This is a genomic window from Paraburkholderia sp. BCC1886, assembly GCF_900996245.1.
Taxonomy (GTDB): Bacteria; Pseudomonadota; Gammaproteobacteria; order Burkholderiales; family Burkholderiaceae; genus Paraburkholderia.
In genome coordinates this window covers 1-115,343 of record NZ_CAAJGK010000118.1, presented here as the reverse complement: position 1 = coordinate 115,343, position 115,343 = coordinate 1, and the positions used below count along the sequence as shown (strand labels likewise).

100 protein-coding genes and 12 pseudogenes are annotated in these 115,343 nt (G+C 60.4%); 64 read left to right on the top strand and 48 right to left on the bottom strand.

The annotated features are described in order from the left end of the window. Nucleotides 1–324 precede the first annotated feature (324 nt). Both FQ746_RS32510 and FQ746_RS32505 read right to left on the bottom strand, forming a co-directional pair. Entirely contained in the window at nt 325–1,023 is a 699-nt protein-coding gene (locus FQ746_RS32510) for a VOC family protein (RefSeq protein ID WP_144113895.1), read from the bottom strand. 73 nt (nt 1,024–1,096) lie between these two features. Further along, entirely contained in the window at nt 1,097–2,359 is a 1,263-nt protein-coding gene (locus FQ746_RS32505; protein ID WP_144113894.1) for an MFS transporter, read from the bottom strand. 515 nt (nt 2,360–2,874) lie between these two features. On the opposite strand from FQ746_RS32505, the gene FQ746_RS32500 reads away from it, so the two are divergent. Then, on the top strand, nt 2,875–4,035 hold the full coding sequence (locus FQ746_RS32500; RefSeq protein WP_144113893.1) for an NAD-dependent formate dehydrogenase: 1,161 nt from the start codon (nt 2,875–2,877) through the stop codon (nt 4,033–4,035). A 587-nt stretch (nt 4,036–4,622) separates the two neighbouring features. On the opposite strand, the pseudogene FQ746_RS32495 reads toward FQ746_RS32500, so the two are convergent. Continuing rightward, a pseudogene (locus tag FQ746_RS32495) lies at nt 4,623–4,826 on the bottom strand (IS5/IS1182 family transposase); the annotation flags it as partial. A gap of 297 nt (nt 4,827–5,123) precedes the next feature. On the opposite strand from FQ746_RS32495, the gene FQ746_RS32490 reads away from it, so the two are divergent. Next, a complete protein-coding gene (locus FQ746_RS32490) occupies nt 5,124–5,921 on the top strand; it encodes an IclR family transcriptional regulator (protein WP_144113892.1) in 798 nt (265 codons plus the stop codon). Nucleotides 5,922–5,975: 54 nt separating this feature from the next. On the opposite strand, the gene FQ746_RS32485 is transcribed toward FQ746_RS32490, so the two are convergent. Genes FQ746_RS32485 through FQ746_RS32470 form a run of 4 tightly spaced genes read right to left on the bottom strand, consistent with a single transcriptional unit; the run spans nt 5,976 to nt 9,882 of the window. After that, nucleotides 5,976–6,395 (bottom strand): Zn-ribbon domain-containing OB-fold protein, encoded by a 420-nt coding sequence (locus FQ746_RS32485; protein WP_144113891.1) that lies wholly within the window; start codon nt 6,393–6,395, stop codon nt 5,976–5,978. Then, nucleotides 6,392–7,552 carry a thiolase family protein gene (locus FQ746_RS32480; protein ID WP_144113890.1) on the bottom strand — a complete coding sequence of 387 codons (1,161 nt, stop codon included), beginning with the start codon at nt 7,550–7,552 and terminating at the stop codon, nt 6,392–6,394. Before FQ746_RS32480 ends, FQ746_RS32485 begins: the two co-directional genes overlap by 4 nt. Nucleotides 7,553–7,583: 31 nt before the next feature. Then, nucleotides 7,584–8,480 carry an SMP-30/gluconolactonase/LRE family protein gene (locus tag FQ746_RS32475; RefSeq protein WP_144113889.1) on the bottom strand — a complete coding sequence of 299 codons (897 nt, stop codon included), beginning with the start codon at nt 8,478–8,480 and terminating at the stop codon, nt 7,584–7,586. Nucleotides 8,481–8,505: 25 nt separating this feature from the next. Further along, nucleotides 8,506–9,882: an MFS transporter gene (locus tag FQ746_RS32470; protein ID WP_144113888.1), complete on the bottom strand. Its 1,377-nt coding sequence runs from the start codon at nt 9,880–9,882 to the stop codon at nt 8,506–8,508. Between the two features lie 219 nt (nt 9,883–10,101). Here FQ746_RS32470 and FQ746_RS32465 point away from each other — a divergent pair, with 219 nt between their 5' ends. Together FQ746_RS32465 and FQ746_RS32460 are read left to right on the top strand one after the other, a co-directional pair. Next, nucleotides 10,102–11,694 carry a class I adenylate-forming enzyme family protein gene (locus FQ746_RS32465; RefSeq protein ID WP_144113887.1) on the top strand — a complete coding sequence of 531 codons (1,593 nt, stop codon included), beginning with the start codon at nt 10,102–10,104 and terminating at the stop codon, nt 11,692–11,694. A 441-nt stretch (nt 11,695–12,135) separates the two neighbouring features. Continuing rightward, nucleotides 12,136–13,254, top strand: coding sequence for a porin (locus tag FQ746_RS32460; RefSeq protein ID WP_144113886.1), 1,119 nt, complete (start codon nt 12,136–12,138; stop codon nt 13,252–13,254). 403 nt (nt 13,255–13,657) lie between these two features. On the opposite strand, the pseudogene FQ746_RS35430 reads toward FQ746_RS32460, so the two are convergent. The 3 genes and pseudogenes from FQ746_RS35430 to FQ746_RS32445 all read right to left on the bottom strand — a co-directional run. Then, nucleotides 13,658–13,998, bottom strand: a pseudogene (locus FQ746_RS35430) (IS256 family transposase); the annotation flags it as partial. A 423-nt stretch (nt 13,999–14,421) separates the two neighbouring features. Next, nucleotides 14,422–14,640, bottom strand: a pseudogene (locus FQ746_RS35425) (IS6 family transposase); the annotation flags it as partial. Nucleotides 14,641–14,807: 167 nt separating this feature from the next. After that, nucleotides 14,808–15,818 carry a quinone oxidoreductase family protein gene (locus tag FQ746_RS32445; RefSeq protein WP_144113884.1) on the bottom strand — a complete coding sequence of 337 codons (1,011 nt, stop codon included), beginning with the start codon at nt 15,816–15,818 and terminating at the stop codon, nt 14,808–14,810. 78 nt (nt 15,819–15,896) lie between these two features. Here FQ746_RS32445 and FQ746_RS32440 point away from each other — a divergent pair, with 78 nt between their 5' ends. Beyond that, nucleotides 15,897–16,817: a LysR family transcriptional regulator gene (locus FQ746_RS32440; RefSeq protein ID WP_144113883.1), complete on the top strand. Its 921-nt coding sequence runs from the start codon at nt 15,897–15,899 to the stop codon at nt 16,815–16,817. A 406-nt stretch (nt 16,818–17,223) separates the two neighbouring features. After that, nucleotides 17,224–17,557, top strand: a pseudogene (locus FQ746_RS32435) (IS6 family transposase); the annotation flags it as partial. Between the two features lie 78 nt (nt 17,558–17,635). Here the strand turns inward: FQ746_RS32435 and FQ746_RS32430 are convergent. Then, nucleotides 17,636–18,967 carry a carotenoid oxygenase family protein gene (locus FQ746_RS32430; protein WP_144113882.1) on the bottom strand — a complete coding sequence of 444 codons (1,332 nt, stop codon included), beginning with the start codon at nt 18,965–18,967 and terminating at the stop codon, nt 17,636–17,638. Further along, on the bottom strand, nt 18,964–19,659 hold the full coding sequence (locus FQ746_RS32425; RefSeq protein WP_144113881.1) for a DUF2239 family protein: 696 nt from the start codon (nt 19,657–19,659) through the stop codon (nt 18,964–18,966). The genes FQ746_RS32430 and FQ746_RS32425 overlap by 4 nt, the downstream gene beginning before the upstream one ends. A 350-nt stretch (nt 19,660–20,009) precedes the next feature. On the opposite strand from FQ746_RS32425, the gene FQ746_RS32420 reads away from it, so the two are divergent. From FQ746_RS32420 to FQ746_RS32405, 4 genes are read left to right on the top strand one after another with little or no spacing between them, the layout of a single operon-like run. Then, entirely contained in the window at nt 20,010–20,393 is a 384-nt protein-coding gene (locus tag FQ746_RS32420) for a BlaI/MecI/CopY family transcriptional regulator (RefSeq protein WP_144113880.1), read from the top strand. Further along, nucleotides 20,390–22,147, top strand: a complete 1,758-nt coding sequence (locus tag FQ746_RS32415) for a M56 family metallopeptidase (protein WP_144113879.1) — start codon at nt 20,390–20,392, stop codon at nt 22,145–22,147. Before FQ746_RS32420 ends, FQ746_RS32415 begins: the two co-directional genes overlap by 4 nt. 50 nt (nt 22,148–22,197) lie before the next feature. Continuing rightward, nucleotides 22,198–23,070: a class A beta-lactamase gene (bla, locus tag FQ746_RS32410; RefSeq protein ID WP_260854245.1), complete on the top strand. Its 873-nt coding sequence runs from the start codon at nt 22,198–22,200 to the stop codon at nt 23,068–23,070. After that, nucleotides 23,067–24,260, top strand: a complete 1,194-nt coding sequence (locus FQ746_RS32405; RefSeq protein ID WP_144113878.1) for an acyltransferase family protein — start codon at nt 23,067–23,069, stop codon at nt 24,258–24,260. Before bla ends, FQ746_RS32405 begins: the two co-directional genes overlap by 4 nt. 138 nt (nt 24,261–24,398) lie before the next feature. Here FQ746_RS32405 and FQ746_RS32400 read toward each other — a convergent pair whose 3' ends face one another. The 3 genes from FQ746_RS32400 to FQ746_RS32390 are packed head-to-tail and all read right to left on the bottom strand — an operon-like array spanning nt 24,399 to nt 25,924. Further along, complete coding sequence (locus FQ746_RS32400) at nt 24,399–24,722, bottom strand: IS30 family transposase (RefSeq protein WP_144113877.1); 324 nt, start codon at nt 24,720–24,722, stop codon at nt 24,399–24,401. After that, the gene (locus FQ746_RS32395) at nt 24,685–25,248 is read right to left on the bottom strand and encodes a hypothetical protein (protein WP_144113876.1); all 564 of its coding nucleotides are present in this window, start codon (nt 25,246–25,248) and stop codon (nt 24,685–24,687) included. The genes FQ746_RS32400 and FQ746_RS32395 overlap by 38 nt, the downstream gene beginning before the upstream one ends. Further along, nucleotides 25,220–25,924: a hypothetical protein gene (locus tag FQ746_RS32390; protein WP_144113875.1), complete on the bottom strand. Its 705-nt coding sequence runs from the start codon at nt 25,922–25,924 to the stop codon at nt 25,220–25,222. Before FQ746_RS32390 ends, FQ746_RS32395 begins: the two co-directional genes overlap by 29 nt. 400 nt (nt 25,925–26,324) lie before the next feature. Here FQ746_RS32390 and FQ746_RS32385 point away from each other — a divergent pair, with 400 nt between their 5' ends. The 11 genes and pseudogenes from FQ746_RS32385 (at nt 26,325) to FQ746_RS32330 (ending at nt 44,854) form a co-directional block, all read left to right on the top strand. Beyond that, on the top strand, nt 26,325–26,834 hold the full coding sequence (locus FQ746_RS32385; protein WP_186310889.1) for a GNAT family N-acetyltransferase: 510 nt from the start codon (nt 26,325–26,327) through the stop codon (nt 26,832–26,834). A gap of 225 nt (nt 26,835–27,059) precedes the next feature. Next, the gene (locus FQ746_RS32380; RefSeq protein WP_144113873.1) at nt 27,060–27,416 is read left to right on the top strand and encodes a DUF6916 family protein; all 357 of its coding nucleotides are present in this window, start codon (nt 27,060–27,062) and stop codon (nt 27,414–27,416) included. Nucleotides 27,417–27,477: 61 nt separating this feature from the next. Then, nucleotides 27,478–28,086: a phage tail protein gene (locus tag FQ746_RS32375; RefSeq protein WP_144113872.1), complete on the top strand. Its 609-nt coding sequence runs from the start codon at nt 27,478–27,480 to the stop codon at nt 28,084–28,086. A gap of 83 nt (nt 28,087–28,169) precedes the next feature. After that, nucleotides 28,170–35,918 (top strand): DUF4347 domain-containing protein, encoded by a 7,749-nt coding sequence (locus FQ746_RS32370; protein ID WP_144113871.1) that lies wholly within the window; start codon nt 28,170–28,172, stop codon nt 35,916–35,918. A 206-nt stretch (nt 35,919–36,124) separates the two neighbouring features. Beyond that, nucleotides 36,125–37,552 carry a TolC family protein gene (locus FQ746_RS32365; protein WP_409932460.1) on the top strand — a complete coding sequence of 476 codons (1,428 nt, stop codon included), beginning with the start codon at nt 36,125–36,127 and terminating at the stop codon, nt 37,550–37,552. Nucleotides 37,553–37,638: 86 nt separating this feature from the next. Further along, the gene (locus tag FQ746_RS32360) at nt 37,639–38,439 is read left to right on the top strand and encodes an efflux RND transporter periplasmic adaptor subunit (RefSeq protein WP_144114033.1); all 801 of its coding nucleotides are present in this window, start codon (nt 37,639–37,641) and stop codon (nt 38,437–38,439) included. A 5-nt stretch (nt 38,440–38,444) separates the two neighbouring features. Continuing rightward, nucleotides 38,445–39,887 (top strand): efflux RND transporter periplasmic adaptor subunit, encoded by a 1,443-nt coding sequence (locus FQ746_RS32355; protein ID WP_409932456.1) that lies wholly within the window; start codon nt 38,445–38,447, stop codon nt 39,885–39,887. A 15-nt stretch (nt 39,888–39,902) separates the two neighbouring features. Beyond that, the gene (locus FQ746_RS32350) at nt 39,903–42,017 is read left to right on the top strand and encodes an HlyD family efflux transporter periplasmic adaptor subunit (RefSeq protein ID WP_144114031.1); all 2,115 of its coding nucleotides are present in this window, start codon (nt 39,903–39,905) and stop codon (nt 42,015–42,017) included. A 957-nt stretch (nt 42,018–42,974) separates the two neighbouring features. Continuing rightward, nucleotides 42,975–43,208, top strand: a pseudogene (locus FQ746_RS32340) (transposase); the annotation flags it as partial. A 473-nt stretch (nt 43,209–43,681) separates the two neighbouring features. Continuing rightward, a complete protein-coding gene (locus tag FQ746_RS32335; RefSeq protein WP_144113869.1) occupies nt 43,682–44,323 on the top strand; it encodes a glutathione S-transferase family protein in 642 nt (213 codons plus the stop codon). A gap of 69 nt (nt 44,324–44,392) precedes the next feature. Then, nucleotides 44,393–44,854 (top strand): GNAT family N-acetyltransferase, encoded by a 462-nt coding sequence (locus FQ746_RS32330; RefSeq protein ID WP_144113868.1) that lies wholly within the window; start codon nt 44,393–44,395, stop codon nt 44,852–44,854. 208 nt (nt 44,855–45,062) lie between these two features. Here the strand turns inward: FQ746_RS32330 and FQ746_RS32325 are convergent, their stop codons facing one another. Further along, nucleotides 45,063–45,509 (bottom strand): cupin domain-containing protein, encoded by a 447-nt coding sequence (locus FQ746_RS32325; RefSeq protein WP_144113867.1) that lies wholly within the window; start codon nt 45,507–45,509, stop codon nt 45,063–45,065. Nucleotides 45,510–45,606: 97 nt separating this feature from the next. Between FQ746_RS32325 and FQ746_RS32320 the strand changes: the two genes are divergently transcribed. The 7 genes from FQ746_RS32320 (at nt 45,607) to FQ746_RS35405 (ending at nt 50,651) form a co-directional block, all read left to right on the top strand. Then, nucleotides 45,607–46,506: a LysR family transcriptional regulator gene (locus FQ746_RS32320; RefSeq protein WP_144113866.1), complete on the top strand. Its 900-nt coding sequence runs from the start codon at nt 45,607–45,609 to the stop codon at nt 46,504–46,506. A gap of 272 nt (nt 46,507–46,778) precedes the next feature. Further along, nucleotides 46,779–47,717, top strand: a complete 939-nt coding sequence (locus tag FQ746_RS32315) for a hypothetical protein (protein WP_144113865.1) — start codon at nt 46,779–46,781, stop codon at nt 47,715–47,717. A 30-nt stretch (nt 47,718–47,747) separates the two neighbouring features. After that, nucleotides 47,748–48,293, top strand: coding sequence for a hypothetical protein (locus FQ746_RS32310; RefSeq protein ID WP_144113864.1), 546 nt, complete (start codon nt 47,748–47,750; stop codon nt 48,291–48,293). Between the two features lie 121 nt (nt 48,294–48,414). Further along, a complete protein-coding gene (locus FQ746_RS32305) occupies nt 48,415–49,041 on the top strand; it encodes a tyrosine-type recombinase/integrase (RefSeq protein WP_144113863.1) in 627 nt (208 codons plus the stop codon). A 129-nt stretch (nt 49,042–49,170) separates the two neighbouring features. Continuing rightward, on the top strand, nt 49,171–49,578 hold the full coding sequence (locus FQ746_RS32300) for a hypothetical protein (RefSeq protein ID WP_144113862.1): 408 nt from the start codon (nt 49,171–49,173) through the stop codon (nt 49,576–49,578). Nucleotides 49,579–49,966: 388 nt separating this feature from the next. Next, nucleotides 49,967–50,380 carry a GNAT family N-acetyltransferase gene (locus tag FQ746_RS35410; protein WP_260854243.1) on the top strand — a complete coding sequence of 138 codons (414 nt, stop codon included), beginning with the start codon at nt 49,967–49,969 and terminating at the stop codon, nt 50,378–50,380. Then, nucleotides 50,295–50,651, top strand: a complete 357-nt coding sequence (locus FQ746_RS35405) for an NUDIX domain-containing protein (RefSeq protein ID WP_260854242.1) — start codon at nt 50,295–50,297, stop codon at nt 50,649–50,651. The genes FQ746_RS35410 and FQ746_RS35405 overlap by 86 nt, the downstream gene beginning before the upstream one ends. Before the next feature lie 338 nt (nt 50,652–50,989). Here FQ746_RS35405 and FQ746_RS32285 read toward each other — a convergent pair. Further along, nucleotides 50,990–51,554: pseudogene (locus tag FQ746_RS32285) on the bottom strand (IS6 family transposase). Nucleotides 51,555–51,756: 202 nt separating this feature from the next. Here FQ746_RS32285 and FQ746_RS35655 point away from each other — a divergent pair. Beyond that, nucleotides 51,757–52,026, top strand: coding sequence for a MarR family transcriptional regulator (locus FQ746_RS35655; RefSeq protein WP_409932455.1), 270 nt, complete (start codon nt 51,757–51,759; stop codon nt 52,024–52,026). A 150-nt stretch (nt 52,027–52,176) separates the two neighbouring features. Here the strand turns inward: FQ746_RS35655 and FQ746_RS32275 are convergent, their stop codons facing one another. Beyond that, the gene (locus tag FQ746_RS32275; protein ID WP_186310887.1) at nt 52,177–53,136 is read right to left on the bottom strand and encodes a helix-turn-helix domain-containing protein; all 960 of its coding nucleotides are present in this window, start codon (nt 53,134–53,136) and stop codon (nt 52,177–52,179) included. 250 nt (nt 53,137–53,386) lie between these two features. On the opposite strand from FQ746_RS32275, the gene FQ746_RS32270 reads away from it, so the two are divergent. From FQ746_RS32270 to FQ746_RS32250, 5 genes are all read left to right on the top strand, one after another. Beyond that, a complete protein-coding gene (locus FQ746_RS32270) occupies nt 53,387–54,178 on the top strand; it encodes an alpha/beta fold hydrolase (protein ID WP_144113860.1) in 792 nt (263 codons plus the stop codon). Between the two features lie 22 nt (nt 54,179–54,200). After that, nucleotides 54,201–55,427 (top strand): acyl-CoA dehydrogenase family protein, encoded by a 1,227-nt coding sequence (locus tag FQ746_RS32265; RefSeq protein ID WP_144113859.1) that lies wholly within the window; start codon nt 54,201–54,203, stop codon nt 55,425–55,427. Nucleotides 55,428–55,478: 51 nt separating this feature from the next. After that, nucleotides 55,479–56,030, top strand: coding sequence for a flavin reductase family protein (locus FQ746_RS32260; RefSeq protein WP_144113858.1), 552 nt, complete (start codon nt 55,479–55,481; stop codon nt 56,028–56,030). Between the two features lie 66 nt (nt 56,031–56,096). After that, nucleotides 56,097–56,939 (top strand): dioxygenase, encoded by an 843-nt coding sequence (locus tag FQ746_RS32255; protein ID WP_260854241.1) that lies wholly within the window; start codon nt 56,097–56,099, stop codon nt 56,937–56,939. 1 nt (nt 56,940) lies between these two features. Next, complete coding sequence (locus FQ746_RS32250) at nt 56,941–57,273, top strand: hypothetical protein (RefSeq protein ID WP_144113857.1); 333 nt, start codon at nt 56,941–56,943, stop codon at nt 57,271–57,273. A 3-nt stretch (nt 57,274–57,276) separates the two neighbouring features. Here FQ746_RS32250 and FQ746_RS32245 read toward each other — a convergent pair whose 3' ends face one another. Next, nucleotides 57,277–57,978, bottom strand: coding sequence for a substrate-binding domain-containing protein (locus FQ746_RS32245; RefSeq protein ID WP_409932459.1), 702 nt, complete (start codon nt 57,976–57,978; stop codon nt 57,277–57,279). 72 nt (nt 57,979–58,050) lie between these two features. After that, nucleotides 58,051–58,173: pseudogene (locus FQ746_RS35650) on the bottom strand (LysR family transcriptional regulator); the annotation flags it as partial. Between the two features lie 119 nt (nt 58,174–58,292). Between FQ746_RS35650 and FQ746_RS32240 the strand changes: the two are divergent. Both FQ746_RS32240 and FQ746_RS32235 read left to right on the top strand, forming a co-directional pair. Further along, nucleotides 58,293–59,366: a maleylacetate reductase gene (locus FQ746_RS32240; protein WP_144113856.1), complete on the top strand. Its 1,074-nt coding sequence runs from the start codon at nt 58,293–58,295 to the stop codon at nt 59,364–59,366. Nucleotides 59,367–59,418: 52 nt separating this feature from the next. Then, nucleotides 59,419–60,151, top strand: a pseudogene (locus FQ746_RS32235) (IS6 family transposase). A 357-nt stretch (nt 60,152–60,508) separates the two neighbouring features. On the opposite strand, the gene FQ746_RS32230 reads toward FQ746_RS32235, so the two are convergent. The 6 genes from FQ746_RS32230 to FQ746_RS32205 all read right to left on the bottom strand — a co-directional run bounded on the left by FQ746_RS32230 (nt 60,509) and on the right by FQ746_RS32205 (nt 64,472). After that, nucleotides 60,509–60,772, bottom strand: coding sequence for a PAAR domain-containing protein (locus FQ746_RS32230; RefSeq protein WP_144113855.1), 264 nt, complete (start codon nt 60,770–60,772; stop codon nt 60,509–60,511). A 4-nt stretch (nt 60,773–60,776) separates the two neighbouring features. Continuing rightward, on the bottom strand, nt 60,777–62,054 hold the full coding sequence (locus FQ746_RS32225) for a DUF6396 domain-containing protein (RefSeq protein ID WP_144113854.1): 1,278 nt from the start codon (nt 62,052–62,054) through the stop codon (nt 60,777–60,779). A gap of 381 nt (nt 62,055–62,435) precedes the next feature. Next, complete coding sequence (locus FQ746_RS35540) at nt 62,436–62,753, bottom strand: VF_A0006 family four-cysteine protein (protein WP_144113853.1); 318 nt, start codon at nt 62,751–62,753, stop codon at nt 62,436–62,438. A gap of 11 nt (nt 62,754–62,764) precedes the next feature. Beyond that, the gene (locus FQ746_RS32215; RefSeq protein ID WP_144113852.1) at nt 62,765–62,995 is read right to left on the bottom strand and encodes a hypothetical protein; all 231 of its coding nucleotides are present in this window, start codon (nt 62,993–62,995) and stop codon (nt 62,765–62,767) included. A gap of 95 nt (nt 62,996–63,090) precedes the next feature. Beyond that, complete coding sequence (locus FQ746_RS32210; RefSeq protein ID WP_144113851.1) at nt 63,091–63,375, bottom strand: hypothetical protein; 285 nt, start codon at nt 63,373–63,375, stop codon at nt 63,091–63,093. A gap of 134 nt (nt 63,376–63,509) precedes the next feature. Then, nucleotides 63,510–64,472 (bottom strand): GlxA family transcriptional regulator, encoded by a 963-nt coding sequence (locus FQ746_RS32205; protein ID WP_144113850.1) that lies wholly within the window; start codon nt 64,470–64,472, stop codon nt 63,510–63,512. 980 nt (nt 64,473–65,452) lie between these two features. Here FQ746_RS32205 and vapB point away from each other — a divergent pair. Next, nucleotides 65,453–65,689, top strand: coding sequence for a type II toxin-antitoxin system VapB family antitoxin (vapB, locus tag FQ746_RS32195; RefSeq protein ID WP_144113849.1), 237 nt, complete (start codon nt 65,453–65,455; stop codon nt 65,687–65,689). Continuing rightward, on the top strand, nt 65,689–66,090 hold the full coding sequence (locus FQ746_RS32190) for a type II toxin-antitoxin system VapC family toxin (protein ID WP_144113848.1): 402 nt from the start codon (nt 65,689–65,691) through the stop codon (nt 66,088–66,090). Before vapB ends, FQ746_RS32190 begins: the two co-directional genes overlap by 1 nt. A 524-nt stretch (nt 66,091–66,614) precedes the next feature. Here FQ746_RS32190 and FQ746_RS32185 read toward each other — a convergent pair. Further along, nucleotides 66,615–67,214, bottom strand: a pseudogene (locus FQ746_RS32185) (IS6 family transposase); the annotation flags it as partial. 286 nt (nt 67,215–67,500) lie between these two features. Here FQ746_RS32185 and FQ746_RS32180 point away from each other — a divergent pair. Next, on the top strand, nt 67,501–69,291 hold the full coding sequence (locus FQ746_RS32180) for a methyl-accepting chemotaxis protein (RefSeq protein ID WP_144113847.1): 1,791 nt from the start codon (nt 67,501–67,503) through the stop codon (nt 69,289–69,291). A 36-nt stretch (nt 69,292–69,327) separates the two neighbouring features. On the opposite strand, the pseudogene FQ746_RS35400 reads toward FQ746_RS32180, so the two are convergent. From FQ746_RS35400 to FQ746_RS32165, 3 genes and pseudogenes are all read right to left on the bottom strand, one after another. Then, a pseudogene (locus tag FQ746_RS35400) lies at nt 69,328–69,560 on the bottom strand (hypothetical protein); the annotation flags it as partial. Nucleotides 69,561–69,720: 160 nt separating this feature from the next. Then, nucleotides 69,721–70,197, bottom strand: a pseudogene (locus FQ746_RS32170) (ISKra4 family transposase); the annotation flags it as partial. Nucleotides 70,198–70,262: 65 nt separating this feature from the next. Further along, complete coding sequence (locus FQ746_RS32165; RefSeq protein WP_144113846.1) at nt 70,263–71,183, bottom strand: LysR family transcriptional regulator; 921 nt, start codon at nt 71,181–71,183, stop codon at nt 70,263–70,265. Between the two features lie 114 nt (nt 71,184–71,297). On the opposite strand from FQ746_RS32165, the gene FQ746_RS32160 reads away from it, so the two are divergent. From FQ746_RS32160 to FQ746_RS32145, 4 genes are all read left to right on the top strand, one after another. Next, on the top strand, nt 71,298–72,485 hold the full coding sequence (locus FQ746_RS32160) for a M20 aminoacylase family protein (RefSeq protein WP_144113845.1): 1,188 nt from the start codon (nt 71,298–71,300) through the stop codon (nt 72,483–72,485). A 99-nt stretch (nt 72,486–72,584) separates the two neighbouring features. Further along, nucleotides 72,585–73,841 (top strand): porin, encoded by a 1,257-nt coding sequence (locus FQ746_RS32155; protein ID WP_186310886.1) that lies wholly within the window; start codon nt 72,585–72,587, stop codon nt 73,839–73,841. Between the two features lie 46 nt (nt 73,842–73,887). Continuing rightward, nucleotides 73,888–74,268 carry a BON domain-containing protein gene (locus FQ746_RS32150; RefSeq protein ID WP_144113843.1) on the top strand — a complete coding sequence of 127 codons (381 nt, stop codon included), beginning with the start codon at nt 73,888–73,890 and terminating at the stop codon, nt 74,266–74,268. A 136-nt stretch (nt 74,269–74,404) separates the two neighbouring features. Continuing rightward, a complete protein-coding gene (locus FQ746_RS32145) occupies nt 74,405–75,688 on the top strand; it encodes an MFS transporter (protein WP_144113842.1) in 1,284 nt (427 codons plus the stop codon). A gap of 35 nt (nt 75,689–75,723) precedes the next feature. Here FQ746_RS32145 and FQ746_RS35535 read toward each other — a convergent pair whose 3' ends face one another. The 4 genes and pseudogenes from FQ746_RS35535 to FQ746_RS32120 form a co-directional block, all read right to left on the bottom strand. Next, nucleotides 75,724–76,011 carry a DDE-type integrase/transposase/recombinase gene (locus FQ746_RS35535; RefSeq protein ID WP_313955591.1) on the bottom strand — a complete coding sequence of 96 codons (288 nt, stop codon included), beginning with the start codon at nt 76,009–76,011 and terminating at the stop codon, nt 75,724–75,726. 473 nt (nt 76,012–76,484) lie between these two features. Next, a pseudogene (locus tag FQ746_RS32135) lies at nt 76,485–77,219 on the bottom strand (IS6 family transposase). A gap of 423 nt (nt 77,220–77,642) precedes the next feature. Continuing rightward, the gene (locus FQ746_RS32125; protein WP_260854240.1) at nt 77,643–78,935 is read right to left on the bottom strand and encodes an MFS transporter; all 1,293 of its coding nucleotides are present in this window, start codon (nt 78,933–78,935) and stop codon (nt 77,643–77,645) included. A gap of 51 nt (nt 78,936–78,986) precedes the next feature. Beyond that, entirely contained in the window at nt 78,987–79,766 is a 780-nt protein-coding gene (locus tag FQ746_RS32120) for a carboxymuconolactone decarboxylase family protein (RefSeq protein WP_144113840.1), read from the bottom strand. A 297-nt stretch (nt 79,767–80,063) separates the two neighbouring features. Between FQ746_RS32120 and FQ746_RS32115 the strand changes: the two genes are divergently transcribed. The 8 genes from FQ746_RS32115 to FQ746_RS32080 all read left to right on the top strand — a co-directional run bounded on the left by FQ746_RS32115 (nt 80,064) and on the right by FQ746_RS32080 (nt 88,162). Further along, the gene (locus FQ746_RS32115) at nt 80,064–81,254 is read left to right on the top strand and encodes a CaiB/BaiF CoA transferase family protein (RefSeq protein ID WP_144113839.1); all 1,191 of its coding nucleotides are present in this window, start codon (nt 80,064–80,066) and stop codon (nt 81,252–81,254) included. 13 nt (nt 81,255–81,267) lie between these two features. Further along, the gene (locus FQ746_RS32110; RefSeq protein ID WP_144113838.1) at nt 81,268–82,095 is read left to right on the top strand and encodes an HpcH/HpaI aldolase/citrate lyase family protein; all 828 of its coding nucleotides are present in this window, start codon (nt 81,268–81,270) and stop codon (nt 82,093–82,095) included. Further along, nucleotides 82,088–83,104 carry a LysR family transcriptional regulator gene (locus FQ746_RS32105; protein WP_313955588.1) on the top strand — a complete coding sequence of 339 codons (1,017 nt, stop codon included), beginning with the start codon at nt 82,088–82,090 and terminating at the stop codon, nt 83,102–83,104. Before FQ746_RS32110 ends, FQ746_RS32105 begins: the two co-directional genes overlap by 8 nt. Before the next feature lie 123 nt (nt 83,105–83,227). Further along, nucleotides 83,228–84,034 carry an N-acyl homoserine lactonase family protein gene (locus FQ746_RS32100; protein ID WP_144113837.1) on the top strand — a complete coding sequence of 269 codons (807 nt, stop codon included), beginning with the start codon at nt 83,228–83,230 and terminating at the stop codon, nt 84,032–84,034. 16 nt (nt 84,035–84,050) lie between these two features. After that, nucleotides 84,051–85,409 carry an acyclic terpene utilization AtuA family protein gene (locus FQ746_RS32095; protein WP_144113836.1) on the top strand — a complete coding sequence of 453 codons (1,359 nt, stop codon included), beginning with the start codon at nt 84,051–84,053 and terminating at the stop codon, nt 85,407–85,409. A 4-nt stretch (nt 85,410–85,413) separates the two neighbouring features. After that, nucleotides 85,414–85,767, top strand: coding sequence for a DUF4387 domain-containing protein (locus tag FQ746_RS32090; protein WP_144113835.1), 354 nt, complete (start codon nt 85,414–85,416; stop codon nt 85,765–85,767). Nucleotides 85,768–85,787: 20 nt separating this feature from the next. Then, a complete protein-coding gene (locus tag FQ746_RS32085; RefSeq protein ID WP_144113834.1) occupies nt 85,788–86,765 on the top strand; it encodes a D-2-hydroxyacid dehydrogenase in 978 nt (325 codons plus the stop codon). Between the two features lie 98 nt (nt 86,766–86,863). Continuing rightward, nucleotides 86,864–88,162: an MFS transporter gene (locus FQ746_RS32080; RefSeq protein ID WP_260854239.1), complete on the top strand. Its 1,299-nt coding sequence runs from the start codon at nt 86,864–86,866 to the stop codon at nt 88,160–88,162. 116 nt (nt 88,163–88,278) lie between these two features. Here FQ746_RS32080 and FQ746_RS32075 read toward each other — a convergent pair whose 3' ends face one another. After that, on the bottom strand, nt 88,279–88,512 hold the full coding sequence (locus FQ746_RS32075) for a hypothetical protein (protein WP_144113833.1): 234 nt from the start codon (nt 88,510–88,512) through the stop codon (nt 88,279–88,281). Between FQ746_RS32075 and FQ746_RS32070 the strand changes: the two genes are divergently transcribed. Beyond that, entirely contained in the window at nt 88,511–88,804 is a 294-nt protein-coding gene (locus FQ746_RS32070) for a hypothetical protein (RefSeq protein ID WP_144113832.1), read from the top strand. The genes FQ746_RS32075 and FQ746_RS32070 overlap by 2 nt on opposite strands. A gap of 62 nt (nt 88,805–88,866) precedes the next feature. On the opposite strand, the gene FQ746_RS32065 is transcribed toward FQ746_RS32070, so the two are convergent. Next, a complete protein-coding gene (locus tag FQ746_RS32065) occupies nt 88,867–89,379 on the bottom strand; it encodes a TIGR00366 family protein (protein WP_260854238.1) in 513 nt (170 codons plus the stop codon). Next, a complete protein-coding gene (locus FQ746_RS32060; protein ID WP_144113831.1) occupies nt 89,379–90,032 on the bottom strand; it encodes a TetR/AcrR family transcriptional regulator in 654 nt (217 codons plus the stop codon). The genes FQ746_RS32065 and FQ746_RS32060 overlap by 1 nt, the downstream gene beginning before the upstream one ends. A 366-nt stretch (nt 90,033–90,398) precedes the next feature. On the opposite strand from FQ746_RS32060, the gene FQ746_RS32055 reads away from it, so the two are divergent. From FQ746_RS32055 to FQ746_RS32045, 3 genes are all read left to right on the top strand, one after another. Further along, nucleotides 90,399–91,535 (top strand): acyl-CoA dehydrogenase family protein, encoded by a 1,137-nt coding sequence (locus tag FQ746_RS32055; protein WP_144114025.1) that lies wholly within the window; start codon nt 90,399–90,401, stop codon nt 91,533–91,535. Between the two features lie 77 nt (nt 91,536–91,612). After that, nucleotides 91,613–93,541, top strand: a complete 1,929-nt coding sequence (locus FQ746_RS32050) for an AMP-binding protein (RefSeq protein WP_144113830.1) — start codon at nt 91,613–91,615, stop codon at nt 93,539–93,541. 35 nt (nt 93,542–93,576) lie between these two features. Further along, nucleotides 93,577–94,026: a PaaI family thioesterase gene (locus FQ746_RS32045; protein ID WP_222105905.1), complete on the top strand. Its 450-nt coding sequence runs from the start codon at nt 93,577–93,579 to the stop codon at nt 94,024–94,026. 29 nt (nt 94,027–94,055) lie between these two features. Here the strand turns inward: FQ746_RS32045 and FQ746_RS32040 are convergent, their stop codons facing one another. Together FQ746_RS32040 and FQ746_RS32035 are read right to left on the bottom strand one after the other, a co-directional pair. Continuing rightward, a complete protein-coding gene (locus tag FQ746_RS32040; protein ID WP_313955587.1) occupies nt 94,056–94,886 on the bottom strand; it encodes an alpha/beta hydrolase in 831 nt (276 codons plus the stop codon). Between the two features lie 105 nt (nt 94,887–94,991). Next, complete coding sequence (locus FQ746_RS32035) at nt 94,992–95,816, bottom strand: enoyl-CoA hydratase/isomerase family protein (protein ID WP_144113828.1); 825 nt, start codon at nt 95,814–95,816, stop codon at nt 94,992–94,994. Between the two features lie 290 nt (nt 95,817–96,106). On the opposite strand from FQ746_RS32035, the gene FQ746_RS32030 reads away from it, so the two are divergent. The 7 genes from FQ746_RS32030 to FQ746_RS32000 are packed head-to-tail and all read left to right on the top strand — an operon-like array spanning nt 96,107 to nt 103,917. Further along, nucleotides 96,107–97,216: a thiolase family protein gene (locus FQ746_RS32030; RefSeq protein ID WP_144113827.1), complete on the top strand. Its 1,110-nt coding sequence runs from the start codon at nt 96,107–96,109 to the stop codon at nt 97,214–97,216. Beyond that, a complete protein-coding gene (locus FQ746_RS32025) occupies nt 97,213–98,427 on the top strand; it encodes a thiolase family protein (protein ID WP_144113826.1) in 1,215 nt (404 codons plus the stop codon). The genes FQ746_RS32030 and FQ746_RS32025 overlap by 4 nt, the downstream gene beginning before the upstream one ends. A gap of 39 nt (nt 98,428–98,466) precedes the next feature. Then, the gene (locus FQ746_RS32020) at nt 98,467–98,943 is read left to right on the top strand and encodes a Zn-ribbon domain-containing OB-fold protein (RefSeq protein WP_144113825.1); all 477 of its coding nucleotides are present in this window, start codon (nt 98,467–98,469) and stop codon (nt 98,941–98,943) included. Continuing rightward, nucleotides 98,940–100,538: an acyl-CoA carboxylase subunit beta gene (locus tag FQ746_RS32015; protein ID WP_144113824.1), complete on the top strand. Its 1,599-nt coding sequence runs from the start codon at nt 98,940–98,942 to the stop codon at nt 100,536–100,538. Before FQ746_RS32020 ends, FQ746_RS32015 begins: the two co-directional genes overlap by 4 nt. Nucleotides 100,539–100,547: 9 nt before the next feature. Beyond that, complete coding sequence (locus FQ746_RS32010; protein WP_144113823.1) at nt 100,548–102,614, top strand: acetyl/propionyl/methylcrotonyl-CoA carboxylase subunit alpha; 2,067 nt, start codon at nt 100,548–100,550, stop codon at nt 102,612–102,614. Nucleotides 102,615–102,625: 11 nt separating this feature from the next. Beyond that, a complete protein-coding gene (locus tag FQ746_RS32005) occupies nt 102,626–103,078 on the top strand; it encodes a MaoC family dehydratase (protein ID WP_144113822.1) in 453 nt (150 codons plus the stop codon). Beyond that, nucleotides 103,075–103,917: an HpcH/HpaI aldolase/citrate lyase family protein gene (locus FQ746_RS32000; RefSeq protein ID WP_144113821.1), complete on the top strand. Its 843-nt coding sequence runs from the start codon at nt 103,075–103,077 to the stop codon at nt 103,915–103,917. Before FQ746_RS32005 ends, FQ746_RS32000 begins: the two co-directional genes overlap by 4 nt. A gap of 100 nt (nt 103,918–104,017) precedes the next feature. On the opposite strand, the gene FQ746_RS31995 is transcribed toward FQ746_RS32000, so the two are convergent. From FQ746_RS31995 to FQ746_RS31960, 8 genes are read right to left on the bottom strand one after another with little or no spacing between them, the layout of a single operon-like run. Continuing rightward, complete coding sequence (locus FQ746_RS31995) at nt 104,018–105,634, bottom strand: AMP-binding protein (RefSeq protein WP_144113820.1); 1,617 nt, start codon at nt 105,632–105,634, stop codon at nt 104,018–104,020. 17 nt (nt 105,635–105,651) lie between these two features. After that, nucleotides 105,652–106,356, bottom strand: a complete 705-nt coding sequence (locus FQ746_RS31990) for an ABC transporter ATP-binding protein (RefSeq protein ID WP_144113819.1) — start codon at nt 106,354–106,356, stop codon at nt 105,652–105,654. After that, nucleotides 106,349–107,131: an ABC transporter ATP-binding protein gene (locus FQ746_RS31985; protein ID WP_144113818.1), complete on the bottom strand. Its 783-nt coding sequence runs from the start codon at nt 107,129–107,131 to the stop codon at nt 106,349–106,351. The genes FQ746_RS31990 and FQ746_RS31985 overlap by 8 nt, the downstream gene beginning before the upstream one ends. Then, entirely contained in the window at nt 107,128–108,111 is a 984-nt protein-coding gene (locus FQ746_RS31980) for a branched-chain amino acid ABC transporter permease (RefSeq protein WP_144113817.1), read from the bottom strand. The genes FQ746_RS31985 and FQ746_RS31980 overlap by 4 nt, the downstream gene beginning before the upstream one ends. A 10-nt stretch (nt 108,112–108,121) precedes the next feature. Next, on the bottom strand, nt 108,122–108,994 hold the full coding sequence (locus FQ746_RS31975) for a branched-chain amino acid ABC transporter permease (RefSeq protein WP_144113816.1): 873 nt from the start codon (nt 108,992–108,994) through the stop codon (nt 108,122–108,124). After that, nucleotides 108,991–109,869: a ketoacid-CoA transferase gene (locus FQ746_RS31970; protein ID WP_144113815.1), complete on the bottom strand. Its 879-nt coding sequence runs from the start codon at nt 109,867–109,869 to the stop codon at nt 108,991–108,993. The genes FQ746_RS31975 and FQ746_RS31970 overlap by 4 nt, the downstream gene beginning before the upstream one ends. Beyond that, entirely contained in the window at nt 109,866–110,681 is an 816-nt protein-coding gene (locus FQ746_RS31965) for a CoA transferase subunit A (RefSeq protein ID WP_144113814.1), read from the bottom strand. Before FQ746_RS31965 ends, FQ746_RS31970 begins: the two co-directional genes overlap by 4 nt. Then, the gene (locus tag FQ746_RS31960; RefSeq protein ID WP_144113813.1) at nt 110,678–111,847 is read right to left on the bottom strand and encodes an ABC transporter substrate-binding protein; all 1,170 of its coding nucleotides are present in this window, start codon (nt 111,845–111,847) and stop codon (nt 110,678–110,680) included. Before FQ746_RS31960 ends, FQ746_RS31965 begins: the two co-directional genes overlap by 4 nt. 478 nt (nt 111,848–112,325) lie before the next feature. Here FQ746_RS31960 and FQ746_RS31955 point away from each other — a divergent pair, with 478 nt between their 5' ends. Then, nucleotides 112,326–113,111 carry an enoyl-CoA hydratase/isomerase family protein gene (locus FQ746_RS31955; protein ID WP_144113812.1) on the top strand — a complete coding sequence of 262 codons (786 nt, stop codon included), beginning with the start codon at nt 112,326–112,328 and terminating at the stop codon, nt 113,109–113,111. Nucleotides 113,112–113,161: 50 nt separating this feature from the next. Here the strand turns inward: FQ746_RS31955 and FQ746_RS31950 are convergent, their stop codons facing one another. Further along, nucleotides 113,162–113,953 (bottom strand): SDR family NAD(P)-dependent oxidoreductase, encoded by a 792-nt coding sequence (locus FQ746_RS31950; protein ID WP_260854237.1) that lies wholly within the window; start codon nt 113,951–113,953, stop codon nt 113,162–113,164. Between the two features lie 254 nt (nt 113,954–114,207). Between FQ746_RS31950 and FQ746_RS31945 the strand changes: the two genes are divergently transcribed. Continuing rightward, a complete protein-coding gene (locus FQ746_RS31945; protein WP_144113811.1) occupies nt 114,208–114,909 on the top strand; it encodes a TetR/AcrR family transcriptional regulator in 702 nt (233 codons plus the stop codon). The last annotated feature ends 434 nt before the right edge of the window (nt 114,910–115,343 follow it).

Sequence of the window (115,343 nt, the reverse complement as noted above, 5' to 3'; positions counted from 1 at the left end):
TGAATGTCACCATCGCAGTCCACCCGGGGGCGTCCGGCAAGCGGCATTGGCGGAGACGACGGTCAGACACGACCAACTCGGGATTGTGGTGCACATCCAGACCAGGGGACATATAGATGGACAGAGAGATAAGCACAGGGCTTTGGTGCCTGACAAGCCGACCCGCGGCGCCTTATCGACCCGAAATCGTCGTCGATCCAGAACTCGTTGGGAGCCGTTAGCCTGTTCGATCTACGACGGCAAGCAGCATTAAAAAAACGGCCTTGTCGTCGATACCTACTCCACCATCGCGCCGTCCGGACTTACTCCAGTTGCGTGTTCTATTCAGATCTTGACCGGCGCGCGGCGGATCTCCTGTTCGCCGATGCTCGTCTCTACGCCGAGCGCGTACAGTCCGGCACTGTTCCTGTTGTATCGGATCTCGAACGGAAAGTCCGAGGGGTGAGCAATCTCGCCGAGCCATGCAGCGAACGCGGCCTCGTCCTCACCGATTTCGATCCAGTTCAGTCCTTTCCCCTGCACCGATCCAGTTCCTGGGACAATCGGCAGGCTAGCGGCGTGAGTGCCATTGCCGGGCTTGAAGTACAGATTGGGTTTTCCGATTGGCCATGCCGTCAATGCACTGGGTGTCTGCAGCGCAAAACCGCGCTCACCGTTCATCATCTGGCGGCCGGCGTCCTTGCCAGTGGTATTTTCGTCGACAACCGTGTTGTGATGCCTGGCGAAAGTCTTCAGCTCGTCCAGCGAGTCCGCGCGCAGACACCAGCCGACAAAACAATCCCCCACTCGTGTTTGCTGCTCGAAAAAAGTGGCCAGCGGTTGGCCGCGCGCAAGAACCCGGTGATCCACAATGCCTTCCACCTCGATATAAATGTCTGGTGCGAGCGGGACCACCTTGTGGCCGATCCCATAGAGCGGAAAGAACCCGCCGTCGTAGTTGCCTAAACCTGTTTCGCGGCTCAGCCTGAAGGTGGCTTCATAAACATTCTGTGCCGCCAGACAAATGTGGTCAAAATGGATCATCGATACTTTCCTGAAGAGTAGCGCTGCTTGGCAAGCGCGTTGTTGACGTGTTGACTGCTTAGTCCGGGTTTGATTACTCGGTGCTATTGAGGCGTATAGGCCCTTGTGTACTGGCTTTTTCGGTAGCGCCTGCGTCGTAACGCGGCAGGAGGAGAAACACGAATGCCGCAGCGGCGGCAAGCGCTGCGCTCAGCAGCAGGCCGGGCTGATAGCTGCCCAATCGGTCCGCCAACCAACCGAGACCGAGTGGGCCCACACCCGCAGCAATACACAGAGCGCCGTACTGGAAAGCGTAGGCTCGGGCAAACACCCGTAGACCGAAATAGCGTGTACACATGAGCGCTACCAGATCGATTTCGCCACCGAACGTCCAGCCCACCGTGAACGCGTATAGCGGTGCATAGCCGACTCCGCCAAGTTTCAGAGTAATTACTCCCCCCATTCCGACGAGGCAGGAAAAGGCCATCAGCCTTGGGGAGTGCACGTAGTCGGACAGCCAGCCCACGATCAGGCGCACACAGACCGTGCCGATACCTAGAAGGCTCATGTACTTCGCAGCCGAGGTAGCAGTCGCACCGAGTTCGCGCAGCATCGGCGCCATATGCTGTGCGTTACCCGCGACGAACAACGTCGATAACGTGAAGGCGAGGCACATCAGCCAGAACGTTCCAGTTCGCTTGACCGCCGCAAACTCTCTTGCGAGTTCCTCCTGGTTGACGGGCTCGGACGCGACGGGCGCCGTCCTCGGGATGTCCTGGCTGTCGCGCAGGATCAGTAATGAAATGGGTGCACCGACTGCAGCAATAGCCGCCAACAGAAGGTAGCCGGAGTGCCAGCCGTTTTTGCCGATGGTTGCCGCAACGATGGGTGGCAGAATCGCTCCGCACAGACCGAGGCCCACTTGGGTAAGACCGAGTGCGAATCCACGGCCGCGATCGAACCAGCCGCTCACAATCCGGGTGAATGTGAGGCCGCTCGTGCCGCCGCCGAAAAACCCAGCCATGCCAACGAGAGCAATGTACGCCGTGGGCGTTGAGATCAATCCGGCCATTCCAACGAAGCAAACGGCGAGGGCGAGCGCGCTACCCGCAGCGGTGCGCGCCGCGCCGAAGCGCGACAGCAGTCGCCCCCACATCTGCAGGCCGAGCGCGAGTCCCAGTGTGAAGGCGAGATAGCCCGCACCATATTGCGTCTTCGTCAATCCAACCGCACCTTGCAGATCTTTTGCGAAAAGGCCAAGGTTGTAAGAGCCTAAGCCGATCACGCCGATGCCGAGACCCAACGTCGAGCCGGTCAATTGCAGCCATCCGCGGCGAAACTCAGCGAGTTTGTTCATCGATACGTTCCATGGTTTTGTGCATTAAATTATCCATTGATCAATATTTCGTGGTTGCCGCAGCGCGATTCCCCGAAACGGGGGGCGGTCATCGGCTGACGATCGGTTCGCGACAGAACGGTACGGCGATGCCTCGGGTCGGCGGAGGTTGGAGCCGCGAGGCAACAAACCTGCAGCGATTCGTTCAAGCTTATTACTGAAAAAAAAACTGATAAACGGATCCCAGAGCAACGCAGCATTGCGTTGTCTGCCACGCCAACCTTGCGCCGTACTTCTTTCCACTCTGGTGGCACAGGAATCAACCAAGGCGATCTGTCCGGAAGCCGATGCTGGCTAACTGCCGCCATGCGGCGCGTCGAATTTCGTCCATGACAAGCCCGACCACGTGCACACGCTCTCGATATATTCACTCAGATATAACGCTGTCGTGCGAATCTGGAAAAGCGCCGGTGGTACCGGACCTAGACTCTCTACGCCGATCAGGCAACTGTTATAACCGTCCTTCAGGAGTTGGCATGGCAAAGATCTTATGCGTTCTTTATCCCGATCCGGTAACCGGATTTCCGCCGAAATACGCTCGCGACGAGGTCCCGATCATTACTCATTATCCGAATGGCCAGACCGTACCGTCGCCCAAAGGGCCGCTCGGATTCAAACCGGGTGAGCTGGTCGGTTGCGTCTCGGGCGAGCTAGGACTGCGCAGTTATCTCGAGAAGAACGGTCATGAACTGGTTGTCACGAGCGATAAGGATGGTGTTGACTCGAGTTTCGACCGGCATCTGGTCGACGCTGATGTCGTCATCTCGCAGCCTTTCTGGCCCGCCTATCTGACGGCCGAGCGGATCGGAAAGGCGAAGAAGCTGAAACTCGCGTTGACCGCAGGCATCGGCTCCGATCATGTCGACCTGAAAGCCGCTGCGGCGCACGGCATTACCGTTGCAGAGGAGACCTTTTCGAACAGCATCAGCGTAGCCGAACACGTTGTAATGATGGTGTTGTCGCTGGTGCGAAACTATTTGCCCGCACATCAGTACGCAGCGAATGGCGGCTGGAATATCGCTGACTGCGTGAGCCGCAGCTACGACCTCGAAGGGATGCATTTCGGTACTTTGGCGGCGGGACGCATTGGTCTTGCAGTGTTGCGCAGGCTTAAACCGTTCGACGTGAAGCTGCATTACTACGATCCGCATCGTCTGTCGCCGGATGTCGAGGCCGAGCTTGGTCTGATGTACCACGACACGCCCGAGTCATTAGTGAAGTTATGCGATGTGATCAATCTGCAAATGCCGCTTTACCCGTCGACCGAAGGTCTTTTCGACGATAAGCTGCTTAGCCTCACCAAGCGCGGCGCGTATCTGATCAACACCGCACGGGGTGCGCTGTGCGACCGCGACGCAATCGTTCGCGCATTGCAGTCGGGACAACTGGCGGGCTACGCCGGCGACGTGTGGTTCCCGCAGCCCGCGCCAGTCGATCATCCATGGCGGAGCATGCCGAACCAGGGCATGACGCCTCACATGTCGGGCAGTTCATTGTCGGGACAGGCCCGCTACGCTGCGGGCACGCTTGAAATCCTCGAATGTTTCTTCGAGGGCAGGCCGATCCGACCCGAGTATCTGATCGTCGATGGCGGCAACCTCGCAGGCGCGGGGGCTGGCTCGTACAAGCTGACTTAAGCCGCAAAACTTTCCAGGCGCGCGACAAAAAGCCGGGCTGTCGTGCGCCCGTGATTTCGATTTTTGGACAAACGCGGATGCAGGCGAAGCGTTTGTGCGTTGTTTTATCATCGGCGGCGGCGCTGATGGCCTTGCAGGTGCGACGCGGATGGGTAAAAGGTGCGTCCGCGGGGAAAGGAGGGCTGTCTTACGGTCCTGTTGCGTTGATCGACAAGAGAACCATCGCATTTGTGAAGCCGCTATTACAGGACATCGCAGCTGGAAGTATGGACCCGTGCGCCCGCGCGTTTCTGAGGGTTTTCTCAGCATCCTCGGGGCGATTGACCGAAACCGGGCGACTTTGAGCCGTATCTCTCGGTCGGGTGAGTTTCTCCTCATGGCCGATCACTGCCGCCTAATCGCGTTCCTCTGAAAATTAGATCGACAACTGCGCCCCATCTGCCGCCCGGTCTGTTGGCCGGGCGGCCGACGCGAAAAAAATCAAGCGATTCGGCGGCCAAGGCCGAAGTGCGCGCCGCATCCACCGCCGCTTTGGGCGGTGTCGCAGAATCGAGCCACTCACGAGCGGCATCGCTTATGCATCTAGGAGCTCGCGCCAGTTTCTTCGGCGCGATGCTCGGCCGACCACCTTTCGCGTCAGCCTCGTACGTCCGGGCGAACACATCGTCCATGCGTTTAAGCGCGTCATTGACCCACGCTCGAATCGGGCGCAACGGATGTTCCTTCGGCACAAAATCGTCCAGCTTCAGCAGCGTGAACATCGACTCGGTAAAACTATTTGGACCACGCATCCGTTCCATCTCGCTCGCAGCGATGACATCAGTTCAACATTTACGCCTTCGTTACGAATGACCGCCACATCAGGTATTTCAACGGCCTGTTAGACGCTGCGACCGTCCGTTGTACCGCTTGGAAAGCTGACGTGGAGCGGGATGAGAGGTGTCTTTGCCCACCACGAGAGCACAATGTGATTGCGTGTTTCATCCAGTTGCCGATCCGCGGCGGCATCGTTGCGTTGCCTATGAAAAAGGCCACCGTTCGCCCACGCATCGTACAATTGTAAACTTCAGATAATTTTCTGGGTACACATGGCAAAGTCTGCACTGCGAGTGCTGGAAATTATGGAGTTCGTCGCAACCCATAAAGCGGGATATGCAACTCATACCGAGATCTCTCAGGCTTTGGGTATTCCCAAGAGCAGTCTCACCGCGCTTATGCTGGATCTCCAACGGCCAGGTTATCTGGATCTGGATCGCGAAACGGGACGATATTCAATCGGTTCGCAGGTGATGTTCCTTGCGCATGCCTATCTCCGCAATCTGAATATCGTGCGGCTCGGCAGTCCGATTGTGCACAACGTCTTTCTGCAACTGAACGTTTACACGACGATGGTCATTCCTAAAGGCGACAACTGTATTGTCGTCTGCTCGGAATCGCTTCCTTCGCCACTCGCTCATTCGCTGAGCGTAGGGCAACATATACCGATGTTTCACAGCGCACTCGGGAGGGCGATTCTCGGCTTTCTGGCACCAGAGGAAATCGGACGGCTGCTGTCTACTTACAAGCCCCAGGCCTACACCTCTAAAACGAGAATGGATGCCGCAGAACTTCGTTCCGCACTGGTGGAAGTTCGCAAGTCGGGCTTCGCGCGTATGGAAGGCGAGTATCTCCCGGGGATCATCGGCATAGCCGCGCCCGTATTCAACATAGAGAACCGCCCGATCGCGGCCATTGGTATTGGCATACCGTCCTCGGAGGACGACCCGGAACTCGAGAAACGAATCGCGGAACAGATTCTGCAAAGTACCGACGCGCTTTCCCGCCGACTCGGTGCCAAACTGAAACCGACTCCGGAAAAATACTTTCGGGAAAGTGATAGCGACTAGGCATGGGTGATGCCGTCGCTATCCGCGCCAGGCCGCGACGTCTATCAACGCGGCTTATGACGGTTCCGGAACCAGAGGGGCAAAGCGGACCAGTGTTAGTTCGGCGGAGACCGGGTCGAACCAGGCTTTCACCCGCTGACCGATCTCAGGTTTCGCGTAAGCATGGCCACTCAGGCTGCTCATATAACGAATACCTTCGTCAAGCATGACCTGCACGACGGTGTAGGGCAGTTGACCTTTAATCGACGGCCAGTAGGCTTTGTGGAACGTGCAGAACGATTCCACCCGGCCCTGACCGCTGAGCGTCGCCCACTCAGCATCTCGCCCATGACAATGCGCGCATTGCCATGTCGCGGGGAAGCGGTACTTTCCGCAATCGAGGCAGCGCTGGGCGAGGAGAATCCCTTTAATGGCTGCGTCCCAATGCGGTTTGCTCTTAGGGTCGTTAGGTACCGTTGTTTGAGTGGAGATCATTTCGAGTCCTTTCCGTAAATGATTGACGTCGTGATCGGTGTAGCTGCCATGTACTGAATGAAAGCCGGGGAGTCGATCTGGCGGGCGTCGCACTCGCCGCGAAGTTGCCGGACTGCTTCCACGTTAAGTCCCCATCCCTGGAGATAGGATTCGGAGAGATGTCCGCCGTTCGTGTTCGTCGGGAAGCGCTGCCCCAGCCGAAGATGACCTTCGTTCACCCAGCGTCCGCTTTCTCCCACGGGGCAAAAGCCGAACCCCTCGAGAGAAACGAGGACGGTCGGCGTGAAGTTATCGTAAATCATCAGTCCGCTCATGTCGTCGTTCGTCGTGCCGGCCATGCCATGGACTTTCGTTGCGACCCTGTTCATTGCGCCCGACCAGAAGTCCTCTGGCGGAAAGCTGCTATCTGTGAAGTCGGATGCCTGAGCGACGCCTCGTACGTAAACCGGTGGCTTGCGCAGGTCTCGTGAACGCGATCCGCTTGTCATGATCATGGCGACGGCGCCGTCATTGATCAGGCAATAATCGAGTAGACGAAGCGGATCGCAGATAAACCGGCTCTGCATGTATTGCTCGATCGTAAACTCTTCACGCATGACGGCCGCGGGATTGAGGCTCGCGTGGTGACGGAACGTTTTGGCGATTTCGCCGAGATCTTCGGATTTCGTCCCATACAGATGCATGTGCCGTTGCATCATGAGCGCGTGGAATGCGCCCGGCGATGTCATACCGTAGGGCGTCCAGTGACTATCCGCACCGCCGTATGCGCCTGCGGCACCGCCGAACTGACTCGCATCGCCGCCATAGGAGATGCCTGCGCTCCCGCCATCGTTCGCGTAGACGAGCGCGATCGTATTGACCGCGCCACTGGAAATCAGATGGGCCGCCGTCTGGATGCAGATACCGCTGAATCTGCCATGCCCTGGCGTCGATAGCACGTAATCCGGGTTGATGCCGCATTGATCCGCGAGGTGACTGTAGCTAGGAATCCGGTTGACGATCAAACCGTCCAGATCCGCGTACGTCAAACCGCAGTCGTCCAGAGCGTCCTTCAATGCCCATTGCGCCAGCTCGTAGATGTCGTAATCAGGTAATTTTCCGTACCGCGTCGTACCGATGCCCGCAACTGCGGGCTCGTTCAGAAGAGCTTGAGTCATATAAAGATTTTTCCTCGACGACAAAAATTTGCTAGTAAGGGAGCAGCGATTCGGCCTGACCACGCCCCACGCCCTTGACGGCCCAGAGTGCTCCGCCGCCGTCTCCTTCCGGAACCGGGTCGCCATGGAAATCTGTCGACGCGGACGTGACGTACAGCGTGTCGAGATCCACGCCACCAAACGTACAACTCGTGGGGTAGGCCGTGGGCAGTTCGACACTGCGCACGAGCTTTCCGTCCGGACGGTAACAGTGCACGGCGCCGGCTCCGAAGATCGCGACCCAGACATTGCCGTCGGCGTCGACGGTCAGTCCATCCGGGCCGCCTTCGCCGGAGATTTGCGTGAGCACACGCTTGCTGGAGAGGCCGCCCGTCTCGAGGTCGAAATCAAAAGTGTGAATGGTCTTCGAGTGCGTGTCTGCGAAGTACATCAACGTGCGCTCGGGATTCCAGCCGATCCCGTTCGAGAGGGTGAATCCGCTCTCCACGGGTCGTAGGGGCGGGTTGCGATCGCCGCCCTCGAAAAGGTAAAGCTTTCCCACAGGTGATCGAAGGTCGCGCGCGAGGCTGCCCACCCACAACCTTCCTGCGGCATCGACTCTGCCGTCGTTCAGCCGATCGTTCTCCAGATCGAGCGGAAGCGGTTCGGGAATCGTATCGCCCGGCACAAGCTGGTCGAGCAATAGATGGCCCCTTCGAAAAAGCAGCAGCAGGCCGCCGCTTTGCCGGAGTGCGATCACGGCCGGAGGCTTCGGCAACGGCCACCGATCGGTTGCTCCGCTCAACGGATCGAATCGCCAAAGCGTCGGCGTGCTGACGTCGACCCACCACAACTTCTGGTGAAGCGGGCTCCATATCGGACCTTCACCAAGCTGGTTCTGGCAGTTGATAACACGCGTGATCTCGGCGTGAGGAGGCATGCACGACATGACTAATCCTTGGGTTGATGTACGTCTAGTCCGAAGCATCTACGTTGAGCGCGGCGGCAGAGAGAGGGTTGGCGGCTCCAGAGGGAACCCTGCAACGCTTATGAGCAAGAATGGCGATCGCGGCAACGATTGCGGGAATAATCAATGCACGGAAGATGTCCGCCATATTCCATCCGAGCGTCAGCATCTGCCCACCCAGAATCGCGCTCAGGATTGCGCCGATGCGGCCCACGCCCAACATCCAGCTCGAGCCCGTGGCGCGCGCTTCGGTTGGATACCAGCCGGTCGCGAGCGCCGTCATGCCGACACTGCCGCCGCTCATGCAAAAGCCGACTATCAAGGCGAGTCCGCACAGCAGCAGGTAACTCTGCGGAGATCCACCGATCGCGCCCACACTGCAAGCCCCGATGACGAATACACAGGCCAGGACGACGTGTTTGCTCCATCGATCCATCGCCCATCCGATGGCAAGCGAACCGATAGGACCCCCGACCTGGAACATTGCCATGACGATCGCACTCTCGGAAACGGTGTAGCCACCGCCTTCCTTGACCAGTGTGGGCAACCAGCTGCTTAGCAGATAGATGGTGAAGAGCACGCAAAAATAGCCCACCCACAGCGTGGCCGTACCGAAACGGTAACCATTTTCGAGGACGATCCACATGGAGTTCGCACGAGACGTCGTGCGTTTCTCAATGACCAGCTCGTAAGAACCCTCTGCCAGTTCAGGCGCGATGCGCGCCATGATTGCCGATATGGCGGCGCGCGATTTGTTCCGTGCGACGAGGAAACTGAGCGACTCTGGCATGGCGCCCAGCAAGACGACCGCAAGGATCACGGGCAGCACGCCTGCCGCGATCACCACGCTCCTCCAGCCCATGTGCGGAATCATCCAGGCTGCGGCGAAGCCGCCCGCTGCGCCACCCGCTGTATAGCCGCAAAGTGTTACGGTGATGAGAAACGAGCGCATTCTCTTCGGCGCGTATTCCGCGATCAAAGTACTCGTATTGGGGATGGCCGCTCCGAGCCCGAGCCCGGTCAAAAAACGGAAGATCACCATGCCTCGCACGTCGGAAGACATGGCCGTGGCGAGTGTCCAGATTCCAAAGAACAGGACGTTAGCCACGACGATCGGCTTGCGTCCGAAGCGGTCGGCGAGTGGGCCACCCACGATCGCCCCAATTGCCTGCCCGACCAGGCCCGCGCTCAGGATTGCGCCGATCGCATCGTGACTCAAGCCCCAGTCGATTCTCAACTGGGGAGCGATATATCCCATCACGACAGCGTCGAAGCCGTCAAACACGATGGTGATAAAGCCAAGGAACACCAGAAACGTTTGATAACGGCCTAACGGTCTGTTATCGATCACGTCATTGACCCGGAATTTCTGTACCACTGACATAGCCGTCTCCTGGCAGCCGCTTCAAAGCCGACCGCACTTTCTATTTATCGATCATCGATCTGTTTGGCGCATCAGAAGCGCGTTTGGGAGCGCACGCATCCACCCCTTTCTTGACCGTGCCAAATAAATGTAGCACCATATGTTCTAGAGAGCAAACACGATTCACATATGCGAACTACCGAGCAACGCGGTTCGTAAGCGCCATAACGGAGACGAGAAGTGAGCAACAGCCCTAACAGTCGGACCTTGCCGCGCCTGATGCGGGAACTCGAGACGCTTTACGGCGATCTGGAAGCCGTGGTCGGACGCGGTGAGCGTTTGACTTATCGAGATCTGCTAGAGCAGGTCGAAACGTTCGCGGCGCGCCTGACAGTGATTGGCGTGAAACCGGGAGACAAGGTGGGTGTCCTGATGGGCAACCGGCCAGAATGGATCGTTAGCGCGCTGGCGATCGCCAGCCTTGGGTGCGTGGTCGTGTCGCTGAATTCGTGGGCGACAACGCGCGAGCTTTCATACCTTCTGGTGAATTCTGAAACTCAATATCTGGTCGCAACCCGCAGCTATCTCAGGCGCGATTACGCCGCCGCATTGAATGAAATGGACCCGGAGGTGCGGAGTCAACTCAAGGCGGTGATCGGTGTCGACGAGGACTTGCCTGAGGCCTGGCTCCCGTTTATCGATAGCAAATCGAAGCCGGACGCTGCTGCGATCGAAGCCGTTCGCGCGGCAGGCGACGCCGTAGACGAGAAGGCCATTGCGTTCCAGCTTTACACATCGGGTTCGACGTCGGCTCCGAAGGGTGTCCAGTTGTCTCACGAGCATCTGATCGTAAACGGCTGGCACATCGGCGAACGGCAAGGGGTCATTGCCGGTGACCGACTCTGGTTGGCAGTGTCCCTGTTCTGGGCGCTAGGGTGTGTCAACTCAATGATGAATCTGCTTACGCATGGCGGATGCATCGTGCTGCAGGAGTCTTTCGATGCAGCAGAAGCCTTGCGTCTCATCGAGCAGGAGCGTTGCACGGTTTTTTACGGTACGCCCAACATCGCCCAGGCACTTTTCGATCACCCGGATCGCGAGCGGCGCGACACCCGGTCTCTGATTAAAGGAGGAACACTGGGTTCGCCTGAACAGATCCAGCGCGTGATCGAGTTCGGTGTCACCCAGGTCTGCAATATCTACGGATTGACCGAAACATACGGCAACTCGCACGTCACCAGCTACAAGGATGAAGAGAACCTGCGGGTGATGTCGTGCGGCCAGCCGCTGCCAGGTGTCGAGCAAAGGATCGTCGGGGCGGATGGACGCGATTTGCCGTCTGGTGAAATCGGCGAGATTCGCGTGAAAGGGCGCGTCTGCGATGGGTACTATAAAAACGAGGAATTATCGAAGGCGTCGTTTGACGAGCAGGGTTTTTTCAGGACAGGCGATCTCGGGTTCGTCGATATCAACGGCTATCTCTTCTACCGTGGGCGCCTGAAAGAGTTGATCAAGTCAGGCGGGATCAATGTTTCGCCGGCGGATGTCGAAGCCGTCCTTTCCTCGCATCCGTCAGTCTATCTGGCCTATGTGGTGGGCGTGCCCGACGCTGTGAAAGACGAGGAAATTGGAGCAATCGTCGTGTTGAAGGACGGGACGACCGTGACCCATGACGATCTCGTTCAGTATTGCAAGCAGAACCTCGCAGCCTACAAGGTTCCGCGCAAGCTGCGTTTCGTTTCAGAGAGCGAGCTTCCGACGACGACGACGGGGAAGGTTCAGAAGAACAGGCTGGCGAGCACTTTCTTCACAGAAGGTGCTGATATTTCCTGAGCGTCGGCCGGTGGCACGTCACCTGTCGATGACACCCCCTGCAATCGCGGTTGCCCGGCGCGCAACCGCAAAGCGGATCGGACATTTGCCGGTGACCTTTGAAAATGCGGTGCGACAACCCGAAGCCCGCAATCTTCGTCGTGGAATTACTGAACCGCCTGAACCCAAGCTTCGCTTCTGTTCTGCATTGACTGCGGTCTTTGGGCAGCTCGCATATCCGCACATGCGTTCATGCGTTGACGGATCGCGGTCGTCGTTCGTCAAGGTTGCTATTTATTTGGTTTCTCTTTTTTCTAATTGTTAAGCATCACAGATTAAACGGCGAATTTAAAAGTAAAAATTGACTCGTTAATCAGGGATCAAGGAGGCGGGCGGAAGCGTGATATTGAGGGCGGATGACTCGTCCGCTGTACACGTTGATGAAAAAAACCAAGGAGACATATGAAGGCAAAGTTATCGGCCATCCTGGTGGGATGCCTGTTGAGCAGTGGCGTCATGGCACAGTCCAGTGTGACGCTTTACGGCGTCATCGACGAGGCGATCCGTTACCAAAGCAGTCCTACTGGCACCGGAGCGCATGGCTCGTCCGTCGGACTTTCAGAAGGGGCTATCAGTGGCAATCGTTTTGGCCTGCGTGGTGATGAAGACCTTGGCGGAGGGACTCATGCGATATTCGACCTGCAGAACGGGTTCAACGCCGGGACCGGGAAAATCGATCAGCAAGGTCAGATGTTTGGTCGCTATGCCTGGATGGGTTTAACCAATCCGGCATATGGGACGGTAAAGTTCGGCCGACAATATGGAGACGCATTCAGCTTCGATGCATTCGTCTTCGACGCTATTGGTGGCGGTAACATAACTGCAACGGACTGGGAGTTGTTTCTCGTTGGCTGCCGTTACGATAATACCGTCGACTACGCAAAGCAGTTCGGTGTTTTCTCTGTCGACCTGCAACATTCGTTTGGCGGACAGCCGGGCAGCGCCAGTATCGGCAGCACGAGCGCCAGTGCGCTCTTCTATAACTTCAATGGCGGAAAGGCAGGTATTTTCGCGCAGGAATCGAAGGACGCCGAATCGCACAAGCTCGTGGTAGGCCAGGCGGGCGCTACATACGGATTCAGTCGCGTGTCGCTGTTTGCGTACTACATCTATGCGAAGCGTGACGCCGGGTTCCAGGTAGGAGCGGCGGGTACATCCGAAGCGCTGGCCAACACCAATATCATGAACAACGTAACGACCGCGTACGGTCCGCAAACCGATGACCGGACCGACCAGTTTATTCGGCTGGGAGCGAGCTATTCGCCTTCTCCGGTCTGGAAGTTCACGGTATCTTACGCCTACGACCATGCGAAAAATGTTGCGCCGGGCCGAAATGGCGAGCTAATGACACTTTATGGGATCGCCGACTATATTCTCAGCAAGCGGACCGATGTCTATGTGGAACTGGACGAAAGCCGGGTGTCCGGTGCCTCTGCCACTGATCCAAATTCGCCTTTGGGAACGACATTCGGCGTTCGTCAGTTATTCGGCGCGAGCTTAAGTCTGCGGACGACATTTTGAGCGCGAATGGTACATGTGGCATTGTCAGGTTGTTGCGCCAGTCACGTAAGAGAGGCGAGGCAGAAATCGAAATCGCTCTTTCATGGTCAACGTTTTCCGGCCGAAGTCATCAGTCGCGCGGTGCGTTGGTATCTTCGCTTCCAGTTGCGTTTTCGCGACATCGAGGAACTGAACCGCACGAGCAACGGATCGGTTCGTACGTGACCGCGACACCACTCTCGAGCAACAACTCCTCGATGTCGGCAACCTCAGGTTGAATCGGAAATCCAGCGAACCGCACAGCTGTCATTACGGCAGGGAGGCAGTGGCCCTGATAAAGCGATTTTGTCTTCTTCATCACTTCATTCTATCGCCCCCTCCTCATCAACCTGACAGACCATCGGCGAAAGACCCTTGGCCTTTTTTCACCAAGCAGCACGCTCAGCGCCTTGCTCATGTCGCCGGTCAAGACGCCACGAAGGTACAGCCAAGGCAACACCGCTGGTACCCGCAGTCACTTTCGAACATAGGGCGGCGCGATGTCCGAATTCAACTTCAAGCCCGTGCCCGGGCAATCGCACACCTTCGTTACCTTGACGGTGACCGGACCGATCGCTGTCACGAATACACGCTCTGGCAGGTAGCCGTTGCAAATCAAAGTTCGCCTTCTATCGAGCGTCTTGACGTTGTCAAACCTTTCGAGCAAGCTCGCCAATTCTGCCTCAATCGCTTGTGGACAATCTGCCGCGCGCCTTGCTGGATCAAATCATCAAGACCGCTAGCGGGCGTTTCCGATTAAACCGCGTTCGTTTCTTCTGTAACTCTGTTCATTGGTGGCGGATCTCGGTTTGGGTGGTTGTTACTCTAGACGAGCAACCTTCTCAGCTAAACCGCCACCACCTTCAAATTTCTGCCTAACCCGAACACCAGTTTTCGACCGCAGCTCGCGTTGGAACCCTTGCTATGCCATGTCAGCCATTTTACCGAAGCGATTTCGTCTTTCTACAGGCATCCCGTTTGGCGCCAAGAGATCAGGGAATTTTTGTGCCGATTGCTCGATCGCCCGAAATTTGATGGCAACGTGAAGCCAGCCGACCTCTTAATTACCTTTCTGTTGCGGCGGTTTGTCATTGGCACTGCCCAGCAGACCAGCATCGTCTCGCGCGGCTTGGCCAGCAGGTGACTCAACGGCTTGCGCCGCACGGATTTGATCCGATGAGCAAAGCCCTGGCCGAACTTTTCGCACCGGCAACGGATCGTCTCGTAGGTCACGATCACCCCGCGCTCGAAGAGCAGTTTCTCGTTGTCACTCAAGCTAAACTCGAAACGGAAATATCAGCGCACGCCGCAACTGATGACCTCGGTTGGAAAACGGTAACCGTGATGAAGCGATTTCGATTTCTTCATCACGCTACCTTACGTGAAGGACCTAACAACCTGACAATGCCACTCGATGCCTGTGTGCAAACCGAGCAGACACACGGGGAGGCAGAAAGCAGTCGTTCAACCGAAAAAAAACTTCCGATTGTTACGCGCTTGCCCTGAGATGTTGCACCTTTGGGCTCCCGTCCAGATCAGGGCTGCAATAGTATCGAGCCGCTGGTTTCGCCCGCTTCCAGACGACGCTGCGCTTCAGCCGCTTGGGCCAGAGGAAGCACCGTTTCAATGTTCGCCCTCATGCCGCTCTGCAATCGCTGGAACGTGGCCAGTCCCCCCTCCCGGTAACGTGCCGGATCGGATATGAAGCGAAATACACTTGGGCGAGAGAGGGCAACCGAGCGGCTCGGCCCAAGCAGAGACAGGTCGATCGGTCCCGAGTCTCCACTGACCTGACCGATGCTGGCGACCATTCCGAAGGGCCGTACTGTACCTAGCGTCTCGATGAGAGTCTTGCCGCCGATGCCGTCAATTGCGTAGTCGACCCCGCGCCCGCAAGTCAGAACCTGTATCGCGGTGACGAAATCCTGTTCACGATAAAGAATCGCTTCGTCAAGTCCATGCTTTTTCGCCAATTCCGCTTTCGCCGTCGAGCCGACCGTGCCTATGACACGGGCGCCCAGCGCCTTGGCCCATTGCACCAGGACGAGGCCCAGACCGCCGGCGGCCGCATGGACCAATACGGTGTCACCAGCCTTAACGGGATAAACATACGAACACAGCATATGGGCTGTGATGCCGCGTAGCAGAAGACTAGCCACGGTGTCATCACCGATGTCGTCGGGCAGCGGAAGAACGCGGTCGGCGGAAATATTGCGGACGCTGGCGTAGCTACCGGTTGGTGGGCCTGCATAGCCTACGCGCTGTCCTGGGTGCAGTGATTCAACGCCAGGGCCGACGGCGTCAATCACACCGGCGCCCTCGACACCTAGTATTGCGGGCAGCTCTGGCAGGGCATAGAGGCCGGTGCGGTGGTAGATGTCGACGAAATTGACGCCGATCGCAGTGTGGCGGATTCGAACCTCCCCGGCCACGAGGGCAGGGAGAGCAACCTCGCGCTGGCTCAATTGCGAAGCGTCACCGTATTGCTCGATTACCACTTGGGCCGCATAAAACGAGGATGTATCGGGTGCGGATTTGGACGTCATACTCTTCTCCTGAAGATCGAACTTGCAAGCCCATCTTGCACTGGGCAAAATGACTCAACAATTCCAGATAAATTGGCAATGAGTGTGCAAAAAAGCACGGAAAAGTCGCTCGCGGAGAATCAGCGTCTGCAATGGGACGATGTCCGGTATTTCCTCGAATTAGCGCGAGTTGGGAGCCTGTCGGGTGCAGCACGCAACCTGGGTGTTGAGCACTCGACAGTTGCGAGGCGGGTCGAAGCGCTGGAGCAATCGCTGGAGATCAGGCTGTTCGATCGTTTGCCGAAAGGCTGGTCGCTAACGCCAGAAGGCGAAACATTGGCGATACAGGCGAAACGCTTGGACGACGAAGCGCAGGCCTTTTCCCGCGCAGCGGTGGGCGTGTCGTCCATGAAGGGTACTGTCCGCATCTCTGCTCCGCCTGTATTGGCCAGCCATCTGCTGGTACCTCGCCTCGCGGGCATACGATCCCAGTGGATGAACATTGATCTGGAAGTCATTGGCGAATCGCGTGACGCGAATTTGGCTCGAGGCGAGGCCGATCTGGCAATTCGCATGTCAAGGCCAACCGCCCCAGGTCTGGTCGCGCGATGCATAGGCGAGACGAGCTATGGCCTCTATGCTGCCTACGGGTACGCGAATCGTCCGGAGTCGGAGTGGGAATTCCTGGGGTACGACGACGATCTTGGTCAAGTGCCTCAGCAGCGCTGGCTAAACCAGATTGCCGGGGACCGTCGCTTCGTATTCCGGAGCAATGATCTGGGCGCGTTGCTCAATGCCGCACGAGTTGGTTTGGGGATTGCCGCACTTCCCAATTTTCTTGCGGCGAATGACACAGCGTTGTGCTTACTATCAAATCACGCGTGCTCGACTGTTCGGCAGTTATGGCTCGTGATGCACCCGGACGTCAAACGTTCGCCCCGTGTTCGACTGGTTGCGGATCTGCTTCTTACTCTGGTCGGCGAAACCCCGGGGCTATCGTTAAAAGCAAAACAACCGTGAGCACCCGCGCTGCAATACCGCATGGCATTGATTCGGCCTGGAAAGGACTATCCTGTCCACAGTATTTCCTCTTGGCCAAGTCTTGCCCTGTGGCGATCGGAGGCAATCCACTCGATTCGACTACCATGCCGAAGATCACCTTCATGCGCCGAACCCCGCCTTTGATAGTCATGTTGAACCATGCCCTATCCTGATGTCAGGAAAGCCCTGTCAGGAATGTCAGAATAGGGTTGGTCGACTGATTGTTTGACGCTCGTGCTGGAACGTCATAGATTTCAGACTCACACATTCCGTTGTGAAAGCCGTCATGAGCGGGGAGCGCGTTGGTTTCGGTCGGGTCAGTGAGTTCCAGCAGAACGCCGAACTGCATTGTCAGGTTGTTCGGCCGTTCACGTAAGATAGCGTGATGAAGAAATCGAGATCGCTTACATCACGGTCACCGTTTTCCAGCCGAGGTCATCAGCTGCGCCGTGCGCTGGTATTTCCGCTTCGAGTTGAGCTTGCGTGGCAACGAAGAACTGCTCTCGAGCGCGGGGTGATCGTGACCTACGAGACGATCCGTTGCTGGTGCGAAAAGTTCGGTCGGGGGTTTGCTCATCGGATCAAAGCCATGCGGCGCAAGCCCGGTAGTACGTGGCACCTCGACGAGATTCGTCCTCCTGCGTAGCGAGCCATACGTACTGTGGTGTGTGGTGGACGAGCATGGCGCCGAACTCGACATCCTTGGTACAAAATTTCGGTTTTTCCGTGAGCCTCCATTCAAGAATTCGCTTGCTGCTGCTTAGCATACGTCGTAGAAGTGACGCCGTCGCGCCGACTTAGCAGTCTTTTGGCAACCATGCCCCATGAAATCCAGCAGGAATTCGTCCAGGCAGCGGTACTGTCGCGATAGGTGTGCTTTCTATATTCTTGCCGTCGAGAATTACTAGATCACTGGTGTCGGTTGCATGACGATAGACACAGACGAGCAGCCAACCATCGTCTTCGACCGAGGACGTAGGACGCGCTACGAATACTGGTTCACTGTTTGAATCACCCTCGGGGACTCTATATCGCTGTATTGAACCGGACTCGAGCTCATAGCGGACGACACCGCGAATTTCGGTGTTTGTCGGTTGCTCCGCGGCATAGAGAAATCGATAAGGACGGCCGGTCCGTCCTTCGTTGATACGAGGCAGCTCGATACAAATATCCGCCAATTGCTTTTCAAGCACCGCTCCACTGTCGAGGTCGATGACGTAACGCCACAGAACTCCCAGTGGGGCGGCCTCGAACCTCAAGCCATCCTCCTCGAGACGAAAATACCGTGGATATCGAACCGCGTCCAGAACAACTGTAGCCTCGTCTGCGTCGTATGCATTTACCACGTGCTGGATAAAGCACGGCGTGATTTCAAACCAACGCACGTCGCCGCCATTGCGAGGAATGATCCCCAGCTTCGCCTTATGGTCGTCGCGCCAGCGCAGTGGCATCCGATGGCCACGGGATAGCATCGAAAGGTCATATCCGACATTAAGATCTAGAAAGATACTGCGGGTGGCGGTGATTGCCATGTCGTGCATCATTGAGGCCGACGACATCTCGATGTCGATGTCAACGCTTGGCATGCCTTTCTTGTCCGTCACGGTATAGCGCAAAAACGGCTTCTTCCAATCGGCGCGAAAGCTTATTAGTTCGCCCGTCTGAGGGTCAACTTTCGGATGGGCCGTCATGCCGTTTGCCAGTCCCGGGTGACAACGGGCCGCGCCGAGTGTCTCGAGCTCAGTCGTAATAGCGAGCGGGGGGCCGCCTTCAGCCAACGCCAATATTTCACCCGCGTGATAAAGCACATTCACGTTCGGATTTGTATTGAGCAGTGTCGGTGAGGCATCGAAATCGTAAACGTCTGCCCATCGCTTCGTGCGAACCCAGCGGTTTCTGTAGTTCGTCGCGCGGCCTTGCTTCAGCGAGATGCCATGCAGCATCGCATCTTCGGGCCACCAGTCCGACACATCGTTTCCCTTGAAATGCCCACGCAAGGGGTTGGGCCCGTTGCGTACAAGTACACCGTTGAGATCTTGCGGAATCGCTCCAATAACGGGAAGATCGGCTAAGTCGACTTCATGAAGGACGGCCGCTGTTGCACCGGAATTCAAGTTGATTGTGGTCATTTTTTAGTCGGCGTCTTCTTATCGTTGTGTTCGAGGGCCATCGCGGTTGGGCCGAAAGCGAGCGTGATGGCGTGATCGCGCACGTCCTCGGGCCACGTAGCAACAAGCTCACGAAAGCGCGACTGATCATTCGCAAAAAGCACGCGCGTCGCCTCTTCAAAACCGGACATGTCTCCGCCCATCGCAGACATGAAATGGTAGGCACATTCCAGCGCTCTACGACGCCTGTCTTTCTCACCATGCGTTCGTCTCGCTTCATCGACGAGCTTTCGCAGAACTACGGATGCACCGCCCGGTTGTGCTGTCAGCCATTCCCAGTGCCGTGGCAGCAGGGTCACTTCGCGAGCTACCACGCCTAGCTTGGGACGGCCACGCCCGCGGGGTTGGTTTGCAGGCTCGTCAGCTTCAGTCGAATTGGTACCTGTTCCAGGTATACAGCCAGGTTGCGCCGTCCCGGCACGATCGAGAGCCTTAGCCGGGTGCGTGGCGAGACGTGCCAACGTCTCTTGGACCGACCCTCTCGTATCAATGTCTATTGGGCGTCCGGTTGTGTCATCGAAAATCAGAACGGGGCCCAAGGCTCCGCTTTCGACCGCCTGCTTAACCGCCAGGGCGACCGTTTCCAATGTCCCCGACGCAATACGTCGATGACCGTCGAAGGATGTGTATAGAGAGAGAGGCTCGTGTGACACCGCTTGAATCTCGAATCTGGGATGAGCGACAATTTATACCCGGGTAAAAATATTGTCAATATTATCCGGGTGAAATTCAGGTCTGCCGACGCCGACGCCGGCGTCAAGGGCTCACCCGCTGTGAGAGTCCGATCCGTTTGGTCACGGTTTGAGCGGCACGCAACCGGCGCGCAATTCCTGCGGAACGATGTGGGGTTGGAAGGCATGGCCGCACACCGCCCATCCAACTCTAGACGGGCTCGAGTGAACTGACAACGGACGGTCGACGCGGTGAATGAACACGCCAATATAGACAATTAAGTCTAGACAAATTACTCTATGTCATCCCGTCTTTGCGTGAAGATGCCGTCATGACCAAAGCTACACTCGCGACCAGGCCGACCGCGGCCGAACTCGAACTCCTGCGGGTTCTATGGCCGATTAGCCCCGCCACCGTCAAGCGGGTCCATCAAGCCATGCATGAGGAACGTGCGGATGTTACCTACGCCCGCGTATTGCGCCAGATGCAGGTCATGCACGCGAAGGGGCTGCTTACGCGCGACGAAAGCGAGCGTTCTCACATTTATGCGCCTGCGCAAAGCCAGAACCTGCTGCAAACCAGTCTGCTGAAGGAACTGATTCACAAGGCGTTCTCGGGTTCGGGCAAGGCACTCGTCATGGCCGCTTTGCGCAAGCACGTTAGTCAGGAGGAACGAGAAGAAATTCGGAAGTTTCTCCATGGAGATGAGCGATGAGCCCGTTTGCCTGGACGTTTGTTCAGGTATTAGGGTGGGCGCTCATTCACTTTGCCTGGAAGGGCGCCTTGATCGGCTTGGCAACGGCCGTCTCATTGCGGCTAATGCGAGACGCCAGCCCGCAAGCTCGCTATGTATTGCTCTGCCTTTCGCTTCTTTTGTGTCTGGCGATACCAGTGCTCGACGTGTACCGGGGTATCGAAGCCGCGTTGCGGCCATCTGGCTGGTTCCACGCGACCGATCCTCTGATCGTGCCAACGGAACACACACGCGGAGCGTTTAGGATTGGTCACGTCCTGCCTTGGCTGGTTGCGGCATGGCTGATCGGTGTCGCCGCCATGTCCTGCCGTCTGGCCGCCGGCTTGCTGTGGGTTCGTCGGATCGACCCCGCGCTTCCCGATTGGCCGCACGCCCTATGGCAGGTCTACGTCTCGGCGCTGGCCGCGCGTTGCGGGCTGTCGCGTCCGGTAATGCTGTGCGTGGCAACGCATCTCGCAAGCCCGCTGACGATCGGCTGGTGGCGACCGCTGGTGCTCGTTCCGGTTGCGTTGCTGGCGCGCATGCCACCCGATCTGCTCGAAGCGCTGCTTGCGCACGAAATCGCGCATATCAAGCGCGCCGACTTTCTGGTCAACCTGCTGCAAAGCGTGATCGAGGCGCTGCTCTTTTTTCATCCGGCCGTGTGGTGGCTGTCGCAACAAATTCGAATTGAGCGTGAATGCGTTGCTGATCAAATCGCTGGGACGCTTATTTGCGACCCGCGACGTTTGGCGCTTGCGCTTGAGCAGCTCGACGCTCTTCAATCGACGAGTGCCGGATACTCGCCAGTCGCGCAATCGGCACGCGGTGGCCACTTGCTGGACCGCATCAAGCGCCTCTGCCACCCGGTCCCGTCCTCGCCGCGTTGGGTCGCGTACGCGGCTATCACGGTCGGCTTCGTCACGTTGTGCGTGACGGCGCAGACGCTATGGCAGGCGCCTGTGTCGCAAGACGAGGCTGGCATCGCTCCTGTCGGGTTGCTCGCCTCGAACCATGTCGTGGTGATCGACGACAACTCCGGGCAGATCCTGTTCCAGAAGCGACCAGACGATATAGTGCCGATCGCATCGTTGACGAAGTTGATGACGGCCATGGTCGTACTCGATGCCCGGCCCGACATGAACCGGACCATTCGCATCGACGCCAGCGACGCGGAAGCATTGCGGTCCGGGCGCACGGGGTTGCCCGCCGGCGCGCGCCTGCCCGTCCGTGCAGCGCTGCAACTCGCTTTGATGTCGTCGAATAACAGCGCGGCATATGCGCTGGCGCATGACTATCCAGGCGGCTTCCCGGCGTTCCAGGCCGCGATGCGTGCCAAGATCGCCACGCTCGGGCTGAAGCACACGACAATCAAAGAGCCTACCGGCCTCTCGCCGCTCAACACGTCGACAGCAAGCGATGTCTCGGTCATGGTGAACGCGGCGGCCCGCTATCCGGCGATCGCGCGCGCCACGACTGACACCCGTAGCATCGTCCCAATAGACGACAAGCTCGTCGAGTACCAGAACACGAATCCGCTCGTCGGGCAGAAGGGCTGGGACATCGCCTTGTCGAAAACCGGTTTTACCGACGCCGCCGGACGTTGCCTGATCATGCGGCTGCGCTCGGTTCAGGACAGCGTCACGATGGTGTTTCTGGACGCCGGGCCGGCTGCGTTCCCTGCGCGCGACGCGATCAACATCCGTCGCCTTCTGCTGGCCCACAAGCTGGCTTGACGTTCGTCCCGCTCACGGCGTTTCCGCACTCTGACTAATTGGACCTACCCTTGACTCACTCGATCACGCGTCGAAAGCTGTTGATTGCATTACCGCTGCTCGTCGGTATGGGCGTGGCGCCCGCATCGCGGGCAGCCGATTTACGGTTATCCGACATCGAACGTCGTAATGGCGGCCGCCTCGGTGTGTTTGCAATCGATACCGGTTCGGGCCGCACACTGAGCCACCGCGCCGAGGAACGCTTTCTGATGTGCAGCACGTTCAAGGGCTTGCTCGTGGCGCAGATACTGGCACGCGTGGATAGCGGCGAAGAGCAACTCGATCGACGCGTTCACTACACGGAAAAGGACCTTATTTTCACGTCGCCCGTGACCAAGGCCAACGTCGCGCGCGGTGCGTTGTCGATCGACGCGCTTTGCCAGGCGACGCTGGTGGAGAGCGACAACACAGCCGCAATTTTGCTGATGCGCAGCGCCGGTGGCCCCGCGGCGTTGACCCGGTTCGTTCGGGGACTAGGCGATCCGGTCACGCGCTCGGACCGATATGAGCCCGAGTCGAACCGCTATCGCGGTGTGCTCGACACCACGACGCCGAAGGCCATGACCATCACGGCGCGACACCTTCTGCTCGGCGATGCCCTGAGCGCCAGTTCTCGCGCGCAACTGGAACGCGGAATGATCGACTGCAAGCCGGGGCTTAACCGGATTCGCGCGGTGTTGCCCTCCGGCTGGCAGGCGGCCGACCGGCCCGGTACCAGCGTCGAGAGCGAGACCAACGACTACGCGCTCGTGCGCCCGCCCGGGCGCGCGCCACTGATCGTTGCGGTCTACTACGATGCGCCGGGCGTCAGCATGGACGAGCGGGAGGCCGTTTTGCGCGAAGCGGGCATGGCGTTTGTGCAGTGGGCCACGGGCGCGGCATGACCGACGCCGGCACGCGGAATCGGAAGATCGATTTCCTTCGTGGCATCTCGATCCTGCTTGTGCTGTTTCACCACTTCAATATCGCCTATCGGCTGAACGACACGGTTCTGTCGCGCGTATTTGGATGGGAGGCTGTTCGGGCAGTTGTGAGAAACGGCAACTACGGGGTCACGATGTTTTTCGTAATCTCGGGCTATCTGATCACCGCAAACGCAACTCGTCGCTGGCCCAAACTCTGCCATATCGATGTCAGAGTGTTCTACGGCTTGCGTATCGCGCGCATTATCCCGTGCCTGTTGCTGTTGCTGCTCGTTGTCAACGCGCTGGCGATCTCCGGCATAGCTATCTTCCAGAATCATTCACCGGAGGGCGTGCCCGCCTCGTTTTGGCTCGTGAATCTGGCGTCGTTGACATTCTGGATGAACTTGCTCATCGGCACGCGCGGATGGACCAACTATGCCCTCGGCGTGTTGTGGTCGCTTTCGGTCGAGGAAGTGTTTTACCTCTCGTTCCCGTTGCTTTGCCTCGCGTTTCGCCGGGAGGCGCGGCTCGTTGCTTTCTGGCTCGTGTGCATTGTCGTCGGCCCGATTTACCGGTTACTGCATCAAGGCGACGAGGGTGGTTATCTTTACGCGTATTTCGCCTGCTTCGACGCAATCGCCACCGGATGTTGCGCGGCGCTGCTCGCGAGGCGCGCCTCGTGGCGTGGGCGCACGTGGAGCGTGTCAAAGTGGCCGACGGCGGTGGCCATGACGTTTGTCTATCTGTTCTGGCCGATCCGCGAAAGCAACGTGTTTGGTGTCACGGCAATGGCCTTCGGCACTGCAGTTTTGCTGCTCGCTGCGAATGATCGCCCGGACGCACCAACACGACGAAGCACATTCGCAGCCGCAGTGCTGGAAGGGTTCGGCAGACTCAGCTATGAACTCTACCTGTTTCACCTCATCGTGCTCGGCCTGCTGCGGACGATTTTCTCGCCGCTCAGCGTGACGGGCGACGAGAAACTGGCGGTTCTCGTCGGCTATCTGCTGCTTTCTGCCTGCCTGAGCGTATCCATCGCGCGACTGTACGCTGCGCCGTCGACTCGCATTGTGCGTCAGTGGCTGATTCCCCGAAGGTCTCGACCTGAAAGCGAGTACTACGAGCGGAATCAACCTGACGTCGAACACCCTCAACCTCGAACCGAGTGACTGAGGAAAGCCTGCAGCGATAGCTCGACGTAATTGAAACGGCAGACCCGACTAGTCCAACAGGCTTCGACGTGAAGACCGTCGACATCTACGGGAAAATCGCCCGTGTGCGCTAGCAGATGCGCGAACTCAAGCGGGTCAGAGAGCAGTTGAAGATTGAGTCGGACCCTTGATACCGGTTGTCTCGGCCAGCTTCCCGTGTAGCGCCATTTCCTTGCCCTGATCGTAGGTCAGCGTCTTCAGCAGTTCCGGATCCAGCGGTGCAAACGCCGCGCTGTAATCCTTCGGCGCAGCCTCAGCAGTGCTATCTTCCATCTTCACCAGCATCACGAACAGCGTGCTGCAATCGATCAGTGTGCCCACTGCTGAACGGTTGCCCGCCCCCTTGATCAGATCGCCCTCCCAATGTCTGGCTGGCAGCCGCTCATTGGCCTCTGGCGGCCGGATGTGAATGCTGGCCATATCGACCCAGTTTGCCGCGCCGGTCCTTGCCTCGCGTGCGCGGCTTGCGCGTGCTACGCCCCTGTCTTAACAGGCCCACGAGCTCGCGCTTGAGTTCGCCGCGTGGCATGGCGTAGATGGCGTTGTAAATGGTTTCATGTGAGGCGTTCAAGGCGGGTTCGGCTGGATGGCTACGTTTAAGCTCGGCAGAAATCTGTTCAGGAAAGTGGCACTCATCCAGATGCCGACGCACTTCAGGCCACAGGGCTCCTTCAGGCTGGAGCTTGCGCCCACGACGTGGTTTATGGTGAAGCTGTGTTGCCCTGCGTCCGGCCGATGTTGCATTGTATCCACCCGCAACCGGAGGCCTCCCCAGCGCACCGCGCTCATGCTTCGGCCTCCAGTTATTGCGCCTCAACTCCCAACTGATCGTGCGACGCGAGCGCTGCGAAGCGAGCGTAATCTCGCTTGATTTGCGTTTCTCCATCTTCATCACAAAGATCGCGCCGCGCTCTTCGTCACTCAGATGTTCGTATATTTTTCCCATGCAACGCATCCTGACTGAAGCTGTTGCACTTGTATTTTGACACCGCCGTTTGTTGTCGAACTGATTTTGCGTTAATGCTCACCTCCAACGCCTCGACATTACCGTCGACCACCCCGATGCATATAGGACGTGCCCAGTTGGCTGCCCCGTACTGCTTTGCGATATCGAGTTGTTCAACCAGAACCGCTTCCTTCTTTGATAACGGCTTGCCAATATCGGTCTGCGTCGCGTGCTCGAAACAGCGAGCAGAAATCGCATACGCGTAGGTCCTTGTCATTCCGGTTTCCCCCGTCGTCGGGCACTCTGGTAATGCGAGGGGTCGTCCGAGCTCGTATCCGGCGACAGCTATGCTTGAGCCATGTCGGGTAAAGAAAGCAGGGCTGTTGGCCGGGGAACGCCGCTCGGCGATACGTATTAAGCCGACTACGGCAACTGTGAGACAAATAGACAGCCCCATCAGAAGAAACTGGCGCCCAGCTAACCTGGGCCTGGTGTCGCAACTCAAAAGAAGACTCCAACGCGTCTGGCACGCAATCACGCAGCGCCACAACTGCAGTAATTTGCCGGTCGCGGCAGAGTAGGTCGCGCCGTCCACTTGAGGGAGATTCAAGGTAATTCTGGCAAATCGATTCTCGAGATAGAAACTGTTATCAAGCGAGACAACGTACTGCGGCATGAGTGCCGCAAACCTTCAAGACCTGGACGGTATGCGAAACGATTATCTCCGTCGCGGCGCTGCTTACGATGCTGGAATTCGCATCGGTAGCGTACACGGCGGCAACAGATTGCCATCAATCCTGTTTTTAATGGCGGGTTCGCGGCAGTTATTTTTGTCCGCCTAGACGCTTTTTTATCGCGTCCGACTCGCGTCGGTACGCTTCGCGGAGTGGGCCTGATGCAATCCGGGTTATCCCTCCTCGCGGTCTTTAAATTTATTTATTGCGTGGCTAAACACAACCCGTTACGATCCCGTCGCATATTTATCCAATTACTCCCGCCAAGCTTTCATGGGCATTACATCGACCGTATCCCGCGAAGCCGCCTTTCCGGCAGACGACCCAAGCGTACTCGATGACATGCATGAAGCATTGTTTCTGCGCGCCGCGACGCCTGCGGATCGCACGTTCCTACGTAAGGTATTCGTCAGCACGCGTTTCGACGAGTTTGTCAGCTCCGGCATGGGCGTGGCGCAAATCGATACGCTACTCGCCGAGCAATTCGAACTGCAGGACACTTATTACAGGCGCCATTATCCAGGCGCCCGTTTCGATGTGGTGATAAATGGCGGTGAACCGGTTGGGCGCCTTTATCACCACTGGGGCGAAGTTGAATTGCGCATTATCGACATTGCACTAATGCCTGCACAACGCGGCGCGAAGATCGGCACGCGGATCATGAACGCGTTGATCGCGCGGGCTGCGTCGCGTGGTTTGCCGGCCACACTCTATGTGGAAGCAGTAAATCCGGTGAAGTCGCTTTATAAGCGGCTCGGTTTCCGGAAGATGGGTGAAAACGGAATTTACGAGCAGTGGCATCGCGAGGCGGCGCCGTTCGACGGTGCGTCGGCCAGATTGACGGGCTTATGACGTAGACGTTTCCGTCGACAGGTAGTAAGCGGGTCAGCACAGCATTAAAAAGTTTATAGAAGAGACCAGGCGGGAAATTTTCGCCGACAGATAAAAAACAGTTCAGTCCGGTGCGGTTCGAGCCGTTAACCGGAGCATCGGGGAAATCGAACGCAGCGGCTTGCCGGCATGACGTGGGTCGCGTCGGCGCAATGCGGTGCTTTGGGCTTACTGCCGGGGAGCGGGGTGTCAGCAATACCGAGTCATGCCGAGTTGACCGATGCAATCGGCCGCACATTTACGTTCGCGGGCGAGCAGGCCGGCGCCGTCGAAGTCCGGCTCATCGCCGCGCCCGAGGGCATCGCGATGGACGATGGGTTCCTCTGCTATTCCGCGCATTTCGAAATGCCGCCCGGCGTGCGCCTTCCGCAGGACAACTACCGCGTGAGCCGCGCCGACGGCGTGGCATGGGACCTGTTCGCCACGCCGACACGTCCCACGGCGCAGGGCGCCGGCACGATGTGTGTCGTGATCCATCGCGCAAAAATTCAGGATTCCCAGCAGGCCGCTTCGTCCGGTATTCCGGATCAAGGCCCGGCATGAGGATGGTGTCCAGTCGCGAACTGTGTTTCCCACATAACTACTGTCCCTTCAGGAGAAGTAAATGAGCGATCCGTATATGGGCGAGATCCGTATGGTGGCTTTCGACTTTGCGCCGTATGGATGGGCGCTGTGTCAGGGACAGATTCTGCCGATACAGCAGAATCAGGCTTTGTTCACGCTGCTGGGCACTCTGTACGGCGGCAACGGCAGCACGACGTTCGGCCTGCCGAATCTGGCCAGCCGTTCGCCGGTGGGCACCGGCCAGGGCGCGGGGCTGACGGCGATCGTGACCGGCCAGACTTCCGGGGTGGAACAGTTCACGATGACCTCGGCGCAGTTGCCGACGCATACGCACCCGTCCGTGATTCCGCCGATGACGCTAACCGCGTCGGTTGCAATTCCAGGCACTGCGGCAACGACCAATAGCGTGGATGCGCCTTCTCCCACGGCGATTTTCGGGCAGGGCGTGTACTCGGGCCACCCGATTCCGGTGTACAACACCGGCACGCCGACCACTACGATGGCGCCATTCAACGCGAGCGTGCCGTTCCCGCAGACGACAGTTCCAATCGGTCTGGCCGGCAGTGGCTTGCCGGTGCCGTTGCGCAATCCGTACCTCGGTTTGAACTTCTGCATCGCGCTGCAGGGCATTTTCCCAACCCGGCAATAACAACGAAACCCGCAGCACTTAGCATCGCGAAGCAGCAGTCGGTCAACAGCAGGGCGCAACAGCAGCCCGGTGGAGCACGCGTCATGAAGATCATCCAGCAACTTCTCAAACGTTTCGACGGCATGCGCGATGCCGGCGACACCCGCGCCGACACGCGCGGCCGATCCACACGGATCGCCGTCACGCCGGCGCCGTTGCTGATGGCGCTCGAACCGCGGGTCGTCTATGACGCATCGGTGAGCGCGATCACCGCGCATCCGCATGGGCACGGCGCTGAAGCCGACACGCACGCAGGCGCCGCCGTGGCGACCAACGCGACTATGCATGCGGCGCCGAAGACGATTGCCGAGCACGATGTGCCGCACCACGTGCGCCCCGTCAAGCCAGTCAACGACACAGCAGCACAAAGCAGCGCCGCGCCGAACACCGACGCCGCGAGACCGAACACAGACACGCAGAAAGCCACTCAGTCAGGCGCCGCGGCGACGACCGAAGCAGCGCCGCATACGGTCGTTTTCATCGACCCCAGCGTGCCGAATTATCAGGTGCTGATTGCCGGATTGCCGGCCGGCACGGAATACGTGGTGCTGAACGGGACCACCGATGGTTTTGCGCAGATTGCGGGCTACCTTCAAACGCACAAGGGCGTCGACTCGATCCAGTTGATCTCGCATGGTGCGAACGGCGAAATTCAGGCGGGTTCCACCTGGCTCAATTCGAGTGACCTGTCCGCGTACAGCGCCGAACTCACGCAGATCGGCGCGGCCATGAAGCCGGGGGGCGATTTTCTTATCTACGGTTGCGACGTCGCGCAAAACGCGGACGGCCAGTTGCTGGTCCAGCAGGTCGCGGCGCTGACGCACCTGAACGTCGCGGCATCGACCGATGCGACCGGCGCGACCGCGCTTGGCGGCAACTGGACGCTCGAATACCAGGTCGGCACTGTGCATACGGCGGTGATCGAATCCGCGGCGGCGGAGCAGCAATTCAATGCGTTGCTCGGCGTCACGGTCGAGAACTACGACCAGGCTGCCAACAGTAATTTTGTCGCGAATAACGCCAGCAGCTTCACGCTCGATGGTGTTACGTACACGATGGACCAGGCGGTCAATTCCGGCGCCTTCAACGATTCGAATGCGCCGTTCGGGCCGACCAACATTACCGACTCGTCGACGGACGGCGTGCTGCAGATCAACTACGACGGCAGCGCGATGACCACGATGTCCATCACGATGGCGAGCGGTCAAAAATTTACTCTTAGCAGCTTCGACCTGGATTCGGTTAACGGCGACCTGTATATCGAAGCAAACGGCGACCCCTCCACGCGTGTTCAGATTGCGACTGCGACCGAAGGGTTTTTTACCGGGACAGTCGACCTCTCGTCCAATGCAAATTTCAGGAACGTCACCTCAGTGACGTTTGTCGACCTGAACGACTCCGGTAATCTGACGACGTCGCTCGACAATCTGGCTTACACCCTTTCCGTACCGACGGGACCGACGCTCACCGTATCGTCCCCCACCACCATTTTCACCTCCGGCGACAACACGGCCTCAACGCCGGTCGTGGTGAACAGCAGCATCGCATTCGCCGACACCAGCACCACCACCGCCCAGTCCGCCACCATCTCCATCGCCAACTTCAAGACCGGCGACGAACTCCTGTACACGCCCGTCTCCGGTATCTCAGGGGTCTACAGCAATGGAGTGCTGACGCTGACCGGCAGTGCGACGATTGCGCAGTGGCAGGCCGTGCTCGAATCGATCACCTTTACCAACACGCAGACCACGCCGGACACCACCAGCCGCACAATCAACTTTTCGATCACCGACAGTGCCGGGGCGACCGCCACCGCAACGAGCAGTATCGCGATCGTCGACGTCGACCAGACCCCGATCGTCACCACCACCGGTGGCGCGACCGCGTACACCGCTGGCGCCGCCGCCAGGGCTATCGACACGGGCGTGACCCTCACGGACAGCGACTCCACGAGCCAGACCGGCGCGACGGTGAAAATCAGCAACGCCGCCACCGGCGATACGCTGAGCTTCGCCAATACGAGTTCGGCACTTTACGGCAATATCCGTGAAGCGTCGTATAGCGGCGGTGTCCTGACGCTGACCGGCACGGGCACCGACGCGCAATATCAGAACGCGCTCGAAGCCGTCACGTTCTCAGCCGGCGCGGGCACAACGGCTGGCTCGCGCACCATCACCTTCCAGACTTCCGACGGCACGAAAACCAGCGCGGCGGCAATCAAAACCGTCAACGTGACAGTGTTGCCGGTCGTGACCACGGATTCAGGGTCGTCGGCGTTCGTGGCCGGTGACAACACCGCATCGACGCCGGTGCTGGTCGATCCGGGCCTGACCGTGAGCGACTCGCAGAAGGGCACATTGAACTCGGCCACCGTGACGATTGACAATGTCGTGTCAGCCGAAGACAGCCTGTCGTTCACGAACAACCCGTCGGCGATGGGCAATATTTCCGGCAGCTATAACGCGACGACCGGCATCCTCTCGCTGAACTCGGCCGGCGGTACCGCGACGCTCGCTCAATGGCAGGCCGCGCTGCGCTCGATTACCTACACGGACTCGGCGATCACGCCGAACAATGCCAACCGTACGATCTCGTTCGTCGTCAACGACGGTATCAGCAGCAGCACGTCGGTGAATCGCACGGTGACCGTGCAGGATACCGACCAGTCACCGGTCCTCACGCTGTCCAGCGGCAGCGTCACCTATGTGGCGGGCGCGCCGGCGACCACCGTCGACAACGGCGTCACGGTGACCGACCGCGATTCCAGCCCGCTGCAGTCGGCGACGATCAAGATCACCGGCGGTTTGCAGACCGGCGACACGCTGACGTTCGTCAACGACGGCTTTGCGACCGGCGTCTATGACAGCGGCGCCGCCACGCTGACGCTGACCGCGACCGGCAGCGTCAGCGACGCGCAATGGATGACCGAACTCGACAAGGTCCAGTTCTCAAGCAGCATCAATGCGACGGCCGGCGCGCGCACGCTCTCGTACTCGGTGAAGGACGTCGGCGGGGCAACCAGCAACACGGCGACGCGCACCGTCAACGTGGTCGTCGCGCCGCTCGTGACGACCGATTCCGGCTCGGCCGCGTTCATCGCGGGCGACAACACGGCGTCGACACCGGTGTCGGTCGACAGCGGGCTCACGGTGGCCGACGGCAGCAGTACGACGCTCGTCTCCGCCACGGTGCAGATCACCGGCAACTTGCACGCGGGCGAAGACCTGCTGATCTATACGGCCAGCGGGTCGACCGGCGACATCGTCGGCTCGTACGACGCGTCGAGCGGCATCCTGACGCTGACCTCGGCGTCGCACGCGACGCTCGCGCAATGGCAGGCCGCGTTGAGGTCGATCCAGTACGACAACCTCGCGGTCACGCCGAGCGGCACGAGCCGCACGATCGCATTCACCGTGAACGACGGCGCCAACAGCAGCCCGACCGCGACCCGCAACGTCACCGTGCAGGCCACCGACCAGACGCCGGTCCTCGCGCTGTCGGGCAGCAATAGCGCGTACACGGCGGGCTCCGCCCCGGCCACGATCGACACCGGCATCACGATCAGCGACCTCGACAACACGACACTTGCGTCGGCTACGGTGTCGATTGGCACCGGCTTCCATACCGGAGACGTGCTGTCGCTCGCCAGCGACGGCGTCGTGACCAGTTCGTACAATCCGGGCACCGGCCAGCTGACCTTGACCGCGATCGGCAGCGTCAGCGTGTCGCAATGGATGACCGAACTCGACAATGTCAGGTTTTCCAGCGGGGTGGATGCGACGGCCGGTGCGCGCACGATTTCGTACGTGGTGAACGACGGCACGACCGACAGCGCGCCAGCGTCGCGTACGGTGAGCGTGACCGGCGTGCCGGTCGTGACGGTCGACCCCGGTTCCGCGTCGTTCGTCGCGGGCGACAACACGGCGTCCACGCCGGTCGCGCTCGACAGCACGATCACGCTGGCCGACAGCAGCAGCACGACGCTCGCGTCGGCCACGGTGAATATCAGCGGCAACTTCCACGCGGGCGAGGACGTGCTGCTGTTCGTGTCCAATCCGGCGACCATGGGCGACATCACCGGCTCGTACGACGCGTCGACCGGCGTCCTGACGCTGACCTCGGCGTCGCATGCCAGCCTCGCGCAATGGCAGGCCGCGTTGCGCTCGATCCAGTACGACGACACCGCGGTCACACCGGACAACGCGACCCGCACGATCTCGTTCACCGTTACCGACGGCAGCAACAGCAGCCCTGTCGCGAGCCGCACCGTGACGGTGACCGATACCGATCAGAGGCCGTTGGTCGGCACGTCGGGCGGCACGACCCCGTTCGTCGAAAGCGACAACGCCACGTCGCCGCCGGTGGTGGTCGACGCCGGTGTGACGGTGAGCGATCTCGACAACACGACGCTGACGTCCGCGGTGGTAGCCATCAGCGGCAACTACCTGCCCGGCGAGGATGTGCTGGCCTTCAACAACACCGATCCAGGCACGTTCGGCAACATCAGCGCGTCGTTCGATGCGACCACCGGCAGGCTGACGCTGACCGGCAACGCGACGCTCGCGCAATGGCAGGCCGCGCTGCGCACGGTGACGTACACGGACACGGCGATCACGCCGGACACGGCGCTGCGCACGATCAGTTTCACCGTCAACGACGGCAGGATGGACAGCCTCGCCAGCACCAGGGCCGTATCGGTCACGGGCACCGACCAGAGCCCGGTGCTGGGCGCCGCGGGCGGCGGCAATTCGACCTATCTGCCGGGCAGCGCCGCGCACACCGTCGACGCCGGCATCACGCTGAGCGATACGGACAGCACGACCATGGCGTCGTTGACGGTCCAGTTCGCGGCCGGTTTCCAGAGCGGCGACCAGTTGAGCCTGAACTTCAACGCGGCGACGATGAGCAGCAACTTCAACATCACGTACGACTCGACGGCGGGCATCCTGACGGTTACCCGCACCGGTTCGATGACCCTGGCGAACTGGCAGGCGATCGTCGACAACGTACAGTTTTCGGCTGCTGCGGGTGTGCCGCTCGGCGCGCGTACGCTGTCGGTCGTGACCTCGGACGGTGTGAAGAGCAGCAACACGCTGTCGTACGAAATCGACGTGGTCAGTTCCGCGCCGCAGGTGTCGACCACCAGCACCGGTGACGCCGCGTTTGTCGCCGGCGACAACGTCCCCGGCACGCCGGTCACGGTGGACGGCGGTATCAGCGTGTCCGACCCGCTGGGCAATACGCTTCTCCAGGCGACGGTGTCGATCACCACGAACCTCCATTCCGGCGAGGACGTGCTGCTGTTCACCAACGACGGCCTGACGATGGGCGACATCAGCGGTAACTACAACGCGCTGACCGGCACGTTGACGCTGTTTTCTGCCAGCGGCACCGCGACCGACGGGCAATGGGACGCCGCGCTGCGCGCCGTGATGTACACCGATACCGCCACGACGCCGAATACGGCGACGCGTACGGTCAGCCTCTCGATCACCGACGGCACGCAGATCAGTACCGCTTTGACCCGCGACATCACCGTGGGCGCGGTCGACCAGAGCCCGGTCGTGGCGACGTCGGGTGGCGATGCGACGTACGTCGAGGGCGACAACGTAACGACGACGGTGGTGGTCGACGGCGGGATTACCGTGGCGGACGCTGATAACACCACGCTCGCATCGGCCACGGTAGCGATCACTGCCGGCTTCCACGCAGGCGAAGATCAGCTGGCGTTCGACAGTCATAACGACACCGCGACGTTCGGCAACATCACCGGATCGTACGACGCAACGAGCGGTGTGATGACGCTAACCTCGTCGGGCAATTCGGCGACGCTCGCGCAATGGCAGGCCGCGCTGCGCGCGATCACGTATACCGACACGGCAATCACGCCCGACACCACGCAGCGCACGATCAGCTTCAGCGTCAACGACGGCACGAACGACAGCGCGATCGGCACCAAAGCGATCGACCTGACGGCAACCGAACAGTCGCCGGTGGTTACGTCGTCGTCGGGCGAAGCGGGCTTCGTATCCGGCGACAACGCGGCGTCGGCGCCGATCACGATCGACAGCGGTCTGAGCGTCACCGACATCGACAGCGCCACGCTGGTGTCCGGCGCGGTGTCGGTCAGCGGCGGCTTCCATCCCGGCGAAGACGTGCTGGCCTTCAACCCGTCGGCCGCGTCCGGGGATATCGTCGGCACGTACGACGCGTCGACCGGTGTGATGACGTTAACGTCGTCCGGGTATGCCACGGTCGCGCAATGGCAGGCGGCGCTCGATTCGATCACTTACGTCGATACCGCAGTGGCGCCGGCCGGCGCCACCCGGACGATCAGCTTCAGCGTTAACGACGGTACCAAAAACAGCGTGACGGCGACGCGGGTGATCGACCTGACGGCGACCACGCAGACGCCGACGCTCGTCACAGGCGGCGGCGACACAGCGACCTTCACTGCCAGCGGCGCGGGCGCGACGCCGGTCCCGGTCGACAGCGGCCTGACGATCGGGGACGTCGACAGCGGCGCGCATCCCAGTTCCGCGCAGGTGTCGATAGGCGCCGGCTTCGCGCCGGGCAAGGACGTGCTGGCGTTTACCGGCAACGCGGCGACCGGCGACATCGGCGCAAGCTACGACGCGAGCACCGGCGTGCTGACGCTGCACTCGGCCGGCGGCAACGCGACGCTATCGCAGTGGCAGGCCGCGCTGGCCGCCGTCACGTATGCGGACACCGCGGTCGAGACCGTCGGCAGCAGCCGCACTATCGGCATCACGCTCATGATCGGGGACAAGAGTGCGACCGCGACCCGCTCCGTGAACGTCGCCGCCGCTGTTACGCCGCCGCCGGTCGTTGGCGTTTCCGGCCAGCCGCATCCTGCGAACCTGACCACGCTGCCGCCGCATTCGCTGTTCATCGGCGGTAACGCTGTGACCGGCCCGGCCACCACGTCGCCGATCGGGTTCGCTTCGGACACAATCACGACGTTCCCGCTGGATCTCGGCGACAGCATTTCGAATCCGCTGATCGTGCTGGACGCGTTCGCCGACGCGCCGGCTCTCGGCGCGATTCCTGTGCCGCACACCTCGACTTTCTCGACCGGCGACTTCGGCGAGCTCGGCGCAAGCAACGGCTCCGGCACGGGCGCCGGCACGCATTGGCACGGCTCGCTGAGCCAGACCTCGGTCGAAGCGCTGCAGCCGGTTCCGACGCCGGACGTGAGCCGGATTTCGCTCGATCAGCCACGTCAGGCGGTGCAGGTCCGCAGCGCGCCGAACGGGTCGTTCGTGATTTCGCTGCCGGTCACGCTCGGCGCCGACGGTCTGCCGGCAGGCGCCGACACGCATGTCGAACTGCGTCTCGCTGACGGCCGTCCGCTGCCGGGCTGGCTGCATTTTGATCCGGTGCGCGGCACGTTGAGCGGCAAGGTGCCGGCCGACCAGCGCGCGCTGCAGATCGCGATAATTACGCGCGATGCAGCCGGCCACCAGACGCGCCGCGATGTGACGGTCGAGTTCGGCGGCCGCGAGAGCCATGCCGGGCGCGCGCCGGCGCATGGCGTGACGCGTACGCCGCCAGCGGGCGCAATCAAGGCGCCGGATGCATCGACCGCACCGCACGCCGCGTTGCGCGACGCACCCGAAGCGCCGCTCGCCAAACCGTCGCTGGCCGAACAGTTCGCCCGCGCGCACGCCGCATTGCACGTTGCCCGGCCCACGCTCGCGCCGGCGATGTCTCCCGTCGCCGCGCTCACCGGCGTGCCGCTCGCCGTGCCGGTCGAGCGGAGTCCTGTATGACCTCACGCCGATTCACCCCTTTACCTTCGATAATTTTGCGAAAGAGAGACGCCGAAGTGAACTCCTCCACCGTAGCGGTACGTACACCGCGTCCCGCGCTGCTGGCGCTGTCGCTTGCCGTGATCTGGCTGTCGGGTTGCGCGATCAAACCCACGCCGTTTACAGACGCCGAACGCACCCAGACGGCGCAGACCGACCGTACTTCGATGTTCGCGCAGCAGCAGCCGGTGACCGGTCCGATCACGCTCGACGAAGCGATGGCGCGCGCGATCCGCTACAACCTCGATCATCGGCTGAAGATGATGGAAGAAGCGCTCGCGCAGAAGCAGCTCGACCTGTCGAACTTCGACCTGCTGCCGAAACTGACCGCGCAGGCCGGCTACACGACGCGCAATCACGAACTGGCGTCGTCGTCGACCAACGTGTTCACCAACGAGCAGTCGTTGGCGCCGTCGTATTCGACCGACAAGAACGACCGCACCGCGGATCTGTCGTTCTCGTGGAACCTGCTCGATTTCGGCGTCAGCTACTACGAAGCGAAAGAGCAGGCCGATCATGTGCTGGTGCTCGAGCAGCGCCGCCGCAAGGTCGTGCAGCTGATGATGCAGCAGGTGCGCGAAGCGTACTGGCAAGCCACCGGCGCGCAGCGTTTGCGTGACCGGATCGGGCCGTTGCTGGATCAGGCGCGCACCGCGCTGAACGATTCCCGTCAGGCGCAGCACGAAAACCTGCGCTCGCCGCTCGATACGCTGAACTACCAGCACGCGCTGCTCGATCTGATGCGCCAGCTCGAAGAGATTCGCGATCAGCTGGAAGAAGCCAAGCCGCGTCTCGCGTCGCTGATGAATCTGGAGCCGGGCAAGGACTACACGCTGGCACCGCCGAAAGACTTCGCGGCGCCGAGTTTCGATATGCCGATGGAGCAGATGGAAGAGACCGCGCTCGAACGTCGTCCGGAACTGGTCGAAGCAAGTTACAACGAGCGGATCAGCGTCAACGAAACCCACAAGGCGATGGCGAAGATGCTGCCGGGGATCGAGTTCAGCCTCGGCACCCATTACGACAGCAACAGTTTCCTCGTGTACAACGCCTGGCGCGCGGCGGGGATCAGCGTGAGCTGGAACCTGCTGAACCTGCTGAACGTGAAGAACATTCGCGGCATGGCGAACGCACAACTCGAAGTTGCGAAGACGCAGCGTCTCGCGCTGAGCATGGCGGTGCTCACGCAGGTGCACGTCGCGCGCACCGATCTGAGCGCGAAGCAGCGCCAGTTCGATCTGCTTAAACAGATGAACGACGTCGACCAGCAGATTCTCGAACACACGCACAACGCGACGCAGGCAAATGCCTCGGGTAAGCTCGAAGAAATCCGCGCCGCGACCGGTGCGATGATGTCGGAGCTGCGGCTGTATCAGAGCTACGGCGAACTCGAAAATGCGTACGGCCAGATGCTGGCGACGCTGGGTCTCGATCCGGTGCCGGACAGCGTGAACGGTCACGATCTGGCGTCGCTGCAGCAGTCGATCGACGGCGAGCAGCAGCGCTGGGCCGCGTTGGGTCACGCGAACGGCGACGGTGCGGGCAATACGGCCGGCGCCGGCTCGAACGCAGTCAACGGAGTCAAGACGCAATGACGTTGTCGCAGTCGGCAGGGTGCAGTGGTAGTGCAGGACCGGTAGCAACCGTCACGCCGGCGCGCGGTCTCGCATCCGCGCTGACGATGGTGGTCGCGTTGGCGTGGGCGGGATTCGGCGCGCAACCGGCATGGAGTGCGACGCCGGCTCCGGCCGCGAGCCCGGCGCCCGTTCAGGCGCCGGCAGCTCAGAGCGCGCAGGCGTCGCAAACCGATCTGTCCGGCGACGCCAGCCGGATCCGTATTCAACTGGTGGCGCGCGATCAGGTCGATCTGTCGAGCGAAGTCGCCGCGAAAATCGCCACGCTGCCGTTGCGCGACGGCGACTCGTTCCGCGCCGGCCAGACGCTCGTGTCGCTCGATTGCTCGCTGTACGCCGCGCAATTGCACAAGGCGCAGGCCGAGGCGGGCGCCGCGAGCGATCTGCTGCAGGTCGACCAGCGCCTCGCCCAACTGCATTCGGTCGGCGACCTCGAAGTGCAGCAGGCCGCGGCGAAGCTGAAAGCCAGCAACGCCGAAGTCGCGTACATGCAGGCCACGGTGCGCAAATGCGTGATCACTGCGCCGTTCGATGGCCGCGTGTCGAAACGATCGGCCGCGCCGCAGCAGTTTGCCGAAGCCGGCAAGCCGCTGCTCACGATCGTCGACACCAGCCATCTCGAACTGAAAATGATCGTGCCGTCGAAGTGGCTGGTCTGGCTGAAGCCGGGTCACGCGCTGAGCGTGCAGGTGGATGAACTCGGCAAGACCTATCCGGCCAAAGTCGCGCGAATCGGCGCGCGCGTCGATCCGGTCACGCAGACCGTCGACGTGACGGCCGCGCTCACCGGCAGCGTGCCCGAACTGCTGCCCGGCATGAGCGGCTGGGCCACCTTCGCGACGCGGTGAGAGCAATGAGCGGCACGAGTGGTATGCAATCCGCGCCCGGCGCGCCTACACCGGAGGAATCCGCTGCGTCGCCCAACGTGCGTATCGACGCGCAGCAGCTAGCGCTGCTGTGGCAACTCGCGTCGCGCGCGCGCAGCGCCACCAGCGAGGCGACGCTCGGCTTCACCATCGTCAATGAAACGCTGTCGCTGATTCCGTACCGCCAGTCCGCGTGGTGGCGCGGCACCGCGCCCGGCAGCGTCGCCGCCGTGTCGGGGCTGCCGCAGAGCGACCCGAACGCGCCTTACGTGCAATGGCTCGGCGGCCTGTGCCGTGCGCTGGCGCGCGGCACCGCCGCCGGCGCCGAGGTGCCGCCAGTGACCCAGCCGCAGGCGTTCACCGCCGCCGACCTGAAAACCGACGCGCCGGCCATCGCCGATGAATGGGATGCGTGGTGGCCCGAGCACGGGCTATGGTTGCCGTTGCTCGATCGTCAGGGCGGCTCGCTCGGCGGTCTCGTGTTCGCGCGCGACATTGCGTGGACGCAGACCGACTTCGCGCTGCTCGCCGAACTCGGCCAGGTCTGGGCCCATGCATTCGAAGCCTTCGGGCCACGGCCGTCGTGGCTCGAACGCGCGCGCGCGGTGCTGCGGCCGGGCCGTCAACAACGCCGCGTGCTGATCGGCCTCGCGATTCTGTGCGTGATTCCGATGCGCCTGACCGTGCTCGCGCCCGCCGAAGTCACACCGAAAGATCCATTCGTGGTGCGCGCGCCGCTGGACGGTGTGATCGACCGTCTGTACGTGCAGCCGAACCAGCCGGTGCAGCGCGGCACGCCGCTGCTCGGACTCGACCCGACCACGTTGCAGTCGCGCTATGCGCTCGCCCGTAAAGATTTCGACACCGCGCAGGAAGAGTACCGGCAGACCGCGCAACTCGCCGTTACCGACGACCGCAACCGGCTCGACATGGCCGAGCGCAAAGGCAAGCTCGACCAGAGCGAAGTGCAACTCGACTACACCGCCGCGCAACTGGCGCGCGTGCGCGTCAGCGCGGCGCGCCCCGGCGTCGCCGTGTTCGCCGATCCGAACGAATGGACCGGCAAGGCGGTCGCGGTCGGCGAACGGATCCTGCTGCTCGCCGATCCCGCGCATGTGGAACTGACCGCGTATGTGCCGGTGGCCGACAATGTCGACGTGCGGCCGGGCCAGACCATCACGCTGTATCCGAAGAGTTCGCCGCTTGCCACCTACGAAGCGCGCATCGACACCGTCGCCTATCGCGCCGAGCCGACGCCCGACGGCGTGCTCGCGTATCGCGTCAAAGCGACCTTCAACGACGCCGCCGCGAACGCGCAACCCCAGCTCGGTGCGATGGGCAGCGCCCGGATTCACGGCAACTGGGTGCCGCTCGCGTATTACGTGCTGCGCCGCCCGCTGACGCTCGCGCGTCAATGGCTCGGCTGGTAACGCACAATGTCCCGACTGCCGCGACTCCCGCAACTTCGCCAGGAATTGACGCTGACGGCCGGCACGGCGTCGGCCGAAGGCGCGCCGACGTGGATGCTGCACGACCCGGCCTCAAACCGCTTCTTCCAGCTCGGCTGGCCCGCGTTCGAACTGCTGTCGCGCTGGTCGCTCGACGACCCTGAAGCGATCGTCGCAAGCGTGAATCGCGACACCACGCTGAACGTCACGCTGGCCGATATGGAAGCGCTGCTCCGGATGCTGAGCCAGCAGAACCTGCTGGTCGCGCGCAGCGCCGCCGACACCGCGCGGCTGCAGGCGCATGCCGACGCCGGGCGGCTCGGTCATGCGATGTGGCTGCTCAAGCATTACCTGATGATCCGGATTCCGCTGTGGCATCCGATGCCGTTTCTGCGGCGCGCTGCGAGGTTTGCGTCGTTCGCGTATCTGCCGGCATTCTGGACGGTGGTCGCGAGTTGCGCGGTGACCGGGCTGTTTCTCGTGTCGCGTCACTGGGACGAATTCGTGCATACGTTCCATGGTTACGCGGATCTGGAAGGGATCGTCGCGGTCGGGATCGCGCTCGGCTGCGCGAAGGTGCTGCACGAATTCGCGCATGCGTTTACCGCCCAGCGCTACGGGTGCCGCGTGCCGACCATGGGCGTCGCGTTTCTCGTGATGCTGCCGGTGCTGTACACCGACACCACCGAAGCGTGGAAAGTGCCGGGCCGCGCGCGCCGTCTGCGGATCGGCGCGGCCGGCATGCTGAGCGAAATTGCGCTCGCCGCATTCGCGACGCTCGCGTGGAGCCTGCTGCCCGACGGGCCGCTGAAAGCCGGCGCGTTCCTGCTCGCAACCACCACGTGGATCGGCACGCTTGCGATCAACGCGAGCCCGTTCATGCGTTTCGATGGCTATTTCCTGCTGTCCGACTGGCTCGACATGCCGAACCTGCACGACCGCGCCTTCGCGCTCGGCCGCTGGTGGCTGCGCGAATGGCTGATCGGTTTCGGCGATCCACAGCCCGAACCGTACGCGCCGCAACGGCGGCGCTTCCTGATCGGCTTTTCGTTCGCGACGTGGCTGTACCGGTTGGGGGTGTTTTTCTCAATCGCGCTGGTCGTCTATCACGCGTTTTTCAAGGTGCTGGGGATCGCGCTGTTCTGCGTTGAATTCGGCTGGTTCATCGTGCGGCCGGTGGTGCGCGAGGCGTCGGTCAGCTGGCGGCGACGCGTCGAGTTGCACTGGCGCAAGGAGACGAAGCGCACCGCATTGCTCGGCGCGTTGCTGTTCGGGCTGATCGTGCTGCCGTGGCATGCGGGCGTGAGCGCGCCCGCAGTGTTCGGGCCTCAGCAGGCGCAAGGCCTGTATGCGGTCGAAGCCGGTTATCTGGCGGATGCGCCGCCGCCGGCCCACGCCGGTCAGCCGGTGCAGGCCGGCGAAGTGCTCGGCGTGGTGGTGTCACCCGATCTCGGATACCGGCTGAAGGCGGCGCAGGCCGACGAGGCGCTTTTGCGCTGGCAGGTCGAACAGCAGGCCTTCGACGACCGTCTGCGCGAGCAGGGCGTCGCGCTGAGGAAGCGCTGGGACGCAGCGCGGCAGACGGTGGCTGGTCTGCAGGCGGAAATCGGTCAGCTGACGATTCGCGCGCCGTTCGCCGGTACGCTCGACGTGCCCGGCGACGCGCTCGCAGCCGGGACGTGGGTGCCGCGCGGCGAGCATCTGTTCGACGTGATCGGGCCGGCCGGCATCAAGGGCGACGTCTTCGTGGACGAGAACGACGTGTCGCGCGTCGCGGCCGGCGAGCGCGCGACTTTCGTCGCGTCGCTGGCGGAAATGCGGCCGGTTCAATGCAAGGTGCTGGCGATCGACAAGGTCAACGTCAGTACGCTCGACGCGCCGTCGGTGGCAAGTGTGTACGGCGGGCCGATTCCGGCCGAACAGGACGCGAAGACCCATCAGGTGGTGCCGTTGCAGGCGATCTGGCGCGTGCGGATCGGCGCATGCGACGGCGAGCGGACCCTGAGCCGTGAGCTGACCGGGACGGCGACGCTCGGGGCGGGGCGCGAGAGCTACGCGGGGCGCTGGGTTCGCGCGCTGGTGGCGGTCGTGCAGCGCGAGGCGGGATTCTAGGCGGGGGGTCTCGCGCGCGGCTTGGAAACTCGGCCTCACGCCGACACGTACCAACGCGACTCGCGACGAATGCTGTGCTTGTGTCGTTCAACGCATGCGGCGCATCGAAGTGCGGCGAGTGACCGCACGCATCCCGGTTTGCCATCTGCGCTTGCGGCACCTGCTGCGCAATCGTATCGCTCCGCGCCATCGTGCCGTCGCGATCGTCGTGGCCTTGCCCCGCGAGCAGCGGCTTCGCAATTGGCGTTTGTGCAAGCCATCGAGCGCCATGTGCTCGACGAACACATGCGGCGCCATCGCCACGGGGCCCGCCAATGCATCCGGATACGGCGGCATATAGCAACGAGATCGAGCCGCCGTCGCTATGGCCGATCACCCACATGCTCCGGCGTTAGCTCGTGTCAACGCAGAGCGCGTCAAGCAGCGCCGGTAGAACGTCGCGTGTGTGTTCAGATAGTCCGCTGGCGAGTGCTCGCCGGGTCGGCACGGGGTCGAGCATCCCTAGCCGAGGCGTGAATAGACCAGACCGCGCATGCGGAGCCTTTCGATAAGGTCTGCGGCCTATCGCGCCGCATTGCAATCGAGCCGAGTCCTTCGCGCAGGAATACAACAAGCGGGGCGTCGCCGGTGTGTCGGTCTGCGCCGGTTTCGAGCCAGCGGTATTGGATCTGCCACGCGCCGCGCGTAGCGGTGGTGGGCAGATCGACGAGTGCGGCTGCTTCGTCTGCCGGCTTATCGCTATCGGGCGGCACCGTCCAGGGCAAGCCAGTCGAACTTTTCTTTGCTGCCCAGATCCGTCCGGTATGGGATGCAGTGGCGCTGTCAGGCGTAGGACCAACCCAGTCGCTTCCCTACCAACAGCCACGAATGTGAGGGGCGTTTGCCGCGATGTGGTGCGTCAATCAATTGACATTAGAACGTCTGTCGACGGTGCGGATCAAAGGCGCTTCGGGAGCGATGCTCAAGATCTTTATCTACGGATATGTGAACCGGATACCCTTCAGACGGCGTCTTGAGCGCGAGTGCCAGCGCAACGTCGAGATGATGTGGGTGACCGGGCGTCTAGCTTTCGACTTCAGGACGATCGCCGACTTTCGTCGCGGCAACTGGCCAGCCTTTCGTAACGTGTGCCGTCGTTTCATCGAGCTGTGTCGCGGACTGAATCTGCTGTCCAGTAACATAGCGATCGATGCGCAACCAGCTCACGAGTCATTCCAAAAGGTGTCCCGGCAACGCTCGGCCGTTTTCAGAAAACTTACGGGCAGCCACGTGTGAACGCTAATGATGGAGTTAAATCGAACCGGCCGCACAAAGTACGTTTTGCCGGGCCGCTTCGGGCTGCGATAGTTCAAGGGGGTAATGAAGGCGCAAGGCCTGTCAGATATGGATTTCTACCCTGCTGTCGGCGATCAGTAGCAGACGGAACTCCCCGTTGTTGCACAGCAGTCCACCAGCACAGTTCCACTCGCTCGCGTTCATCCGCCGTCGACTGGGCGACGTCCGCGTTCGGCACTGATCGGCCAGAAGAGACACTCGCCCTCTGCACAAAGATCGTCGACAAACCTGCTGCGTGCGAACACCGATTGGCAGGTCCGAACTGAAGATCGCAGGCTTCATTAAAAAAACTGTCGTATCCGCGCCTCGTGCGCAACTGGAGCGAAGCTATGCCGACAACCGAAGTGGTGAAACTATACGGAGCCGCATGGAGTGTCTATGTGCGGATCGTCCGGCTTGCGCTGGAAGAGAAACAGGTCAAATATGACTTGGTCGAAGTCGATGTCTTCGCAGAGACGGGTGTTCCGCAGGAGCATCTGAAGCGTCACCCGTTCGGCCGCATTCCGGCCTTCGAACATGGCGATTTCCATCTTTACGAGACAGGCGCGATCGTCGGCTACATCGATGATGCATTTCCCGGATGCAAGCTGCGACCCGCAGATCCGAGGGCCCGCGCGAAGGTAAGCCAGATCGTTGGGATACTGGACGCCTATGCATACCAAACACTCGTTTGGGACATATACGTGGAACGCGTGGTTTCAGCTCGCGAAGGCCGGATAGCCGATGAACATAAGATCGCCGTCGCGCTACCACGTGCCGCTGTATGTTTATCTGAACTGACCGCGCTGTCCGGCGACCGTGAGTTTCTGAGCGGCGGTGATGTGACACTTGCTGATCTGTACGCCGCGCCAATGTTCGCCTGCTTCATGCAGGCACCTGAAGCCGTTTCGTTAATGGAAGGGTATGAAAAATTGACCCGCTGGTGGCAGGGATTCTCCGCTCGCCCCAGCATGTCCCGAACAACGCCATGAGTAATTGCCTGCTGCCCGCAACCAGCCCATCAGGAGACATTCAACCCAACAGACCAAATCGACGACAATATGCGTCTTCAATCCAACCAGCGCAAGGGCAATGTGACGGTGATAATTCGAGCGGCGGGGCCGAATGACAGTGTCGCGATTGCTGTGCTAATGCATCAGCTAGGGTATGACATATCACTCGAAAGAATTCGTGAAAATCTATCCAGCTCTGTCGAAAGCGCTTCAGATGCCGTGCTTGTAGCTTGCGAAGACGATATTGCAGTTGGCTGCGTGAGCCTACACGCGCTTCCGCTGTTTCATATGCTTGGGTCGCTTGGACGCATCACTAGTTTCGTCGTTGACGAAAAACATCGCGGCCGCGGTATAGGCCAGATGTTGATTCAAGCTGCTGATCGCTGGTTTGTTAGTGTCGGCTGCGTCAAGGCCGAGGTGACCAGCGGCGATGTTCGAATCGAGGCGCATCGATTCTATGAGAGAGAAGGTTTCATGCGTGATGGTCAGCGGCTCTCGAAGAAAATCTAGCGCGTTCTTGCAACGCCTGACTTCGGCCAGGGACGGCTGGTCGAGGCCGCCATCCAACTCGGGTATCCAAAGCCCCGCCCGCTCGCGCTCATTGACCGGTCTTCGTCGAGCAGATCGCAGGCCCCATTGCCTCGACGCGGCCACGAGCGGACCTTCAACGTTGTCGTTTAAATCGACGACACGCATACCCTTAGTCGGCTATCCGTGCTCATATACCAACGATCACCTGCCGATTTTGTTCGCAGATGCGCTGCACAGCCTCGATATCGTGGGGCGTCGGAAGCGCAGCCATCGCGCGAAAGAATACGTCGTGACCTGCCGGCGCGGATATCAGCAGCAGGCGCGCGTCGCCGACCGCCTGATTGTTGAAGCCATGCACGTCGCCGCGCGCGACCGTAACGACCGTTCCTGGGGAGACGTTCTGAACGGACTCGCCGATCTGGAACTCGAGCGAGCCTTCCAGCATCACGAAGGTCTTGTCCTCGTCCAGTGACCGATGCGCAGGTGCGCCGCCGTGTGTTCCGATTCGCATTTCCATCACAGTGTATGGAGCATCGACACCGCTCGTGTCTGTGTCGCCCGTACCGGCGATAACCCGGGTCTGTATGTTGGCGAAGGATAATACGACCGAGGGCGTGAAGATGGCGGATTTCATTGAAGTCCTGACGTGTGATTAAGAAGCGCCAGTCTGCGCCTTCGCGGAGCCTTCGAAAAGACCGCTAGAATGTCGGCTCCCGCCAACAGGATGGACAATGGATATCAATGGCTCGCTGGCTTTCGTAGCTGTAGTAGATTGCGGCTCGTTCGCCGGCGCCGCACGCGAGCTAGGTGTGCCGCGCTCGACCGTCAGTGCCCGCGTTGCAGCATTGGAGGCGCGACTCGGAGTGCGACTGCTGCGGCGCTCGACCCGCCGGATTGCACTTACAGAAGAAGGTGAGGCATGGCACGCCAGCGTTGCGAGTGCCATTGCGACATTGCGCGCCGCTGAGCAACGTGGCCTCACCCGAGGCGAGACGCTGTCTGGCACGATCCGCCTGACTGTGCCGCTCGACTTCCCTGACACCGTGCTAGCCGATGCCATCGCCTCATTCCTCGACAGCCACCCGCGAGTGCGTGTCGAGGTGTACGCCACTAACGACGTAGTGGATTTCGTCGGTGATAAGTTCGATCTCGCAATACGCGGAGGCAAGCCGGGCGGCAACGACGCAGTAGCCCGGCGCATCGCCAGTTTCCGCATGGCCGCGTTCGCCAGCCCGGCATGGCTCGCAAGACGCGGCATTGGTGATCGCGCTGACCGCGCGATGTCAGTGCCCGACTCATTCGCACAGATCGACTTGCTCGCTTTTTCCCCCCGCGCCGATCGTGCCGCGGGCGCGCCGCAGGCGAGGGTCGTGGCAAACAGCTTTGGTTTGTTAAAGCAAATGGCGATGCGCGGTAAGGGTGCGGTGACCCTGCCCGCGCATCTGTGCGTGGAGGCGCTTGCCGCCGGCACTCTGGTCGAGATTCACCCACCCTTGCAGGACGAAACGCAGCAGGCTCTCTACCTCGTTTATCCATCGCGTGGCGATATGAGCGCACGAGCGCGCGCTTTCGCGCAACACCTTGGCGATACGCTGGAACGAATCGCGGTGGCAGCGCAAAGCCCCTGTTAAGGACGGTTATGTCGACAACCCGGAACCTGGCCCGAAGCGATAAGGCACAGAGCGATTTTAAGTGAGTTGAATGACTCCTTTCGGCAAGCTCGAAGGTTAGCTTCGGGTTGGCTTCGGGTTGGCTTCGGCCGACCGCGTCGGGCAGCAGTCGGCCATAAACAGTCACTCGACGTCGCCGTCTGAATCGTTAACAATCAACGGGTCTGACGCGACATATTGTTGGAATTGAGCCAAGCTCGACAACGACGAGACTATTGGTAGGTGAAAGAGAGATGATTACGAATGTACCGACTTCAGCCGATTACTACACGTCGGGGAAAGAACTCTTGAATTTTGCTTGGGACACTACCGCGAATCTCCTTATAGAATTCGACCAGGCAGACTATTACGGCTACGACGAGGCAGAAATATTGGACGCGTACTGGGTGGCCGCGAAGCGCACTCTGACGACGGCACTGACGATTGTGCAACAGGCCGTAGAGCTAATCATCAAAGGACGGATCGTTGAGGTTTCTCCATACCTCTTGATATCAGATTTTCCATCCCGGTGGCCCTCGCCATACGACGGTAGAGCGGTTGATTTCGAACTATTCAGAACCATCGATGCTCAAGACCTCATCCGCGTGCACGACACATTTGCGGATGAGGCATTCGACGCAAACTTCGTCGAAAAATTTCACAATCTACGGGCGGTCCGAAATGTAGTTATACACTCAGCCGGCAAGAACGTTTCCGTGCCCGTTGCAGAAGTGATTGACAGTGCGCTGTACATGCACAAAGCTCTGTTTCCCAACGAGAGCTGGTTTTCGATTCGCCGAGAATTTCTGCGTCGTGCACCAAGTTCTCAGTTTGGGGCGGACGAGTTCGCAACGAACACGACTTGTTGGGAAGCGTCAATCGTTGTCAAGTTGCTACCACCAGCAAAGGTCGAGGCCTACCTAGGGATCGACACGAGGCAGCGCCTGTACCTCTGCCCCGAATGTCTTTACGACGCCAATACCGACGGCGGTTTTGACCATAAGCTAGCCGTTTTGAGGCCGAAAGCCCCTGGTTCAACCAACTTGTACTGCCCCGTATGTGATCAGACACATAGCGTAGTTCGTAAGAACTGTACCAAAGCGGACTGTCCGGGGAGCGTCATCGCTGAAGAATATAAGCGGTGCCTTACATGCTCGTCGTGGCAAGATGACGAGGGAAAAGATGAGTCTTGACACAACATCTGTAACGGCCGATATCCGAGAGTGAGCATCTGGATGATATCTGAATCGCGCTACTGGAAAGAGCCGCTACTTCGAACCGCAGCATGGCTGGAGCGCTGGCGATTCAAAGAGGAAAGCGCCGAACGCGATATGGTACGTATCGAACGTGAGCTATTCATTGGTTTCTATGCCATTAGAAAGCTACTTGACACTTTCAAGGTATCACCGGAAACGCGCCGTCAAACATACAGCATGCTTCGGCATCCAGGTACAGGTACGACTGACTACCTGAATTGGCATCGCCTAGACGAGCACTTCGATCTGGACGCCAGCACCTCGGAACAGCGAGATCTGATGTTTCTGTGCAATCAGTTCGTCCACAGCTTCATATTCATGCCAGTAACGTACGAGGACGGTGCTCTCGCAGGCATCTTCATCGCGTCGGATAAAATCAGGTTGGAAAAAGTGTATTTTGTTGAAGCGTCAGAGATACACAGGGCGCTTCGAACTGTTGGCAAAGACTACCCAAAGCGGCAAAGCATGCGGCGAAACGATAGTACTCACCAATGGGAAGAGTTCGACGGCTGAAAGGCAGATTGACGCCACGAACGACCAGTTTTGAGAAAGTTGGAAGTGCGCTCAGGGTCGGGTCTCACCTCAGGACAGTCGGCGCACACTGACTCTCCCTTCACCTGAAAGGAGAGTCGTCATGGAAGCAAATGCCAGCAACGCCCCGACGCGCGTCCCGTGGAATAAGGACAAGCTCACTGGGCAGAAGGCGCCGCTGAAGCTAAAGGAAATTTGGACCATTCGGATTCGACTGCAACTGGGAGCGAAGACCCGTGATCTTGCGATGTTCAATCTCGCAATCGACAGCAAGTTGCGGGCATGCGATCTGACCAAGTTGCGCGTGCGTGATGTCTGCTTAGGCAACCGGGTGGCGCCACGGGCTACAGTCATGCAGCAAAAAATTCAGCGACCGGTGCAATTTGAAATCACCGAGCAGACCCGCGACAGCGTGGAAAGTTGGATCAAAACGGCAGCCCTGTGTCCATCCGATTTTCTGTTTCCGGGCCGCATCCATGCTTCGCCGCATCTTTCGACACGTCAATACGCGCGCATCGTCCATCGGTGGATCAAATCGATCGGGCTTGACGACACGGCCTACGGGACGCACACGATGCGCCGCACAAAAGCGTCGTTGATTTACCGACGTACGAAAAATCTGAGGGCTGTTCAGTTGCTGCTTGGTCATACGAAGCTGGAAAGTACCGTTCGATATCTCGGCATCGAGGATGACGACGCGCTCGAGATGGCCGAGCAGGCCGACGTTTAACGACGGGAGGCCGGTCGGCAATTGGACGCTGGCCGGCCAGGTCCGGTCATTCGACAGGCCGGCGCGAATCGCCGACAATCTTGAACTCCGGTTTCGTCCAATTGCCGTCTAAAAATCTAAGCGCGAACCATGCACGTCCTATACAACATATTTCTTGCGGTGGGAATTTTATTTGTTGGAGTGCTTCGAGCCATTAGCTGGCGAAATGCAAAGGCGCGCGGGTTGAGTCCAGCGCAGTTCGCGTTGCAGAACGGCGCTTCAGTGCGGAAGTTGCTAGCAACAGGAAAGCGGATGCGCTGGCTTGGCAAGGTATTGTTCGTTTTCCCATTTGTGCTGGGTGTGGGATTGGCAATCCACCCCAAATCCCCGATCGGTGTTCTTGCAGCAGAATTCGCAGCCTTGGTGATCATCTTTGGAGTTCTTGGACTTCTCTCCCTGTGGGTTGCAAGAAAAAATGAAGCGCTTGCGCGTGAGATGGAAAGGCTCCCTCAGGTGTCTGACGCACCTTGGCGCGGCACGAGCACCGACTTCCCCTGAATGTCCGTTGTAGAGCACACTCATTGTCCCCTCCGGGTCGAACACGGCCCGACGCGAGTCGATCGCTTGAGAACACTTTATGCAAATAGAATGGGACCGTGATCGGCCACGAGCGGTCGTTCCGTGTCAGTGGCAGGATCGTCGACAATTCAAAGGGTAGTTGGGTCACCGCAAGGGCGCTTTGCAAATCATCTCGCTCCTATAGCTACTGAGGCGAACGCAACGTGAACATCTCCCTTCGTAGTGCGAGCTTGGCGGATGTGTCGACGCTCACGCAGATCCGGAACGACGCACACGCAACAGCGGTCGCGCACGTCGACTATGCATGGGGTAAGGAAGGCGACGGATTTCCCAATAGGTGGGTGCAGAACGATATCTCTGAAAAGACGTGTGTTTCGTTGAGTTCGAAGGCACTGCGGTCGCAACCTTCTCCCTCGCCCTGGACGACGATCACTGGGGGCCTCAAAAGCCGATTGCCGGCTACGTGCATGGGCTTTCCGTGCGGAAAAGTTTTAGCGGACGCGGGCTCGGGAACATCATGATTGATTGGTGCGCCAGCAAGATGACCGGCTTGAACCGGCGCTTTATCCGACTTGACTTCGCCGTCCAGAACGCGAAACTCTGTGCCCACTATGAGTCCCTTGGTTTCATCCGCGTGGGGCTCTACCCGGAGCCGGAAGGAGAGCGGTGGTATCCGGTCGCTGTACCAAAAATCGGTGAATCCGGTGCGCGAGCGCCGTTCGGCGAGCCTTTTGATCACCACGCCAAAGCGGCGCGTGTTGTTATTCCGGTTCGTGCATAACTCGGGCGCGCTCGATGGCAAGGCCTACTGGGCAATGCCGGGTGGCGGTGTGGAGCTCGACGAAACTTTTGGGGACGCGGCATTACGAAAGCTGCGTGAAGAAACGGGCATTCGCAAGGCGCAGTTGAGCGAGCCGGTTGGACGGTGCGAAGTGCCCTTGCAGTTGCCCGATGGCGAGCGCGTGATCGCGGTCGAGCAGTATTCCATCGTATGCACCGACACGGAAATCATTTCGCGTGATAGTTGGAAAGACTTCGGAAGAGAGAGGTGAAGGTTGGTCACCAGTGGTGGAGTCGGGAAGAGCTATCTAGCGCCTCCGAGACTATTTATCCGGAAGGGCTAGTCGAGATGCTGGATAAGGCTGGGGTTTTCGGCGTTGAACGGCTGCTTCAAAGCGCACCGAAGGATGAAACGGGTCGATGACGGGCGGCGGCGCTATTTCTGACCTTGGAAAAGCAGCCGGGAAGTTCAAAGTTAAAGAACCAAGAACAGATAGTTCAAACTTAAGTGAACCAGCAGCTCAGACTTGCATGAGCCCGATCGGTAAAAAGCACGGCTTTGTCGCGGTAAGGATTGACGGGCGAATGAGATCCAAATGCGAAGTACCGCTTATATTGCGAGGTCGTAGAATTGACCAGCGGCGGACGGATGGGTTCCGCGAGCACACTTCATCTGTCCTTTCGCGATCATGTGCATAACCTCAATGCCGGCCAGAAGGATCCGGGCACAGCGAAAAGTCTTGAACCCCAGCATGGGCCGCCTGCGTCGCTTGATCGCCCGATGGTCCTGCTCGATCAGGTTATTGAGATATTTGGACTGGCGGATCTCGATGGGCGCGTAGCAGAAAGTCAATGGTGTTGCCGTCCCTGTCGACGGCCCGATAGAGATAGCACCATTCCCCTTTGACGCGAATGTACGTGTCGTCCATCCGCCAGCTCTTACCAACCGGCCGCTTGCGGTGGCGAAACGCTTTCTCGAGCACCGGCAACAGCTTGATGGTCCAGCGGTGCACAGTCGAATGATCGACCGAAACGCCGCGCTCAGCCATCATGTCTTCGAGATGCCGCAGGCTCAGAGGATAGGCAACGTACCAGCGCACGCAAGTCAGGATCACGTCGAGCGGATAATGCAGGCGCTTGAGCACTCGGGCCACCGCCGGATTCAACGTCTTCATCGCGCTTTCAGTCGTTCGTGTCGTTCCGCACATCATAGCGGACCGTCTTACTGCAACAGAACCGTTCGACTCCGGGTGGATGTTCAATGCGGGACCGAACGTTTTACATTCGTCATCAGTTCGCAGGATAGTTCTATGAGGCTGTGCGCTAAGCCCCCAAAGTACGGACGCCATTTCGCGACGCACCGTTCCCCAACTTGGGTTGACGACATGCCAGACAGTTGTGTTGCTGACGATAGTCAAAGGGGACGACAGTCATTGCGCTCAACTTGCGCGTGAACACAGGTTGGATGCAAGCGGGTTGTCGCGATTGGTGGATCGCTTTGAAGCGTCTGGATTGGTCACGCTACACGCCGATCTTCGGGACCGCCATGCTGTTCGACTTATGCCGACCGCGAGGGCAATACGCCGTAGAAAGGGCGCCCTGCATGTTCGTGGAGGCACTAGACGACGTAATGCACGCTCATTCTGATGATGAACTGGAATTGCTTAAAGGAATTCTGAGGCGAATGCTAGTGAACGCCCGGACTGAGACCTACTCATGATGGTTGCCGTAACGGCGGGTTGACCAGGCGCTTTTTCTGACGAAAAATCTGCTGAAGTTGTGGCGAACTATCACCACTCAGGTGCTTCGCTTAAGCCCGCGTATTTCCGACGGCGTTAAGCCGTGTTCAGACACGATCGTGCGCGTGAAATGTGCATGACTGGAGAATCCCCAGCTAAAGGCAATTTCACCTATCGTCACATTGTCGGCAAGTACCTGAAGGTCCCTGTACGCGTAGGCTGCACGCTGAGCCCAGACATACTCGGCCAGCGACGTATCCTCGAGCGCGAAAAGGCGATTTAAATGGCGAACTGAGACACCCACGTGTTGGGCGATCTTAGACGTTGTCAAATCGGCGCTTCGAAGATGGGTCGCCACGTATTCCTTGGCGGACAGAACGTGATAGATCGAGGTATCCAGGGACGCCTCACCGTGCAGCGTACTGTTCGCGACGGTGTGGGTGAGTGCAGGTACGCGCGTCGCAGAGTCGGCGTCTGGCTCGCGTAAGCAGCCCACCAGGCCTCTGCGAAGCTCAACGCTTAGCGCCCTTGCGAATGAATTCGACGGTTCAATTTTCAGCGGGAGCGACGTACCGTCGAATCCCCAGTTCTCCGTAAGCTTGGCGGCTGGTATTTCTACAAGCAACTGCCGCATGTCCGAAACAAAGCCATAAGTAAAGGGGAAACGCGTGTCGTAAATGAGGGTATCGCCAGCATTAACTGTCAGAGTAGCTCCCTTCTGGACGAGGTACCCGGTCCCTTTGGCGAGATGACATGCGAAAACAGATTCCTTCGGGTACTGGCGCACGAGCGCTGGATTGCGTTCGATGACGTGGTCGTTGCCCTCGATCTCCGCCACATATAAATCGCGAAGGGCAACATTCGTCTGACGTGCGTTAAGTCCAGCCTCTGCAAGTGATGACGTGCGCAACCCAACCAGAGCGCTAGCGTTGTACTCGTCCCAGTAGGCGAGCCTGTCTTCTGCCGGAATTGTTTCGGTTGAGGCGCGCGTGATGGTGGGGGACCAGTCGCGATGCATGTCTGTCTCCATATCAGCAGCCGCTACATTGGCGGTTGGCTGGAATGCCGGTGTAGATACACACTAACACACCCCGCCGCCTGCCTTCATCAATGGTCCCGCAACCATGTCCCGCTCAGTCAAATCGCATGTCCACTGAAGTCAAAGGACCGACCACCCGAGCCAGTAAAGTCGCATTACTACTTCGCTCGGAAGACGACGATGATAGACAAAGCAAAAAATAGATTCGGGTTACATCCAAGGAGGAGATATGGCGACAGCAAAATTCGAAACGCTGGAATTTGATGTCGACGGGGTGAAAACAGTGGTCAGGGCTATCGGTCAGGGAGAGCCGGTCGTGTACCTGCACGGCGCGTCGACGCTAGAAGGCTTCGACTTTGCTGGCGGCCTTTCGGACAGGTATCGAGTCTACTGCCCCAGCCACCCCGGTATGGGACATTCAGGCGACGCACCGCACGTCGCGGACATGAGCGACATGCTCGTTCACTATTTAAACCTGCTCGATGCGCTGGATTTCGATACCAGGCCGCACCTCATCGGATTTTCTATGGGCGGGTGGATGGCGACGGAACTAGCGGCAATTGCACGGGAGCGTTTTGACAAGGTCGTTCTGATCGCTCCCGCGGGATTGGGCGATCCCGCCCATCCGCCAACCGATCTCAGGTCGATTGCGCCGCCGGACTTTCCATCCTTTCTTGCTCACGACGTCGGAGTCGCCATGAAATATTTCCCCGACGGTTCCGATGCTAACGCAGCCGAACAGTTCGCCACTGCGCGGGCCCGCGAGAACAACATGGTCGGGCTCCTGTGTGCGGCGTTTGGAATGATGCATCCGAACCTGCGGCGGTTCCTGAGGCGAATCCACAATCCCACGCTTGTAGTGTGGGGTACGGAAGACCGTCTTCTGCCCGCAAGCCAGGCGCCGCTCTGGATCGAAGCACTTCGAAACGCCCGTCTGCTGATGGTTGCCGGGGCGGGCCATCTTGTCGCCCAGGAACGGCCCGAAACCCTGATGAAAATCGGCGACTTTCTCGCCGATTGACCCTATCCTTGAGGAGAAAGAGATGAACGTCACCACGCCCATCCTGCGGAATTATTGGGGCACAACCATTGATCATCGCAGCTTGCTTGCAAAAATCGCAGAAATCGGCCCGATTCTCGACAAAAACGCCGACGCGGATGAAGCCGCCGGTGAACTGACTGCCGCGAGTTTCGAGTTGCTTGCCTCGTTGCGTATGTCTCATGCGATCGTCCCGGAGGCGCTTGGCGGCGCCCAGCTATCACCCACCCGGCTGATTGAGTTGGTCGAGGCAATTACCTGGCATTCGGGGGCGGCTGGCTGGGTGTCCATGGTTCATGCGGCGATTGGCGGCATGTCCGCGGCCTTCCTGCCGGATAGCGCCATCCAGCGACTGTTCGGACCGGGGACGGACAACCGGTTTTCCGGCCAGGGAGCTCCGCTTGGCATGCTTCGGAAAGTGGAGGGCGGCTATCGGCTGAACGGCAAGTGGAGTTATGGGTCGGGCTTTAGCCACGCGACCTATTCCCACAGCGCAGCTTTCGTTGACGATGGGACGGGCAAACCGCTCAAGGATGAGCACGGAACTCCGATCATCATGTGCGCGCATGCACCGATTGCCGAGCACACGTGCCTCGCCGGCTGGGACGTCCTTGGGTTGAAGGCGACCGGTTCCATCGATTATGCCGCCGAGGACGTGTTCATCGAAAGCGACATGGTCTTTCCGATCCAGACGGCCAAACCGTTGCGTCAGAAGGAGTTCTTCAGCCTCGGAGTTATCGGCATCGCCGCCATGGGGCACACGGGCTGGGCCATAGGCGCGTCGCGTCGTATTCTGGACGAAATCGCACAACTCGCGCGTAGTCGCACCGGCCGTCCCGGTGCGCTGGGTGACAGCGAAAAATTCTGGTACGACTACAGCAGGGCGGAGGCCCGCGTGCGCGCGGCTCGCGCTCTGGCCATGGAAACCTGGCGGGACATCGAGAATACCGTCGAGAGCGGCAGCCGTGTTTCGACAAGGCAGCTCAGCCTCATTCATCTTGCCAAGTCTGAGGTTCATGAAGCTGCGGATGAGGCCGCTCATTTCGCGTACCGGGCAGGTGGCGGCGCAAGCCTGCGCGACGGAACGATCCAGCGTTTCTTCCGCGACATTATGGTCGCCTTGAACCACATCACCAATTCGCCGACCGTCGCCACCTCAGCCGGGCGCGAAATCGGTGGCCTGTGGAGCGACCGTGCCTGGCAATATTACGACCTCGTTGAGAAACGATGAACTGAGCGGGGGGCGACGCAGCCCTCGCCATATTCCAGTCGGAGTCAAATCATGAACCAGTCTGATCTGCTATCAATCTGCAGAACGCCCGACCTATTGAGTGATGCATTCAAGGAGGCGTTTCGCTGTCATCCATCAGGGGTCGCGATCATCACTGCTGATCCAGGCGACCGCCCTGTAGCCCTGACGGTCAGTTCGCTGATCTCGGTGAGCGCTGCGCCCCCGATCGTGGCCTTCTCCCTGTCATCGAAATCTTCCGCTTCGCAGGCAGTGCTGGACGCTGAGTCGGTCGTGATCCATCTTCTGCGCTTCGGCAATCTCGATCTCGCCAAGCTGGGCGCGACCAGCGGTGCGAACCGTTTTGGTCCCGATGTCGAGTGGGAACGTCTGCCGTCCGGGGAACCGCGATACTCGACTGTGGGGACATGGTTCCGCGCCAAGATTGTGAACACCCTGCCGACCGATGGCGCAATCATCGTTGCGGCCGAGTTACTGGAAGGGCAAGCGGCCCCGGTCGACGACGTACCCGAAGCCGACACCCTGATCTATTTCGATCGGCGTTGGCATCGCCTGCGTGAAGTACACGACGGGGCCAACCGATAAGGTGAATTGCATCAGCCCGTGCGTAATGCACTCGCGCGGGCGAGCCGAAAAAAAGGAAGACAGTTCGTGAGCTACTTCACAGAAGCAGCATCCGTAGAGGCGGTGAACGCACGGATGGGTGTGCAGACGAATCCACGGGTCCGGGAGATCATGGCAAGCCTCGTCAAACACCTGCATTCGTTTGCCAAGGACGTGAACCTGACACAGGAGGAATGGGAACATGCCGTCGGCTTCCTGACCAGAACCGGGCAGATCTGTACGGAGGAGCGGCAGGAGTTCATCCTGCTATCGGATGTACTCGGGCTTTCCATGCTGGTTGATGCGATCGGCAATCGCAGACCGGAAGGTGCAACGGAGAGCACGGTACTGGGTCCCTTCCATGTGGCCAATGCGCCGATCCGGCAGATGGACGACAACATCAGTCTCGATGGCAAGGGAGAAAGCTGCCTGTTTTCTGGGCGTATTCTTGATCTTGGAGGGAACCCCATCAAAGACGCCTGTCTCGACGTCTGGTCCGATAACGCAGACGGCTTCTACGACGTTCAGCAGCCTGGCATCCAGCCAAAGTGGAACAACCGGGGCCGCTTCTTTACCGGCTCAGACGGGCAATACCGCTTCCGGGGCATTAAGCCGGTCAGCTATCCTATTCCGGATGACGGTCCGGTCGGGCAAATGCTCGCGAGCCTTGGACGCCATCCCTACAGGCCTGCCCATATGCATTTCATCATCACGGCGCCTCGCTTCCGGAAGTTGGTGACACATACCTTCGTCGGAGAAGACCAATACCTGAACTCAGATGCGGTCTTCGGCGTCAAGAGAACGCTTGTCGCCCCGTACTTGCGCAGCGATGACGCGGATACCCGTTGGCACGCGCCGTTCGATTTCGTTCTCGCACCCTCCAGAGACTGAAATGCCGAACACAAAGATTTATCTAGACACTGCGCATTGGGATGTTGCATCTGGCAAGCTCATCGACGGATTGCCGAGCTTGCGCGAACTTCTCTGCGACATGCTTGCCGTGGATCGCTCCGCATGTCATCTCGTGCTGATCGGTGTGGGGGCACCCGTTGATCAGCCGCCAATCAACGTTGAGGTCTTGCTATTGCCGGGTCGAGAGCGGACGCAGGCTAGTCTGAGGACCGTCGCGGGCCGCTTGCGCGAGAGGATCACGAATGTCACCGGTCTGGGCGTCGCCGTTCGCATCGCCATGCTCGATCCGCGGACGTACGTCGCGTTGAAGTGAAGTTTACACCGAAGGTTTAGCCGTGCGTTGCTCCTGTTCCATGCGCTCCTGCAGTCGTTGAATCGCATTCTTGGCAAGAACCGTGAATTGGCCCAGCGCCGGGGTTCCCTGCCGATCTGTGACGGTCAGCAAGCCGAGACTCCGGTCCGGATGATCGATGTGGACCGGCAAGATCTTGTGTGGCACTGTGCGTCGTGTCTGGAAGACCACCGAGGCCGGCAAGATCGTAAGGAAGTCCGATCCCGTCAGAACCGACTGTATAGACGCGAGTGTTCCTCCGGAAAAGCTGGTCCGAAAGTTTTGCGTGCCGATCGCCTTCAGGGCTCGTTGAAGGTCACGGAATAGCGGACTCTCCAAGGGCGGTGCAATCCAGCTATATCCATCGATGTCAGCAGGTGTGATATCGGTGCAAAGTGTCAACGGATGGTCAGGACGACAGACTATGACGTTCTGCCCGGGCAGAATTGGCACAAACGTCATGTCCGGGGGCACCTGGTCTTGATGTACCGGAAGAATCGCGAGATCGAGGCAACCGTTGCGAAGACTGACCGACAAGGCTTCGAGATACCCATATGACTGGTCGATATGAATGTCGGGAAAGCGCGATTGGAAATCGGCGATCACCATCGAAATGACACCCTTCATGAAGATGGGCGATCCGCCCACGCGCAAAAGGCCGGCGTGTCCTTGCTTGAAACGACGCACCAGAAGGCTGGCTTCCTGGTTGGCCTCCTGGATAAGGGATCCAAGCCGCGCCAGGCTGCTTCCAAGCTCTGTTGGACGAAGCGGCCGACGCCCCGGTTCGAACAAAGGCATGCCGATGCGCTGTTCGAGAAGTGTCATGATGCGCGAGACTGATGGTTGTGACTTGCACATCGCCTCAGCGCCTTCCGTCAGTCCCCGTTCTCGACAATGGCGGCAAGAATTTCCAAATGTTCGCTATCTATCTTCATAGCGTAGAAGCATATTGAAAAAAACGGACGACATCAATATTCAATCTATCAATAGGAACCCTAACTATGTCTCAATTTAAAGACAGTTTCATTGCAAACACCGCGGCAGTTCGAGTCCGCTTCGGGGCTGGCGTAAGGCGAATGTTGGGGGAAGAAATAGAGTCCCTCGGTGCCACGAGAGCGCTGATCGTGACGACGGCGCCTCAGGCGGCTATGGCAGAAGAATTCGCAGCGCTCTGCGGTTCGGCCGCGGTGGGCACCTTTACCGAGGCTTCCATGCATACTCCCGTCGATATATCCGAACGGGCAACGGCATATGCCAAAAAGATCGGCTGTGACGTTCTGGTTGCGGTCGGTGGCGGCTCTACGACGGGACTTGCAAAGGCGATCGCTCTCAGAACCGATTTGCCACAGATCGTTATCCCGACCACGTACGCAGGCAGCGAAGCGACGGCAATTTTGGGTCAAACTAAGAACGACCTGAAAACCACAGTTAGCTCCCCCAAAGTTCAACCCGAAGTCATTCTTTACGATGCAGAACTAATAACGACGCTGCCAATCAGCATGACTATTACATCTGCGCTCAATGCAATGGCGCACGCGGCTGAAGGGCTTTATGCACGTGACAGCTCGCCGATTTCGACGCTGCTTGCAATCGAAGGGTTGCGCGCATTTCGCGATGCGTTGCCGAAGGTTAAGGTCACTCCGAATGACATAGAGGCCAGAGGCGAAACTCTATACGGTGCCTGGCTATGCGGAACTGTTCTCGGGCAGGTGGGTATGGCGCTGCACCATAAGCTGTGTCACACGCTCGGCGGAAGCTTCAACCTCCCGCATGCCGAAACTCATGCGATTATTCTGCCCCACGCCATCGCCTATAACCGCCAAGCCGTTCCGGAACTTCTCGTCCCAATCAGCGAGCTTTTCGGCGACAGTAATCCAGGCATGGCTCTCTATCGGTTCGCGGCGCAAATGGGAGCTCCTCTAGCTTTGCGCGACCTAGGCCTCGAAGAGGTAATGCTGGATAAGGCAGCGGATCTGGCAATGGCCAATCCCTACTGGAATCCGCGCCCGCTCGAGCGGAAGGCGATTAGGGATCTGTTGCAGGCCGCCTTTGTCGGCGATGCGCCTGACCTTTAAGGCGTTTGAGAGCCACTGTCACGTTGCGTAGATGGTCGAGTAAGATCGAATGATGAAAAATGCAAAATCGCTTTACCACGGCCATTGCTTTCCGGCCGCGGTCATCAGTTGCGCGGTACGCTGGTATTTCAGGTTTCAGCTCAGCCTGCGTGATATCGAAGAACTGCTGTGCGAGCGCGGGATTATCGTCAGCTACGAGACGGTCCGACGCTGGTGCGATAAGTTCGGTACTGCCTTCGCACACCGTGTGAAGTCGGCGCGTCGCAGGCCCGGCACCACGTGGCACCTTGACGAAGTATTTGTGACGTTGCGCGGCAAGCCATACCTGTTGTGACGCGCCGTCGATCAGCATGGTGCCGAACTCGATATCCTGCTGCAGAAGCGCCGCGACAAGGCTGCAGCGAAGCGGTTTTTCAAGCGCGTTCTTGCCTCGTGTGCTGCGACACCGCGCAAGATCGTGACCGACCAGCTGCGCAGCTATCCCGCGGCGAAAGCCGAGATTCCCGAACTTGCTCACGTCAAGCACGTCTTCGTCAAATCCAGCGCGCGGGTCAATAACCGGGCGGAAAACAGTCATCGGCCGACACGCGAACGCGAGCGACGCATACGGCTTCCGCGATCCTGAACGCACACAGGCTTTCCTATCGAGCTTCGGTCCGATCCGGCAACACTTCGCGCTCAAGCGACACTTGATAAGCGCCTCACTCTATCGCAAACAGCTCGCCACACGCTTTGCCGCCTGGCATCGTTTCACTGAGGCCACCCAAGGTCCGTCCGTCTTTTGAGCAAGCGTTTGTCCTTTCCGCTATTGCGCCGCGAATAATTTTAACGTGACAGCGCCGTCGGAAGGGCGAGTTCGCTAATGGAGAAGCGGTCATTCGGTTGCCAGACCGGGCCGCCGATTGCACTCAGCCACGTTGCTGACGTTGCGGCTGTCCGTCCCAGTGTCGGGTATCGATAACTTGCCGGCCAAGTCGGCGAGGGAGCGTCGGTTGTATTCCGGCTGCGCTCCTTGGACGTGAGACGAGCCCGAACGGTAGTTCGTAATTGCCCGCAATTCGCTTCTCCAACGCAAGAGCGCGGTTACTCCGGATTGGTCGCTTACGTACGCACCTTCTGCCGCCGGCAAGTCGAGCACGAAGTCAGGGCACGGTAAGCGTCGGACGACGGCTTATCAGTGTGCACCCGCACGTCGCACGATGCCCGTGCAGGGCAGTCGGGGATCCACCAATCATGCTGTTCCCGTCACCTTCTGCTATGGTCTGCGTTCCGTCCTCCTTGCATTCAACCATGTCACCCTTGCGGGCAACCGGCTTGCCGTCCAGGATGTCGGCGTTCGAACCGGTCGTGACAGTGCCCCCGTGCGGGGCAAGCGTATCGCCTACGACAATAACCTGACGAACCATCGGTTCACTCCACGATAAATACCCTGCTCATGACGCAGTGCCGTTTCTGAAACCCGCTGGCGGTCATTCGATCAAACGCACGACCCCAAACGCCAGTTTCTGCGTTCGGGCTGCCCAGATATGTCCATTGCAGGTCGTGAGCGGCGATGTCGACGAACTGCGCCGTGGGCTGCGGAAACGCGTGATCCTTCTCGACGAGCGCCTGGCGGTCCCACTGGTTGTACAGGGTGGCCATCGGATGATCGTCGGCTATACGACCTTCCCATATTCCGGTCCGCGGGCAACGCTGCTGTCCATTGCACCGGACAGGCGAAGTCTGCTGAGAGACCTCGCGCAGAAACCCGGTATCGATCATCCGCTTCAGAAAATCGTACCGCTGCGGGGGCAAGACATAGGCTTCCCCAAGGTAGTGCCATTGCACGTGGTCGGCGGTGAGCCATTCGAATGACGGCGCGTCGAAGCGCTCACCAGCCTGATAGCCCTCAGGCGTGTTTCGCCGGGCGGGAGTCAGCTGGTTTTTTGCAGCAGATACCGGACCGTAAAGAGCAAGCCAATAGCCGTCACGCGGCACAATCTGGTTACCCAGGATCGCCATCGTGCTTTGTTCCAGCGGCGGCACCGCGTACCCGGGCGAGACGAATTCACGTCCTTGAAGCGCCGCGCCCTGCTGGGCTTTGGGCGTAGGTGTGACGGCCTTTGCAGCGTTAATCAAGGTTTGTGTGTTGCCGTCCCACTTGGGCAACGGCGCAGGCGGCAGCGGGAGCACCTTGTCGAGGTTGGGCAGTTTCAGGCGTCCGTCGTAGAGTTTCAGGACATCGGCAATCTTGCTGTATCGTTGGACACGAGCCTTGTCTACATGGCCGACTATGTTGGTACCGTCGGAGAGATACATGCCGTTGAATTCCATCGATAACTTGCTTGCGCACTTCTCGCAACCGAGCTTCACGCCTTCGTGAAAAACTTGGAGGGCGCGGGTCTTTGCCTCGACCGTTTTGGCTCTTTTATAAATAAATTCCAGATCATATGCGGCGGGGCCATATCCCTGGGCAAAGGTACACTCCAACATCTTGACGGCTACAGGGACATTGCCCCAGAACTCACCCTCGGGGTCATCGTATGTTCCGGACAGTTTGTCGCCAAGGAACGCCATTGCAGCGGGGCTACCTATATCTGCCGCTCGCTGGAAGAGAGCGTAGGCACTGGTGGCGTCACCGCTCTTGACCATCCTGTTGAGGTGATACACACCCATCCGGTCGTAGGCATCGGGAATATTCAGCTTCATTGCTTTCTCGACCCACTGGATCGCGGCTTCAGAATCCTGCTGTGGCACCCCGGGGCGTTCGCTCAGAATCAATGACGGATGGATTTATTCCACACGCCTCGGGATGGCGCGCTCAAGTTTGTCCTGTCTTGCGACAGTCGTTTATCCGCAATAAATATTGACGAACCCGTCGACTTGTCAGATGTCTACGATTGAGGGGTTCCGCGCAAACTTGCGTACGCGGGTTATCAGGTAAATCATTTAATGTAAACATATCGCGAAGGATTTCTGAGTTCGGCCAAGAAGGGACACTCGGCGAGATAGCCTCCATCGTCGACAATATTCGGAGTTGGGCCCAGCCGTGCGAATTGGCGATCGCGCTTCCGCCGTCGGCTAACCCTCTCAAAGCCCCCCTCGTCGCGTGCATACCGCATTGATCTTCGTAATCGCGAATTGCTCTCTAGCTCCAGGCATATTTTGAAGAATGCATTCGTGATAAGCCCGCTCACGGGGCAGCAGCATCTCGCTGTTTCTATACAGTGCGTAGCATGACCGTTGAATGTAGTTCGAGGCAACTTCACTACGGGCGTCGCGCAGGCCGACAAGCAAACACTCGTCATATGAGGAACTGTTATCGGCGAATGCAGGATGCACTGTTACCAATCCTGAAAGGAATATTGCCGCTCGGGCGGCATGCTTCCGTATAACGCTTATGGGCATTGCTGATGCTCTCAGTTTTGTGATTTGCTTGGGATGGTTTCATTAGGCTTTGACAAAAGTTTATCAAAAGCAAAGCCCATCCCACCAACGGCATGCTGAAACTCTCGTGCTTCATGCAATCGCCAGCGGCCGGATGGCGCACCAGCTGAGATTCTGGGGTCGGCCAGTTTCGGACCTTCGTGGCTTGCGCCCAAATGTTCGTTAGCTTGCGCATAACGGTCTCCCAAACCAACGTCAGTCATTTGTGGACCGTGGACTATAAGCGCTGTGAACGTGGATCAGGCAATATCTCCGTCCAGCAAAAGGTTCGCTGAACGGAGGCGCCAAAATCAGTAACTTACTTGATGAGAAAGCCGAGCGGGAGCAGCGGCCCTACCGGCAGCAGATCAAACGTATGCAAATTCTCTTTGGTGAACGGAAGCGCCCCGAGAAGCTCTTCAGCCTCCACGACTGACTCGACATTCAACAAAAATACCGCGCCCTTCATTTCGTCACGCAACCAGAACTGTTCGATCTTTCCGTCCAGATAAAGCTTGAGAGTCGCAGGCACTTCGGCCGGAAAAATTCTGTCCGATTGCTCCTGAGTGAGAGACTTTAACGTTCCGATGGCCAAGATTTTCATAACTATTTCTCCGCAGAGGTTTGTTGTCGGGTCGACAGGCAAATCCTAAGCGGCACGCCTTATTAGTTCTATTGTCGTTTGTGACATTAATATGCCCGTTTACGACAATCGATGTCCATTGCCAGCCTGACCATTCACTGCAGGTCGGCCTTCAACTCTCGCACGGTGCGCCCGGTACGACGCCGCAACAGGTTTCTCAAGGTCGCGGATTCTGCATAACCAACCTCGCTTGCGATCGTCTCCAGATCTTGTCCTAACGCGACGAGGTGCTGTGCGCGCTCTACACGCATGTCCTGAAAAAACGCAAGCGGCGACTTTCCGAGTACCGCCTCGGTCCGGCGCTGTAGGGTACGGGGCGTAACTGACAGCGCACGCGCCGCATCCTGAAGCGAGAACCCAGTCGCAAGATGCGCACGCGCCCATCGTTCAAAACGCTCGACCAGTGGGTCGGCGTTAGCAAGAAAATTCGGAACGATGTATTTCGCCTGAGACGGTCGTTTGTCGATGACCATCAATTTCGCGACGAGCGCAGCCATCTCAGGGCTTGCCTGGCGAACCAGCCACAGTGCGAGATCCAGATGGCCCATAGCCGCTCCGGCGGTAACCAGGCGATCGCCAGCGACGATCATTCGTGAGTCGTCCAACTTGACACTGGGATAGCGTTGACGAAACAAGGGAGCGAGGGGCCAGGATGTCGTCGCTTCCCGATCGTTCAGTAGACCTGCTTCGGCGAGCATGAAGGTTCCAATGCAGGCTCCAGCAACGCTAATGCCGCTAGCGTGCCACGTGCGAAGGTGCGCGATTGCGTCAAGAACGTCCTTGCGAGCCAACGCCTCGATCAATCGTTCCGGCTGTTTGGCGTTGAGCGCCGGCACGACCACCCAGTCCGGTTTCCGAACCTGGTCTGCGGGCTCGACTGTTGCCGTTAAGCCAAGAGCGGTCCGGACGCTACGTCCTACTCCTACGACTTCGACGTTGAACAAAGGAGCTGCGATCCCTTGGGCGGACGCCAACTCGTTTGCCGTCGAGAAGATGTCCAACAGCACGGTTAGGCCGGTGTCGAACACGCCATCAACTACGAGTATCGCTAGTTTCATGTCGAAAACATATCTAAAAGGTTGATTTACGACAATAGCACGACGTTTGAACGACGAACTAACCTCCAAATCAAAATGACGGTCCAAATACTCGGGGATCTTGTGATATCAAGGAAAGAATAGCCAAAGCGTCAGTTGGGTATCGCAAAACGGACGTAAGCGAAGCGACGCTCGACTGGCCGATTCGGGTCGAACAGCGACGTTCGGAACGCCATCAAAAAATCCGTTTATTGAGGGCACCCCCTGTTGATGCCAAGGATATGCCAGTCTAAAGGCAGCGAATCAGTTGCCAATCTGCTACGCAGAGATCTAACCATGCATTTGCAGGCATTCCACCAGTGCGAAACACTGTTGCTAACTGGGGGAAACGATGCGTCTATCTCACGCATCAAAGAACGGTATCGGCTCTGGAGAGCTATCTGAACCGTCGCATTGCGCGCGACATGGGAACCGAGCTAACCGCAGAGCGATATCGCGGACTAGCCCGACAAAGTTGCTTGGTCCTTGCTGGCAAGGGCCGCAAGTTTGTGATGAACACCAAGAGACGCACCAACGAGGCTGGGGAGCAAGTTGACGACTCGGCGTCTGACAGCCATCCCACGTCACAAAGCTCCAAAGGGACGCGGGGATACGCGGTGGATCATCCCGGTCGGGACGCGGTTCGTTTGCCGGCAGCCTCATTGCGCAAGGGCACGACATCGAAACGGTGCAGCAGCTTTTAGGTCATGCGGAACTGGAGCACGTTCGGCCCGATCTGGCCGTGTCCGATAAGAAGCTACGGCAGATGTTTTGCGAAGTGTTGTGAGAGTCATTTGACACGGTCATCTGGTGCGGCCCCAGCCAGACAAATAGGCGGACAAATAGGGCTTGAACCGGCTCGCTTACAGTTGGGAGCATTGCCTTAATGTACACACTCGGATTTACATTGCGCTAAAACTGGGCTATAGTACATCCATTGTACACACAAAGTAGAGGATGACATGCAGACCACCCGGGTTTTCAGGAATGGCAACTCTCAGGCCGTACGTATCCCCGCCGATCTTGCCTATGAACGCAGCGATGTTGAACTGGAAATTGAGCGCGTAGGTGACGAAATCCGTATTCGCCCCGCCCGCCGACCGCTGACGGGCGTGCTCAAGAAGTTCGCCAAGTTTGGTCCCGACTTCATGGCTGAGGGGCGTGGCGAGCAGGAACAAGCTGAACGTGAGGGCTTTTAATGCCGCGCTTCATGCTCGATACCAATATGTGTATCTACCTGATGAAGAACCAGCCTGAGCAGGTTGCAAAGCGTTTCGCGGAGTGCTTCGTCGGTGACGTGGTGATGTCCGCTATCACATATGCCGAGCTTGAATACGGTGTCGTGGTTTCTGACAACCGGGCGAAAGAGCGACGGAACCTCGCCGCGTTGATTGAGGACATTCCGGTTGCTCCGTTTGATGTCGCGGCGGCTGTAGCCTATGGTCCGATTCGTGGAGCTACGCGGGAGCGCAAGAAGGACCACCTAGACAAGTTGATCGCCGCACATGCAGTTGCGCTCGACGTGGTGCTTGTCACAAACAACACGAAGGACTTCACCAGCTATCCGGGTGTCAAGCTCGACAACTGGCTGAGTGACTGACCAAGGAAAATGAGATGCGTCCGCTGACAGTCCTCTTTATCGCGGCGGTACTGGTACTGGCTTGGCGATGGTACGCGCGCCGTGACGCGAGGTTAAAGCGGCAAACAATGCAGTTGCGGCGAAGCTGACCTTCAGCCGTCTGGATCGGCCAAGCCAAGCGGAAGTAGCCGGTCTGGCGCTTGCGATCTGTCATCAGTTGCGCGGCGAGCCGCCGAATTTCGAGAACTTTAGCGAGCCACAGCAACTCCTGTTGATGTCGCTGGCGATGTACGAACTTAAAATTCCTCCGGCTCTGACGTACATGAAGACATGGAATGTCGTCAGAAACCCATTTCTCGCAATACCGCCCAACAGTCGAACACTGGAAATGGTCGCGATCGCAGTAAGCAAAGCTGAGGGCGTTGAACTGACAATCGATCAAAGAAATCCGTGGGCTGAACGCATTGCGTCTCAGATCGGGAAAAAAAACGGCTTTGTCGCGGTAAGGATTGACGGGCGAATGAGATCCAAATGCGAAGTACCGCTTATATTGCGAGGTCGTAGAATTGACCAGCGGCGGACGGATGGGTTCCGCGAGCACACTTCATCTGTCCTTTCGCGATCATGTGCATATTCTCAATGCCGGCCAGAAGGATCCGGGCACAGCGAAAAGTCTTGAACCCCAGCATGGGCCGCGTGCGTCGCTTGATCGCCCGATGGTCCTGCTCGACCAGGTTATTGAGATATTTGGACTGGCGGATCTCGATGGGCGCGTCGAGATCGGCATTGATTGTTTCGAGCGCGGCGAGATTGGCGCCGCTTTTGTCGATGGTTACCGTCTCGGGTACACCGTTCTGGGCAATTGATTTCTCAAAGTAACGCCAGGCCGCAGTCTTGTCCCGATGGGCGCGTAGCAGAAAGTCAATGGTGTTGCCGTCCCTGTCGACGGCCCGATAGAGATAGCACCATTCCCCTTTGACGCGAATGTACGTGTCGTCCATCCGCCAGCTCTTACCAACCGGCCGCTTGCGGTGGCGAAACGCTTTCTCCAGCACCGGCAACAGCTTGATGGTCCAGCGGTGCACAGTCGAATGATCGACCGAAACGCCGCGCTCAGCCATCATGTCTTCGAGATGCCGCAGGGTTCAGCATCGCCATTTTGGTGCATCCCGAGTTGGAGCCATTCGAGTACCACTCGCGCAGTGGGCCTTGCATTTGAGCCAGAGATTCTCGAGGGTCACCCGTTTAGTTTCGTATGATGTTCGAAGAGGCGATCTGTTTCGTTGCTCCGCAGAAGTCGAGCGAGGGCGACCTGCCCGGTGCATGGGGGGAACTTTTGTTGCGTATCCGCATTGCGAAGGCAAGATCGAGCTTCAGAAGTCGATCGCAAGAGCCGTTAAGAATGTCATCCTTTCCTTAACTGCCTACCCTATGTTCACATCGATTCGCGCGCGAATTCTCGCCGCCAGCCTCACCATTGTCGTGCTCGCGTTGTTGATCAATGCGGCGCTCAACTTTTACGTCGCAAGATCGTTCAGCGACGACGCCGTCGCCGCTAACCTCGAGTCCGTCTCCGCCGGGCATGTCGCGGGCATCAATGACTGGGTGGCCACGCGCGCGCAGATGATCAACTCGCTGCAACAAGCAGGCGCATCGGCTGATCCGTTGCCCGCGTTCCTCGACATCGCGCATGCCGGTGGCTTTTTAAACGTGTTCGTCGGCCGCGCCGATAAAACGTCCGTGTTCTCCGCGCCTGAGGGCATTCCGCCGAATTACGATCCGACCGTGCGGCCTTGGTACAAGGAAGCCATAGCCGCGGGCAAGGCGATCGTGACGACGCCTTACGTCGATGTGACGAGCGGAAAACTGGTCGTTGCATTTACAACGCCCGCGCAAGGAGTAGGCGGCGTGAAGGAAGTGATCGCGGGCAACGTGAGTATGGAAACGGTCAGCGCGAACGTGAACGCGATTCGGCCAACGCCGCACAGCTTCGGCATGTTGCTCGACGGCCATGGCAATATCATCGCGCTCGCCGACGCCAGATTAATTGGCAAGCCCGTGAAGGATCTCAGCCCCGATTTGTCGCTGTCCGCGCTGGTCGACGCGCGTGAACCGTTGCGGGTGAAAGTCGGCGCGAGGAGCAAACTCTTGAAAGCGTCGCCGATTGCCGGTACTGACTGGCATGCCGTCATCGCGCTTGACGAGGCGGAAGCGACGGCGAGCATCCATTCGCAACTGATGAGCGCGCTCATTTGCCTGGTGGTGATCGTGCTAGTCGCGGCGGCCGTGATGAGCGCAGTCACGACCATTTCGCTGAAACGGCTCGCCACGGTGCGGGACGCGATGACCGCTATCGGTTCCGGTTCTGGCGACCTGACGCAGCGCTTGCCGTCTGATGGGCACGACGAGGTGGCGCAGATTTCGCAAGCGTTCAATCAGTTCGTCGATAAATTGCTGGTCGTCATGAAGCAGATTCGCACGACTAGTGAGTCGGTTCGCCTCGCCGCCAAGGAAATTGCGACGGGCAACGTTGATCTTTCCGGACGCACCGAAGCCGCCGCCGCGAGTCTGGAGCAGACGGCGGCATCGATCGAGGAAATCACGTCGACGGTCACGCTGTCGGCGACCGCAGCCAAGCAGGCCAACGCAAAGTCGACGTCGGCTTCAGGCACCGCCGCCCGTGGTGGCGCGGTGGTCTCCGACGTGATCGACATCATGCAGGAGATCGAATCGGCATCGGGGAAAATCGGCAACATCATCGGCGTGATCGATGGCATCGCATTCCAGACCAACATCCTCGCGCTAAACGCGGCGGTAGAAGCCGCGCGTGCGGGCGAACAGGGTCGCGGTTTCGCGGTGGTCGCGAGCGAGGTGCGCAGCCTCGCACAACGGAGCGCGCAAGCTGCGAAGGAAATCAAGGTGTTGATCGAAGCAACGGTTGAAAGCGTGGCGTCCGGTTCTACGCAAGTGCGTCAGGCGGGCGAAACGATGCAGGAGATCGTGAGCTCGGTCAATAGCGTCACGACGATGATGAGCGAAATTTCCGGTGCCTCCGATGAACAGACGCGCGGCATTCAGGAAGTGAACCGCGCCGTCGCGCAACTCGATGAAATGGTTCAACAGAACGCGGCTTTGGTCGAAGAGTCGGCGGCAGCTGCGGCAACGCTTCAGACGCAAGCGAATGAACTGGCGAACACGGTCGGGCAGTTTAGGATCGACTGATCAGGACAGGTGTTCGAACGCGTTATCTGAATGAGCTCGTAGGGTGACGAACACCTCGTCAAGGTGCCACGTACCACCGGGCTCGCGTCGCGCGGCTTTCACCCGGTGAGAAAGGCCATTAACGAACTTGTCGCGCCAGCAACGGAACGTCTCGTAGGTCACGATCACCCCGCGCAACTGATGACCTCGGCTGGAAAACGGTGGCCGTAATAGAGCGAGGGAAGGGCGGATAGCGACGAATCGTCGAGGCATCGCGCGAGGCCTCGAATGAGGGCGTAAATCATGCGTCTTACCCAGACCGCTGTTAGGCGTTAACCCGATGCGCAAAGCCGGCGTCACACTTGAAAACGCGAGTTGACATTTTTATACGCGCAATTTCGACAAAATTAAGTCGGTATTCGGTCTTGCACGACCGACGCACGGCTGTGCGTGATTGTCGCGACCCGAGGTAGGTAGCAGAAGGTCCATGACGGCCTTGGCCGGCCGATTAGGGCATCGTGGCGCCAAGCTCCAGCCATCTCAGTTCACCGGTACTTGCCTCCGTCAGGTAGTCCTTGAGCGGAGAAACATATCTACAGCTGTCCGCACCGCAATTACAGGCCTTCCATCGTTCGCGGCGATAGTAAACCTTTCCTGACGCGGTCTTCAGCTCCGGGCAATGATTATCTTGCAGACGACGGGGACGCCACAATCCACACAGAATCTACGCGAGGCGCAAAGACGTTCGATCTGCCCGACAACGAACTTCTGCTGCACACAATTGAGCAAAGACAGGCCTTCACTGAGTGACAATCCCACGTCTGCGGATGTCTGATCGTCGATGGGCCTGTCCAGCCGCATGACCTCAACCCGCTTTGCCACACTTCCGTCGCCGTTATCGAACTCATGAACGATCGTGCATCGCATGGTGGCTCTTAAGTCTCGTCGTTAGGCATACGATACCCTGCGGTGCGCTCGTCCCCCAGCCTTTTTTACCGGATTCCTTCAACAGAAGCATCACGCTTTTTCGCGGCGGTCCCGCTCAGAATGCAGTCGAGAAAATATTCGGCTGGCCGCGTCAACTGCAAACCGGGCGGCGTCAGCAGATAAAGCCGTAAAGGCGGCGGCGTCTCGGGCAGCGGCAACTTCACGAACGTACGGCCGAGTTCCGTTTCGGCTAGCGAATGCTGGGTCCACACGAACACCGAATCCGTATTCACTGTCAGGCTGTAAAACAGCGCGTACGACGTACAGCGCGTGATGCAATGCGGCGCCAACAGACCCGCTCGCCCATACATTTCACGGATGAATGTCGGGTGATTCTCGGTGACATCGGTGTGGATCCATTCGGCGTCGCTCAACGCTTCGAGCGAATTGGCGCCCGCATAGATGCCGGCGGCGCGCGTTACGAAAACGGTGTCGAACGAGAACAGTTCCTTCGCATCGCCTGAATCGGGGAGTGGCTTGGCAAACGCGGTGAAGGCGAGATCGAGCGTGCGGTTCTGCAGTTGCTCGCCGAGCTGATTGAAACCCAGCTCGCGGAACTCCAGCGTGACTCTTGGCCAGCGTTTGCGGAACTCGACGAACGCCTGGGTCAAGCCCGCCGTGCCCGTGATCGGCGTGACGCCGATCACCAGGTGACCGTCGCGCAGCCCCTTCAGATGCGCCATGTCCTCTTCAGCGCGCTCCATCTCGCGCACCACGGTGTGTGCTCGTTTCAGCAGCGCAGCACCCTCCGCCGTCGGCACGACACCCCACTGTTTGCGTTCAAGCAATTGCACGCCGAACTGGTCCTCCAGTTCCCGGATCGCTTTGGTGATGGCCGGCTGACTGACGTGCAGCGACACGGCCGCGCTTTTGATGCTGCCCGTCAACGAGACAGCCACCAGCGCCCGCAAATGATGAATTTTCATAATGCGGGGGATATTACCACTGGTTATGCGCATCACAATTTGTGCTTTTTTATTTTTGTCACGTGTCTCTACGCTCTGTCCCGACGGCTGATAACAGCCAGCTACGGAGCACACATGACGCAGGAATATGCACAACTACTCGCGGATCTTCGCGAGTCGGAACAACAGTTCATCTCGGTGCGCCGCGATATCCATGCGCACCCCGAACTCGGTTTCGCCGAGACCCGGACGGCAGATCTCGTCGCGCGCAAGCTGAGCGACTGGGGCTATGAGGTCACGGTTGGCATCGGCGGGACCGGTTTGGTGGGGCAGATCCGCCGCGGCACGTCGGAGCGCAGGATCGGCTTGCGTGCCGACATGGACGCACTGCCGATTCAGGAAGAAAGCGGTCTGCCTTATGCCAGCACGGTCGAGCGCACGATGCACGCGTGCGGCCACGACGGCCACACGGCGATCCTGCTGGCCGCCGCCCACCACCTCGCGACCCGCAGCAGGTTCGACGGCACGCTGAACGTGATTTTCCAGCCGGCCGAAGAAGGTTTGGGCGGCGCGACGCGAATGATCGAAGACGGTCTCTTCACGCGGTTTCCTTGCGATATGGTCTTTGCGCTGCATAACGCGCCCGGTTTGCCCATCGGCCATTTCGCTCTGCGGCACGGCTGCATGATGGCGTCGTCCGACACGGCGACGGTCACCGTCACCGGCAAGGGCACTCACGGCGCGACGCCGCAGCTTGGCTGCGACCCGATCGTCGCCGCGTCGAACATCGTGCTCGCGCTGCAATCCATCGTCTCGCGCAACATCGAGCCGACACGCGCGGCGGTGGTGACAGTAGGCGCGTTCAATTCCGGCTCGGCGGGCAACGTGATTCCGCAGACGGCTACGCTGAAGCTATCGGTGCGCGCGCTCGACGGCGAGACCCGCACGATGCTCGAGGAGCGCATCCGCCAGATCGCCGACATGCAGGCGCAAACCTACGGTGCGACCGCCGAGGTCCAGTACAAGGCGATTTCGCGCCCGCTGATTAACGACCGGAAAGCCGCCGATCTCGCGATCGAAACCATTGAAGCGCTGGCCGGCGCGCACTCCCTGAGCTTGATGCAAGACGCCGTGATGGGCAGCGAGGACTTCTCGTGGATGACCGAACAGTTGCCTGGCTGCTATGTGCTGCTGGGCAATGGCGTGGGGTCGGTCGGCGGATGCATGGTGCACAACCCGTCGTATGACTTCAACGATGCCGCGCTCATCTGGGGAGCGGCGTACTTCGTCGCGCTGGCCGAACGCTATCTGTACGCAGGCTGAGCCACGTTACTTTTCCCGCCACGTAATCGACGCAACGCAACGAGTCTCCGCGCGTTTCATTGAAGCGTGCTTTCCGACCTACCAGAAATGAGTTCATCAATGGCCACAAGAAGCCTTCGGATTTTCGGCAAGACCAACCCGCAGTCTGTGTTCTCCTGGTGTTCCTCTGTTTCAGCAAAGCGCGCCGGCCGCCGGGCCGCGCGGACCGCGTTATACACAGCCGTGCTTGCCACGCTGGGCGTGGCGGGCCAGGGCGCACAAGCGTCGGACTCGTTCTTCAACGACTACTTTGCGGGTATTCCGTACGTGGGCGTGAATGCGTACTCTCCGGGTATCACCCTGTACGGCGCAGTCGACCAGGCGGTGGGCTTCACCAAAGGCGCGCAAACCGCGTTCGTGCAGCAAAGCGGCGGTCAGTGGACCTCGAAGTTCGGCTTCTTCGGGGTCGAGGATCTGGGCGGCGGCTATCGGGTGCGTTTCGATCTGGAAAGCGGCTTCAACGCAGCGAACGGTGGGTTCGGCACGAGCAATACGCTGTTCAATCGCGAGGCGTGGGTGTCGGTTGGTTCGCGCAATGCCGGCGAACTCAAGTTCGGTTTGCAGGACGATGTCGGCGTGCCGTTGTTCGTCGACGTCTTCGGGCAGGTCGGCACGGTGTCCGCTGTCGCGTTTCTGACCGCATGGGTGTACGACCTGGGTCCGGGCGCGAGCTACGAACCGGCGCGCTTGCCTAACGCGATTAGCTATTCGACGCCGTGGTTTGGTCCGTTCAATGGGCAACTGGCTGTGTCGCTGGCGAGTCAGGGAAGCACGGCGCCCACCGTGACGACCCGGGCGGTCGCGCTTAACTACTACGACGGGCGCGTGTTCGGCACGCTCAGCTATCTCGGCAACTATGCGCTCAATGCGCTGACCACGTCGTCGTATGTACGGACCGACAACTTCGCAGCCGGCGCGGTATATGACACGGGCCGCTACGTGTTGTCGGCGGAATACAGCTTTCTCGCGCCGCGGCTTGCTGAAGACCGTGTCGCGTCGCTGTACACGTTGGGCGGGTTGTATCGGTACAAACACAACGATTTTCGTGCGGAACTCGCGTACCGGGCGGTGGGCGGATTCAGCGATCACTCATATGGCGTGACGCTCGGCTATGACTACAACCTGTCGCAGCGCACTGCGCTTTACGTGCGGGGCTCGATGATCCACAACACCGGCGCGACGCCCGCTTACGGCAAGTATCCGGGCGAACAACCGGTGGTCGACAACATCAGCACGAGTTACACCGGCGCGAACGGCGCGCTTGAAAACTACCAGTCGCCGCGCGTCGTGCTGGTCGGCATGTACCACAAGTTCTAAAAGTGCGCCGGGTAGCCGGCGTCGTCCCTGCGTGAGGAGATGAAGCATGAAAGCAATCAGGATAGCGGGCGCAGTGCTGCTGATGGCGGCCTGTATCGACGGATATGCACAGGGACCGGGCACCGCGGCTCCCGCTTCGGTGATGGCTTCCGCTTCGGCGGCGGCCAGTCCCGCAAGTGGCGCTGTAACGGACCGGCAACTGGCCGCATCGGTGCGCAAGGCGCTGCATGCCGCGCATCGCCACGGCCTGAAGTCCACCTTTATTCGCGTGCGTGCGAACGGCGGCGTGGTGACGCTCACCGGCGTCGTGGCCGATAACAGTCAGATCGGCCTTGCGACCAGCGTCGCGCAGGGCGTGCCCGGCGTGACGTCAGTCGTCAACAAGCTGACGCTACGCTCGGTCGCGGGTATGAAAGGCAGCGAATAAGCGCCGATCGATGCCGCAGGTCCGTCAACGAACCGCTGCATTCAGCGGAGTTGGAAAGCGTCAGCGGTTCTGCGGCGCGCCTCGCCGGCACACGACGAGGCGCACTTTCTCACATCATCTTTGGGCGTGTCCCGTCATGAACGCAACAAACCAAACCGGCACCGTCGCACACGCGGCGCCATCGCGCCATTCGATCCGTTCGACGATCGTCGCGGCTGCACTCGGCAACGGGCTCGAATTTTTCGACTTCACCGTCTACAGCTTTTTCGCCGCGCTGATCGGCAAGCTGTTCTTTCCCGTCAATAGCGAACTTGGCTCGCTGATGCTGTCATTGGCGACGTTTGGCGTCGGCTTCGTCGTGCGTCCGCTCGGCGGGATCGTGATTGGCGCATACGCCGATCGCGCGGGCCGCAAGCCGGCGCTCGTGCTGACTGTGCTGATGATGGCGCTCGGCACAGGCGTGATTGGCTTTGCGCCGACGTTTGCCAGCATCGGCTATGCGGCGCCTGTGTTGATCGTCCTCGGACGCTTGCTGCAAGGTTTCTCGGCGGGCGGCGAAGTCGGGGCGGCGACCACGCTTCTGATGGAATCCGCCGGCAAGGGCCAGCGCAGCTCGCTGGTGAGCTGGCAAATAGCGAGCCAGGGCGGCGCGCTGCTCGCGGGCGCGCTTGTCGCCATGACGTTGTCGAAGACGCTGTCGCACGAAGCCCTGTTGTCATGGGGATGGCGCGTTCCGTTCCTGATCGGTCTACTGATCGGGCCGATCGGTTTCTATTTGCGTCGGCATCTGGACGATACTTTGCCGGTCGAGCGTGAGACGGCTAGCGCCAGACAGCGCCCGCGTCTGCCGCTCAGGCAGATCGTCGCCGGGACGATGCTAGTGATTGGCGGCACGTCATCGATGTACACCATCGCGTTCTTTCTGCCGTCGTTCCTGACCTTGACGCTAGGGATGCCGTCGGCAGTGTCGTCGCTCGCCGGCTGCATGGCAGGTCTCGTGCTGCTGATCGGCTCGCCGTTCGCGGGCCGTCTCGCGGATCGCGTGCCGAGTCGCAAGAAGCTGCTGTACGCGGTGTCGATCGTGTCGCTGTCGATGCTGTTGCCGGCGTTTTACTTCATTAGAACGTGGCCGTCGATCGGCACCGTGCTGGCGGTCGTGTTGGTGCTGATCGGGTTGATGGCGCTGTCGGGTCCTGCCGGGTTCGTGATGATTCTGGAATCGTTGCGCCCCGAGGTCCGCGCGACGTCGCTTGGCATCATCTATGCGTTCGGGGTGACGGTGTTCGGCGGTTTCGCGCAGTTGATCGTCAGTTACCTGTGGCGAATCAGCGGGAGCTTCTATGCGCCGGCCTGGTATGTGCTGGGCTGCGGGTTGGTGAGTCTGATGGGACTGACGATGTTTGCGGAAGGGGAGAAGTAAGCCCCGTTTGCGAGGAGCGCGGGGAGGGCGCCTGTTCAATCGTATTGCTCGTCAAGTGTTGGTGTTTCCGAATGCTGGGAGTGGGAAAAAAGTGGGGGAGAGGCGTTCAATGTCGTAGAGCGAAATAATTTTGTCACTGGCGACTGCAAGCTGAGCAGGAAGTCGACCGTCTTCCCCGCTCGATGAACTGCACGGTAAAGACAGACCCGTTTGCCACGGATTCTCACATATGTCTCATCGATCCGCGATGAACGACCAGCGGATCTCGCAAACCGATCCCTGCCCTTCACGAACTCCGTCGTGAAGCGTTTGACCCGGCGCATGCTCGTCGTATGCGAAAGCGACGGACCGCGCGCGATCATCATTTCTACGAGGTCTCGAAGGCTGAGCTTGTAACAGAGGTACCAACGGACGCACAAGGCGATGACTTCGCGATCGAAGTTCCGCCCGTTGCACAGCCAGTCGATGTCTCTCAGCGTACTCGTTGCGGGCTCGCGCTCGTGAAAATAAGAGCGAAACTCATTGGCCCCGTCTGGTTCACATCAGAGCCGATTAAGCTTGGCTTACCTGATTGAGCCAATGGACGTTCATGTAACCAGCGTCTCCGAGCCTGCTGACGCGGCGTGCCAACGAGCCGCAGTGCTATATCAAGCGGCGGCTTCCGGCGACAATCAAACCGCATTGGAAGTGCGCACGACGCATCCTTTCTAGGGAGACGCAGCTCAAAGAGTCCGTCGCCCGGACGCTGTCACGTTAAATTGTTCGCGGCGCAATAGCCGAAAGGACAGACGCTTGCTCATAAAACTGACGGACCTTGGGTGGCCTCAGTGAAACGATACCAGCCGGCAAAGCGTGTGGCGAGCTGTTTGCGATGGAGTGAGGCATTTATCAGGTGTCGCTTGAGCGCGAAGTGCTGCTAAATCGGACCGAAGCTCGATAGGAAGGCCTGTGTGCGTTCAGGATCGTGGAAGCCGCGTATGCATCGCTCGCGTTCGCGTGTCGGCTGATGACTATTTTCCTCCCGGTGGTTGACCCGCGCGCTGGCTTTGACGAAGACGTGCTTGACATGGGCAAGTTCGGGAATCTCGGCTTTCGCCGCGGAATAGCTGCGCAGCTGGTCGGTCACGATCTTGCGCGGTGCCTCAGCACACGAGGCAAGAACGCGCTTGAAAAACCGCTTCGCTGCAGCCTTGTCGCGGCGCTTCTGCAGCAGGAAATCGAGTTCGGCACCATGCTGATCGACGGCGCGCCACAACAGGTAAGGCTCGCCGCGCTACGTCACAAGTACTTCGTCAAGGTTCCACGTGGTGCCGGGCCTGCGACGTGCCGCCTTCACACGGTGTGCGAAGCCGGCACCGAACTTATCGCACCAGCGTCGGACCGTCTCGTAGCTGACGATAACCCCGCGCTCGAACAGCAGTTCTTCGATATTACACAGGCTGAGCTGAAACCTGAAATACCAGCGTACTGCGCGACTGATGACCGCAGCCAGAAAGCGATGGCCTCGGTGAAGCGATTTTGCATTCTTCATCATTCGATCTTACTCGACCATCTCCGCAACGTGACAGTGCCAAAATTTGGTATGCCGCCAGCTTTAGCACACAAAGACGAATACCCCGAATTGGAGACGTACGCCGCGCGCTTGCTGGCGACGCCCTGTATGGAAGGCGTGGGCACGGTCGTGGAGACGAAGCGTGAAGCGACGCAAGGCAGCGGGGTCGATGTCGTGTTCGACCCGACTGGCAAAACGACGCTGCCTGAGAGTAGCCGCGAGTTGCCGCGCGGGCCATACGCGGTGCGTACGCGCGGGCCGATCGTCAACTATAGGCTCGATCCGAGCCAAATGGATCAGGCAGCGCGCGCCCTAAGCGCACCCAGACCAAGCGTCAGCAACTGCCGGCCGTGAAGCCGCCTCCGAGGCGGCATGTGCATGCATGCCGCCTCAAAACACGGCTCAATGCGCAATGACCGTTTCCGATATCGCATCGACTTCGCGGGATTGCGTTTGACGAATCACATACGCGATCACGATTGCCGCCGCAAACAGGAAATAGCCGAGAATGTAGAAGCTGTTCGACAGATTGCCGCCTCGCGCATAGAAGCCGACAATTAGCGGTCCGACCACCCCGCCGAAGCTCGCGAACATGTTGATTACCGCGATCGACGGAGCCGCCTGGTTGCGCGGAACCTTGCTGATGACCCACGCCCACCACGTGCCGCTCGGCGAGAAAAGCCCCGCGCCGGCGATGCAGAACATCACCATTGTGAACACGAGTCCGCCGTCGATGTAGTGTTGCGCGAGCAGCGCCGCGCCCGCGACGACGAGCGGCACCGCGACGAACCAGCCGCGCGAGATGTTCGACGGCTTGTCCGATAGCCACGAGTTCAGGAACATCGACGCTGCGCCGCACAGTGACGGCAGTGCCGTCAACCAGCCGACCGCCGTGAATCCATGCGCGAAGTATTGCTTGATGAGGCTCGGCATCCACAGGCCGAAGCTGAAGATCACCATGATCCAGGACAGCGCGACGATGGCGAGCAGCCACACAGTCGATTGTTTCAGTACGCTGCTGAAGCTGCCGTCAGCGCCAGTGCCTGCAAGACGGTTCTGCATGATGAATTCGCGTTCGGTGCTGGACAGGCGGTGGTCGGTCGCGGGGTCGTCCGAGACGAACATCCACACCAGCGCGCCCATCAGGATCGCGGGCAGGCCTTGCAGCACGAACATGGTCTTCCAGTGAAGCACGTCGATCATCCATCCGGCGAGCGGCGCCATCACCACCGACGACAACGGCAGCGCATATTGTGCGAAGGCGATGCCGCGCGCTCGTTCGCGGGCAGGAAACCAGCGCACGAAGATCACGGAAAACGACGGCCAGATCACGCCCTCGGCGAGACCCATGATGACCCGCACGGTGATCAGCGCGGGCAGCGTTTGCACGAGGCCCGTCAGGCACGCCATGATGCCCGTGATCACCATCGATACGGCGATCACCCGGCGAGGTCCGATTTTCGTCGAGATCCAGCCGCCGGGGATCTGCGTGACGATATACCCCCAGAAAAATGCCCCCAGAAGCGCGCCGGTGATGGTCGTGCCGAGTTGCAGATCGTGCGCCATCTGCGGCGCCGCGACGCCGATGTTGGTGCGATCGGCGAATGCGACCAGATAGCTGATAAAGACGATCAAACCAACGCGCAGCCAGCGCGACCGTGGAATGCGTTCCGCTTCGTCGAACGTTTTCATCATGTGTCTCCTGTTTATAGTGCCGCGCGCTATCGGTTTTTTAGTGTCCGGCGACTAGGCGTCGCTCGGTGTTGCTTGCGCTTCCAATGCTGCGATTTCTTCGAGCACGATGGGCAGCGCAAGCTCGAAGCTCGCCATGCCCATGGTGCTGGCCAACTGCATCACTTCGAGAATCTCCGAGGGCGTCGCACCGTACTTCAGCGCGTTCTCGATATGCACGTGTGTGCCGGGTACGTACTGATGCGTGACCGACACATCGACCGCGATGTACATGAACTCCTTCACTTTCGGCGGCAGCTTGCCGTGTACCCATGGCACCGAAGAAAACGTCGTGAAGGCTTCGAAGAAATCCGGATCGAGTGCCAGCGTGCCGTCCCAGATCGCGCTCCAATAGCCGCGTTTTTCAAGGAATTCCCGCTTGATCGCCTGACGGCGCGCATCGCTATGACTCGTGTCGATCGCATTCTTCGGATCGTTGGCAACCTTCGCTTCGAGCACGGGCATGCCGATCACGCACGCATGCACGCCGATCACGCTGATCAGTTCGAGCGTTTCCAGCAACTCGTCGCGCGTGGCGCCGAGACGCAGTGCTTCACGGCAATAACGCCGCACAGCGGTCGCGTTCAGATGCGTCACCGATGCTTCGAGCGCGAAGCTCACGAGCGCCTTCACCTTCGGTTCGAGTGGTCCGTTGCGATACGCGCACCCCGCGAACGCGAGATAGGCGTCGACGAAATGTGGGCTCGTCTGGATCAGCGGATCGAGCGTGGCAGGCCACGTTCCGCCGTCGTCGACAAACTGGGCAATCTTCTGTTCAAGCGGCGAGGAAGTCATGGGCGATCCGGTTCGAAGAGTCCTTAAGAGGGCGTGCTGCAGGTGTCGCCAATCTTATGAGCGGCCAAATCGAATCGCAATCGGGCAGTTACGCGACTGGCTCATGGTGCGTCGCAGCGCGGGAGGCAACGAAAATCGCGGGGAGAACGCGGCCTGTGAAGCGTTTCATCGTTTCCTGGTCAGCCTGATGCGGCGCAATATTTTGCGCGGCTTATATCGCCCTTTTGCACATTTAAATGGACGCTCACTTGCCTCGCGCGGAGCATTTGCCCAACGACAACTGCATTGGGAATCCGAATGAAAGCGCTGGAAGGCATGCGAGTACTCGATCTGGGAACCTTCGTCGCGGGTCCGTTCTGCACGACGATTCTTGCGGAGTTCGGCGCGGAAGTGATCAAGGTAGAACCGCCGCAAACCGGCGATTCGTTGCGACGCTTCGGAACCGAAACATCGTGCGGCGACACGTTGATGTGGCTCACCGAAAGCCGTAACAAAAAATGTATAACGCTCAACCTCGCCGATGAACGCGGGCAGCAGATGCTGCGCGAACTCGCCGCGAGTTGCGACATCGTGGTCGAGAACTTTCGCCCGGGTGTGATCGAGAAGTGGGGGCTCGATTTCGAGTCGCTGCACAAGCTCAATCCGCGCACAATCCTCGTACGCATCTCGGCGTATGGCCAGGACGGACCTAATCGCAGCAAGCCGGGTTTTGCGCGGGTGGCCCATGCGTTTTCCGGCCTCGCCTATCTCGCGGGTGAACCGGGCCGTATTCCGGTCACACCGGGTTCGACGTCGCTCGCCGACTATGGCTCGGGTATGTACGCGACGATCGGCGCGCTGATCGCGTTGCAGGCGCGCGAACGCACCGGCCGCGGCCAATGCGTCGATCTCGCATTGTACGAGCCGATGTTTCGCGTGCTCGACGAGATGGTGCCGGCGTTTCATATGTTCGGGAAAGTGCGGGAGCGAATGGGTGCGAATGCGGTCAACGTCGCGCCGCACGCGCACTACCAGACACGCGACGATCGGTGGATTGCGATCGCGTGCACCAACGACAAGATCTTCCGCCGCTTCGCACACGTGATGCAGCGTCCGGAACTCGCCGACGACGATCGTTGGGGCCGCGCGTCGCTGCGCATTGCCGCGATCGACGAGGTCAACGCGACGGTGCAGGCGTGGATCGGCGCGCGCGATCACGACGAAGTGCTGCGTCTTTGCGACGAAGGTTCGGTGCCTGCGAGCCTGCTCTACAGCGTCGCCGACATCTTTGACGATCCGCAATATCGGGCGCGCAACAATATCCGCACGATGCCGTCGCGCGCGGGCGATGTCGCCGTGCCGAACGTGATCCCGCGTCTGTCCGAAACGCCCGGCGACATCGAGTGGCTCGGTCCGATGCTCGGCAGTCACAACGACGAAATCTTCGGCGAACTGCTGGGGTGCAGTCCTTCCGACCTCGCCGCGCTGCGCACCGCAGGCGTGATCTGACACGATCTTTCCGATGTCTAACAAAATGCTACGCACTTATCTGTTCGCACCCGCCACGCGTCCCGAACGCTTCGACAAGGCCGCGCACGCGGGCGCGGGCGCCGTGATCGTCGACCTCGAAGACGCGGTCGAGCCCGCGCGCAAGAGCGACGCGCGCGCGTCGCTCAGCCGTGAGTTTCCCGCGCTGGCGCTTACCGCACGCTCACGCGGCGTGCAATTGCTGGTGCGCATCAACAGTCACGGCACGCCGTGGTACGACGCCGATCTCGAAGCCTGCGCGAAGCTCGAGCTCGACGGCGTCGTGATTCCGAAAGCGGAGCAGGCCGGCGAAATCGCCCGCATCGCGTCGATCGAACCGCGCTGGTCGCTGCATCTGCTAATGGAGACCGCCGCGGGTTTCGCGCATCTCGACGCGCTCGCGCATTCACCGAATGTGAAACGCCTGATGCTCGGCACCGTCGATCTGGCGCTCGACATCGGTGCGAATGACATCGGCGAGCCGTTGCATTACTATCGGACGCAGATCCTGCTACATACGCGCCTGGCGGGATTGCTGCCCGCTGTCGACGGCGTCTGCACTAACCTCGACGATGACGCGGCGCTCGACGACGAAGTGCGGCGCGCGCGCGCGTTCGGTTTCGGCGCGAAGCTTTGCGTGCATCCGAAACAGATTGCTGCCGTCGGCGCGGGCCTCGGACCTTCGCCGCAGGAAGTGAAATGGGCGACTCGGGTCTGCGAAGTCGCCTCGAGCGGCGCGGCGGTCGCGGTGGACGGCAAGCTGGTCGACGCACCGGTGCTGGCTCAAGCGCGCCGCATTCTCGAGGCGGCGGACCATGTTTGAGCCCGACACATCCGTTTCGTCGAACAGCGCCGGCGCGCCGACCCCGCCGCGTTTGCGGCCTTATGCGTTGCTGCCGATGACTCTCATGAAGCTTTTTACCGGCAAGCCGTCGAGCCGTACGATCAACGATCTCGCCCATATTCGCGCGTTCGTTGCGGTCGCGCGGGAAGGCAGCTTGACCAAGGCAGCGAAGCTGCTCAATCTCACGCAGCCCGCCGTCAGCCTGCAATTGAAGAGCCTTCAGGACCAACTGAAACTGCGCCTCCTGAAGCGCTCGCCACGCGGCCTCACGCTGACCGCCGACGGGCTCAAGCTGTTGCCCTACGCCGAGCAGATTCTCGAATCGATCGGCAGTTTTGAAGTCGCCGCCGACAATCTCGTCAGCATTCTCTCCGGCACCGTGTCCATTGGCACGATCCTGAATCCGCAAACGATCCGCCTCGGCGCCGTTCTTCAATATATGGCGAACCGCTATCCGGAAGTGCGCACGCGTCTACGTCATTCGATGACAGGCCAGGTAGTCGAACAGCTCGCGAGCGGTGCACTCGACGTAGGCTTCTTTCTGGGCACGCCGGCCGAAAGCAATGGCGTCGAGTTGCATGCCATTGCGTTGATGCCCATCACGTACTACGTGATCGCGCCGAAAGGCTGGCAGGACCGCATCAACGGCCGCGGCTGGACCGAACTCGCCAGATTGCCGTGGATCTGGACGCCGCCGACTTCGATGCATCACGTCATGCTGACACGCGCCTTCGAGTCGGTCGGCGCCAAACCGGAGGTGGCGGCGGAAGTCGATCTCGAAGCCTCGATGATCGAACTGGTGCGCGCGGGCGTCGGGTTGTCGCTCGCACGCGAGACGGTCGCGATCGACGAAGCGCAAAAGTACGGCGCGGCGATCTCGCGCGAAGTACCGATCGAAATACCGTTGTCGTTTGTCAGTCTCGCGCGCCGGCGCGAGGAACCGATGATCGAAGCGTTGTTTTTCGCCGCGCAGATGGCATTCGGCTGAAACTCCTTCGCGCGGCCGAGGCTGGCGTTGCGACAAAGCAGTAAGCAAAAGAAGATCTGCGGGTCGATCACGTTGACGACACATCGACCGGCGTGAAAACGAACAAATATTGGAGGTAGATAAATGACAGACACCTACGAGCTTTTCGCGATCAAATACGCGCGCCGCGACGGCTGGCGTAGCGACAACTTCATCGGCGGCGACGACGATCACGCGAGCGCAATGCCGCTCGACTACTACGTGTGGGTCGCTCGCAATGCGCAGCGCTCGGTGCTGATCGATACAGGCTTCAGCGCCCAGACGGCGGCCAAACGCGGACGCGGTGTTCTGCGTTGCCCAATCGATTCGCTGCGGCTGATCGACATCGATCCCGATTCCATTACCGACACCGTGATCACGCATCTGCACTACGATCACGTTGGCAATTTCGCGCTGTTGCAGTCGTCCCGTTTTCATCTGCAGGAACCGGAGATGCATTTTGCGACCGGACGTCACATGAAATACCCGCATTTCGGACATCACTACGAACCCGAAGACGTCGCGCAGATGGTCAGGATGAATTTCGCGCAACGCGTCGTGATGCACGACGGTCCCGCAGAAGTCGCACCGGGCATCGAACTGCAGCCGGTCGGCGGGCATACGCCGGGCCTGCAGGTCGTGCGCGTGAAGACGGCGCGCGGCTGGGTGGTGGTCGCCTCGGATGCCTCGCACTTTTATGAAAACATCGAAAAGCGCCGGCCGTTCTCGAATGCCTGTGACGTTTGCCAGATGCTCGAAGCATTCGACACGGTATATCTCCTCGCCGATTCAAAAGAGCACGTGATTCCAGGCCACGATCCGCAAGTGCTCGAACGCTATCCCGCGCCGTCGAAAGAACTCGAAGGCATCATCGCCCGGCTCGACGTCGCGCCGCAAACCCACGCTGACTAAACTATTCGATCAAACCATGGAAGACGAACTGCGCATCATGGCCGTGGCGGGCAATCTCGGCTACGGATTTCCTGAAACCTCGCTGAAAAACGGCATCGCACGCAAGCCGCATCTGGTCGGCGCCGACAACGGCTCATCCGATCCCGGCCCTTACTATCTCGGCAGCGGCAAATCGCTGATCAAGCGCGAGCAGTTGCGGCGCGATCTCGGTCTCTCGCTGAAGGCGGCGCGCGATGCGGGCGTGCCATACGTGATCGGCACGGCGGGAACCGCCGGTGGCAAGCCGCATCTCGACGAATTTCTCGATGTACTCGACGAAGTCACGAAACGTGACGGCTTGCGCTACAAGCTCGCGACCATTCCCGCCGAGATCGACAAGAGCGTCATCAAACAGGCGATTCGCGAAGGCCGTGTGAAGTCGATGGGCGTGCTGCCCGAACTCACCGAAGAGGCCGTCGACGAGACTACGCGCATCGTTGCACAGATGGGCACCGATCCGTTCGTCAATGCGCTCGACGCGGGTGCCGATGTGATCATCGCGGGCCGCGCATGCGACACGGCCATCTACGCAAGCCTCGCCGCCGCGCGCGGCTTCGACATGGGACTCGCGTTCCATATGGCCAAGCTGCTCGAATGCGGCGCGCAGTGCTCGGTGCCGCTCGCCGCGAACGATTGCCTGCTCGGCACGCTAAGACGCGATCACTTCGAACTCGAACCGATGAACATGGAGCGGGGCGTCACGCCCGTTTCGGTGGCTGCGCACATGATGTACGAGCAGCCCGATCCGCATCATTTCTACGAGCCCGAAGGCCTTGTCGATCTCGAGCACACGCACATCGAAAAGCTCGACGACCGGCGTGTGCGTGTGTCCGGCAGCAAGCTCGTCGAGATGCCGCCGAGCATCAAGCTCGAAGGAGTGAAGCTGCGCGGTTATCGCACGATTACCGTGGCCGGCATGACCGATCCGCGGTTGCTCGCTGCCGTCGACCAGGTGGAAGCTCGCGTACGCGACGACGTCGCGCGGCTGACTGCGTTCGACATGAAGCCCGGCGAGTACGAGCTGAACTTCATTTACTACGGGCGCAACGGCGTGCGCGTCGAGCAACGCGAGCCACGTCTCGCGCATGAGATCGGTATGGTGATCGAGGCGATCGCACCGACCCAGGAACTGGCGAATATGGCGCTGTCGCTTGCGCGCAGCTCGTTTTTACACGGCTATTTCAATGGCCGCAAAGCCACTGCGGGCAATCTCGCGTTTCCGTTTTCGCCGTCGGATCTGGTCGGCGGTCCGGTGTACGAATTCACGATCTATCACGTGATGCAGGTCGACGATCCGGCCGCGCTGTTTCCCGTCAACTTGACGAACATCGGGTGATGCAATGAATCTGACCACTGTTTTCGATCCCGCGAGCGGCGACACGATCTATGATCTCGCCGAGGTGATGCGCAGCAAGAACGCCGGGCCACTGTACCTGACCTTCGACATGATTTTTCCCGACGCGCCGACATATCGCCGCGTACTCGACAGCGGCGTACTCACACCGGAACTCGTCAGCGCGCTGTATCCGGTCGTGGCGAGCGATGTCAGCATCGTCTCGTTCGACGCGGCCAATGCGATCAAGATCACGATTCCGCGTACAGGTCCGACTTCCGGCGCGCCTGGCGATCGCGACGTCTATGGCGCGCAGCAACACGAACCGCTGATCGGAATCCGCATTCCGCCGGCGCGTTGATATCTTTCATCAAAACGCCCATGAAACGTATTCTCTTTCTCGATCGCGGCACGATATCGCCGCGTGCGCAATTTCGTCCGCTCACGTTCGAACACGAACTCGTCGCTTTCGAAACGACGCGGCCGGAACAGCTTGTCGACCGGATCGCCGACGCGGACATCGTCATCACGAACAAAGTGAGGATCGGCCCGGAGGTGCTCGCGAAGTCGCCGCGCGTGAAGCTGATTGCGGTTGCGGCGACCGGTACCGACGTGATCGATCTCGCGGCGTGCGACGAACGCGGCGTCGTCGTGTCGAATATCCGCAACTACGCGCTGCACACCGTCCCCGAACATACCTTCGCGCTGATCTTCGCGTTGCGGCGCTCGATCGTCGCGTATCGGGAGTCGGTGCAGAACGGACGCTGGCAGCAGTCCGGCCAGTTCTGCTACTTCGATTTCCCGATCCGCGATCTGGCTGGCTCGACGCTCGGCGTGATCGGCGACGGTGTGCTCGGGCGCGAAGTCGCGCGCATCGGCACGGCGCTCGGGATGCGCGTGCTGATGTCCGCGTACAAGGGTGTCGACAACATGGGGCCGCTTTACACGCCCTTCGACGAGGTGCTTGCGCAAAGCGACATTGTCACGTTGCATTGCCCGCTCACACCCGCGACACGCAAGCTCATCGGTACCCGCGAATTCGCTCAGATGACAAGGCATCCGCTCGTGATCAACACGGCACGCGGCGGACTCGTCGACGAAGGCGCGCTTGCGCAGGCGCTGGGTAGCGGCCAGATTTCCGGCGCCGGTTTCGATGTGGTTACCGAGGAACCGATGCCGGAATCGCACGAGTGGCAGGCCCTGCTTCGATTGCCCAATTTTCTGCTGACGCCGCACGTCGCGTGGGCCAGCGACGAGGCGATCCAGACACTCGTCGATCAATTGCTCGACAACATCGACGCGTTCGTTGCGGGTGCGCCTCGCAATGTAGTCGGAAAGTTTTCGGGCAGTCGCAACTAGCACTGCCGGCGGGCCAACGATCGCATTTCGTTGCCTGTGCGTCAGCGCGCAATGACTCTGATCGGCGTCTATCCACCCAATAGATTGGGGAGATGCGTGTGAACGATTCACAAATAGAACATGCGGTGATGCGCAAGGTGATAAGGAGATTTGTGCCTCTCCTTTTTATCTGCTTCGTAGTGGCGTTTCTCGATCGCGTGAATGTCGGGTTTGCCGCGTTGACGATGAATCATGACATTGGTCTATCTGCGTCCACCTTCGGATTGGGAGCGGGGCTTTTTTTCGTTAGCTATTTCCTGCTCGAAATCCCGTCGAATCTGATTCTCGAACGAGTCGGCGCACGACGTTGGATTGCCCGGATCATGATCACCTGGGGCGTGCTTTCCGCGTGTACGGCGTTAGTGCAAGGCCCACACAGCTTCTATGTGATCCGGTTGCTGCTCGGCGCAGCCGAGGCGGGCTTCAGTCCCGGTGTCACGTTCTTTTTTACTCTGTGGATCCCGTCCAGATATCGCGCCGGTGTGATTGCCACCTATCTCGCGGCCATGCCGGTTGCGAGTGTGATCGGTTCGCCACTGGCGAGCGCATGTCTGAGCCTGGAGGGGGTTCTCGGACTGCACGGGTGGCAGTGGATGTTTCTTATCAACGCGCTGCCAGCGCTCCTTCTCGCGCCGGTTGTGTACTTTATGCTTAGCGACCATCCCTGCCAGGCTGGCTGGCTGAACGAAGAGGAAAAGAACTGGCTCGAGAACGCGCTGCGAGCCGATCGAAGCCTGGTGCAGGTCGATGCGCATGACGGCATACTTCGGTTTCTGTTGAAACCGAAAGTCATCATCCTCTCGATTGCCTATTTCGGTACGGTCGGCTTCAACTATGGACTGAGTTTTTTTCTGCCTCAGATCATTCACCAGTTTGGTCTCAGCCTATTTGCTACGGGCCTGGTCAATGTCATTCCGTTTGCGCTCGCCGTCGTGGGAATGCGGTTCTTGGCCAGATCGTCTGACGCAAGAGGCGAGCGAAAATATCATCTCGTCCTGGCAATCGTTCTTGCGGCATTGGCGCTTGGCCTGTCCACGGGACCTTTCACTGCCACAGCGAGATTTGCCCTGTTGTGTCTTGCGGCCATCGGCGCATTTTCCGCACTCGTCGTATTTTGGGCTCATTGCTCCGATTTTCTGGATGCGACGGGAATGGCGGCGGGCATGGCCATGATCAACTCGGTCGGCAATCTTTCGGGTTTCGCCTACCTGTACATGGTCGGATTCGTGAAAGAAGTGACTGGCAGCTTTGCTGGCGGCCTTCGGATTATCTCGGCCGTTGGCGCGCTAGCGGCAGTGCTGATACTGATCGGGTCCAATCCGCAAAGATCACGCGCTGTGGAGAAACCGGCAGTATGATGCGAGCGCCGCAGAAGTTGTGGCGCAGTGCGCTTCTGCGGATCGATCCGGCACGAAAGACCCACGGTCACGCGCAAACCGCCAGGCCGCCACATTGCGCCGCGTGCGCCCTGTGCTCAGTGATACGCGACGCCACCCGTTGGATCGATCTCGCGCCGGCTGTTCCACGCGATGAGCAGCAGCATGACAAACGAGCCAGCAAACAGCGCACAGCCAAGAATATAGAAATTGCTCGCCGGGCTCGCTCCGCGTGCAAAATATCCGACGGTCATAGTTCCGACAATGCTGCCGCAGCTCGCGAAGATGTTCATCAGGCCGATCGCCGCTCTCGCCTGATTGCGCGGGAACATGCTGATTGCCCAGCTCCACGACGTGCCCGCACCTGAGAACAGGCCCGCACCGGCGAGCCTCGACAATCCGGCCTTCAATCAGGCTATCGCGGGATTGCAGTCGCAATTTCATATGAGCCTGGGCAGCGCGTATGCATCGTTCGAATCGATGGTTGCCAATCAGGCCGCGGTCATGGGGCTCGACGATTTCTTCTATGCGTCCACCTTCATTTTTATTCTGATCATTCCGCTCATCTGGCTCACGCGCCCGACAAAGGGCGGGGACTCGGCAGAAGCGTCCGCGGCGCATTGACGTGAGCGCGCCGGAACACTTCGCCACACTTCAAGGAACCAGCCAGAGCGCAACCGCATAGATCACCAGCGACACGGCGAAGAAAACCGCCGTGTACCCCACACGCGCTGAATGCGAATGCCCGCGATGGCCACGATCGGCACGGCCCAGAAAGGCTGAAGCATGTTCGACACGTTTTCGGCCATGGCGACGCCCATCGCGGTGCGCGGCACCGATGCATGCAGATCGAGTGCCGCGGGCAGCACGAATGGACCCTGCACCGCCCAGTGGCCTCCCGCGCTCGGCACCAGCAACGTGATGATGAGCGAACTGAGAAAGCTCCAGAGCGGAAGCATGGCTGGCGAGGCGATTGTCAGGAATGCCTTGGCGATCATCGATGCAGGACCGGTGCCCTTCATGACGCCCATGACGCCGCCATAGACCGGATACTGAAGCAGCACCGAACCGGTCTGGCGCGCGGCACGGCGAATTGCATTCGCGTACGCGATCGGCGTGCGCTGAAGCGCGAGGCCAATCATCAGGAAGACGAGAATCGCATTCCCTGAATAAGGGTGAACTCTTAGTTTCTCGCGCATCACCCGCGCCGCGTCAGTCCATCGAGAAACAATTCGGTCAGTTCGTGAGACAGCATCTGAATCGATGTACTTCGCGGCCTGTACCATTCGAGCGAGCCGTTCAATGCGGTAATCAGGAACAGACGCGTCAATCTCAGATCGCGCGCGGGATTGAATTCGCCGCGCGCGGCGCAACGCTGAAGCAGTGTGTGCCAGTACGATTCGTACGCATCCCGGGCGACGATCTGCTTTTCGCGAATCGACGCCGGGACCTGTCCGAAAATGCGAACGTTCGCCGAGGTGTAGTCCTGCAACTTGAGCAGCGCGTGGAGGTGGGCGTGAATGGCGGCGTGCAGGATGGTGCGCGTGTCGCTAGCGGGGTCGAGCGACATCACCGCCCGTCTTACTTCTTCGGCGACACGCACCACGCCAATGCGCAATACCTCGGTGACGATTTCTTCCCTGGAGCCGAAGTGGTGATAGATGCTGCCCGTCGTCACACCGCATTCCGCCGCGATATCGCGCAGTGAAATGCTGGCATAGCCTTCCTCGCGAAAGAGGCGGGCGGCCGTATCCAGAATCAGTTGCCGTCCTTCTGCCGGCGCGATGTCGTCTTCGCTGACGGACGCTCCCGCGGTGGCTTTCGCGTGAGAAGAGGCCTGTTTTTTGCCCATGTGTCGCTATCCACTCTGAAATGTAATGGCCGGACGCGGATCGCCAGCATCGCGCGGCCGGGGCCGATCGCCGCAAGCTAGACGACACGCACAGCCGTGAGAGGAGGAACCCCGGTCAGGGTCGTGAACGCTGTGACGGATCGATCAGATGATCATCCCACATAACGTTCGTTACGTGATGCGGGTTGCCGTTCCGATGAAACCGCCATGGCTCGGCTGAAACGGGAAGATCCAGGGTTTGTCCGGCCTCGACAAGACCGGGGCGTCCACTTTAAATGACCGTAACGATTGTTATCTTCGAAGCACACCTCACGGGAGGTCTCGGTGCATTCCAACGAAGGTCCGGACTCGTCCGTCGCGTCATCGATGCCCTATTTCACCAACGAGCATCACATGCTGCGTGAAACGGTCCGGCGCTTCGTCGAAAGGCGCGTGAAGCCGCATGCCGACCGCTGGGAAAAAGACGGCTTCGTACCGCGTGACGTGCTGCGGGAAATGGGCGCGCTCGGGCTGCTGGGTATCCGCTACGACGAGCGGCACGGCGGGAACGAATTCGACACGCTGGCCACGGCAATCCTCGCCGAGGAACTGGGACGCTCGACGTATGGCGGCTTCGCCATTACGGTGCTCGTCCATACGGACATGGCGAGCCCGCATCTGTTTCATGCGGGGACTGCGGCTCAGCAGGACCGCTTCATGCCGGACATCATCGCGGGGCGCTCCATTGCTGCCGTGGCCATGACGGAAGCCGACGCGGGGTCGGACCTCGCGAGCATGCGTACGACAGCGCGACGCGTTGGAGACGGCTGGGTGCTGAACGGCGCCAAGATGTTCATCACCAACGGCGTGTATGGCGATATCTATTTCGTCGCCGCCAAGACCGGCGAGCCAGGACGCAACCGGAATATCTCGATGTTCATCGTTGAGAAGGGCACCCCGGGCTTTCGTGTCGCGCGCGCGCTCGACAAGCATGGCTGGCTCTCCAGCGATACCGCCGAACTGGTCTTCGAAGACTGCCTCATTCCGGATGCCAATCTGCTCGGCGAAGAAAATCGCGGCTTTTACGCGCTGATGAGGAATCTGCAGAACGAGCGGATCGTGCTCGGCGCCCAGTCGATCGGCGAGGCTGCCAGGGCGATCGAGCTGACGCTCGAGTGGGTCACGCAGCGCCGCGCGTTCGGCGCCACGCTTTGGGATATGCAGACCATCCGGCATCGACTCGCGATGCGCAGCGCCCAGGTCGAAGCGGCGCGTGCGCTCGTCTACAACACCGCGTGGCGCGATGCGCAGGGGCAGCAGGTCGTCAAGGAAGTCTCGATGATCAAGGCGCTATGCGGCACGCTGGTGAACGAGGTGATGTACGACTGCGTCCAGTTTCACGGTGGCATGGGATTCATGCGGGAAACCGCCGTGGAGCGCATGTCGAGAGACGCTCGTGTACAGGCGATCGGCGGCGGCGCGACCGAAGTGATGCTCGAGGAAATCGCCAAGCGGATGGTCTAGCTTCGACGTGCTTCACGTAGTCCAACTGGCGCCGGGACTGCGCAATCGATCCAGCCCGTGACGCAACTGGAGATGACATGACGGATACCCTTCAAGAGCTCACGTCGGGGCCCATTCTGGAGCTTCGTCCGGAATGGCGAATCGCGAGCCAGGAACAGTTGCTGGCCCACGCACGCGAACTGGAGTCCCAGGGCAGCGACCGGTATTGGGCATGGGTCGGGGAAAAAATGCGCTGGCGCAAACCGTGGGCGACGCTGCGCGACGGCGAATTCGGATCGCTGCGTTATTACGCGGACGGCATCCTGAATGTCGCGGATAACTGCGTCGATCGCTACGCGGACGATGCCGCCACGTCGAACAAACACGCGTTGATCTGGGAAGGCGAGGACGGCGCGTCCAGACGTCTCACGTATCTGGAGCTCAGGGAGCAGGTATCGCGCTTTGCCAACGCGCTGCGCGAACTCGGCGTTGGCCGTGGCGATGTCGTCGCGATTCACCTGCCCAATCTGCCGGAGGCGTTCGTCGCCATTCACGCGTGCAATCGTCTCGGCGCGATCTATACGGTGCTCTTCAGCGGCTTCTCGAAGGCGGCCATTGCCATGAGGTTGCAGGCATCGCGCGCGTCGGTCGTCGTCACGGCCGACGCGTCGCTCAGACGCGGCAAGAAGGTGCCATTGCTGGAAAACATGCGCAGCGGACGGGCCGCGTCCGGGCATGTGCGCCATACGGTGGTCGTGAATCGCACCGGCGATCCACTCTCGCTGGAGGACGGCGAATCCGAATGGAGCGTGCTGCTCGACCGGCAATCGCCTGACTGTCCGTGCGAACCCATGGAAGCGAACGATCCCGCGTTCCTGATCTTTACCTCGGGCACGGAGAGCAAGCCCAAAGGTGTCGTGCATAGCGCTGCCGGATTCCTCGCGGGCACGTGGGCCAACGTGCAATGGCAGGTCGGCCCACAACCGGACGACGTGTACTGGTGCGCCGCAGACGTGGGATGGCTGACGTTTCCGATCCAGGCAGTAATCGGCGGACTCGCACATGGGATGACGCTGCTATGCTACGAAGGCGCGCTCGACTATCCCGACAAAACACGCATGCTGAAGATCGCAAAGCGGCATGGCGTCACGAAGATTCTCGTCGCGCCGACCGGCCTGCGCATGCTCAGAGCCGCCGGCGACGAGGTGGTCGCGGAGCAACGCCCGGCGACGCTGCGGCTCGTGACCACGCAGGGCGAGCCTCTCGATCCGGAAACGGCCGAGTGGACCACGCGCATGCTCGGTGTGCCCGTCATCAACGCCTATGGGCAGACCGAAACGGGATCGACGTGGACGATGCCTGTTTATGGCGTGGATCCGCTCAAGTACGGCAGTTGTGGCGGCCCGGTTCCGGGTCACGCGTTTGCCATTCTGGACGACCACGGCGCGCCGGTCGGTCCTGGCGTGCGCGGCAATCTGGTGTTGACGCAGCCATTCCCGACGCTCGCGAGGACCATCTGGGACGATCCGAAGCGCTACATCCAGTCCTATTTCCAGCGCTTCCCCGGCCATTACGCGAGCTCCGATGAAGCGGTGCTGGACCGCGACGGCCAGCTCTGGGTGCTGGGGCGCTCCGACGACGTGATCAACGTCGCCGCACACCGCATCAGCACGATGGAAATCGAAAGCGCGGCCTCGGGCTGCGACGGCGTCGTGGAGGCAGCGGTGGTCGGCGTGCGCGATGCGTTGCGCGGCACCGTGCCTGTCGCGTTCGTCACGCTCAAGCCAGGCACCGATCCCGGCGTAGTCGTATCGGACGTATCGGCATGCGTGCAGAAAGCAGTGGGGACCTTCGCGCGCCTTGGCAACGTCTACGTGTCGACTGCGTTGCCCAAGACGCGGGCCGGCAAGATCATGCGCCGGCTGTTGCGGGAAGCGGCGGAGACGGGTGCGATCACCGGCGACACGAGTGGCCTGGAAGACCAGGCTTCGCTCGATGCGGTGCTTGCCGCCGTTCGCGATCGATAACCGGCCGGCGAACAGTCATTACACGCGGACCTCCTATGAACACACCGCTGTCCCCGGATTTTCCCGCCCACGTTGTCGCAAACTACGACAAGCTGAACGCGATGCGCCTGATCAAGGCGACGCTGACGAACATCGAGGAAGGCGCGGTGGAAGTGCACGTGCCGCACTGGGACGGCATAGAGCAGCAGCATGGCTACATACACGGCGGTATTGTCGGCATGATCGCCGACACGGCGGCGGGCTTTGCCGCGATGACCGTGACGCCCGCCGACGCGTCCGTGCTGACGGTCGAATACAAGCTCAATTTCGTCGCGCCGTCGAAAGGAGAAAAACTCATCGCGCGGGGTGCCGTGATACGCGCCGGCCAGACATTGATCGTGACGAAGGCGGATGTGTACGGCATCGCGGCTGGGGTCGAAACGCTGTGCGCGGTCATGCAGCAGACGATCATCGTCAAGCACGCGTCGACTGCGCCGCACGAGTGAGCGCGGCTCCACCAGACTGCAGGTGTCTTTTATTCTCGACCCAATGCGCGATCGAGAAAGCCCCGCATCGCATCGCCGAACAGATCGTTCCGGTCGCCCGCGACCATGTGCGCGGCGCCTGCCACGTCGATCGTCTGCGCATGCGGGCACAACGTCATGAAGTGCTCGACGCTTGCCGCGCTGAGCACATCGGATTTTGCACCACGCACCAGCAGCGTCGGCACAGTCAACGCCTGCACGCAGCGCGACAAACGCGGTTCGCGCGCGAGCGGATCGCGCTGATCGGGACGAAAACGCGGGTCCCAATGCCAACGGTATCGTCCGTCAGCGCCGACACGCAGGTTCTTCGCGAGCCCGTCGAGCGACGAAGGCCGTGGCCGATGCGGCTGATACGCCGAAATGGCATCGGCCACTTCATCGAGCGACGTGAAGCCTTCCGGCCGGCCTGTCATGAAGCGGTGAATCCGCTCGACGCCATGGGCCTCGATGCGCGGCGCGACGTCGACGATAACCAGCGCACGCACATCCAGCTGTTTTTCTCCTGCCGCGATCATGCTGGTGATGCCGCCCAGCGACGCGCCGATCAACGCGGGTGTCGATCCGCCGACGGCCGACACGACACAGAGCAGGTCTTCGACCATCGCGTCTTCGGTGTAGTCGCCATCGGGCGCCCAGGTGGAGTCGCCGTGGCCGCGCGCATCGAACGACACCGCGTAATAGCCGCTGGCGCCGAGTTGCTGGCCGGTATCCTTCCATGCATGGCGCGTCTGGCCGCCACCGTGCTGCAATACGACGAGCGGGTCGCGCGAGTTGCCCCAGCTATCTCCGGCGAGCCTTACACCGCGCGCACCGTCCCACATGTGCATAGGCGCCGGTGTGCCAGGCAGGAGTTCACCGGCGCTCATAGCAGGCTTTTATGGCTACTGCGCTGTGCGAAGCACGAGAGATCGCGCGGCATCGTAGGCTCACATCGAGTCGAAGGTGGGCGGCCGCTTTTCGACAAAAGCGTTCATGCCTTCTTTCCATTCGTCGCCGCCGACGAGAATGGAGAGGGCCTCGATGCCAAAGCGCCGCGCGCTGCGCAGGTCGGCGTCTTCGCTCAGATAGATCGCTCGCTTCGATTGAGAGAGTGCCTGTGGGCCAAGCTTGCGCAATTCGAGCGCGATGTCGAGCGCCGCGGCGATCAGCGCGTCACCCGGAACGACCGCGGAGACGAGCCCGTAACGCTCGACCGTTTGTGCATCGATGTGGGTCGAGCGCAAGATCCAGTCGAGCGCGCGGCTGCGTCCCACATGACGGATGAGCTTCTGCACGCCGCCCGCGGCGGCGACCGCGCCGATCTTCGTCTCCGGCAAACCCATCTTGGCATGCGACGCGATCACACGGAAATCGCACGACAGCGCCAGTTCGCAGCCGCCGCCGAGCGCGTATCCGTTGATCGCCGCGATGGTGGGGAAGCGCATCTCTTCAAGACGGTCGAACAGCACGGCGATTTTCGCCAGGTAGTCGTCGCGAGCAGGCTGCGGGGTGGTGAAGCGCGCTTCGGGCCCGGCGAAATAACGCAAATGGGCGCCGCAACAAAATGCGCGCTCCTGGCCGGTCACGATCAGTGCGCGCGTTCGCGTGCTTTCGAGCAGATCGAGCGCACGCTCGAATTCGTCGAGGAATTCGAGCGACAACGTGTTCATCTGCTGCGGGCGGGTCAATGTGATCAACGCGATCGCGCGTTCGATCCATTCCACCTTCAACGCGGTGCCCTCGAATGTCGGACCTTCGAAATGCTCGCTCATGCTGTCTCCTCAACAATGTCCTGACGCGAAACGCGCGCGGGATGAGTACAAGCGCGGTGCGATTCTCAAGCGTAGGATAACCGCATGCACGGGTTATCTGTCAAGAAACATAACTGACCATCGGGTCAGTACGTGTCATGCGAAGTGCGAATATGTCCTTTTAAACACTGCATTTATCCGGCCTTTTCAGAAAACTGACCGCACGGTTAGATCATTGACCGACAAGGTCGAGATCGCTATCATGCTTGCTGGAGACGGACAAAACGCGAACCGCCTGGAAAAAGGTCCCTATGGATGTCTATGTGCTGGGAGTGGCCATCCACCCGGCTGCCACGGCGATCGGCGATGCACGACTGGAGGAGATGGCGTACCGCACCGCACGCGCCGCGCTGGACGACGCCGGCGTGCGTCGCGCCGACATCGATCACCTCACGCTTGCCGCCAGCGACGAACTCGACGCACGCGGCATCAGCAGCATGCTGCTCGCCGCGCCATCGGGCGGTTATCTGAAAGACGAAATGCGCACCACCGACTCCGGCCTCACCGGCTTGCATCTTGGCGCGATGCGCGTGGCGTCCGGGCATCTTCATCTGGGGCTCGTCGTCAGTACCAGCCAGAATTCGGTCGTCGATCTCGAAGACATCGCACGAATGCGCAGCGAACCGTTCTTTCTACGCCCCATCGGCATGAATCTCGCGATTGCGGATGGCCTCTTCGCAAGCGCGGTGCAGCAACGCTACGGCTTTAGCGAAGACGCCGTCGCGGCCTGCATGATCGAACGTATCAGCGCCGCGCGTGACAATCCGCGTGCCGTTGCGAGAGACGTGCCGCCAGCCGGCGACATCGTCGGATCGCCGAGCATCGCGTATCCGCTGCGCGCCGCGCATCGTGCGCCCATCACCGACGGCGCGGTCGCGCTGGTGATCGCCTCCGGGCACTGGGTGCGCACGCATCCTGACGCGAGGCCGCTCGCACGCCTCGCGGGCATGGCGTGGGGCGTGGATCGCTATCAACTGGATGCAGAGCGCCTTGCCAATCTCGACGTGTTCACACAATACGCGGTGCAGACGCTGAAGCGCGCAGACGGAATCGGTATCGGCGACGTCGACGTAATCGAATTCGATGCACAGCATGCGTGGGCCGACCTCGCGTATCGCGTTGCATTGCAGCCGCCGTCTCGCACGCGCGTGAGTCCTTCGGGTGGTGCATGGGCGCAAAATCCGTACTTTTCGATGGGTCTGCTCAATGCCGCCGAAGCCGTGCTGCAGGTGAGCGGGCGCGCGGGCGGACATCAGGTCGACGGTGCAAAGCGTGCGCTTGCCCATGGCGCATCGGGCTTCGCACAACAGGCGCACGGCTTCGTGCTCATGGAACGAGTCGAGAAAGGAGCCGGCCGATGACGTATTCGGGCGCATCCCACAACGTGGCGATCATCGGCACGGGGCTAACCGAATTCCGCTCGCGCCTCGATAACAAGACCTATCCGGAGCTTGCGCAGGACGCGGTCGCGCTCGCCCTCGTCGACGCCAACCTGCAGCCGGATGCAATCGATGCGGTGGTGTTCTCGATGGGGCCGACGTCGTTCATGGGCGTGGCCGACGCCGACAAATGGGCGGTCGACTACACGTGGGCGCGCGGCAAGCCGTTCATGCGGCTGGAGACCGGCGGCGCGACCGGCGGCTCCGCGTTGCAGGCCGCCCATGCCCACATCGCCTCGGGGCAATGCGAGACCGTGCTCGTCGTGGGCGCGGATCGCATCACCGAATCGCCCGATGCGCAGTTTCTGCTGAACCTGATCTGGGACTCGTTCTACGAGCAGGATGTCGCGCTCAACACCGTCACCATGACGGCGCTCGCGACGCAGCGCTACATGCACAAGTACGGCACGACCGAGGAGCAGTATGCGAAGGTCGTCGTGCGCGCGCGCCGCAACGCGCTGAACAATCCGTGTGCGCATCTGAAAGGCGATATCGACATCGCCGCCGTGATGAATTCGCCGCGCATATCGTGGCCTTACAAGCTGTTCGACATCTGTCCACGTTCGGCAGGCGCCGCGGCGCTGGTGATGACATCGGAGCGGCTCGCGCGCGAACGTTGCACCCGGCCGGCGTTCGTCACCGGCATCGCGGGGGTGTCGAACACGGTCTTCATGGGCGACCGGCAGGGCCCGTATGCCGAAACCGATTTCGCCGACTTCGCCGAAATGCGTCCGGCAGCGCGCGAATGCTTCCGGCAGGCGGGTATCACCGATCCGTACACGCAGATCCAGACGGTCGAAATCTACGATCCGTTCAGCTCGTTTCACTTTCCCCAGCTCGAAGCGATGGGTTTTTGCGCGCCGGGCACCGCACAGCATCTGTCGGATGAAGGCGCATTCGATATGAATGGCGCGCTTGCCGTGAATCCATCGGGCGGCACGCTCTGTACGAACCCGATCGGCGCGGTCGGGCTGGTGCGCGCGGCCGAAGCAGCGCGTCAGGTGATGGGCCGCTCGAACGCGATGCAGGTGCCGAACGTACACAACGCGCTGACGACCGCGATTGGCGGCTCCACGCAATTCTTTACGGTCACGATGCTGAGCGACGAACCGCGCCGCTCCGATGCGGGTTAATGGCGCCGCGAAGAACGGCACTGACAGGAGGCAGTCGATATGGGCGCTTCAATTGAAACGAACGATTCACACACGTTTCCCGGCGAATGGCAGGTTCGCTATCGCTATCCCGTCGGTGAAGTCGGCGCGCGGTTTTTCGATGCGCTGAAGCACAAGCGCATCGTCGCGACGTCCTGCAGTGCGTCGGGCATGACGTATCTGCCGCCGCGCGCGTACTGCGAACGCAGCTTTGAAAAGTGCGATGGATACGTCGACGCGGGCAGCGAAGGCACGATCGAATCCGCGACGATCGTCAGCGCAGCCTTCGATCATCTGCCCGAGCCGCCGTATGCGATCGCCTACGTGCGGCTCGACGGCGTGAGCACGGCGATGGTCAACTTCGTGCGCGGGCTCGATCTGTCCGACGTGCCGGCCGCTGCGGCGAAACTCGTGCCAGGCACGCGCGTGCGCGTGCAATTCATCGATGCGCCGCAAGGCCGCATCACCGATTTCCACTACGTGACGATAACCGAATGAGCACGATCGCAACGCGCGTCGACCGTCAGTCGGCGACCTTCCTGAAGAATCTGACGCATTACGACGCGCTGCTCGACGAGTTACGCGCGCGTCACGCGCATGTGCTCGCCGGTGGCGGCGAGAAACTCGTCGAACGTCATCATCAGCGCGGCAAGATGCTCGCGCGGGAACGCATTGATCTGCTGCTCGATCCGTTGTCGCCGTTTCTCGAACTGTCGCCGTTGGCCGCGTGGGGTTTGTACGGTAACGCCGTGCCGTCGGCCGGTGTGATCACCGGCGTAGGCCTGATCGCGGGCACGCCGTGCATGCTGATCGCGAACGACGCCACCGTCAAAGGCGGCTCGTTTTTCGCCGAAACCGTGAAGAAGCACGTGCGCGCGCAGGAAATCGCCGAGCAGCACCGGCTGCCGACGCTCTACCTCGTCGACTGCGGGGGCGCCTATCTGCCGGAACAGGATCGCGTGTTTCCGGACAAGGATCACTTCGGCAATACGTTCTTCCGGCAGTGCCAGATGTCCGCGCAGGGCATTCCGCAGATCTCGGCCGTGTTCGGTGGCTGCACGGCGGGTGGCGCGTATATTCCGGCGCTTTCGGACGAAGTGGTGATGGTGCGCGGCCAGGCGCGCATCCACCTGGGCGGTCCGCAGATCGTCAAGGCGGCGATCAACGAAATCGTCGATGGCGAGACGCTCGGCGGTGCCGAAATGCATACGCGCGTGTCCGGCGTGTCGGACTATCTCGCCGAAAACGAAGCGCAGGCGCTGCTGCGCGTGCGCGACATCGTCGCCGGTCTGAACCGGCCGCGTACGCTGTTCGGCGCGCTGCACGACGTGAAACCGCCGCGCTACGAGATCGGCGATTTGCGTGGCATCGTGCCGCCCGGCTTCAAGGAGCCCTACGACGTGCGCGAGGTGATCGCGCGTCTGGTCGACGATTCCGAGTTCCAGGAGTTCAAACCCGAGTTCGGCAGCACACTGGTTTGCGGCACCGCCTACTGGTGCGGCTATCCCGTCGGCATCATCGCGAACAACGGTGTGCTGTTTTCCGAATCGGCGGCGAAGGGCGCGCACTTCATCGAAATGTGCAACCAGCGCGGCATTGCGCTGCTGTTCCTGCAGAACATCACGGGCTTCATGGTGGGCACGGAAGCGGAACGCGGCGGTATCGCGCGCCATAGCGCCAAGCTCGTCTATGCGATGGCCACCGCACGTGTGCCGCGCTTCACGGTGATCATCGGTGGCTCGTTCGGCGCGGGCAACTATGGCATGTGCGGGCGCGGCTTCAACCCACGCTTCCTGTTCGCATGGCCCAATTCAAAGATCGCGACGATGAGCGCGGATGTCGCCTCGACGGTATTGACGGATCTGCGGCGCAGCAGCCTCAAAAGCCCGGCGAGCGAGGAGGAACTCGCGGAAATCGATCGCGCGACACGCGCGCAGTTTGAAGAGCAGAGCGATCCCTACTACGCGACCGCGCGTCTGTGGGACGACGGACTGATCGAGCCATCCGAGACGCGCGAGGTCATCGGGTTGTGTCTGGCGTTGGCCGCCGCCGAGGCACCCGTCACCGGCCCGACGCCGGTTTTCCGAATGTAAGGGTCGCTCATGTTCGAATCGATACTGATTGCCAACCGTGGCGAAATTGCCTGCCGGATCGCGCGCACGTGCCGCCGCCTGGGCATCCGCGTGATCGCCGTTTACTCCGATGCCGACCGTCATGCGCGGCATGTGCGCGAAGCCGACACCGCAGTGCGCATCGGCCCCCCCGAGGCGGCGCGCAGCTACCTCGACGCCGACGCGATCATCCGCGCGGCGCTCGAAGCGGGGGCGAGCGCGATTCATCCAGGCTACGGTTTCCTGTCCGAGAGCACGCAACTGGTACGCCGTTGCGCGGAACACGGCATCGCGTGGATCGGGCCGAGTGCCGACGTGATCGAGAAAATGGGCTCGAAGATCGAATCGAAGCGCCTTGCCGAACAGGCGGGCGTGCCGTGCGTGCCGGGTTATCACGGCGACCAGCAGGCGCCCGAGGCCTTGCTCGCCGAGGCACGCAAGATCGGCGCGCCGATCCTCATCAAGGCGAGCGCGGGCGGCGGTGGCAAGGGCATGCGCCGCGTCGACGATCTCGACGATTTCACCGCGCAACTCACGCTTGCCAAACAGGAAGCGTTGCGCGCCTTCGGCGACGACCGCGTGCTGCTTGAAAAACTGATTCTGCGGCCGAGGCATCTCGAAGTGCAGCTTGCCGGTGATCACCACGGCCATCTCGTGCATCTGTTCGAGCGCGAGTGCTCGATCCAGCGCAATTACCAGAAGGTGATCGAAGAGGCGCCCGCGCCGAATCTGCCGGCTCCCGTGCGCGCGGTGCTATTCGACGCGGCGCTCAAGCTGGGCCACGCCATTGGCTACGACTCGCTCGGCACCGTCGAATTCGTATTCGGCGACGGTAGCGACACCCCATACTTCCTGGAGATGAATACGCGTTTGCAGGTCGAACATCCGGTGACCGAAACGGTGACCGGACTGGATCTGGTCGAATGGCAAATCCGCATCGCCGGCGGTGAGAATCTGCCGGTCAGCGATCAGGCGGCGATCAGCGTGAGCGGCTGGGCCATCGAAGCGCGCGTCAATTGCGAGGATCCCGCGCAAGGGCATCGACCCGAGTTCGGTACCGTGACGCAATACGCGGAACCGCCGGTCGCGGGTGTGCGTATCGACAGCGGCATCACTAGCGGGTCGGAGGTGACGCCTCATTACGACTCGATGGTCGCGAAAGTGATCGGCTTCGGCGCGACGCGCCCGCAGGCGGTCGAGCGTTTGCGGGCCGGACTCGATGCATTCGAAGCGGCCGGTATCGGCACGAATCAGAGCCTGCTGTGCGCGATCGCCGATCATCCGCTATTCCGTTCCGGCCGTCTGACGACCGATTTTCTTGGCGAAGCCTTCGAGATGGGCTGGAAAGCCGAACCCGACGCGCTCGAACAGGCAATCGCCGCTGCGGCATTGCACGCGATCACCGGCCACGAGCCGGCGCGCGACGACTACTGGCAGCGGCAAAGCGGCCATCGTTTCATGTCGGCCACGGGGCGACGCGCGGCTGCACGCCTGCGAGTCTCCATCGATGGCAACGAACGCAATGTCAAAATCGAGCGCGAAGGCGAGGGCTGGCGCACCACGTCCGGCAACGCAGCCGTTTTGTGCTTTAACGCCCGCATCGAAGCACACAGCGACGGCGCCACGCGCGTCCATATCGAACCCGAGCACGGCGTGCGCCGCACGTTCACGATGTCGCGCGACGGCGAGCACGTATACGTCAATCAACGCGGCATGCGCTGGCGCATGGCGGTCGTCAGTGAGCTCGTGGCACTCGCGCAGGTTGCCGCACGAGCGGGCGCGCAGGGCAGCGAGGTCCACTCCGACATGCCAGGCTCGGTCACTGAAATCCACGTGAAGGCGGGTGACGCCGTGAAGGCCGGCGACGTGCTGGTCGTGATGGAAGCAATGAAGCTGATTTTCCCGCTTGCCGCGCCGCGCGATGGTGTGATCGAGTCGCTACATTGCGAAGTCGGCGAGATCGTGCCGCGTGGCCAGACGCTCGTGCAACTCGCGCCGCTGGAAGCGGCGGCGGACACCGCCAAGGTGCCGGACGCATCCGAATCGACCGACAAATGAAGGGAGCAAAAATGCGCGGACTCTATTTCGAAGAATTCGAGGTTGGCATGCGTTTCGAGCACGCGTTGACGCGCACCGTCACCGAGTGGGACAACATGCAGTTCTCGAACATGACGCTCAATCCGCAGCCGTTGCATATCGATGCGCATTTCGCCGCCTCGACCGAGTTCGGCAAGCCGATCGTCAACAGCCTGTTTACGCTCGGCCTGATGATCGGCATTTCCGTCTCGGAGACGACCTTGCGCACGACGATCGCGAATCTCGGCATGACCGACGTATCGTTTCCCGCTCCCGTGTTTCATGGCGATTCGATTCATGTGGTCACGGAAGTGATGTCGTTGCGTTCGAGCAAGTCGCGTCCTGGCGCGGGCATCGTCGAGTTCAGGCATATGGCATTCAATCAGGACGATGTCGAGGTCGCACGCTGCACGCGTGCGGCGTTCATGCATCGCAAGCCGTCATGAGCGCGGCCTCGTGGCTGTTCGTGCCCGGCGATAGTGCGCGCAAAATCGAGCGCGCGCTGCAAGGCGCCGCGCATGCGTTGATCTTCGATTGGGAAGATGCGGTGGCGCCGCAAGAGAAGGCGGCCGCACGCACGGTTACCCGCGACGCGTTGAGCGCCGTTCGCGTACCGCGCGAACGCCTGTGGATTCGCGTCAACGCATTGACAACCGACTATCACGCGGACGATATCGCGGCGCTGCCCGTGGGTGCGATCGCTGGCGTCGTGTTGCCGAAAGCATGTGGCGTCGACGACATCCGGCGCCTGAGCGCATCGCTCGATGCGATCGATCCGCAAGCAACGCTAAAAATATGCGGCATCGTGACCGAGACTGCCGCGTCCGTGCTCGCGCTACCGGAGTTCCGCGCGCCCATGCCGCGACTTCACGCCATGATGTGGGGCGGTGAAGACCTGTCAGCGGATCTCGGTATCGCGGACAATCGCACGAAGGGCGGCGTCTATCGCGCGCCCTTTCTGCTCGCGCGTAACCTCATGCTGATGGCGGCCGCCGCGACACAATGCGTGCCGATCGATACGGTATTTGTGAATTTCAAGGATCACGATGCGATGGCCGACGAAGCCGCTGAAGCGCGCGCCGACGGCTTCACCGCGAAAGCGGCGATTCATCCGGATCAGGTGGCGGTGATCAACGGCGTGTTCGAATCGACGCCGGAAGAACTCGACTGGGCAAGGGCGGTTATCGCAGCGATGGAGCATGCGCAAGGCGGTGTCGCGTCGATGAACGGCAAGATGCTGGACGCGCCACATCTGAGACTGGCGAAGCGCATGCTTGCGCGCTAACGCAGTATGTGTCGATAGCGAGTCGGAAAAATAGCAATAAAAAAGCGGCGATGTTTTTTACACATCGTCGCTTTTTACATGATGCCCATCGAAAACGAGATCAGCGCTTCACCACGATCCCTTCTTTCTCGCGATCCCAAAGCTGCGCGCGGCGTTCCTGCGCATCGAGTTTGAGCTTGTATTTTTCGAGCTTCTCGCTCGCGGTCTTCGGTAGCTTCTCGACGAACTCGACAAAGCGCGGCACCATGAAATAGCTCATATGGTCGTTGCTGAAGTTGACGACATCCGCATGGGTCATTGACTCGCCGGGTTTGAGCACCACGTACACCATCACGTCGTCCTCGCTGAGTTCGGACGCCACGGGAATTGCCGCCACTTCGTGAATCGCCGGATGGCGGCACAGAATGAGTTCGACCTCGTAAGCGGAAATGTTTTCGCCGCGTCGGCGAATGGCTTCCTTTTTCCGGTCCATGAAGTACAGATAGCCGTCTTCGTCGAGATAGCCACGATCGCCGGTCTTGAACCAGCCGTCGTCGAACTCCTTGGCGGTTTCCTTCGGCATCTTGTAGTAGCCTTTCATCATGCTGCCGGGTTTCAACGGCAGCATGTAGATTTCGCCGACTTCACGCGGTGGCAGATCGTTGCCTTCGTCGTCGACGATGCGCAGTTTGCATTCGCCGCGCGGCTTGCCGGCTGAACCGGCTTTCTCCGCGGGATCGCCCGGCGTGAAGGTGGTCATCGCGAAGTTTTCCGTCATCGCGAACACCGACGTCAACGTCACGCCGAAGCGCTCCTGAAACTCCGTATAGATTTCCTTGGGCACGGGTACCGCCATGCAAAGACGCAGCCTGGTTTCGCGCTCGTGCGGACCCGGCGGCAGCTTCCAGATGATGTTCGTCATTGCGCCGAGCGTGTTGAACTGCGTCGCACCCGTGCTGCGGATTTCGTCCCAGAAGCGCGTTGCCGAAAAGCGCGGCGCGAGCGCGATCGCGGCGTCGGCCCAGAGCGCGGCGTACACGGAGTAATACGCGGCGTTGCCGTGAAAGAGCGGCAGACAGGTGTAGAGCACGTCGTCGTCGCGATAGCCGAAATTCAGCGTCAACGCGCGGCCTACCGCATGGCCTTGCGAGTGCGGACACTGCACACCTTTAGACGGCCCGGTGGTGCCCGAGGTAAACATGATCAGTTGCGTATCGTCATGCGCGACCCGATCGGGCGGCGGCTGCGATGTATCGCCGGATTCGATTGACGACAGCGGATGCACGCTGCTCGCGTCGTTCGACGTGATCCAGCCGGCCGTATTCTGCCCATGAATGTAATAGCGCCTGACTAACGGCAGTTCGTCGCGAACCGCTGCGATGCGCTCGTTCCATTCTTCGTCGACGATAAACGCGGTCGCTTCCGATTTCTCCAGAAAATAGCGCAACAACTCGCCTTTCGCCGCCGTATTGATCGGCACGGCGACTGCGCCCAGCTTGTTCAACCCCCATACAGTCCAGAAGAATTCCGGACAGTTCGGCAACATGATCGCAACGTGATCGCCATGCCTGACGCCTTGCGCGGCAAAGCCGTTCGCATAGCGATTGGTGATGGTTTCCAGTTCGCCGTAGGTAGTCTTCTGGCCTTTCCAGATCAGAAACGTCTTTTGCGGGATGCGTTTGGCTTTTTCGGCAATCACGCGACCCATCGTGCGATCTTCTAGCGCGTAGTCCTGCATTGTGTCTCGCTCCTCGTCTACTCGCCCATATAGGCTTTGGTCAGTTCAGGATGGGACGACATGGCCTGCGCGCTGCCTTGCAGCTCGACCCGTCCATGTCTAAGCACGTACACCTGGTCGGCCATCTTCAACAGCAGATGCGCGTTCTGCTCGACCACGACGACGGTGATGCCTGCATCGCGCAAGCTCTGAAGATGCGCGAAAACCTGTTTGGTGATGACGGGCGCTAGGCCGAGGCTGACTTCGTCCGCGAGCAGCAGGCGAGGGCGCGACATCATCGCGCGCGCGATCGCGAGCATCTGCTGTTCGCCGCCCGACAGCGTCGAACTGTCCTGTTTCTCGCGGCGCGCGAGCGACGGGAACATTTCCAGCATCTTCGCGTAGTCGTCGGCGATTTCGTTTCGCTGACGCCGCGTATGCGCACCGGCGAGCAGATTCTCGCGTACGGTGAGATCGGGAAACATGCCGCGCCCTTCCGGCACGTGCGCAATGCCCATGCGCACGATGCGTTCGGGTCGGGTCTTGCCGATGTCGTTGCCTTCGAAGCGGATCGTGCCGTTTTTCGCGCGTACGAGCCCGCTGATGGTGCGTAACAGGCTCGTCTTGCCCGCGCCGTTCGCGCCGAGAATGCCGACCAACTGGCCGCGCTCGACCTTCAACGACACGTTGCTCAATGCGCGCACCGGTCCGTAGCTGACGCTCAGGTCGTCGACTTCAAGCATTCGCGGGCACCTCGCCGAGATACGCGAGCAGCACGCGCGGATCGTTGAGCACTTCGTCGGGCGTGCCTTCGGCGATCGTGCTGCCCGCATCGAGCACGAACGCGCGATCGCACAGCCGCCGCACCAGCCCCATGTTGTGTTCGACGAGCAGCACGGAGAGGCCGTGCTCGCGCCGCAATTCGAGCACGACCTGACCGAGGTGTTCGATCTCCGCTTCGTTGAGACCCGCGATCGGCTCGTCGAGCAGCAACTGCGTCGCGCCCATCAGGATCACGCGCCCCAGTTCGATCAGCTTGCGATGTCCGTACGGCAGACTGGCGGTCATCATGTCGACACTGGCCGCGAGACCGACGCGCGTCGCCACCTGCATTGCTTCGTGACGCGCCTGTTCTTCGGCACGGCGCACCTTGGGCAGTCCGATCATCTCGCCGATCACCGAATAACCAAGGCGCCGATGGTGCGCGACCATCAGATTCTCGAGCACGCTCAATTCCGGAATCAGTTGCGGATGCTGGAATACGCGCCCAAGTCCCATCCCGGCGATCTGGTCGGGCCGTTTGCCGACGAGGCTTTCGCCGCCGAGTTCGATGGTGCCGGCAGTCGGCCGCGAAATGCCGGAGATGCAATTGAGCAGGGTGCTTTTGCCCGCGCCGTTCGGACCGATCAGGCCGACGATGGTGCCGGGTTCGACGCTCAGCGATACGTTCTCCAACGCGTGCACGCCGCCGAAGCGCACCGACAGAGCGCGCACTGCGAGTGCGCCATGTGGCTTCATGTCCGTCCCCTTGCGCGCTTGCCGAGCAGGCTGTTCAGCCCGCCGGGCAGGAGGATCACGACGAGCATCAACGATACGCCGAACACGAGCCCCGGTGCGTCCTTGAAGCCGCGAAACGCTTCCGGCACGACGACGTAGAACGCCGCGCCGAGCAGGGCACCGCGCACGCTGCCCATGCCGCCGATCACGATCATCGCGAGAAACATGATCGACATGTTGATGTCAAAGCTTTCGGGGTTCAGATAGCGCAGCACGTTGGCATAGAGGCCGCCGCCGACGGCGGTATAGAACGCGCTGAGCGCGAAGGCGATCACCTTGTAGCGCGCGACGCGAATGCCGATGCAGGCGGCGGCGGTCGGATTCTCGCGCAGCATGGAGAGTGCGCGGCCCGTACGGCCCGATGCGAGCCGGAACGCGCCCCATGTGCCTGCCGCCAGCGTGATCGCGATCAGCCACGCGAAGCGGCTGCCGTCGGACACGGAGATGCCGAAGAATTCCGGCGCCGGTACCTGCAGGCCACCGCCGCCGCCCGTCACGGAGCGCCATTCGAAAATCGTCTTCTGCGTGACGATGCCGAAACCGAGCGTGGCGATCGCCAGATAGAGATCTTTCAGGCGCAGCGCGGGGAGTGCGATCAACGCGCCGATTACGGTTGCAATCGCGCCGGCCAGCGGGATCGCGAGCCAGAATGGCACACCGTACCGCTGCGTGATGATCGCCGACGCATAGGCCCCGATCGCGAAGAAGCCCGCATGGCCCAGGCTCGACTGGCCCGAGAAGCCCGAGAGGATCGTGAGGCCGATCGCGACCAGCGCGAAGATGCCGATCAGGTTCAGCAAATAGACGATGTAGCCACCGCTGAAGATCGCGATGCCCGCGTACAGTACGACGAAACCGGCGAGAAACCACTGATCGCGACTCTGCTTCAGACGCACGCGCTGCGTAGCGCGTCCAGTGGTGATCCGGTTGATCACTGACATAGCGCGGCCCTCACAGCTTGGTCGACTTGGTGCGGCCGAAGATGCCGGCCGGCGCGACCAGCAGCACGACGATGATCAGCACGAAGGAGAGGGCGTCGCCGAACGATCCGGACACGTACGCGCCGAGCAGGTTCTCCATCACGCCGAGCACGAGCCCGCCGACGAACACGCCGGGCAAACTGGTGAGCCCACCCAGCACGGCGCCCGCGAAACCCTTGATGAGCAGCGGCGCCATCATGTTGACGTCGAGGAACAGGATAGGCGCGACCAGGATGCCGGCGACCAGCCCCGCGACACTGCCCATCGCCCATGCTAGCGCGAACGAACGGCTGACCGAAATGCCCATCAGTTTCGCGACCGCCTGGTTCTGGCTCGCCGCGCGCAACGCGATCCCTGCGCGCGTATGGCGCAGGATCAGTGTGAAGATGACGATCATCGCAACCGATACGAGAATCGTCAACGCGCTGTCGGGCGACACGTTGACGCCGAACACCTGCAGCATCGGAAGATCGGCCACCGGACTCGTGAACACGTTGGTCAGGTTGCCCCAGATCATCCCAGCGATGCTGTGCAGCGCCATGTTGAGCCCGAGCGTGGCAATCACGGCGTTGAGAATCGGCGCACCCATTAAAGGCCGGATGATCAGTTGCTGCACTACGATCCCCTGCAGGATGGCGAACACGATTGCGGCGGGCAAAGCGATCCACCACGACAGTGAATACGTGTTGAGCATCGTGTAGGCGACGAAAGTGGAAAACATCGCCATTTCGCCTTGCGCGAAATTGGGCACGTCGGTGGACTGCAGCACCAGTACGACCGCAATGCCGATCAGCGCATAGAGGCTGCCGGATGCGAGACCGCCGATGATGAGCGCCGCGTTCATGGCGTTTTCCGCCCGCTCGCGTGGGCTGCCGCCGCAGTCGAATTCGCGAGTTCGCGCAGGCGCTCTTTGCGGGCGCTGCCGCTCAGCATTTCGAGGTAGCGCAGACCTTGCGGATCGATCACCTCGTCGAGCAGATGCAATTCGGTGTCGCTCGGTGGCGCACTGGTGCTCACGTCGTCACGCCAGCCAAGCGAGAAGCCTGTATTCGCTTCGATGTCTTCGCGAGTCACGCCTTCATGGAGTTGCGCGACCTCGAAGCGCCCCGATGCGCCCGTGATCAGTACGCCGAGATCGCTCACCACGGTGATCGTCATCTCGGGCACGCCGTCGGTGTCAGCATTGCCTGCGCCGCTGATGAAATCGAGTGTGTCGACAAACACCTGGCGCGTATGACGCGGCGCATAGTAGTTGAAGTATCGCGCGGCGGTCGACGCGTCCGGAATACCGGCAGAGCCAGGAAGACGCACACGCGGCGCGGCATGCGGACCAATCGTCACATTGTTGGTCGCACCGCGAGCGTCGATCTGTGCGGGCCGCATGAACTCGGTCCAGCGTTTGCCGGACAGGAAAATACCGGGCATGTAGTGCAGATTGATCTGCAGATAGTCGAGCCACAGCGAGGCGCGCGGTACCGTGTCGAACTCGTCGTGGCCGAGCGTCAGCACGCGCGTGCCTTGCATCAGCGTATTGCCGTTGGGACAGAGGCTCGTGCAACTCGGCGCGTGCATGTGCTTGGCGAGCATGTACGCGGACGTCGACATGAACGTGCCGATACCTTCGGCCAGAAAATCGCCGTCCTCGACCCGTCGCGCCATGCAAACGACGATCTGGTCGGCTTTACGGCGCTGCAGGTCGGAAAGCGACGTTGCGCTCATGCCAACGCTCCCATGGCATGGTCGAGCCAGCGCGGCCACGCTGCCGTGTCGTTCGCTGCGTCGGCATAGTCGAGCACTGCGGCGAGATCGAGCCTGCGCTCGGGCAGGCAGGACGTCGGCAGGCTGCCGCCGGATGCTTCGATGACGTGCGTCACGAATACACCCGGCACCTGGATGCCACCTTGCATCGTCAACAGCTCGTCCGTTTCGACGATTCGCTCGGCCGTGACGATCGTCACGGCGGCGGCCGACGGCAGATGCCGGTCGAGCGCAAGCTGACCTTGCAGATTGCAGTTGCCATAGCGATCGGCTGCGCTCGCGTGCAAAATCGCGACGTCGACGTGCAGCGCCGGCACGGCGAACAGCGACTCGCCGGTCAAAGGACAGTCGAAAGCCTTCAGGTCGGCGCGGACCTTCGGGATATCGGTACGCGCAATCGCGCCGCGCATCGGCAGGAACGGCACCCGCATCACCGCTGCCTGCAGTGCATAACTGAGCGTGTATTCGGTTTCCTCGACGAGTTCGAGCGTGCCGTTCTGTACCGCGCGCGTGAAGTGCGGCGCGAAGCCGACGACTTCGAGTCCGGTATAGCAGCTTCGCAACCGTCGCACGCAGTTTGCGCCGATCAACAGATCGGTTTCGATGCCGCCGGTCAGCGTGATCAGCTCCAGATTGCGGCGCTTTGCTGCCGCGATGCCGAGCGCCGCCGCGACTGGCCGCCGGTACAGCGTCATGCCGCCGAGCGCCACGCTCATGCCATCGTGGACGGCCGAAAGCGCATCGCGCAGCGTGGACCGTTTGTCAGCGGTCATTCGGCCTGCATCCAGTCGGTGTTGATCACCCATTTGCCGTTCTCGGCACGCATGAAAGCGACCGCGTTGCTGCCGGCGTGATTGGTCGGCGAGAACGTCAACGGCGCCATCAGGCCCGTGTCGAAATTCTTCATCTGTTCCAGCGCGGTGGCGACCTTCTCGCCCGTTGGCTCGCCTTGCACGTGCTTGAGCGCTTCGACGAAGATCATTGCGGCGGTGTAACCGTGCATGCTGTAGGTGGTCGGCGGCGATTTAGGCAGGTATTTCTTCTGCCGTGCGATGAAATCCTGCACGGCGGGCTTCTTCGAGTCGAGCGGTTCCATCACCGCGACGGCAATCGCGCCGTTCACGAGCGCCTGACCGGCAAGCTGGAAGGTCTGCGGATCGCCGAGCGCGTTGTGACCGCTGAATTGCGGCTTCCAGCCCATCTTGTTCGCCTCGCGTATGACCAGCGCGGCATCGCGGGGAATGCCGAAGAACACGACGTCGGTGGCGCCGGACTCCTTGGCCTGGGCGACTACGCCGCTGAAATTGGTCGTGCCGCGATCGAAGGGCAGCTTCGCTTCCTTGACGTTCAGCTTCTGCATCCGCGCGTCGAAGCCTGCGAGCGCGTCCTGCCCGAAGTCATCGTTCTGGTAGATCACCGCGATCTTGTCGTGTTTCAGGGTCTTCACCAGGTAGGTGCCGAGCAGGTCGGCCTGCAAACGCACTTCGGGCAACGACGTGAACACGTATTTCTGAACCGGCGTGGTGAGTTTGTGGCTGAACGCATAGGGCGCGATCAACGGCAGTTTGCGTTCCTGCACGTAGGGCAGCATCGCAGCGGTGCCGGGCGTGCCGGTCGGCGCGACGAGCGCGACGATATGGTCTTGTTCGGAAAGTTTCTTCGCGCCGGCGAGCGAGCGCATCGGCTCGTAGCCATCGTCCTCGGCGACCAGTTCGAGCTTGCGGCCATTCACGCCGCCTTGCTGGTTGACATAATCGATGTAGACCTCGACGCCGTCACGTACCCCTTGACCCAGAAGCGACATCGCGCCCGACGAAGGTCCGGTAAAGCCAATCTTTACCGTATCGGCCGCTACCGCGGCGCTCATGCTGCATATGCACATCGCACCGGCAACGACGGCCAGCGCAGCACGTAGCGGTGAGAAGCAAGAAACGGTCATCGTGTGTCTCCTGATCTTGTGATTTTTTGCGGCGATAACCTGCGACGACAACGACAGGCACCCGAAAGCTGCGGTTCCCCGACGAGACCCTGTTCGGGAGAACGCTAATGCATATTTCGCCTGTCGACGACGTAGACTCATTTTCAGATTAACGCCAGCTAACCCGCGTGTCAACAGACTGACCAAGCGGTTAGTTTGGAATCGGAATGATTGATCATGGTGAGAAATCCCCGTCAGGCAGGGGCTTTGCGAGCACACCGGAAATGGCGGATTGCTGCGGAATCAGAGAAAACCCGAATGCGCGGATAGCTGAAAATGAATGGGTTCTAACCCTGCTTTTCGTAGACTGACCCAACGGTCGGAACGATTTATCATCGGTTGACATGCACCGTGTCCGGTCGATAACCTCCGGTCATGGACCGCCGCTTCACAGCGTTCGAAGCGAGCAGGGCACGGGTCGCTTATCAGTGGAGGAACGATGGAGCCGAAGGGTGTCGTGGCGAGCCGAAAGGGTGACGTGGGGGTAATCGAACTGGCACGACCGGAGAAATTCAACTGCCTGTCACTGGCGGTGTTCGCTGGCCTTGAAGCCGCGCTCGATGATTTCGACGCGTCCGATTCAGGCGTGCACGCAATCCTGATCTGCGCGCAGGGCAAGAACTTCTGCACCGGCGCGGACCTCGCGGAAGTGCTCGAATTGCGCCGCGACCTCGCCGGGATGCAGGCGTTCATCAGCACGGCGCATCGCGTCATGAACCGGATCGCGCATTGCCGCCGTCCTGTCGTCGCAGCGTGTCACGGGCTGGCGCTCGCGGGCGGCTTTGAACTGATGCTTGCGTGCGACGTGGTGATCGCCGCGGCGGACGCACGTTTTGGCGATCAGCATGCGCAATATGGGTTGCTGCCGGGCTTCGGCGCGAGCCAGCGACTGCCGCGCCTCATCGGTTTGCGACGCGCGCTGGACATGTTCTATTCCGCGCGCTGGCTCGATGCCCAGACCGCGCTCGACTGGGGCATCGTCAATCAGGTCGTCGAACCGGAACGGCTACGGGAAGCGGCGCTCGACTATTGCGGCACGCTCGCCACGCGCAGTCGCAGCGGAATCGCGACAATGAAGCGTCTCGTGATCGAAGGAATGGAAAGCACGTTGCAGGCAGGGTTGATGCTCGAAGAGATGACCGTGCCGGCTGGCTTGCTGGAAGACGACGTTACCGAAGGACTCGACGCGTTTCGCTTCAGACGTGCACCCCGGTTTCGCTCCTGATGGAGAACCGGAGGCACCGGAAGCGTGAGCTGCAGGGGATTCGGCGACGTCTAAACGGCTGAGATGCCACCTGTGATACTGATCGCCTGGCCCGTGATTTTGGCGGCGGCGGGCGACGCGAGGAAGACCACGAGTTCGGCGATTTCGTCCTTGTCGACCAGTCCGAGTTTGGCCATTTGCGCAGCCTTGCCGAATAGCTTGCCTGCGAACGGGTCGGCCATGACCTTCTCATAATGCTCGGTGCCCCCTGTGAGCGATGGCGTCACGACGTTGGCCCGGATACCGTCGTGCTTCGCCTCGATGGCGAGCCCGCGTGTGAACATGACGATGCCGGCCATCGCCGCGCCGATCAGGCTTTCGCCGGGTGTGGGCAGTTTGGCCGCGTCGGAGGCGATGTTGATGATTGCACCGCGCTTTGCTTCGCGCATGTGCGTGAGCGCCGCGCGACTACATAGCAGTTGCGCGAACAGGCAGCGTTCCAGAATGCCGGGAATCGCTTCGAGCGGTGTCTGATGCAACAGTCTGGGCAGGTCGTTGCCGCCCGTCGAGTTGACCAGCAGATCGATCCGTCCGAACGCGGCGATTGCGTCGGCCATGATGCGTTCGGCAACGACCGGTTGCGCGGCGTCGCCTATAGAGGTCATGATTTGTGCGCGAGGGTACGCGGACTGCAATTGCTCGCGAGCGAGTTCAGCGCGCTCCGCATTGCGGCCATTCAGGAGCATCCCGGTTGCGCCGGCTGCGAGCAACGCCTGGGCACACGCGCGGCCGATTCCGGCGGTGCCGCCGGTGACCACGGCCATGATGGGACCAAGCTTCGATACGGAAATCGGTTCTGGCATGAACGTGGCGTCCTGGTGCGGGAATGTCAGGGAAATTTCAGTGTAGTAGCAAATTGACCTGCTGGGTGACAGACCAACTCATAGGTTAGAATTCCAACGCACTGGTCAGGGGGCCACGCACAATCGACAATACGATCGGCCGGCGAAGCCAGCCCAGTGAATTTAGGCTGGTGAGACGGGTTCGTCCGACCAGATCATTACAGCAAGGCGTCGGCAAGTATGAAGGCATTTTCTTTGACGAGTGGAGTAACACCATGAGCACCTGGAAGAATGCGGTGCTCGGCGCGAGCGAGCAATTCGATCGCAAGCGCGACGTGCTTCTGCGTGAGGCAGCAGCGTCGTTCAACCGGCGTGGGTATCACGGAACCTCTCTTGCCGAGATTGCCAAGAAACTTGGCGTCACGAAGGCGGCGCTCTACACCTACGTACCGAGCAAGGAAGAACTGCTGTACTTCTGCCACGATTCGGCGATGAACAGCGCGGTGGAAATTCTCACGCAGGCGCGCGCAAGCAATGGTAATGGCCTGCAGAAGTTGGTCATGACGCTCAGACGCTACGTGGACCTGATGCTCGGCGAAGACGGCAGCTATGTCGTGCTGCTCGAAGAAAATGCGATGAAGCCCACGCATATGCGTGCGATCATCAAGCGCCGCGACAAGTTCGAGCACGGTCTTCGCGAGTTGGTCAGTGAAGGCATTGCGGACGGCAGCATCGTGCCGTGCAATCCGAAGCTCGCTATCTTCATGATCATGGGCGCGATGAACTGGAGCCGGAAGTGGTATCAGCCTGACGGCCAGTGGAGTGGGCCGCAAATCGCCGTGTCGCTGGTCGAGATTCTCGAGCGTTCGTTGGCGGGCACGCCGGTCAAGGCACTGATCGAAGATCCGTCGAAGGTCGACGCGGAGGAATTTCTCGACGGCACGCGCGCAAGCGAGTCGCCGCGTCCGCTCGCCTAACTGGTGTGATGTATCGGGCGATTGGGTGGACGCCTGAGGCCGATCCGCTGCGCCGCATCGCGATGTTCGGAATTTGCGAGGATGCGAATAGATCTTCAGCGTAACCCGGAGAGGTTAAAGCTAGATGTACCGAACTGCCAGCGCTGCTGGCCACCGCGCGGCGTGACCTCGACGGGCGAGATCCTGCTGTGTGGACTCCATTGCAACCATGTCGTTCGCCTAAACACTATGACGAAGGTTGATTTGCGTAGGCGGTGAACTGTCTCGGTTCTGTTAAGTTGACATAACATAAATTATCAACGATAACAATGTAGCGGCTAGGTTGTAATGTCCGCTTCTAGCCAGATTCAAATGTCCGCTTCTCGGCGGCTTAAGCTTAGCCGGCGTCGATTCCCACGGCGCCGGAGGCTACGATGGCGGCGACGGACAGAATC

Bases quoted from the DNA above. Each gene is read 5' to 3' on its own strand.
- FQ746_RS32430 (WP_144113882.1), bottom strand. From the start codon at position 18,967: ATGACCACAATCAACTTGAATTCCGGTGCAACAGCGGCCGTCCTTCAT.
- FQ746_RS31955 (WP_144113812.1), top strand. From the start codon at position 112,326: ATGGAGCCGAAGGGTGTCGTGGCGAGCCGAAAGGGTGACGTGGGGGTA.
- FQ746_RS32485 (WP_144113891.1), bottom strand. From the start codon at position 6,395: ATGATCTCCACTCAAACAACGGTACCTAACGACCCTAAGAGCAAACCG.
- FQ746_RS32190 (WP_144113848.1), top strand. From the start codon at position 65,689: ATGCCGCGCTTCATGCTCGATACCAATATGTGTATCTACCTGATGAAG.
- FQ746_RS32110 (WP_144113838.1), top strand. From the start codon at position 81,268: ATGTCTAACAAAATGCTACGCACTTATCTGTTCGCACCCGCCACGCGT.
- FQ746_RS32420 (WP_144113880.1), top strand. From the start codon at position 20,010: ATGACCAAAGCTACACTCGCGACCAGGCCGACCGCGGCCGAACTCGAA.
- FQ746_RS32270 (WP_144113860.1), top strand. From the start codon at position 53,387: ATGGCGACAGCAAAATTCGAAACGCTGGAATTTGATGTCGACGGGGTG.
- FQ746_RS32415 (WP_144113879.1), top strand. From the start codon at position 20,390: ATGAGCCCGTTTGCCTGGACGTTTGTTCAGGTATTAGGGTGGGCGCTC.
- FQ746_RS32335 (WP_144113869.1), top strand. From the start codon at position 43,682: ATGCCGACAACCGAAGTGGTGAAACTATACGGAGCCGCATGGAGTGTC.
- FQ746_RS32165 (WP_144113846.1), bottom strand. From the start codon at position 71,183: ATGAAAATTCATCATTTGCGGGCGCTGGTGGCTGTCTCGTTGACGGGC.
- FQ746_RS32225 (WP_144113854.1), bottom strand. From the start codon at position 62,054: ATGAAGCTGAATATTCCCGATGCCTACGACCGGATGGGTGTGTATCAC.
- FQ746_RS31950 (WP_260854237.1), bottom strand. From the start codon at position 113,953: ATGCCAGAACCGATTTCCGTATCGAAGCTTGGTCCCATCATGGCCGTG.
- FQ746_RS32040 (WP_313955587.1), bottom strand. From the start codon at position 94,886: ATGTGGGACGGTGCGCGCGGTGTAAGGCTCGCCGGAGATAGCTGGGGC.
- FQ746_RS31960 (WP_144113813.1), bottom strand. From the start codon at position 111,847: ATGACCGTTTCTTGCTTCTCACCGCTACGTGCTGCGCTGGCCGTCGTT.
- FQ746_RS32505 (WP_144113894.1), bottom strand. From the start codon at position 2,359: ATGAACAAACTCGCTGAGTTTCGCCGCGGATGGCTGCAATTGACCGGC.
- FQ746_RS31995 (WP_144113820.1), bottom strand. From the start codon at position 105,634: ATGCAGGACTACGCGCTAGAAGATCGCACGATGGGTCGCGTGATTGCC.
- FQ746_RS31980 (WP_144113817.1), bottom strand. From the start codon at position 108,111: ATGTCAGTGATCAACCGGATCACCACTGGACGCGCTACGCAGCGCGTG.
- FQ746_RS32330 (WP_144113868.1), top strand. From the start codon at position 44,393: ATGCGTCTTCAATCCAACCAGCGCAAGGGCAATGTGACGGTGATAATT.
- FQ746_RS35535 (WP_313955591.1), bottom strand. From the start codon at position 76,011: ATGCGCCGGGTCAAACGCTTCACGACGGAGTTCGTGAAGGGCAGGGAT.
- FQ746_RS32360 (WP_144114033.1), top strand. From the start codon at position 37,639: ATGGTGGTCGCGTTGGCGTGGGCGGGATTCGGCGCGCAACCGGCATGG.
- FQ746_RS32400 (WP_144113877.1), bottom strand. From the start codon at position 24,722: ATGGCCAGCATTCACATCCGGCCGCCAGAGGCCAATGAGCGGCTGCCA.
- FQ746_RS32395 (WP_144113876.1), bottom strand. From the start codon at position 25,248: ATGGGAAAAATATACGAACATCTGAGTGACGAAGAGCGCGGCGCGATC.
- FQ746_RS32050 (WP_144113830.1), top strand. From the start codon at position 91,613: ATGACGGATACCCTTCAAGAGCTCACGTCGGGGCCCATTCTGGAGCTT.
- FQ746_RS32250 (WP_144113857.1), top strand. From the start codon at position 56,941: ATGCCGAACACAAAGATTTATCTAGACACTGCGCATTGGGATGTTGCA.
- FQ746_RS32060 (WP_144113831.1), bottom strand. From the start codon at position 90,032: ATGGGCAAAAAACAGGCCTCTTCTCACGCGAAAGCCACCGCGGGAGCG.
- FQ746_RS32155 (WP_186310886.1), top strand. From the start codon at position 72,585: ATGGCCACAAGAAGCCTTCGGATTTTCGGCAAGACCAACCCGCAGTCT.
- FQ746_RS32325 (WP_144113867.1), bottom strand. From the start codon at position 45,509: ATGAAATCCGCCATCTTCACGCCCTCGGTCGTATTATCCTTCGCCAAC.
- FQ746_RS32230 (WP_144113855.1), bottom strand. From the start codon at position 60,772: ATGGTTCGTCAGGTTATTGTCGTAGGCGATACGCTTGCCCCGCACGGG.
- FQ746_RS32300 (WP_144113862.1), top strand. From the start codon at position 49,171: ATGCACGTCCTATACAACATATTTCTTGCGGTGGGAATTTTATTTGTT.
- FQ746_RS32120 (WP_144113840.1), bottom strand. From the start codon at position 79,766: ATGACTTCCTCGCCGCTTGAACAGAAGATTGCCCAGTTTGTCGACGAC.
- FQ746_RS32005 (WP_144113822.1), top strand. From the start codon at position 102,626: ATGCGCGGACTCTATTTCGAAGAATTCGAGGTTGGCATGCGTTTCGAG.
- FQ746_RS32075 (WP_144113833.1), bottom strand. From the start codon at position 88,512: ATGTTCCCGCGCAATCAGGCGAGAGCGGCGATCGGCCTGATGAACATC.
- FQ746_RS32365 (WP_409932460.1), top strand. From the start codon at position 36,125: ATGTTCGCGCAGCAGCAGCCGGTGACCGGTCCGATCACGCTCGACGAA.
- FQ746_RS32070 (WP_144113832.1), top strand. From the start codon at position 88,511: ATGCTGATTGCCCAGCTCCACGACGTGCCCGCACCTGAGAACAGGCCC.
- FQ746_RS32385 (WP_186310889.1), top strand. From the start codon at position 26,325: ATGCATGAAGCATTGTTTCTGCGCGCCGCGACGCCTGCGGATCGCACG.
- FQ746_RS32390 (WP_144113875.1), bottom strand. From the start codon at position 25,924: ATGCCGCAGTACGTTGTCTCGCTTGATAACAGTTTCTATCTCGAGAAT.
- FQ746_RS32315 (WP_144113865.1), top strand. From the start codon at position 46,779: ATGATTACGAATGTACCGACTTCAGCCGATTACTACACGTCGGGGAAA.
- FQ746_RS31975 (WP_144113816.1), bottom strand. From the start codon at position 108,994: ATGAACGCGGCGCTCATCATCGGCGGTCTCGCATCCGGCAGCCTCTAT.
- FQ746_RS32100 (WP_144113837.1), top strand. From the start codon at position 83,228: ATGACAGACACCTACGAGCTTTTCGCGATCAAATACGCGCGCCGCGAC.
- FQ746_RS32105 (WP_313955588.1), top strand. From the start codon at position 82,088: ATGTTTGAGCCCGACACATCCGTTTCGTCGAACAGCGCCGGCGCGCCG.
- FQ746_RS32445 (WP_144113884.1), bottom strand. From the start codon at position 15,818: ATGACGTCCAAATCCGCACCCGATACATCCTCGTTTTATGCGGCCCAA.
- FQ746_RS32440 (WP_144113883.1), top strand. From the start codon at position 15,897: ATGAGTGTGCAAAAAAGCACGGAAAAGTCGCTCGCGGAGAATCAGCGT.
- FQ746_RS32055 (WP_144114025.1), top strand. From the start codon at position 90,399: ATGCCCTATTTCACCAACGAGCATCACATGCTGCGTGAAACGGTCCGG.
- FQ746_RS31990 (WP_144113819.1), bottom strand. From the start codon at position 106,356: ATGCTTGAAGTCGACGACCTGAGCGTCAGCTACGGACCGGTGCGCGCA.
- FQ746_RS32355 (WP_409932456.1), top strand. From the start codon at position 38,445: ATGAGCGGCACGAGTGGTATGCAATCCGCGCCCGGCGCGCCTACACCG.
- FQ746_RS32085 (WP_144113834.1), top strand. From the start codon at position 85,788: ATGAAACGTATTCTCTTTCTCGATCGCGGCACGATATCGCCGCGTGCG.
- FQ746_RS32025 (WP_144113826.1), top strand. From the start codon at position 97,213: ATGACGTATTCGGGCGCATCCCACAACGTGGCGATCATCGGCACGGGG.
- FQ746_RS32010 (WP_144113823.1), top strand. From the start codon at position 100,548: ATGTTCGAATCGATACTGATTGCCAACCGTGGCGAAATTGCCTGCCGG.
- FQ746_RS31985 (WP_144113818.1), bottom strand. From the start codon at position 107,131: ATGAAGCCACATGGCGCACTCGCAGTGCGCGCTCTGTCGGTGCGCTTC.
- FQ746_RS31945 (WP_144113811.1), top strand. From the start codon at position 114,208: ATGAGCACCTGGAAGAATGCGGTGCTCGGCGCGAGCGAGCAATTCGAT.
- FQ746_RS32480 (WP_144113890.1), bottom strand. From the start codon at position 7,552: ATGACTCAAGCTCTTCTGAACGAGCCCGCAGTTGCGGGCATCGGTACG.
- FQ746_RS32490 (WP_144113892.1), top strand. From the start codon at position 5,124: ATGGCAAAGTCTGCACTGCGAGTGCTGGAAATTATGGAGTTCGTCGCA.
- FQ746_RS32035 (WP_144113828.1), bottom strand. From the start codon at position 95,816: ATGAGCGAGCATTTCGAAGGTCCGACATTCGAGGGCACCGCGTTGAAG.
- FQ746_RS32215 (WP_144113852.1), bottom strand. From the start codon at position 62,995: ATGACTGACGTTGGTTTGGGAGACCGTTATGCGCAAGCTAACGAACAT.
- FQ746_RS32305 (WP_144113863.1), top strand. From the start codon at position 48,415: ATGGAAGCAAATGCCAGCAACGCCCCGACGCGCGTCCCGTGGAATAAG.
- FQ746_RS32240 (WP_144113856.1), top strand. From the start codon at position 58,293: ATGTCTCAATTTAAAGACAGTTTCATTGCAAACACCGCGGCAGTTCGA.
- FQ746_RS32510 (WP_144113895.1), bottom strand. From the start codon at position 1,023: ATGATCCATTTTGACCACATTTGTCTGGCGGCACAGAATGTTTATGAA.
- FQ746_RS32320 (WP_144113866.1), top strand. From the start codon at position 45,607: ATGGATATCAATGGCTCGCTGGCTTTCGTAGCTGTAGTAGATTGCGGC.
- FQ746_RS32210 (WP_144113851.1), bottom strand. From the start codon at position 63,375: ATGAAAATCTTGGCCATCGGAACGTTAAAGTCTCTCACTCAGGAGCAA.
- FQ746_RS32470 (WP_144113888.1), bottom strand. From the start codon at position 9,882: ATGTCAGTGGTACAGAAATTCCGGGTCAATGACGTGATCGATAACAGA.
- FQ746_RS32180 (WP_144113847.1), top strand. From the start codon at position 67,501: ATGTTCACATCGATTCGCGCGCGAATTCTCGCCGCCAGCCTCACCATT.
- FQ746_RS32095 (WP_144113836.1), top strand. From the start codon at position 84,051: ATGGAAGACGAACTGCGCATCATGGCCGTGGCGGGCAATCTCGGCTAC.
- FQ746_RS32160 (WP_144113845.1), top strand. From the start codon at position 71,298: ATGACGCAGGAATATGCACAACTACTCGCGGATCTTCGCGAGTCGGAA.
- FQ746_RS32150 (WP_144113843.1), top strand. From the start codon at position 73,888: ATGAAAGCAATCAGGATAGCGGGCGCAGTGCTGCTGATGGCGGCCTGT.
- FQ746_RS32405 (WP_144113878.1), top strand. From the start codon at position 23,067: ATGACCGACGCCGGCACGCGGAATCGGAAGATCGATTTCCTTCGTGGC.
- FQ746_RS32260 (WP_144113858.1), top strand. From the start codon at position 55,479: ATGAACCAGTCTGATCTGCTATCAATCTGCAGAACGCCCGACCTATTG.
- FQ746_RS32000 (WP_144113821.1), top strand. From the start codon at position 103,075: ATGAGCGCGGCCTCGTGGCTGTTCGTGCCCGGCGATAGTGCGCGCAAA.
- FQ746_RS32500 (WP_144113893.1), top strand. From the start codon at position 2,875: ATGGCAAAGATCTTATGCGTTCTTTATCCCGATCCGGTAACCGGATTT.
- FQ746_RS32090 (WP_144113835.1), top strand. From the start codon at position 85,414: ATGAATCTGACCACTGTTTTCGATCCCGCGAGCGGCGACACGATCTAT.
- FQ746_RS32045 (WP_222105905.1), top strand. From the start codon at position 93,577: ATGAACACACCGCTGTCCCCGGATTTTCCCGCCCACGTTGTCGCAAAC.
- FQ746_RS32015 (WP_144113824.1), top strand. From the start codon at position 98,940: ATGAGCACGATCGCAACGCGCGTCGACCGTCAGTCGGCGACCTTCCTG.
- FQ746_RS32125 (WP_260854240.1), bottom strand. From the start codon at position 78,935: ATGATGAAAACGTTCGACGAAGCGGAACGCATTCCACGGTCGCGCTGG.
- FQ746_RS32265 (WP_144113859.1), top strand. From the start codon at position 54,201: ATGAACGTCACCACGCCCATCCTGCGGAATTATTGGGGCACAACCATT.
- FQ746_RS32370 (WP_144113871.1), top strand. From the start codon at position 28,170: ATGAAGATCATCCAGCAACTTCTCAAACGTTTCGACGGCATGCGCGAT.
- FQ746_RS32275 (WP_186310887.1), bottom strand. From the start codon at position 53,136: ATGCATCGCGACTGGTCCCCCACCATCACGCGCGCCTCAACCGAAACA.
- FQ746_RS32020 (WP_144113825.1), top strand. From the start codon at position 98,467: ATGGGCGCTTCAATTGAAACGAACGATTCACACACGTTTCCCGGCGAA.
- FQ746_RS32030 (WP_144113827.1), top strand. From the start codon at position 96,107: ATGGATGTCTATGTGCTGGGAGTGGCCATCCACCCGGCTGCCACGGCG.
- FQ746_RS32460 (WP_144113886.1), top strand. From the start codon at position 12,136: ATGAAGGCAAAGTTATCGGCCATCCTGGTGGGATGCCTGTTGAGCAGT.
- FQ746_RS32145 (WP_144113842.1), top strand. From the start codon at position 74,405: ATGAACGCAACAAACCAAACCGGCACCGTCGCACACGCGGCGCCATCG.
- FQ746_RS31970 (WP_144113815.1), bottom strand. From the start codon at position 109,869: ATGAGCGCAACGTCGCTTTCCGACCTGCAGCGCCGTAAAGCCGACCAG.
- FQ746_RS35540 (WP_144113853.1), bottom strand. From the start codon at position 62,753: ATGCCCATAAGCGTTATACGGAAGCATGCCGCCCGAGCGGCAATATTC.
- vapB (WP_144113849.1), top strand. From the start codon at position 65,453: ATGCAGACCACCCGGGTTTTCAGGAATGGCAACTCTCAGGCCGTACGT.
- FQ746_RS32475 (WP_144113889.1), bottom strand. From the start codon at position 8,480: ATGTCGTGCATGCCTCCTCACGCCGAGATCACGCGTGTTATCAACTGC.
- FQ746_RS32205 (WP_144113850.1), bottom strand. From the start codon at position 64,472: ATGAAACTAGCGATACTCGTAGTTGATGGCGTGTTCGACACCGGCCTA.
- FQ746_RS31965 (WP_144113814.1), bottom strand. From the start codon at position 110,681: ATGACCGCTGACAAACGGTCCACGCTGCGCGATGCGCTTTCGGCCGTC.
- FQ746_RS32115 (WP_144113839.1), top strand. From the start codon at position 80,064: ATGAAAGCGCTGGAAGGCATGCGAGTACTCGATCTGGGAACCTTCGTC.
- FQ746_RS32065 (WP_260854238.1), bottom strand. From the start codon at position 89,379: ATGCGCGAGAAACTAAGAGTTCACCCTTATTCAGGGAATGCGATTCTC.
- FQ746_RS32375 (WP_144113872.1), top strand. From the start codon at position 27,478: ATGAGCGATCCGTATATGGGCGAGATCCGTATGGTGGCTTTCGACTTT.